110 protein-coding genes, 1 tRNA gene and 1 riboswitch (2 of these 112 running past the window's edge) are annotated in these 110,692 nt (G+C 59.2%); of the genes, 53 read left to right on the top strand and 58 right to left on the bottom strand.

The features are described from left to right. Both ACR0IP_RS00825 and ACR0IP_RS00820 read left to right on the top strand, forming a co-directional pair. A protein-coding gene (locus ACR0IP_RS00825) for a flagellar motor switch protein FliG (RefSeq protein ID WP_480523266.1) crosses the window boundary here: on the top strand, window positions 1-433 show its final stretch. It extends 653 nt beyond the left edge of the window; only the last 433 of its 1,086 coding nucleotides appear in the window; its start codon lies beyond the left edge, outside the window; the stop codon is at window positions 431-433. Between the two features lie 84 nt (window positions 434-517). Further along, window positions 518-1,441 (top strand): lysophospholipid acyltransferase family protein, encoded by a 924-nt coding sequence (locus tag ACR0IP_RS00820; RefSeq protein ID WP_480523264.1) that lies wholly within the window; start codon window positions 518-520, stop codon window positions 1,439-1,441. Here ACR0IP_RS00820 and ACR0IP_RS00815 read toward each other — a convergent pair whose 3' ends face one another. After that, the gene (locus ACR0IP_RS00815; protein ID WP_170766949.1) at window positions 1,442-2,143 is read right to left on the bottom strand and encodes a DUF1223 domain-containing protein; all 702 of its coding nucleotides are present in this window, start codon (window positions 2,141-2,143) and stop codon (window positions 1,442-1,444) included. It abuts the gene before it with no gap. Between the two features lie 222 nt (window positions 2,144-2,365). On the opposite strand from ACR0IP_RS00815, the gene acnA reads away from it, so the two are divergent. Both acnA and ACR0IP_RS00805 read left to right on the top strand, forming a co-directional pair. Next, window positions 2,366-5,056 carry an aconitate hydratase AcnA gene (gene acnA / locus ACR0IP_RS00810; RefSeq protein ID WP_480523262.1) on the top strand — a complete coding sequence of 897 codons (2,691 nt, stop codon included), beginning with the start codon at window positions 2,366-2,368 and terminating at the stop codon, window positions 5,054-5,056. A 143-nt stretch (window positions 5,057-5,199) separates the two neighbouring features. Beyond that, window positions 5,200-5,901, top strand: coding sequence for an SDR family oxidoreductase (locus ACR0IP_RS00805; protein WP_170374067.1), 702 nt, complete (start codon window positions 5,200-5,202; stop codon window positions 5,899-5,901). On the opposite strand, the gene ACR0IP_RS00800 is transcribed toward ACR0IP_RS00805, so the two are convergent. The 10 genes from ACR0IP_RS00800 to yajC all read right to left on the bottom strand — a co-directional run bounded on the left by ACR0IP_RS00800 (window position 5,898) and on the right by yajC (window position 12,888). Beyond that, window positions 5,898-6,437, bottom strand: coding sequence for a DsbE family thiol:disulfide interchange protein (locus tag ACR0IP_RS00800; RefSeq protein WP_170374068.1), 540 nt, complete (start codon window positions 6,435-6,437; stop codon window positions 5,898-5,900). The two genes, ACR0IP_RS00805 and ACR0IP_RS00800, sit on opposite strands and share 4 nt — an antisense overlap. Then, on the bottom strand, window positions 6,430-6,588 hold the full coding sequence (gene ccmD, locus ACR0IP_RS00795; protein WP_170374069.1) for a heme exporter protein CcmD: 159 nt from the start codon (window positions 6,586-6,588) through the stop codon (window positions 6,430-6,432). The genes ACR0IP_RS00800 and ccmD overlap by 8 nt, the downstream gene beginning before the upstream one ends. Further along, window positions 6,585-7,358, bottom strand: coding sequence for a heme ABC transporter permease (locus tag ACR0IP_RS00790; protein WP_475215421.1), 774 nt, complete (start codon window positions 7,356-7,358; stop codon window positions 6,585-6,587). The genes ccmD and ACR0IP_RS00790 overlap by 4 nt, the downstream gene beginning before the upstream one ends. A gap of 61 nt (window positions 7,359-7,419) precedes the next feature. Continuing rightward, window positions 7,420-8,076 (bottom strand): heme exporter protein CcmB, encoded by a 657-nt coding sequence (ccmB, locus tag ACR0IP_RS00785; protein ID WP_170374071.1) that lies wholly within the window; start codon window positions 8,074-8,076, stop codon window positions 7,420-7,422. Beyond that, window positions 8,073-8,687, bottom strand: coding sequence for a heme ABC exporter ATP-binding protein CcmA (gene ccmA / locus ACR0IP_RS00780; protein ID WP_480523259.1), 615 nt, complete (start codon window positions 8,685-8,687; stop codon window positions 8,073-8,075). The genes ccmB and ccmA overlap by 4 nt, the downstream gene beginning before the upstream one ends. Before the next feature lie 145 nt (window positions 8,688-8,832). Further along, entirely contained in the window at window positions 8,833-9,186 is a 354-nt protein-coding gene (locus ACR0IP_RS00775) for an Mth938-like domain-containing protein (RefSeq protein WP_425083040.1), read from the bottom strand. A 9-nt stretch (window positions 9,187-9,195) separates the two neighbouring features. Further along, a complete protein-coding gene (locus ACR0IP_RS00770) occupies window positions 9,196-9,942 on the bottom strand; it encodes a TSUP family transporter (protein WP_170374074.1) in 747 nt (248 codons plus the stop codon). Continuing rightward, window positions 9,935-10,903, bottom strand: coding sequence for a protein translocase subunit SecF (gene secF / locus ACR0IP_RS00765; protein ID WP_170374075.1), 969 nt, complete (start codon window positions 10,901-10,903; stop codon window positions 9,935-9,937). The genes ACR0IP_RS00770 and secF overlap by 8 nt, the downstream gene beginning before the upstream one ends. A 2-nt stretch (window positions 10,904-10,905) precedes the next feature. After that, the gene (gene secD / locus ACR0IP_RS00760) at window positions 10,906-12,567 is read right to left on the bottom strand and encodes a protein translocase subunit SecD (RefSeq protein WP_480523256.1); all 1,662 of its coding nucleotides are present in this window, start codon (window positions 12,565-12,567) and stop codon (window positions 10,906-10,908) included. A 33-nt stretch (window positions 12,568-12,600) separates the two neighbouring features. Then, window positions 12,601-12,888 carry a preprotein translocase subunit YajC gene (gene yajC / locus ACR0IP_RS00755; RefSeq protein ID WP_155151194.1) on the bottom strand — a complete coding sequence of 96 codons (288 nt, stop codon included), beginning with the start codon at window positions 12,886-12,888 and terminating at the stop codon, window positions 12,601-12,603. Between the two features lie 345 nt (window positions 12,889-13,233). Here yajC and ACR0IP_RS00750 point away from each other — a divergent pair, with 345 nt between their 5' ends. Together ACR0IP_RS00750 and serS are read left to right on the top strand one after the other, a co-directional pair. Further along, window positions 13,234-14,748 carry a mechanosensitive ion channel family protein gene (locus tag ACR0IP_RS00750; protein WP_480523253.1) on the top strand — a complete coding sequence of 505 codons (1,515 nt, stop codon included), beginning with the start codon at window positions 13,234-13,236 and terminating at the stop codon, window positions 14,746-14,748. Window positions 14,749-14,836: 88 nt separating this feature from the next. Then, a complete protein-coding gene (gene serS / locus ACR0IP_RS00745; RefSeq protein ID WP_425083043.1) occupies window positions 14,837-16,129 on the top strand; it encodes a serine--tRNA ligase in 1,293 nt (430 codons plus the stop codon). 60 nt (window positions 16,130-16,189) lie between these two features. Here serS and ACR0IP_RS00740 read toward each other — a convergent pair whose 3' ends face one another. From ACR0IP_RS00740 to ACR0IP_RS00720, 5 genes are all read right to left on the bottom strand, one after another. Further along, a complete protein-coding gene (locus ACR0IP_RS00740; RefSeq protein WP_425083044.1) occupies window positions 16,190-16,816 on the bottom strand; it encodes a helix-hairpin-helix domain-containing protein in 627 nt (208 codons plus the stop codon). 72 nt (window positions 16,817-16,888) lie between these two features. Continuing rightward, window positions 16,889-17,878 carry a fatty acid desaturase gene (locus ACR0IP_RS00735; protein WP_480523251.1) on the bottom strand — a complete coding sequence of 330 codons (990 nt, stop codon included), beginning with the start codon at window positions 17,876-17,878 and terminating at the stop codon, window positions 16,889-16,891. Between the two features lie 162 nt (window positions 17,879-18,040). After that, a complete protein-coding gene (gene der, locus ACR0IP_RS00730) occupies window positions 18,041-19,504 on the bottom strand; it encodes a ribosome biogenesis GTPase Der (protein WP_480523249.1) in 1,464 nt (487 codons plus the stop codon). A 48-nt stretch (window positions 19,505-19,552) separates the two neighbouring features. Then, complete coding sequence (locus ACR0IP_RS00725; RefSeq protein WP_480523247.1) at window positions 19,553-20,875, bottom strand: PQQ-like beta-propeller repeat protein; 1,323 nt, start codon at window positions 20,873-20,875, stop codon at window positions 19,553-19,555. Window positions 20,876-20,917: 42 nt separating this feature from the next. After that, window positions 20,918-21,589, bottom strand: coding sequence for a hypothetical protein (locus tag ACR0IP_RS00720; RefSeq protein WP_170466010.1), 672 nt, complete (start codon window positions 21,587-21,589; stop codon window positions 20,918-20,920). A 225-nt stretch (window positions 21,590-21,814) separates the two neighbouring features. Here ACR0IP_RS00720 and ACR0IP_RS00715 point away from each other — a divergent pair, with 225 nt between their 5' ends. Both ACR0IP_RS00715 and ACR0IP_RS00710 read left to right on the top strand, forming a co-directional pair. After that, window positions 21,815-23,047: an efflux RND transporter periplasmic adaptor subunit gene (locus ACR0IP_RS00715; RefSeq protein WP_170660198.1), complete on the top strand. Its 1,233-nt coding sequence runs from the start codon at window positions 21,815-21,817 to the stop codon at window positions 23,045-23,047. Beyond that, window positions 23,044-26,835 carry an efflux RND transporter permease subunit gene (locus ACR0IP_RS00710; protein ID WP_480523245.1) on the top strand — a complete coding sequence of 1,264 codons (3,792 nt, stop codon included), beginning with the start codon at window positions 23,044-23,046 and terminating at the stop codon, window positions 26,833-26,835. The genes ACR0IP_RS00715 and ACR0IP_RS00710 overlap by 4 nt, the downstream gene beginning before the upstream one ends. 54 nt (window positions 26,836-26,889) lie before the next feature. Here the strand turns inward: ACR0IP_RS00710 and ACR0IP_RS00705 are convergent, their stop codons facing one another. The 3 genes from ACR0IP_RS00705 to ACR0IP_RS00695 form a co-directional block, all read right to left on the bottom strand. Next, entirely contained in the window at window positions 26,890-27,213 is a 324-nt protein-coding gene (locus tag ACR0IP_RS00705) for a hypothetical protein (RefSeq protein WP_170766967.1), read from the bottom strand. Between the two features lie 98 nt (window positions 27,214-27,311). After that, complete coding sequence (locus ACR0IP_RS00700) at window positions 27,312-29,117, bottom strand: ABCB family ABC transporter ATP-binding protein/permease (RefSeq protein ID WP_170640856.1); 1,806 nt, start codon at window positions 29,115-29,117, stop codon at window positions 27,312-27,314. A gap of 77 nt (window positions 29,118-29,194) precedes the next feature. Beyond that, the gene (locus ACR0IP_RS00695) at window positions 29,195-30,664 is read right to left on the bottom strand and encodes a LysM peptidoglycan-binding domain-containing protein (protein WP_480523242.1); all 1,470 of its coding nucleotides are present in this window, start codon (window positions 30,662-30,664) and stop codon (window positions 29,195-29,197) included. Between the two features lie 126 nt (window positions 30,665-30,790). On the opposite strand from ACR0IP_RS00695, the gene ACR0IP_RS00690 reads away from it, so the two are divergent. Continuing rightward, entirely contained in the window at window positions 30,791-31,330 is a 540-nt protein-coding gene (locus ACR0IP_RS00690) for an LOG family protein (RefSeq protein WP_480523240.1), read from the top strand. Window positions 31,331-31,366: 36 nt separating this feature from the next. Here the strand turns inward: ACR0IP_RS00690 and ACR0IP_RS00685 are convergent, their stop codons facing one another. The 3 genes from ACR0IP_RS00685 to ACR0IP_RS00675 form a co-directional block, all read right to left on the bottom strand. Next, window positions 31,367-31,825 (bottom strand): baeRF12 domain-containing protein, encoded by a 459-nt coding sequence (locus ACR0IP_RS00685; protein WP_170639532.1) that lies wholly within the window; start codon window positions 31,823-31,825, stop codon window positions 31,367-31,369. Window positions 31,826-32,060: 235 nt separating this feature from the next. Next, on the bottom strand, window positions 32,061-32,846 hold the full coding sequence (locus ACR0IP_RS00680) for an ABC transporter permease subunit (protein ID WP_480523238.1): 786 nt from the start codon (window positions 32,844-32,846) through the stop codon (window positions 32,061-32,063). 185 nt (window positions 32,847-33,031) lie between these two features. Continuing rightward, the gene (locus ACR0IP_RS00675) at window positions 33,032-33,631 is read right to left on the bottom strand and encodes a superoxide dismutase (RefSeq protein WP_480523236.1); all 600 of its coding nucleotides are present in this window, start codon (window positions 33,629-33,631) and stop codon (window positions 33,032-33,034) included. A gap of 100 nt (window positions 33,632-33,731) precedes the next feature. On the opposite strand from ACR0IP_RS00675, the gene ACR0IP_RS00670 reads away from it, so the two are divergent. Next, on the top strand, window positions 33,732-34,493 hold the full coding sequence (locus ACR0IP_RS00670) for an FkbM family methyltransferase (RefSeq protein ID WP_480523234.1): 762 nt from the start codon (window positions 33,732-33,734) through the stop codon (window positions 34,491-34,493). Window positions 34,494-34,602: 109 nt separating this feature from the next. Here ACR0IP_RS00670 and ACR0IP_RS00665 read toward each other — a convergent pair whose 3' ends face one another. The 4 genes from ACR0IP_RS00665 to ACR0IP_RS00650 all read right to left on the bottom strand — a co-directional run bounded on the left by ACR0IP_RS00665 (window position 34,603) and on the right by ACR0IP_RS00650 (window position 40,086). Then, a complete protein-coding gene (locus ACR0IP_RS00665; RefSeq protein WP_480523232.1) occupies window positions 34,603-35,169 on the bottom strand; it encodes a sarcosine oxidase subunit gamma in 567 nt (188 codons plus the stop codon). Further along, window positions 35,162-38,191 (bottom strand): sarcosine oxidase subunit alpha family protein, encoded by a 3,030-nt coding sequence (locus ACR0IP_RS00660; RefSeq protein WP_480523230.1) that lies wholly within the window; start codon window positions 38,189-38,191, stop codon window positions 35,162-35,164. Before ACR0IP_RS00660 ends, ACR0IP_RS00665 begins: the two co-directional genes overlap by 8 nt. A gap of 43 nt (window positions 38,192-38,234) precedes the next feature. Beyond that, window positions 38,235-38,564, bottom strand: coding sequence for a sarcosine oxidase subunit delta (locus tag ACR0IP_RS00655; RefSeq protein ID WP_170374095.1), 330 nt, complete (start codon window positions 38,562-38,564; stop codon window positions 38,235-38,237). A gap of 277 nt (window positions 38,565-38,841) precedes the next feature. Beyond that, complete coding sequence (locus tag ACR0IP_RS00650; protein ID WP_170374096.1) at window positions 38,842-40,086, bottom strand: sarcosine oxidase subunit beta family protein; 1,245 nt, start codon at window positions 40,084-40,086, stop codon at window positions 38,842-38,844. A 175-nt stretch (window positions 40,087-40,261) separates the two neighbouring features. On the opposite strand from ACR0IP_RS00650, the gene ccmI reads away from it, so the two are divergent. The 3 genes from ccmI to ACR0IP_RS00635 are packed head-to-tail and all read left to right on the top strand — an operon-like array spanning window position 40,262 to window position 42,197. After that, complete coding sequence (ccmI, locus tag ACR0IP_RS00645) at window positions 40,262-41,488, top strand: c-type cytochrome biogenesis protein CcmI (protein ID WP_170688899.1); 1,227 nt, start codon at window positions 40,262-40,264, stop codon at window positions 41,486-41,488. Beyond that, complete coding sequence (gene ruvX, locus ACR0IP_RS00640; protein ID WP_170374098.1) at window positions 41,485-41,949, top strand: Holliday junction resolvase RuvX; 465 nt, start codon at window positions 41,485-41,487, stop codon at window positions 41,947-41,949. The genes ccmI and ruvX overlap by 4 nt, the downstream gene beginning before the upstream one ends. Before the next feature lie 17 nt (window positions 41,950-41,966). Beyond that, window positions 41,967-42,197 carry a DUF1289 domain-containing protein gene (locus ACR0IP_RS00635; RefSeq protein WP_170374099.1) on the top strand — a complete coding sequence of 77 codons (231 nt, stop codon included), beginning with the start codon at window positions 41,967-41,969 and terminating at the stop codon, window positions 42,195-42,197. Between the two features lie 521 nt (window positions 42,198-42,718). On the opposite strand, the gene ACR0IP_RS00630 is transcribed toward ACR0IP_RS00635, so the two are convergent. From ACR0IP_RS00630 to dusA, 3 genes are read right to left on the bottom strand one after another with little or no spacing between them, the layout of a single operon-like run. Beyond that, entirely contained in the window at window positions 42,719-43,504 is a 786-nt protein-coding gene (locus ACR0IP_RS00630; protein WP_480523228.1) for a hypothetical protein, read from the bottom strand. Further along, window positions 43,498-44,322 (bottom strand): sulfite exporter TauE/SafE family protein, encoded by an 825-nt coding sequence (locus ACR0IP_RS00625; protein WP_170640876.1) that lies wholly within the window; start codon window positions 44,320-44,322, stop codon window positions 43,498-43,500. Before ACR0IP_RS00625 ends, ACR0IP_RS00630 begins: the two co-directional genes overlap by 7 nt. A 38-nt stretch (window positions 44,323-44,360) precedes the next feature. Then, window positions 44,361-45,353 carry a tRNA dihydrouridine(20/20a) synthase DusA gene (gene dusA, locus ACR0IP_RS00620; protein ID WP_480523225.1) on the bottom strand — a complete coding sequence of 331 codons (993 nt, stop codon included), beginning with the start codon at window positions 45,351-45,353 and terminating at the stop codon, window positions 44,361-44,363. A 206-nt stretch (window positions 45,354-45,559) separates the two neighbouring features. Here dusA and ACR0IP_RS00615 point away from each other — a divergent pair, with 206 nt between their 5' ends. Then, complete coding sequence (locus ACR0IP_RS00615; protein ID WP_480523223.1) at window positions 45,560-47,572, top strand: CocE/NonD family hydrolase; 2,013 nt, start codon at window positions 45,560-45,562, stop codon at window positions 47,570-47,572. Window positions 47,573-47,589: 17 nt separating this feature from the next. Here ACR0IP_RS00615 and ACR0IP_RS00610 read toward each other — a convergent pair whose 3' ends face one another. Continuing rightward, window positions 47,590-48,216 (bottom strand): TetR/AcrR family transcriptional regulator, encoded by a 627-nt coding sequence (locus ACR0IP_RS00610; protein ID WP_480523221.1) that lies wholly within the window; start codon window positions 48,214-48,216, stop codon window positions 47,590-47,592. A gap of 138 nt (window positions 48,217-48,354) precedes the next feature. On the opposite strand from ACR0IP_RS00610, the gene ACR0IP_RS00605 reads away from it, so the two are divergent. The 7 genes from ACR0IP_RS00605 (at window position 48,355) to ACR0IP_RS00575 (ending at window position 57,212) form a co-directional block, all read left to right on the top strand. After that, complete coding sequence (locus ACR0IP_RS00605; RefSeq protein ID WP_170374105.1) at window positions 48,355-48,819, top strand: (2Fe-2S)-binding protein; 465 nt, start codon at window positions 48,355-48,357, stop codon at window positions 48,817-48,819. A 3-nt stretch (window positions 48,820-48,822) separates the two neighbouring features. Then, window positions 48,823-51,009 carry a xanthine dehydrogenase family protein molybdopterin-binding subunit gene (locus tag ACR0IP_RS00600; RefSeq protein ID WP_480523219.1) on the top strand — a complete coding sequence of 729 codons (2,187 nt, stop codon included), beginning with the start codon at window positions 48,823-48,825 and terminating at the stop codon, window positions 51,007-51,009. A 129-nt stretch (window positions 51,010-51,138) separates the two neighbouring features. Next, complete coding sequence (locus ACR0IP_RS00595; RefSeq protein ID WP_480523217.1) at window positions 51,139-52,458, top strand: glutamine synthetase family protein; 1,320 nt, start codon at window positions 51,139-51,141, stop codon at window positions 52,456-52,458. Window positions 52,459-52,517: 59 nt separating this feature from the next. Continuing rightward, window positions 52,518-53,198, top strand: coding sequence for a type 1 glutamine amidotransferase (locus ACR0IP_RS00590; protein WP_480523215.1), 681 nt, complete (start codon window positions 52,518-52,520; stop codon window positions 53,196-53,198). Continuing rightward, complete coding sequence (locus ACR0IP_RS00585; protein ID WP_480523213.1) at window positions 53,198-54,556, top strand: glutamine synthetase family protein; 1,359 nt, start codon at window positions 53,198-53,200, stop codon at window positions 54,554-54,556. Before ACR0IP_RS00590 ends, ACR0IP_RS00585 begins: the two co-directional genes overlap by 1 nt. 20 nt (window positions 54,557-54,576) lie before the next feature. After that, window positions 54,577-55,881 (top strand): NAD(P)/FAD-dependent oxidoreductase, encoded by a 1,305-nt coding sequence (locus ACR0IP_RS00580; protein WP_480523211.1) that lies wholly within the window; start codon window positions 54,577-54,579, stop codon window positions 55,879-55,881. A gap of 116 nt (window positions 55,882-55,997) precedes the next feature. Next, a complete protein-coding gene (locus tag ACR0IP_RS00575) occupies window positions 55,998-57,212 on the top strand; it encodes a DegT/DnrJ/EryC1/StrS family aminotransferase (protein ID WP_480523209.1) in 1,215 nt (404 codons plus the stop codon). On the opposite strand, the gene ACR0IP_RS00570 is transcribed toward ACR0IP_RS00575, so the two are convergent. The 4 genes from ACR0IP_RS00570 to ACR0IP_RS00555 form a co-directional block, all read right to left on the bottom strand. Next, window positions 57,200-57,955, bottom strand: coding sequence for a trypsin-like serine peptidase (locus ACR0IP_RS00570; protein ID WP_480523207.1), 756 nt, complete (start codon window positions 57,953-57,955; stop codon window positions 57,200-57,202). The two genes, ACR0IP_RS00575 and ACR0IP_RS00570, sit on opposite strands and share 13 nt — an antisense overlap. Before the next feature lie 11 nt (window positions 57,956-57,966). Next, window positions 57,967-58,515, bottom strand: a complete 549-nt coding sequence (gene phaR / locus ACR0IP_RS00565; protein WP_170552879.1) for a polyhydroxyalkanoate synthesis repressor PhaR — start codon at window positions 58,513-58,515, stop codon at window positions 57,967-57,969. Between the two features lie 134 nt (window positions 58,516-58,649). Then, window positions 58,650-59,096 carry a phasin family protein gene (locus tag ACR0IP_RS00560; protein ID WP_170374114.1) on the bottom strand — a complete coding sequence of 149 codons (447 nt, stop codon included), beginning with the start codon at window positions 59,094-59,096 and terminating at the stop codon, window positions 58,650-58,652. A gap of 131 nt (window positions 59,097-59,227) precedes the next feature. Further along, window positions 59,228-61,030, bottom strand: a complete 1,803-nt coding sequence (locus ACR0IP_RS00555) for a PHA/PHB synthase family protein (RefSeq protein WP_480523205.1) — start codon at window positions 61,028-61,030, stop codon at window positions 59,228-59,230. Between the two features lie 111 nt (window positions 61,031-61,141). On the opposite strand from ACR0IP_RS00555, the gene phaZ reads away from it, so the two are divergent. Both phaZ and ACR0IP_RS00545 read left to right on the top strand, forming a co-directional pair. Then, window positions 61,142-62,413, top strand: coding sequence for a polyhydroxyalkanoate depolymerase (gene phaZ / locus ACR0IP_RS00550; RefSeq protein WP_170374116.1), 1,272 nt, complete (start codon window positions 61,142-61,144; stop codon window positions 62,411-62,413). A gap of 5 nt (window positions 62,414-62,418) precedes the next feature. Next, a complete protein-coding gene (locus ACR0IP_RS00545; RefSeq protein WP_480523203.1) occupies window positions 62,419-62,997 on the top strand; it encodes a DUF6151 family protein in 579 nt (192 codons plus the stop codon). Here ACR0IP_RS00545 and ACR0IP_RS00540 read toward each other — a convergent pair. The 4 genes from ACR0IP_RS00540 to ACR0IP_RS00525 form a co-directional block, all read right to left on the bottom strand. Further along, entirely contained in the window at window positions 62,994-63,704 is a 711-nt protein-coding gene (locus ACR0IP_RS00540; protein ID WP_170688913.1) for an alpha/beta fold hydrolase, read from the bottom strand. The two genes, ACR0IP_RS00545 and ACR0IP_RS00540, sit on opposite strands and share 4 nt — an antisense overlap. A gap of 82 nt (window positions 63,705-63,786) precedes the next feature. Further along, window positions 63,787-64,401: a hypothetical protein gene (locus ACR0IP_RS00535; RefSeq protein ID WP_480523846.1), complete on the bottom strand. Its 615-nt coding sequence runs from the start codon at window positions 64,399-64,401 to the stop codon at window positions 63,787-63,789. Between the two features lie 40 nt (window positions 64,402-64,441). Then, entirely contained in the window at window positions 64,442-65,437 is a 996-nt protein-coding gene (locus tag ACR0IP_RS00530) for an alpha/beta hydrolase (protein ID WP_480523201.1), read from the bottom strand. After that, the gene (locus tag ACR0IP_RS00525) at window positions 65,434-66,183 is read right to left on the bottom strand and encodes an alpha/beta fold hydrolase (protein ID WP_480523200.1); all 750 of its coding nucleotides are present in this window, start codon (window positions 66,181-66,183) and stop codon (window positions 65,434-65,436) included. Before ACR0IP_RS00525 ends, ACR0IP_RS00530 begins: the two co-directional genes overlap by 4 nt. Before the next feature lie 216 nt (window positions 66,184-66,399). Between ACR0IP_RS00525 and thrS the strand changes: the two genes are divergently transcribed. From thrS to ACR0IP_RS00500, 5 genes are all read left to right on the top strand, one after another. Continuing rightward, on the top strand, window positions 66,400-68,358 hold the full coding sequence (gene thrS / locus ACR0IP_RS00520; RefSeq protein ID WP_170374121.1) for a threonine--tRNA ligase: 1,959 nt from the start codon (window positions 66,400-66,402) through the stop codon (window positions 68,356-68,358). A gap of 221 nt (window positions 68,359-68,579) precedes the next feature. Next, window positions 68,580-68,882, top strand: a complete 303-nt coding sequence (locus ACR0IP_RS00515; protein WP_170374122.1) for a BufA1 family periplasmic bufferin-type metallophore — start codon at window positions 68,580-68,582, stop codon at window positions 68,880-68,882. Window positions 68,883-68,955: 73 nt separating this feature from the next. Then, entirely contained in the window at window positions 68,956-69,813 is an 858-nt protein-coding gene (gene bufB / locus ACR0IP_RS00510; RefSeq protein WP_170374123.1) for an MNIO family bufferin maturase, read from the top strand. After that, window positions 69,810-70,571 carry an HvfC/BufC family peptide modification chaperone gene (locus ACR0IP_RS00505; RefSeq protein WP_170374124.1) on the top strand — a complete coding sequence of 254 codons (762 nt, stop codon included), beginning with the start codon at window positions 69,810-69,812 and terminating at the stop codon, window positions 70,569-70,571. The genes bufB and ACR0IP_RS00505 overlap by 4 nt, the downstream gene beginning before the upstream one ends. Next, complete coding sequence (locus tag ACR0IP_RS00500) at window positions 70,568-71,086, top strand: DoxX family protein (protein ID WP_480523197.1); 519 nt, start codon at window positions 70,568-70,570, stop codon at window positions 71,084-71,086. The genes ACR0IP_RS00505 and ACR0IP_RS00500 overlap by 4 nt, the downstream gene beginning before the upstream one ends. A gap of 1 nt (window position 71,087) precedes the next feature. Here the strand turns inward: ACR0IP_RS00500 and ACR0IP_RS00495 are convergent, their stop codons facing one another. Both ACR0IP_RS00495 and ACR0IP_RS00490 read right to left on the bottom strand, forming a co-directional pair. Further along, window positions 71,088-71,456 carry a hypothetical protein gene (locus tag ACR0IP_RS00495; protein WP_170374126.1) on the bottom strand — a complete coding sequence of 123 codons (369 nt, stop codon included), beginning with the start codon at window positions 71,454-71,456 and terminating at the stop codon, window positions 71,088-71,090. 41 nt (window positions 71,457-71,497) lie between these two features. Then, entirely contained in the window at window positions 71,498-71,815 is a 318-nt protein-coding gene (locus tag ACR0IP_RS00490) for an ArsC/Spx/MgsR family protein (RefSeq protein WP_170374127.1), read from the bottom strand. Between the two features lie 213 nt (window positions 71,816-72,028). Between ACR0IP_RS00490 and ACR0IP_RS00485 the strand changes: the two genes are divergently transcribed. Beyond that, complete coding sequence (locus tag ACR0IP_RS00485) at window positions 72,029-72,235, top strand: cold-shock protein (RefSeq protein WP_008758035.1); 207 nt, start codon at window positions 72,029-72,031, stop codon at window positions 72,233-72,235. Between the two features lie 87 nt (window positions 72,236-72,322). On the opposite strand, the gene ACR0IP_RS00480 is transcribed toward ACR0IP_RS00485, so the two are convergent. Beyond that, the gene (locus ACR0IP_RS00480) at window positions 72,323-72,625 is read right to left on the bottom strand and encodes a hypothetical protein (RefSeq protein ID WP_170374128.1); all 303 of its coding nucleotides are present in this window, start codon (window positions 72,623-72,625) and stop codon (window positions 72,323-72,325) included. A 58-nt stretch (window positions 72,626-72,683) separates the two neighbouring features. After that, complete coding sequence (gene thyX, locus ACR0IP_RS00475; RefSeq protein WP_480523194.1) at window positions 72,684-73,595, bottom strand: FAD-dependent thymidylate synthase; 912 nt, start codon at window positions 73,593-73,595, stop codon at window positions 72,684-72,686. 177 nt (window positions 73,596-73,772) lie between these two features. Here thyX and ACR0IP_RS00470 point away from each other — a divergent pair, with 177 nt between their 5' ends. The 3 genes from ACR0IP_RS00470 to ACR0IP_RS00460 are packed head-to-tail and all read left to right on the top strand — an operon-like array spanning window position 73,773 to window position 75,612. Beyond that, the gene (locus ACR0IP_RS00470; RefSeq protein WP_170374130.1) at window positions 73,773-74,201 is read left to right on the top strand and encodes a VOC family protein; all 429 of its coding nucleotides are present in this window, start codon (window positions 73,773-73,775) and stop codon (window positions 74,199-74,201) included. Further along, a complete protein-coding gene (locus ACR0IP_RS00465; protein WP_170688920.1) occupies window positions 74,168-74,902 on the top strand; it encodes a DUF1194 domain-containing protein in 735 nt (244 codons plus the stop codon). Before ACR0IP_RS00470 ends, ACR0IP_RS00465 begins: the two co-directional genes overlap by 34 nt. Further along, the gene (locus ACR0IP_RS00460) at window positions 74,899-75,612 is read left to right on the top strand and encodes a DUF1194 domain-containing protein (protein ID WP_480523192.1); all 714 of its coding nucleotides are present in this window, start codon (window positions 74,899-74,901) and stop codon (window positions 75,610-75,612) included. Before ACR0IP_RS00465 ends, ACR0IP_RS00460 begins: the two co-directional genes overlap by 4 nt. On the opposite strand, the gene ACR0IP_RS00455 is transcribed toward ACR0IP_RS00460, so the two are convergent. The 3 genes from ACR0IP_RS00455 to ACR0IP_RS00445 all read right to left on the bottom strand — a co-directional run bounded on the left by ACR0IP_RS00455 (window position 75,606) and on the right by ACR0IP_RS00445 (window position 76,829). Further along, entirely contained in the window at window positions 75,606-76,103 is a 498-nt protein-coding gene (locus tag ACR0IP_RS00455) for a MarR family winged helix-turn-helix transcriptional regulator (protein WP_170374133.1), read from the bottom strand. The genes ACR0IP_RS00460 and ACR0IP_RS00455 overlap by 7 nt on opposite strands. Before the next feature lie 77 nt (window positions 76,104-76,180). Continuing rightward, complete coding sequence (locus ACR0IP_RS00450) at window positions 76,181-76,438, bottom strand: succinate dehydrogenase assembly factor 2 (RefSeq protein ID WP_170374134.1); 258 nt, start codon at window positions 76,436-76,438, stop codon at window positions 76,181-76,183. Continuing rightward, on the bottom strand, window positions 76,431-76,829 hold the full coding sequence (locus ACR0IP_RS00445; protein WP_170374367.1) for a helix-turn-helix transcriptional regulator: 399 nt from the start codon (window positions 76,827-76,829) through the stop codon (window positions 76,431-76,433). Before ACR0IP_RS00445 ends, ACR0IP_RS00450 begins: the two co-directional genes overlap by 8 nt. A 92-nt stretch (window positions 76,830-76,921) precedes the next feature. Here ACR0IP_RS00445 and ACR0IP_RS00440 point away from each other — a divergent pair, with 92 nt between their 5' ends. Further along, window positions 76,922-78,124, top strand: a complete 1,203-nt coding sequence (locus tag ACR0IP_RS00440) for a pyridoxal phosphate-dependent aminotransferase (protein ID WP_480523189.1) — start codon at window positions 76,922-76,924, stop codon at window positions 78,122-78,124. A gap of 13 nt (window positions 78,125-78,137) precedes the next feature. Continuing rightward, the gene (locus ACR0IP_RS00435) at window positions 78,138-78,539 is read left to right on the top strand and encodes a hypothetical protein (protein ID WP_480523187.1); all 402 of its coding nucleotides are present in this window, start codon (window positions 78,138-78,140) and stop codon (window positions 78,537-78,539) included. Window positions 78,540-78,542: 3 nt separating this feature from the next. Here the strand turns inward: ACR0IP_RS00435 and ACR0IP_RS00430 are convergent, their stop codons facing one another. The 3 genes from ACR0IP_RS00430 to ACR0IP_RS00420 form a co-directional block, all read right to left on the bottom strand. Then, window positions 78,543-79,895 carry an MATE family efflux transporter gene (locus ACR0IP_RS00430; RefSeq protein WP_425083131.1) on the bottom strand — a complete coding sequence of 451 codons (1,353 nt, stop codon included), beginning with the start codon at window positions 79,893-79,895 and terminating at the stop codon, window positions 78,543-78,545. Window positions 79,896-80,045: 150 nt separating this feature from the next. Next, window positions 80,046-80,975 carry a polyphosphate kinase 2 gene (gene ppk2, locus ACR0IP_RS00425; protein ID WP_170688922.1) on the bottom strand — a complete coding sequence of 310 codons (930 nt, stop codon included), beginning with the start codon at window positions 80,973-80,975 and terminating at the stop codon, window positions 80,046-80,048. Between the two features lie 124 nt (window positions 80,976-81,099). Further along, the gene (locus ACR0IP_RS00420; protein ID WP_480523184.1) at window positions 81,100-81,708 is read right to left on the bottom strand and encodes a carboxymuconolactone decarboxylase family protein; all 609 of its coding nucleotides are present in this window, start codon (window positions 81,706-81,708) and stop codon (window positions 81,100-81,102) included. A gap of 260 nt (window positions 81,709-81,968) precedes the next feature. Between ACR0IP_RS00420 and ACR0IP_RS00415 the strand changes: the two genes are divergently transcribed. From ACR0IP_RS00415 to ACR0IP_RS00405, 3 genes are all read left to right on the top strand, one after another. After that, window positions 81,969-82,412 carry an NYN domain-containing protein gene (locus ACR0IP_RS00415; protein ID WP_480523182.1) on the top strand — a complete coding sequence of 148 codons (444 nt, stop codon included), beginning with the start codon at window positions 81,969-81,971 and terminating at the stop codon, window positions 82,410-82,412. Window positions 82,413-82,523: 111 nt separating this feature from the next. Further along, on the top strand, window positions 82,524-84,482 hold the full coding sequence (gene parE, locus ACR0IP_RS00410) for a DNA topoisomerase IV subunit B (protein ID WP_480523181.1): 1,959 nt from the start codon (window positions 82,524-82,526) through the stop codon (window positions 84,480-84,482). 110 nt (window positions 84,483-84,592) lie between these two features. After that, on the top strand, window positions 84,593-85,300 hold the full coding sequence (locus ACR0IP_RS00405; RefSeq protein WP_480523180.1) for a hypothetical protein: 708 nt from the start codon (window positions 84,593-84,595) through the stop codon (window positions 85,298-85,300). Window positions 85,301-85,526: 226 nt separating this feature from the next. Here ACR0IP_RS00405 and ACR0IP_RS00400 read toward each other — a convergent pair whose 3' ends face one another. Both ACR0IP_RS00400 and ACR0IP_RS00395 read right to left on the bottom strand, forming a co-directional pair. After that, window positions 85,527-86,213 (bottom strand): nucleoside/nucleotide kinase family protein, encoded by a 687-nt coding sequence (locus ACR0IP_RS00400; RefSeq protein ID WP_170374146.1) that lies wholly within the window; start codon window positions 86,211-86,213, stop codon window positions 85,527-85,529. After that, entirely contained in the window at window positions 86,213-86,842 is a 630-nt protein-coding gene (locus tag ACR0IP_RS00395) for a class I SAM-dependent methyltransferase (protein ID WP_170374148.1), read from the bottom strand. Before ACR0IP_RS00395 ends, ACR0IP_RS00400 begins: the two co-directional genes overlap by 1 nt. Window positions 86,843-87,198: 356 nt before the next feature. On the opposite strand from ACR0IP_RS00395, the gene ACR0IP_RS00390 reads away from it, so the two are divergent. After that, on the top strand, window positions 87,199-87,480 hold the full coding sequence (locus ACR0IP_RS00390) for a DUF1496 domain-containing protein (protein WP_170374150.1): 282 nt from the start codon (window positions 87,199-87,201) through the stop codon (window positions 87,478-87,480). Window positions 87,481-88,506: 1,026 nt separating this feature from the next. Continuing rightward, window positions 88,507-89,238: a GDP-mannose 4,6-dehydratase gene (locus ACR0IP_RS00385; RefSeq protein ID WP_480523844.1), complete on the top strand. Its 732-nt coding sequence runs from the start codon at window positions 88,507-88,509 to the stop codon at window positions 89,236-89,238. A 119-nt stretch (window positions 89,239-89,357) separates the two neighbouring features. Here the strand turns inward: ACR0IP_RS00385 and ACR0IP_RS00380 are convergent, their stop codons facing one another. Further along, entirely contained in the window at window positions 89,358-90,128 is a 771-nt protein-coding gene (locus tag ACR0IP_RS00380; protein ID WP_170688926.1) for an alpha/beta fold hydrolase, read from the bottom strand. A 103-nt stretch (window positions 90,129-90,231) separates the two neighbouring features. Here ACR0IP_RS00380 and ACR0IP_RS00375 point away from each other — a divergent pair, with 103 nt between their 5' ends. The 3 genes from ACR0IP_RS00375 (at window position 90,232) to ACR0IP_RS00365 (ending at window position 92,930) form a co-directional block, all read left to right on the top strand. Continuing rightward, the gene (locus ACR0IP_RS00375) at window positions 90,232-91,059 is read left to right on the top strand and encodes a hypothetical protein (RefSeq protein ID WP_480523179.1); all 828 of its coding nucleotides are present in this window, start codon (window positions 90,232-90,234) and stop codon (window positions 91,057-91,059) included. Between the two features lie 89 nt (window positions 91,060-91,148). Further along, complete coding sequence (gene ygfZ, locus ACR0IP_RS00370; RefSeq protein WP_480523178.1) at window positions 91,149-91,886, top strand: CAF17-like 4Fe-4S cluster assembly/insertion protein YgfZ; 738 nt, start codon at window positions 91,149-91,151, stop codon at window positions 91,884-91,886. 108 nt (window positions 91,887-91,994) lie between these two features. Then, window positions 91,995-92,930, top strand: a complete 936-nt coding sequence (locus ACR0IP_RS00365; RefSeq protein ID WP_170465832.1) for an ABC transporter transmembrane domain-containing protein — start codon at window positions 91,995-91,997, stop codon at window positions 92,928-92,930. A 56-nt stretch (window positions 92,931-92,986) separates the two neighbouring features. Here ACR0IP_RS00365 and efp read toward each other — a convergent pair whose 3' ends face one another. Further along, window positions 92,987-93,550 (bottom strand): elongation factor P, encoded by a 564-nt coding sequence (efp, locus tag ACR0IP_RS00360; protein ID WP_170374158.1) that lies wholly within the window; start codon window positions 93,548-93,550, stop codon window positions 92,987-92,989. Between the two features lie 218 nt (window positions 93,551-93,768). On the opposite strand from efp, the gene ACR0IP_RS00355 reads away from it, so the two are divergent. Then, window positions 93,769-94,089 (top strand): DUF6280 family protein, encoded by a 321-nt coding sequence (locus tag ACR0IP_RS00355; RefSeq protein WP_108785849.1) that lies wholly within the window; start codon window positions 93,769-93,771, stop codon window positions 94,087-94,089. A 67-nt stretch (window positions 94,090-94,156) separates the two neighbouring features. Here the strand turns inward: ACR0IP_RS00355 and ACR0IP_RS00350 are convergent, their stop codons facing one another. Continuing rightward, window positions 94,157-94,726: a cobalamin biosynthesis protein CobQ gene (locus ACR0IP_RS00350; protein WP_480523175.1), complete on the bottom strand. Its 570-nt coding sequence runs from the start codon at window positions 94,724-94,726 to the stop codon at window positions 94,157-94,159. Between the two features lie 60 nt (window positions 94,727-94,786). Between ACR0IP_RS00350 and ACR0IP_RS00345 the strand changes: the two genes are divergently transcribed. Next, a complete protein-coding gene (locus tag ACR0IP_RS00345) occupies window positions 94,787-96,244 on the top strand; it encodes a cobyric acid synthase (RefSeq protein ID WP_480523173.1) in 1,458 nt (485 codons plus the stop codon). Between the two features lie 4 nt (window positions 96,245-96,248). On the opposite strand, the gene ACR0IP_RS00340 is transcribed toward ACR0IP_RS00345, so the two are convergent. From ACR0IP_RS00340 to ACR0IP_RS00330, 3 genes are all read right to left on the bottom strand, one after another. Next, window positions 96,249-97,004, bottom strand: coding sequence for a hypothetical protein (locus tag ACR0IP_RS00340; RefSeq protein WP_480523171.1), 756 nt, complete (start codon window positions 97,002-97,004; stop codon window positions 96,249-96,251). An 86-nt stretch (window positions 97,005-97,090) separates the two neighbouring features. Then, entirely contained in the window at window positions 97,091-98,509 is a 1,419-nt protein-coding gene (locus ACR0IP_RS00335) for a TolC family outer membrane protein (protein WP_170676596.1), read from the bottom strand. Between the two features lie 94 nt (window positions 98,510-98,603). Continuing rightward, complete coding sequence (locus ACR0IP_RS00330) at window positions 98,604-99,257, bottom strand: protein-L-isoaspartate O-methyltransferase family protein (protein WP_170676598.1); 654 nt, start codon at window positions 99,255-99,257, stop codon at window positions 98,604-98,606. 221 nt (window positions 99,258-99,478) lie between these two features. On the opposite strand from ACR0IP_RS00330, the gene ACR0IP_RS00325 reads away from it, so the two are divergent. Continuing rightward, window positions 99,479-99,552, top strand: a tRNA-Cys gene (locus tag ACR0IP_RS00325). A 39-nt stretch (window positions 99,553-99,591) separates the two neighbouring features. Here ACR0IP_RS00325 and ACR0IP_RS00320 read toward each other — a convergent pair. After that, window positions 99,592-100,662 (bottom strand): NAD(P)-dependent oxidoreductase, encoded by a 1,071-nt coding sequence (locus ACR0IP_RS00320; RefSeq protein ID WP_425083146.1) that lies wholly within the window; start codon window positions 100,660-100,662, stop codon window positions 99,592-99,594. A gap of 26 nt (window positions 100,663-100,688) precedes the next feature. Continuing rightward, window positions 100,689-100,892, top strand: a riboswitch (cobalamin riboswitch). 83 nt (window positions 100,893-100,975) lie between these two features. On the opposite strand from ACR0IP_RS00320, the gene ACR0IP_RS00315 reads away from it, so the two are divergent. From ACR0IP_RS00315 to cobJ, 7 genes are read left to right on the top strand one after another with little or no spacing between them, the layout of a single operon-like run. Continuing rightward, window positions 100,976-101,356: a DUF1636 family protein gene (locus tag ACR0IP_RS00315; RefSeq protein ID WP_480523169.1), complete on the top strand. Its 381-nt coding sequence runs from the start codon at window positions 100,976-100,978 to the stop codon at window positions 101,354-101,356. Further along, window positions 101,353-102,408: a cobalamin biosynthesis protein CobW gene (gene cobW, locus ACR0IP_RS00310; protein ID WP_480523167.1), complete on the top strand. Its 1,056-nt coding sequence runs from the start codon at window positions 101,353-101,355 to the stop codon at window positions 102,406-102,408. The genes ACR0IP_RS00315 and cobW overlap by 4 nt, the downstream gene beginning before the upstream one ends. Before the next feature lie 5 nt (window positions 102,409-102,413). Next, the gene (cobN, locus tag ACR0IP_RS00305; RefSeq protein WP_480523165.1) at window positions 102,414-105,707 is read left to right on the top strand and encodes a cobaltochelatase subunit CobN; all 3,294 of its coding nucleotides are present in this window, start codon (window positions 102,414-102,416) and stop codon (window positions 105,705-105,707) included. Then, window positions 105,704-106,843 carry a precorrin-3B synthase gene (gene cobG, locus ACR0IP_RS00300; RefSeq protein ID WP_480523164.1) on the top strand — a complete coding sequence of 380 codons (1,140 nt, stop codon included), beginning with the start codon at window positions 105,704-105,706 and terminating at the stop codon, window positions 106,841-106,843. Before cobN ends, cobG begins: the two co-directional genes overlap by 4 nt. Beyond that, entirely contained in the window at window positions 106,843-107,472 is a 630-nt protein-coding gene (locus tag ACR0IP_RS00295; RefSeq protein ID WP_170374179.1) for a precorrin-8X methylmutase, read from the top strand. The genes cobG and ACR0IP_RS00295 overlap by 1 nt, the downstream gene beginning before the upstream one ends. Beyond that, window positions 107,469-108,197, top strand: coding sequence for a precorrin-2 C(20)-methyltransferase (locus ACR0IP_RS00290; RefSeq protein ID WP_480523162.1), 729 nt, complete (start codon window positions 107,469-107,471; stop codon window positions 108,195-108,197). Before ACR0IP_RS00295 ends, ACR0IP_RS00290 begins: the two co-directional genes overlap by 4 nt. Next, window positions 108,194-108,946, top strand: a complete 753-nt coding sequence (gene cobJ, locus ACR0IP_RS00285) for a precorrin-3B C(17)-methyltransferase (protein ID WP_170688937.1) — start codon at window positions 108,194-108,196, stop codon at window positions 108,944-108,946. Before ACR0IP_RS00290 ends, cobJ begins: the two co-directional genes overlap by 4 nt. Here the strand turns inward: cobJ and ACR0IP_RS00280 are convergent. Then, on the bottom strand, window positions 108,919-109,683 hold the full coding sequence (locus ACR0IP_RS00280; RefSeq protein ID WP_170688938.1) for a cobalt-precorrin-6A reductase: 765 nt from the start codon (window positions 109,681-109,683) through the stop codon (window positions 108,919-108,921). The two genes, cobJ and ACR0IP_RS00280, sit on opposite strands and share 28 nt — an antisense overlap. Here ACR0IP_RS00280 and cbiE point away from each other — a divergent pair. Beyond that, a protein-coding gene (gene cbiE, locus ACR0IP_RS00275; protein WP_170688939.1) for a precorrin-6y C5,15-methyltransferase (decarboxylating) subunit CbiE crosses the window boundary here: on the top strand, window positions 109,682-110,692 show its 5' portion. It continues 189 nt past the right edge of the window; the window shows 1,011 of its 1,200 coding nt (coding positions 1-1,011); the start codon lies at window positions 109,682-109,684; its stop codon lies beyond the right edge, outside the window. The two genes, ACR0IP_RS00280 and cbiE, sit on opposite strands and share 2 nt — an antisense overlap.

Below are 110,692 nucleotides of genomic sequence, written 5' to 3'. Positions count from 1 at the left end.
TGGCCCCGGTGCGCGCGTAGGGGCGATCCTGAACCAATCGGCGGCCTCGACCCGCAATGGGCTGCTGACGGCCCTGAACGAAGAAGATGCCGAATTCGCGGATATCGTGCGTCAATCCATCTTCACTTTCGCGCATATCCCGGCCCGTATCGCCGCGCGCGATGTGCCCGCCATTCTGCGCGGGGTCGAACAAGCCAGCCTTGTCACCGCGTTGGCGGGGGCCGCTGCCGATAAAGACAAGGCGTCAGTCGAGTTCATCCTGTCCAGCATCTCTTCCCGTATGGCCGACAATCTGCGCGACGAAATGGCTGAACGCGGGCGCGTCAAACAGTCCGAGGCCGAAGAGGCCATGACCGAGATCGTAGGCGCAATTCGCGCCTTGGTAGACGATGGCACGCTGACATTGGTCGAGCCGGAAGAAGACGAAGACTGACCTCAACCGGCAGAGTGCTTGAGCTTGCCGGGCCGGGCCTGTATGTCTGGCCCAGCAAAACGCAACACGCCGTGAGACACCTCCATGCCTGTCGAAAAGTCAGAGCTCAGCCGGTTTGAGCTTGGGAAATACTATGTCGCCAGTCTGTTCCTGAAAGGCGTAATCGGTGGGATGCGGTTGCTGCCCTATGGAACCCGCATCGCGGCAATGGGGACCTTGGTGCGCGGATTGGCCCCGCTGGTGGGGTTCCGAAAACGGGTCCGAGGCAACCTGAAACTCACCTGCCCTGAGCTTTCAGATCGTGACATTAACCGTATCTCGGCTGAGGTCTCGGACAATGCAGGCCGGGCCATGATGGAACACTTCTCGCCCGAAGGGTTCACGGCGCGCCAACGCAACGCCAAGACATCCGGCCCCGGTGTGGCTGCTTTTGATGCCGCTGCCGCCGAGGGGCGACCGGTCATGATCATCGCAGCGCATTTCGGGCACTACCTGGCAGCGCGAATCGCGCTTCAGGCCCGCAGCGGGCGCCAAATAGGCTGCCTATACCGTCGCATGGCCAACCCTTATTTCAACGAGGCCTATGTCAAAGCCTTCTACAAAACCGGCTCACCCATGTTCGAACAGGGCCGGCGTGGGATGGTTGAGATGGTGCGTTCCCTCAAAGGCGGCGAAATGATCGCCATCGTCTCGGACCTGCACGTTCATGGCGGGGAGGAGTTAATGTTCTTTGGTAAACCCGCCGTCACATCCCTGCTGAATGCCGAACTTGCGATGAAGTTCAATGCGGTCATGATCCCCTGCTACGCAGTTCGCCAACCCAATGGTCTGGATTTCGAGATCGTGTTACACGACCCGGTGCCACATTCCGACCCCAGAACCATGACGCAGCATATCAACGACGATCTGGAAGAAATGGTGCGCCAGCATATGGGCCAATGGTTCTGGATTCACCGCCGCTGGAAGGCCTGGAACGGACTTGGCGTTCAGCCCGAAGACATGCCCTGATCACTTCACATGCGCGGCCGCGATGATTGGCCCGTGACCTGCCCGTTGCACCAAAACAACCGCTGGCAAGTCCGAATCCAACTGTGCTGAAAACGCCTGCTCATTGACCCCATCCCAGCGCCCGGCCATCTGCCAGCTTTCCACCACATTGGCATAGTCGAGGTTATGGCCCGCAAGCTCTCCACGCCGTATCGAGGCATGACGCAGCGGCGTGTACTGGACGACCCGCACGTCGTAGTTATCCCCAGCAGGCAAGTCGATCGGGGTCACGCGTACCGTCACCTCTTGCCCCGAACGCTCGGCCCGCACTTCGGCTGTGGGCGCGGCGATCAGATGCGCCTTGATCAGCCGATCCAATTCCTGCGTCTTCGCGCCAACTACATCATGCTGTCCGTTGATCACCATCTGTGGCGTGTAGATCATCGACCGACCACCATTGCGGGCATAGGCCCGTTGCCGCGACGTATGATCAGGAATGGCGTATTCGTCCTTCCAGCCGATGTAATCCCAATAGTCCACATGCAGCGCCAGCCCGATCACGTCATCGCGCTTTATCAGCTCATGCAAAAGCCGATCCGCCGGAGGGCAGGACGAACATCCTTGCGAGGTGAACAGCTCGATCACAACCGGATCCTCTTGCGCCGATACTGAAAAGGCGGCACAGGCGGATAGAATGGCAGCTGCTAGGGCAGATTTGAACATGAGTCCCCTCGGCTTGAAAATCTTGCAAAACGGATAAACGTTTTACTCTTCAAGCTCCAATCAAGGTTTCTTGAGACGAGGCGACCTCCTGCACTTGAATTTGCATACCACAGTATACACTTTCATCTTGTCAGTAACTGACGCTTGAACCCCGGACAAACGTGATCAAGATAAACCGCAGCGAATCCCATTTTCCAAGTCATTTGAAAGGGAGGCCAAAGGATGCCTATCAAAACCGGACAGGATAACGCCAAGACACGCCGCAGCCTGAGCGTGAATGGCAAAACCATTTCCTATTACTCCATCCCCGCCGCCCAAGAGGCCGGTCTGGGAGATTTTTCCAAGTTGCCCGCCGCGCTGAAAGTGGTGCTGGAAAACATGCTACGGTTCGAGGATGACGGGTTCTCTGTCTCGGTCGACGACATCAAGGCCTTTGCGGAATGGGGTGAAAACGGAGGCAAGAATCCGCGCGAGATCGCCTATCGCCCTGCCAGGGTGCTTATGCAGGATTTCACCGGAGTGCCTGCCGTGGTTGATCTGGCCGCCATGCGCGACGGGATCAAAGCTCTGGGCGGTGATGCGCAAAAAATCAATCCGCTGAATCCGGTGGATCTGGTCATCGACCACTCGGTCATGATCGACGAGTTCGGCAACCCGCGTGCGTTCCAGATGAATGTGGACCGAGAATATGAGCGCAACATGGAGCGCTACCAGTTCCTGAAATGGGGTCAGAACGCGTTCAACAATTTCCGCGTCGTTCCGCCCGGCACCGGCATCTGCCATCAGGTGAACCTAGAATATTTGGCCCAAACCGTTTGGACGGATACTGATCAGAATGGCGAAGAGGTCGCCTATCCCGACACCCTCGTGGGCACCGACAGCCACACCACTATGGTCAACGGCATGGCCGTTCTGGGATGGGGCGTCGGCGGGATCGAGGCTGAGGCAGCGATGCTCGGCCAGCCGATCTCGATGTTGATCCCCGAGGTCGTGGGCTTTGAACTGACCGGCGCGATGGTCGAGGGCACTACCGGCACTGACCTTGTGCTGAAAGTAGTCGAGATGCTGCGTGAAAAGGGCGTGGTTGGAAAATTCGTCGAATTCTACGGCGATGGTCTGGATCGCCTTCCGCTGGCCGACCGTGCCACGATCGCCAACATGGCCCCCGAATATGGCGCAACCTGCGGCTTCTTCCCAATCGACGGCGAAACCCTGCGCTACATGCGCAATACCGGGCGCGACGAAGAGCGACTTGCGCTGGTCGAAGCCTATGCCAAGGAAAACGGGCTGTGGCGTGATGAGAACTACGCGCCGATCTATACCGACACCCTGTCACTAGATATGGGCACCATTGTGCCTGCGATCTCGGGGCCGAAACGTCCGCAGGACTATGTGGCGCTGACGGAAGCGAAGGCCGCGTTCCTGAACGAGATGGAGAAGACCTTCAAACGCCCGATGGGCAAGCAGGTCGAAGTCAAAGGCGAGAACTACGGTATGGAATCAGGCAAGGTCGTGATCGCCTCGATCACCTCCTGCACCAACACCTCGAACCCCTATGTGATGATCGGAGCGGGTCTTGTAGCCCGCAAGGCCGCCGCGCTGGGTCTGGACCGAAAGCCATGGGTGAAGACCTCGCTTGCGCCGGGATCGCAGGTGGTTTCCGCCTATCTTGAGGCGGCGGGTCTGCAAGACGATCTGGACAAGATCGGGTTCAACCTTGTGGGCTATGGCTGCACCACCTGTATCGGTAACTCGGGTCCGATCCAGCGAGAAATCAGCGAAGCTATTTCCGATGGCGATCTTGTCGCCACCTCGGTTCTCTCGGGCAACCGTAACTTCGAAGGGCGGATCTCGCCGGATGTGCGCGCCAACTATCTGGCCTCGCCGCCTCTGGTCGTTGTCTATGCGCTGGCAGGCACCATGGATATTGACCTGACCTCCGAACCCATCGGTCAGGATCGGGACGGCAATGACGTCTTTATGAAGGACATCTGGCCCAGCCAGAGCGAAATCGCGGAGTTGGTCGAAGCAACCGTCACCCGCGAGGCGTTCCAGTCGAAATATGCCGACGTTTTCAAAGGGGATGAGAAATGGCGTGAGGTCGAGGTTCCGCAGCAGGAAACCTATGACTGGCCGCCGACCTCGACCTATATCCAGAACCCGCCCTATTTTCAGGGCATGGGGGCTGAGCCGGGCACGATCTCGAACATCGAGGGGGCCAAGGTGCTGGCGATCCTCGGTGATATGGTCACGACCGACCATATCTCACCCGCTGGATCGTTTGCCACGACCTCGCCCGCCGGTCAGTACCTGATGGAACGTCAGGTGCAGCCGCGTGAGTTCAACTCCTACGGCTCGCGCCGGGGCAACCATGAGGTCATGATGCGCGGCACCTTCGCCAATATCCGCATCAAGAACGAGATGCTGGACGGGGTTGAAGGTGGTTACACCAAGGGGCCAGATGGCGCGCAGACCTCGATCTACGACGCGTCGATGGCGTATCAGGCGAATGGCACCCCTCTGGTCGTTTTCGGAGGTGAGCAATATGGCGCGGGCTCTTCCCGTGACTGGGCCGCGAAGGGGACCGCTCTGCTGGGTATCAAAGCCGTGATTGCCGAGAGTTTTGAGCGTATCCACCGTTCAAACCTGGTGGGCATGGGCGTGATTCCGTTTGAGTTCACCGGCGGAGACACGCGCAAAACGCTTGGTCTAAAAGGGGATGAAACGGTCTCGATCCACGGTCTGGACACGATTGAACCGCTGCAGGAGGTGCCCTGCACCATCACCTATGGCGACGGGACCGAGAAGACCATCACCCTGAAATGCCGCATAGATACAGCCCCTGAGATCGAATACATCGAGAACGGTGGTGTTCTGCACTATGTGTTGCGCAACCTCGCGAAGGCGGGTTGACGCGGTGTTGATCCACAGACTGAGGAGGACGCCGACCGGCGTCCTTTTTTTTGCGAGACTCTGCCTCGCGCTCCAAGGTATTTGTGAACAGAAGAAGTTGATTGTGTCCTAAGTGGACTATCAACCTTATGCGGGAGGTTGGTATGGACAAAGTGGCTTTGGTAACCGGCGGCGCGCGGGGGATCGGGCGCGCCATCGTGGAAGACTTACGGCGCGATCATCGAGTTGCTTTCACATGGTTTTCAACCGAACCCGATCGGGTGTTGGAAGGGGAAGGTTTGCAACCGATACGGTCTGATCTGACGCAGGACGGACAGCCTGAAGCGGCTATACGCGACGTTGTGGAACGTTTCGGGCGGCTGGACGTGATCGTGAACAATGCGGGTTTGGTCCGGTCCACACCGAAAGAGGATTTTGACTGGGAAGATCATCGCTCCATTTTGGATTTAAATCTGCTGGTCCCCGCTGCTTTGTTGGCGGCTGCTCTACCTCATTTGAAACCGGACTCGGCGATTGTCAGCATTTCCTCGATGAACGCCGTTTTGCCACCGAAAGACGCGGTGATTTATGGGGCAAGCAAGGCGGCCCTCAACCTGTGGACACGCGGGATGGCAAAGGAACTTGGGCCTCAGGGTATCCGGGTTAATGCTGTGGCACCGGGGGCGATTAACATCCCCGAAGACCCACGCACCGAAGACTTGACCGCTTTGTTCGTCGAGAACACGGCCATAGGGCGGATCGGGAGGCCCGAGGATATCGCGAAGGCCGTAAGGTTCTTGGCGTCAGACGACGCCGCGTTCATCACGGGTGAGACCTTGGCTGTGACCGGTGGCTACAGGCTCTAACCGCCAGCCGCTTTTTCAAGCGCCGGGCGGATCGTGCTTTCGATCACACGTTGGGTGATCGGACCGGCGAAACGCAGGACCACGGTGCCTTCCCCGTCGATCACATAGGTTTCGGGAACGCCGTAAAGCCCCCAATCCAAAGCCATGCGGCCCTGCTCGTCGCGACCGATGCCGGTATAGGGATCGCCCAATTCAGTCAGAAAGCTTTGCGCATTGTCCAACTTGTCTTTGTAGTTGACGCCGTAGACCGGGATGCCTTCGTTCGACAGCGCCTCAAGGTTTGGATGCTCTGCGCGACAGGGGGCACACCAGCTGGCCCAGTAGTTGACCAGCTTGACCTGCCCGTCCCGCAGGGTCGCGTCGTCGAAAGGCGTTTTGCCCGGAAACTCGGTCAGGACGACCGGAGGGGCGGGTTGCCCTTCGCGGGCAGATGGAAGAGCGTTGGGGTCGTCTCGGAACATACCGATCCCGGCCAGAACGGCAAAAGCACCAAAAATCAAAGGCGGGGCGACCATCAAAGGCGAAATCTTAGCCATTGCGCGACATCCTTTGTTCGATTTTCTCCATCTCGGCCCGCACTTTGCGTCCCCGGATCACGCTAAAGACGACCAGCGCCACGAGCAGCAGGATCGAAGCAGCGTAGGACGACAAGACAGCGTCCGCGTATTTTCCAAGATCAGGCATCATGCGCCCACCCTTTCACGTGCCAGCAGCGCTTTGACCCGACGCGCGCGGATTTCTGTGCCGGTGCGATACAGAACCAATGCGATGAACAGCAGAACGAAGCCAATGATGCAGGTCAGCAATGGATAGAAGAAAACGTTGCTAACTTTCTCTTCGGTGTCCGTTCCCGTGACCGCTCCGGCTCGCATGACCGAGGCACCCTGGTGCAGCCCCTGATTCCAGAAGTTCACCGCATAGCGGCTGAGGATTGCGAAGACTGATCCCACAAGACACAGGACCGAGGTCAGGTCGGCGGCGGTGTCTGGATCCTCGATCGCCTCCCACAAGGCGACGTAGCCGAGATAGAACAGAAACAAGATCAGGAACGAAGTCAGGCGCGGATCCCAGGCCCACCATGTACCCCACATCGGCTGGCCCCAAATCGCTCCGGTCGCCAATGCGATCAGGGTCATCACGATGCCCACGGGTGCGGCGGCTCGCGCGGCCAGAGCGCTGACGTGATGGCGCCGCACCAGCCAGATCAACGACGTTACCAGCATCATCAGCCAGCAATTGATCGCCATCAGGGCCGATGGGACGTGCAAGTAGATGATCTTGACTGTCGAGCCCTGCCGGAAGTCGTCCGGCGTGAAGAAGAAGCCCCAGATCAACCCCACCACGATGCAAACCGCGGAGGTGATCCAGAAAAAGGGCAAGACACGCTCGCTGGTGGCAAGAAACTTGCGCGGGTTGGCATATTCCCAGAGGGCGTTGGCTTTGGCTGCGATAGACATGGCCGTTATTTAGTCTGACTCGGGTTCATTCTCAATTGACCTTGCTCAAAGTTGTGGCGCTTCACCGCAGATTGATGCGCAGGACCGCTGCGCTGGCAAATGGAAGCAGAGCGATCGTGGCCATCGTGATCCCCGCCAGCATCAGAAGTGGGGTTTGGGTCTCCATCCCGGCGGCACCCCGGCGGGCGACTTCTGCGCCGAAGATCAGGGTTGGGACGTATAGCGGTAGAACCAGCAGTGACAACAGCAGGCCACCGCGTTTCAGGCCGACGGTCAGGGCTGCGCCGAATGTGCCGATGACGCTCATGGCGGGCGTGCCGAGCAGGAGCGAGATCACCAGCCAGAAGAACCCCGGCGTGGGAAGGTTCAGCAAGACGCCCAAAAACGGTGCCGCAAGAACCAGAGGTAAACCGGTCGTGATCCAATGCGCCAGCGCTTTGATCGAGACGACGGCCTCTAGCGGCAGAGGAGCGGTGGCCAAAAGGTCCAGCGAGCCATCCTCCCAATCCAAGGCCAGAAGGCGGTCGAGGGACAACAGGCAGGCCAGCAAAGCACCCAGCCATAGAATTCCCGGCGCGATGGTCGAGAGTAGGGACGATTGTGGACCGACAGCAAAAGGCACCAGAACCGTTACGATCAGGAAGAAGGCCAGGCCGAGACCAAAGCCTCCGCCTGCGCGGAAGGCCAGCTTCAGGTCGCGCAGCAACAGGGCGATCACAGGAAGCCTCCGTCGAAGTCATCGATAGGTTGCGGCTTGGCCTTGTAGGGACCGACGTCCAGAATCTCTCCGTCGAGGCCGAGGTCGATATGGGTTGCGATCAGGGCCGAGCCGCCCTGCCCCAAATGCCCACGCACGGCGCTGGCGAACATCTGAACGGCGTTTTTGTCGAGCGAGACGGTTGGTTCGTCCAGCATCCAGATCGGCCGCCCCGTGACCAGCATCCGTGCAAGGCCCAGCCGGCGCTTTTGCCCTGCCGACAGGTTGCCCGCATGGCGATCGGACAGTTCATTCAGCGCAAAGGCGTCTAGTGCTGGCTGGATGTCATAGGTACCAAAGACCGACGCCCAGAAGGCGAGGTTTTCGACCACTGTCAGGGTTGGCTTCAAACCATCGGAATGCGAGGCGTAAGCTATTTGGTCCTCTGCCCCTTCGATCTGTCCCGCCAAAGCAGGCTGTAACCCCGCTAAAGAGCGGAGGAGTGTTGTTTTGCCGATTCCGTTTGGCCCACGCAAAATCAGCGCCCGACCGGGGGTGAGTTTGAAGCTCACCCTCTCGAGCACGGGCACGCCACCACGGGTGATGGTCAGATCGGAAACGGATAGTGTCATGAGACTCGCTTATCCGATTGGGGACGCAGGCAAAAGGTTGGATTTGACGCAGGTGACGAAGGTGGCGCGTCTGGGGTGCTAGAATGCGAGGGGCGCTGCCCCTCGCGCTCCCCGAGATATTTTGGGCCAGATGAAGAGGATCCCGTCAGACGGGGATCAGAGCGAGCGCGATGCGGCGACCTTCGGATAGAAGGACGTTGTAGGTGCGGCAGGCGGCGGGTGAGTTCATGATCTCGACGCCGATCCCGGCGGACTCGAGAGTTTGGCGCAGCTCGGGCGGGATATGGACCAGCTCTTCTCCGGTTCCTATGAACAGGACGTCAACGAGCTCGGACAGTTCGCTCAGTGGCTCGTCGTCTGAGTATCCGCCCCACACCTGCGTTCCCGTCGGGCCAGTCAGCACTGCGCCTTGATGAACGCGCCCTCCGATCCGGAAAAAGCCGGGGCCGTATCCGTCCACGGGTTCGGCGTTGGTATAGTTGATCTCATTCAGTCGCATGCGCAGTATTTACCCCCAAAGCGGCAGGCCGGACAAGGCAGCCAGCGCAATCGCCAGATAGGCGGCCGCGCGGTAGAGGCGCTCTCGGTCTGGTCGAAAAAGCCACCCGCCCAGCCAATTGCCCAGCAGGTTGGGTAGCGCCAGAAGAAGCCCCAGCCCAGCAGCGGCGAGGGTGACCTGCGCCATGCCGGTAAGATAGCCGAGTAGCAGGAAGTCGAACCCGAACAGAAACAACAGGATTGTCGCGCGAATGACATCCACCGGCAGTGGGCGCGACATGTAGAACAGGATGACGGCCGGACCAGGGAGCCCTGCGACACCGCCAAGAAACCCGGCGGCTCCGCCGATACCCGTGACCATCACGCGGCCGACATGACCGTGATATCGCAGGCCTAGGATCAGAATGGCCAGCATTGCAAGGGCCAGACCGCTGACCGCATAGCGGAAAACCTCGGGCGCGACCTGCGTCAGCACCCAAAGCCCCAGCGGAAGGACAAGAGCGCAGCCGAGCAGAAGGCGTGTCAGATCGCCCTTGTTCACAGCGCTCCAAGCCCGGCGCAGATTCGGCAAGGGGCCAAAGATATCCATGATCGTCAGGCCGATCAGCGCTCCGAACGGGCCGAGATATGGGGTGGCGATAGGCAGGAAAACCAAAGCGGTGCCAAACCCCGAGAAACCGCGAACGACGCCCCCAAGAAAGGCTGCGAATAAGACAACGGCCAGACCCTGTGGGGACTGGCCGAAGAACTCAGGCATCTACGTTGGCAAACTGGTTGCCTGCGTTGTTCGACGGCTTGGACCAGTCGCGCTTGACGCCCAGCCACAGCAGGATGGTCGAGGCCACGAAGACCGACGAATAGGTCCCCACGATCACACCCCAGATCATCGCGAAGACAAAGCCGCGGATCACGTCACCGCCCAGCACGTAGAGCGAGATCAGCGCCAGCAGGGTCGTGACCGAGGTCATCACCGTCCGGCTGAGGGTTTCGTTGATCGAGATGTTAAGAACCTCTTTGAGGTCTTTCTTCTTATACTTCCGCAGGTTTTCACGCACCCGGTCAAACACGACTACGGTGTCATTAAGTGAGTAACCCACGATGGTCAGAAGCGCCGCGATGATGGCCAGATCGAAGCGGATTTGAAGCTCGGAGAAGATGCCGATGGTCAGGATCACGTCATGCACAAGTGCCGCGACCGCGCCAAGAGCGAACTGCCATTCGAACCGCAGCCAGATATAGACGAGCACCGCTCCGATGGCCAAAACGATGGCGATCACGGCTGTCTGGATCAACTCGCCCGAGACTTTGGGGCCAACCGACTCCACCGATACGAATTGGATATCGGGGATCACGGCCTGCAACGCGCCCTCAACAGCTGTGATGGTCGAGGCTTCGACAGCTTCTGCATCTGCCTGTGCCTGAATGCGGATCATTGCAACGTTGTCTTCCGGTCCGAAGGTCGGGTCAAAAATCTCAGTGATTGAGACGTCGCCCAGTTCGAGAGGTGCAATTGCGTCGCGATAGACACCCACGTCAATCGGCTGGGTGCTTTCGGTACGGATCGTTGTGCCGCCCCGGAAGTCGATGCCGAAATTCAAACCCTGCAACATGAATGAGGCAAAGGCCACAACCATCATCAGGGCCGAAATGCCCAGCCAGAGCTTCCAGCGGCTGAAGAAATCGAACGAGGTGCTTTGGGGTACGAGTTTCAGTCTCATCATCAAACCTCGATCGTTTTCGGACGGCGGCGTTCGAACCACATGACGACCATCAGGCGCGTCACGAAGATCGCGGTGAAGACCGAGGTCAGGATACCCAGGCCCAGAGTGATGGCGAATCCGCGCACGGGGCCGCTGCCCATGGCAAACAGGATCACCGCCGTGATGAAGGTGGTCACGTTGGCATCCGCGATGGCCGACAGGGCCTTTTCATAGCCCAGCTCAATCGCACGCGCGGGACCTTTGGCAGATTTCAGTTCCTCTCGGATACGTTCGAAAATCAGCACGTTGGCGTCCACGGCCATACCGACCGTCAGAACAATACCCGCAATGCCCGGCAGGGTCAGCGTGGCGCCGATCAGCGACAGCAGTCCGAACAAAAGGCCCACGTTGATGATCAAGGCAATGTTGGCGAAAAGGCCAAACAAACCGTAGCTGAGCGCCATGAACACCAGCACCGCGGCAAAGGCTACCATAGTGGCGACTTTACCGGCGTCTATGCTGTCCTGACCCAATTCGGGGCCGATGGTGCGTTCTTCGAGGAACTCCAGCTCGGCAGGCAAGGCCCCTGCCCGCAGCAGGATGGCGAGATTGGTGCTTTCCTCGACCGTGAAGTTGCCGGTGATGATGCCTGAGCCGCCGGGAATGTGGCTTTGGATCACAGGGGCCGAGATCACCTCATCATCCAACACAATCGCGAAAGGTGCGCCGATATTTTCCAGCGTGTAGTCGCCGAATTTGCGCGCGCCCGATGTGTTGAACCGGAAACTGACGGCGGGACGTCCGTTCTGATCAAACGAGGGCTGCGCATCAACCAGTTCCTCCCCAGTCACGACAGGAGAGGATTCAAGCGTGTAGTACACACCGCTTTCGTCAATCGACGGCACCACTTCTTCACCGATGCCTGCAACGGCATCCGGGTCCGTGCCACGACCGACAACCGGGTTGAAAGTCAGCTGCGCCGTCGTGCCGATGATCTCTTTCAGCTCGCCTGCACTTCCGATCCCGGGAACCTGAATCAGGATACGGTCTGCACCTTGGCGCTGAATGGTGGGTTCACGCGTACCAACCTCGTCAATCCGGCGGCGCACGATCTCAAGCGATTGACGCACGGTGCGATCGTCCGAGGCCAGCTTCTCCGCCTCGGAGAGCTGCACAACGATTGTGTCGCCATTGGCAAAAGCTTCGATATCGGTCGCACCGACACCTGTCAGCGTCTGAACCTGACGGGCCAGACCACGAACGGTTTCGAGCGCACGAGACATCCCCTCGGGCTGGCTGATGCGGACGCGAATCTGATCGGGGTCCGAGTCCTGACGACGGATCGTACCAACGGTGGAACGCTCATCCCGCAGGGCGTCGCGGATTTCGGGCCACATCGCCTCCATGCGGGATTCGTAGACATCCTCGACCTTGACCTCGGCCAGCAGATGCGCACCGCCCCGCAGATCGAGGCCCAGATTGACCAGGGAGGACGGCAGCCAGTTCGGCCACTGCGCCGCCTCGGCCTGATTTTCGGGCGTATCCGCGCCAAGCTCAATCGCGGCTTTGGCGTCGTTGGATTGTTCGACCCGCGTGTAGAACGCATTCGGCAGAGCCAAGAGCAGGCCGGTCACACAGACCAGCCAGATCAGAACCCGCTTCCAGGTATCAATTTGCAGCATAACCCTGCCTTTTCAAGGAATTGTAAGGCGAAGTTACTTCGCAGGTTCGGTCTTGTTCAGAACCTGAGCGATGGTTGACTTGACCACACGAACCTTAACGCCCTCGGCGATCTCGACCTCGATCTCGTTGTCGCCTTCCTTGACCTTCGACACCTTGCCGATCAGACCACCCTGTGTGACGACCTGATCGCCACGGCGCACGGCTTCGACCATGGCCTGGTGCTCTTTCATCTTCTTTTGCTGCGGACGGATCAGCAGGAAATACATGATCGCGAAGATCAGGATCAGCGGGAGAAACTGGGCGATTGCGCCACCTTCCATGGGATATTCCTTTTTCTTTGACCTGCGGCACCGTTCCGCAAATTTGGCGGGAACCTATGCGCTGATATGCGTGTTTGCAAGCAATGGCGGCAGCGTGACCCACCTGAACGCACACCTGCCGCCACAAGAACCGTCAAAACGTTGCAGATATGTCCTAGGAACACTGTTTAAACCGGGTATAGTTCCAAACAAGGGGGACACATGGCACGGCAATTCAAACCCTTCCATTTGCTACGTTATTTTCTCACTGCAATGGCGGCAGCCCTTTGGCTAAGCCAACCTGTCCGGGCACAAGAGTCACCGACCGATGCGCCTGCGCCAGAAGCTGCTGAATCGGAAACTTTTATGGCCCCAGTTATAATAGACGGGGACGTTCTGTTTCAGGTTCGAGGCTCAAGCGCACTACCCGCCCCCGAGCGTGCCGAAGAAGTTCAAGACAAGATCATAGAAATCGCCGAAGCGTCGGACGCGTCCGAGGTGACTATCAGCTTTGAGGAAACCGAGTTCGGCACCTGGCTTCTGGTTGATGGTGAACGGGTTTCGATCGTCACCGAAGCCGATGCAGAATTGGACCAGATGGAACTCAGCGTTGTCAGCGTTCTGCACGGCAATGCAATCAAACAGGCTATTGAGGCCTACCGTTTGAACCGAACTGAACAGGCGCGGGTTTCAGGCGCTATCGAAGCCGCAGCTTGGACCTTGGGCTTTGTTGTCTTTGTGGTTGTGATCTTTTGGCTGCACCGCAGAATCCGGCGGCGGACACTGAGATTCGTGAAGCGCTACCTTAAGGACGTGGAAACCGCCACGGCCAAGAGCGTTCAAGCCGAGGCCATTGCAGCCTTGGTGCGCTACGGGCTTAATTTCGTCCTTTTGGTGATTTTCTTCCTGGGTTTCTACTACTACCTGTCTTTTGTCCTACTGGCCTTTGCCGAAACCCGGTATTTCGCGCAATTGCTGCTGACCTATCTAACCGAGCCGGTCCTTCTGATCTTCCAAGGCATCCTCAGCTATATCCCGAACATGATCATGCTTGGCCTGATCGCATGGGTAACTATGTATATTATCAAGGGCATGCGGGTCTTCTTCGACGCAGTCGAAGCCGGATCGTTCGATATGGGGGATTTTGAGAAGCATTGGGTTAACCCCACCTTCAACATCGCCCGAGTTGTCGTGATCCTGATCGCACTGGTCTTTGCCGTGCCCTACATTCCAGGCTCGGATTCGGCGGCGTTTCAAGGCCTGACCATTCTGGTCGGTGCGATGCTGTCATTGGGCGCGAACTCGGTCGTGTCGAACATGCTGGCCGGGCTATTCGTGATCTATCGCCGCTCAACCTCGATCGGGGACCGTATTCAGATCGGGGATCACATCGGCGACGTGGTGCAGATCAAGCTGATGGAAACACATCTGAAATCCATCAAGAACGAGTTGATCTCGATCCCCAACGCGCAGCTGATGAATTCAGACGTGGTGAATTTTTCGAAGAAAACAGATGGCAGCGGGCTGTTGCTGCACACAACCGTTGGCATCGGCTATGAAGAGCCACCCGAAAAGATCGAGGCAATGCTGATCGAGGCCGCCAATCGCACCAAGGGGATCAAGTCCAAACCCGAACCCTTTGTCCTGTGGACCGCGCTGGCCGACTACGCGATCAACTATCAGATCAACGGATACACTACGCGGGGCAGTATCATTCCCAAGATCCGCTCGGACCTGCATCGCAACATTGTGGCCGTATTCAACGAGAATAACGTGCAGATCATGACTCCCTCGTACATCGCGGATCCGCCCGAACCTAAGATCCCGCCCGGGGAATGGGACGGACATCTGGCTCATCACGATGAGGAGCCGGACAGTTAGGCGCAGTTTGGTTAACCAGCGCTACACCCTCCAAGATATATGGTGCATAAGCAGTCGCAGTGATTCACTGCATTCAAGGATCTGAACTATGCACGACATCCGCGCCATTCGCGAAAACCCAGCTGCTTTCGACGCCGCACTCGCGCGCCGTGGGGACGCGCCGGTGTCGTCAGACCTGCTGCGGCTGGACGAAAGCCGCCGCGCCAAGATTTTGGCTGCTGAAACGGCGCAGGCCGAACAGAACAAGGCCAGCAAAGAGGTCGGCGCAGCCAAAGCCCGCGGTGATGAGGCCGAATTTGAACGCCTGCGCGCGCTAGTAGCTGAAAAGAAGGCCGAAATCGCCCGGATGCAGACCGAGGCCAAGGATCTGGACGCTCTGCTGACAGACCAACTGATCCGTATTGCCAACCTACCCGCCGACGATGTGCCAGAGGGCGCCGACGAGAACGACAATGTCGAGGTGAGCCGTTGGGGTACCCCGCGCGAAATGGACTTTGCCCCAAAAGAGCATTTTGAGATTGAGGCCGTTCAAAACGGTATGGATTTCGAAACCGCCGCGAAACTCTCTGGCTCGCGCTTTGTGCTGCTGTCCGGCGGCGTTGCGCGTATCCACCGTGCACTGGCCCAGTTCATGCTGGACACGCATATCAACGAAAACGGTCTGACCGAGGTCAACGGCCCGGTTCTGGTTCTGTCCGAAATGATGCAGGGCACCGGCCAGCTGCCGAAATTCGGCGAGGACAGCTATCAGACCCGCGAAGGTTGGTGGTTGATCCCGACCTCCGAGGTTTCGCTGACCAACATCGTCAACGATACGATGATAGAAGAAAGCTACCTGCCCCGCCGATATACCGCGCATTCGCTCTGCTTCCGGTCCGAGGCCGGTTCGGCGGGCAAAGACACCCGCGGAATGCTGCGTCAGCACCAGTTCGAAAAGGTCGAGATGGTCTCGATCACCCATCCCGAGACCTCGGATGACGAACAAAAACGCATGGTTCGCTGCGCCGAGGGCATTCTGGAAAAGCTGGGCGTGCCGTATCGCACCGTTATTCTGTGTACCGGCGACATGGGCTTTGGCGCCCGCCGTACCTTTGACATCGAGGCATGGCTTCCCGGTCAGGACACCTATCGCGAGATCAGCTCGGTCTCAACCTGTGGTGATTTTCAGGCCCGCCGCATGAATGCGCGTTTCCGGCCCGAAGGCGGTGGCAAACCAGAATATGTCCACACGCTGAACGGCTCTGGCCTTGCGGTGGGTCGCTGCCTAATCGCCGTGCTGGAAAACGGTCAGAACGCAGACGGCACGGTCAGCCTGCCCGATGTCCTTGCCCCCTATCTGGGTGGCAAGCTGACGCTACAGCTGGACGGTACATTGGCATAAGAAAACCGGCATCCGCGTTGCACGGTGCCGGTTCGAAACACATGAAAGGGCGAGGAAGAGTTACTTCTTCGCCTTTTTCTTATCCTTCTTCTTGTCAGATTTTTTGTCCGACTTCTTGGCGTCCTTTTTGCCTGTATCTTTCTTCTTGTCGGCCTTCTTGGACTTGTCGTCCTTCTTGGATTTCTTCCCCTTCTTGGACTTGGCTTTAACCTTATCCTTGGCCTTTGAGAACGCGGCCTCCATCTCGGCCCGCTTTTTCGCAGCTTTCTCAGCCTTGGCTTTTGCCTTGGCTTTCTTCTTGGCCTTCGCCTCTGCGGCTTCTGCAGCGGCTTTTTCCTCGGCGGCTTTGCGTGCAGCTTCGGCGGCGCGCTTCTCGGCAGCGGCGGCGACAACTGTCTTGCGCGCAGCGGGACGTCGAGCCGCCGGTTTACGCGTAGCGGGCTTGCGGGCAGCAGGTTTCCGGGCGGCTGCGCGACGAGGGGCTGGTTTGGCAGCCGCCGGTTTCGCAGCAGTCGCCTCTTTTGCAGCGGCAATCAGGACCGCTGCGCGCGCCACACCAACGCGGGGGACCTTGACCAGATCGTCCGGTTTCGCTTTCGCAACGGCTTCGGCGGTCTTGAAACCGTTATCGGCCAAACCTTTGGCGAGCGTATCGCCAACGCCTTTTATCTCGGTCAATGCGGTCATTCTGGGTCCTTTCTCTGTCTCCCTGGTCACCTGTATATACACAGGATATACGCTCTTCAAGCAGAGCTGCGCCTATGACGATCCATGGGCCAAGTCAGCAGTCTGCCCTTTTTTCGGAAATGGCACCAGCCGTTTGGCGTCTTCGTCCCATAGTTTCAGGTTCAACGCTGCCACGGCTTCGGGGAACTTGATCCGACGCGGCGTGTATTCGGGCGGCAGGTTATAGTGGCATTCACGCAACCGGTAGGACGGGATACGGGCGTTGAAATGGTGAATATCGTGCAAGGTGATACAGGCCACCGCGTTGTCGAACCACCAACCGAAATCCAGCGCTGACGAGCCCTGAAGAGCCGCGATTTGCGGATCCAGATCCGGTCGACGATCCCAATATGTGTCCTCGAAATTGTGCTGTAGATAGACGAGGAATACGCCCAGCATCCCACCCAGCAAGGAAAACACAAGCCAGACAAAAATACCGGTCGTCCCGGCGATCAGGTAAAGCAGCCCGAGAAAAACGACGATCGAGAGGTTGTGCAGAACAACGCCCTTTACACCAAACCGCACCGTGTTTTTGGGCCACCGGTAGCGAATGAAATAAGTGAACAAAGCACCGACCGGCACCAGAATGAACGGGTTGCGGTACAGGCGATAGACAAGACGTTTGAGCCAGTCCGCCTCGTTCCATTCCCGCAGGGTCATGGTGTGGATTTCACCAGTCTCCCGATGCTCAAGGTTGCCGATCCCTGCGTGATGCAGATTGTGGTTCTGCTTCATCACCTCAAAAGGAGCAAAGGTGACAGGCGACAGGCCGTGCCCCGCCCATTCATTCTGCTGCCGGGTTTCGAACAGGGAATGATGCCCACAGTCATGTTGCAGCACGTAAAGTCGCACAGCGGAAAAGGCGAAGATGATCCCGGCTGGGACCATGACATACCAATGGTCCACGTTCACAATCGCCAAGGCCAGCGAGGCAAAATAGACGGCGAAGGTTCCGAAATAGCTCAGGGCTGCAAGCCTGTTGTCCTGAACCGCGTATTGCCGCGTATAGTCTCTGAGATTCATCAAGCCCTCTCCCACGATGGCCCGTTTAAATGAGAAGCAAAAGGAATTCAGACCCGCCGCAGGACGGACCGCGCACAGGAAACAAATGCACGCTCCTGAATGCTAGCGTGCAGAAAGGGCGCTGTCACGCCCTTGCGCTGAAAATGCTGAAAATTGGCGCAGTTACGCGCGTCCCTTGAGATGTTTAGCCAAGGCACCGGCGTTTTTCTTGCGCCGCCCTTTATAGGGGTTCTTGTCACCTTGCCCACGCAGCGTCAGACGGATCGGCGTACCGGGCATGTCAAAATCCTCGCGCAGGCCGTTGACCAGATAGCGAGTATAGCTGGCCGGCATCTTGTCGGGATGAGAGCACATCACGACAAAGCCCGGCGGCCGCGTTTTTGCCTGGGTCATGTAGCGCAGCTTGATGCGGCGTCCTTGCGGGGCTGGCGGCGGGTGCTGCTCGAGCATTGCGGTCAGCCAGCGGTTCAGCGCGGCGGTGGGTACCCGGCGGTTCCAGATATCATGCGCACGCAAGATGGCGGCGCGCAAACGTTCCAGCCCCCGGCCCGTTTTGGCCGACACGGTGATCAGAGGTGCGCCCCGCAGTTGCGGCAGCAGCCGGTCGAAGGACTCTTTGAGTTCGCGCAGCTTCTCCTGCTTGTTTTCCTCAACGTCCCATTTGTTGACGGCTACGACGACCGCACGGCCTTCCCGCTCGGCCAAATCGGCGATCCGCAGGTCTTGTTGCTCGAACGGAATGGCCGCATCCAGCAGGACGACAACGACTTCGGCGAATTTAACCGCGCGCAGACCGTCCGAGACCGAGAGCTTTTCGAGCTTTTCTTGAACTTTCGCCTTTTTGCGCATGCCCGCAGTGTCGAAAATCCGCATCGGAGTGCTTTCGCCATCCGGATCGGCCCAATCGACCCGAAGACTGATCGCGTCACGGGTGATCCCAGCCTCGGGGCCGGTCAGAAGGCGATCCTCGCCCATGATTTTATTGATCAGGGTGGATTTACCTGCATTCGGGCGGCCTACGACGGCAACCTGCAACGGCTTCGCTGCGGTGATCAGAGGGGTTTCGCCCTCTCCATCCTCATCCAGCTCGATATCCACTACAGGGGCTTCGTCTTCGGCCTCTTCCTCAGCCGCATCTGCCAGAGGCATCAGCTGGGCGTAAAGGTCAGTCATCCCCTCGCCATGCTCGCCGGAAAGGCGCACTGGTTCGCCGAGGCCAAGGTTATAGGCCTCAAGAACACCGGCATCAGCAGCCGACCCTTCGGCTTTGTTGGCCGCCAAAATCACGTGTTTGGAGCGTTTGCGCAAAATCTCTGCAAACATCTCGTCGGTCGGGGTTAGACCGGTGCGCGCGTCGATCATGAAGAGGCAGACATCTGCCATATCCACCGCGCGCTCGGTCAGACGGCGCATGCGGCCCTGAAGGCTATCATCAGTCGCGTCCTCAAGACCCGCCGTGTCGATCACGGTGAACCGCAGATCACCCAGCCGCCCTTCACCTTCGCGCAGGTCGCGCGTCACGCCGGGCTGGTCGTCGACCAAGGCCAGACGTTTGCCCACGAGGCGGTTGAACAATGTGGATTTGCCCACGTTCGGGCGGCCCACGATGGCGAGGGTCAGCGACATGATACTCAACTTTCAAGACTCAGACGCGCCCTTTAGCGCATCTTTTGGTCAACGGAAAGCGTGTAGATCACCTTTGGTCGACACGACATACAGTGTTTGTCCGGCAACGACAGGCGCGGTGGTCGCGCCTCCGGGGACTTCGACCTGATGCACAAGCGCCCCGTTCACCGGGTTGAAGAACCGCAGGAACCCGTCATTCGAGGCGATCACAATGCGCCCTCCGGCCAGGATCGGGCCATAATGGGCCACGATCGGACCGCGACGGTTTGGTTTGTCCTTTACAAAGCCCGGTAGGTCCTGCGCCCAGATCACCGAACCATCGGCGCTGTTCAAGCGGACCAGCTGGCTGCGATCGCTGATCAGGAAGATGCTGTTGCCTGCGGGCCAGACGGTATCAACCGCGCCTTCATCTGCAGTCCAGCGGCGCTCACCTGTTCCCGCGTCAAATGCAACGGTGCGCCCAGAGTGGTTACCGATGAAGATGGTATCACCGACCACCATCGGGCTGCCGGTCACATCGACAATTCGAGCTGTGGCGCGCCCACGACGCCCCCCTGCCACCGAGGCATTCCAACGGCTGATCCCGCCCCGCTTGAATGTTGCGGCGATATCACCCGAACCAAAGGCAAAGACAGCTAGGTCCGAGGTCACAACTGGCGCAGGTGCGCCCAGAACGTTGCCGACGCTAGGGGTACCCTCAATCTGCCATTGGATGCGGCCATCCTTTGTGTCGACGGTCCAACCGGTTTCATCCCCAGCGACGAGGTACAGCAGCCCGTTACTCACCAAAGGCGCGCCACTGCCAGTTGCGTTCAGGCGCTTCTGCCACCGGATCGCGCCGGTCTTTGCATCCAACGCCGTCAGACGGCCAAAACCGGAGGAGACATAGAGAACGCCCCCCGAATAGGCCATACCACCGCCCGTGGCATCCGCGTCTCCGTCGGTTGCTGGAATCAGATTGGTGCTCCAGGCGACCTGTCCCTGCGGTGTCACCGCCGAAACCGTCGCCCCTGCGTCAAGCGTGTAGACCAGCCCCCCCGCAACAACCGGGTCTGCCGTAATTCGTTGTTTGCGGGAATCGCCATCCCCAATCGAGGCCGACCAAATACGTTGAGGTGTCGCACGCAGCGAAGCATTTGACGTCCGGAAGGCGGGCGTTCCGGGACTTTGCGGCCAGCTTGCATTGGCGCTCTGCGATGGAAGACTAATCGGCTGCGAGCCGCTTTTGGCGACCGTTTCGAGGTCTGAGGCGGGTCGGATATCCTCACGCTCGCCGGGCAAGATCTGTTCGGGTTCTTCACAAGCGGTCAGAGCGGTCAGGGCCAGTGCCGCAATCGGCAGTCCCACGCGAGAGAAAAGTCTTGTTACCATTTTTATCCGAACTCGCCTGTCATTAACCTGTGTTCCGCCCGATCAACCCTGCTGAGCGACCAATGGCTCGGGCTCAGCGCCAAGTGCAACAATCAATTGCGCCGCGCGTTGTTGCAGATCCACGCTGACCTCTGCGTCCTGACGCAGCGCTTGCAACCGTTCCAACGCGGCATCCGTATCACCCTCGGCGATGTCTATCAGGGCCAGTTGCTCTTGAGCCAGAAGGCGCAGCGGGGCGCCGGGTGCGGCCAAAGCCTCGAACTGTTGTCGCCGATCTGCAGCGGGCATTGTGTCGGATTGAAGCAGCAGTGCCTTGAAGCTTGCAATGGCACGATAAATCTCGGGCAGATCGCCCTGAACGGCCACAGCATTCAGACTGTCGACTGCATCCTGCCGGGAATCAGCATCGAGCTGTGAAGCCGACAGAAGCATGTTGCGCACAGCCTCACCACCCGGCGTCAGTACGTCCACCTGCTCAAGGCCAGCGACGCGTGCGGCCGTATCGTTTTCCGCCAGCGCGGCCAGAATGTCATCGCCCAGCTTCTGAGCCTGCGACGTGTCCCGCGCCTTGCGGTATTCGTTGAAGGCGGCCCCACCGACGATCAGCACGACGGCAACAACACCGACCCAGCCCCAACGCCGCAAAAGCAGATACAGCCGGTCGCGGCGCACCTCTTCTGTGACCTCATCAATGAAACTGTCGGTATCGCTCATACCTGCCCCCGGGCTGTGTATCCTGTCTTGGTGGGCCATGTCATACCCCGGCACCACGGCCAAGCCAAGGGTCGGATTTTGCACAATTCCGCTGACTGCATGCGCCCTTGCGAAAAAAAATAAACCGAACTAATCAGTTTAGCGTAGAAAATACACAAGCCGACGCCCATCTTTCACTATACTACCCCGGTCTAAGCCGGCGAATTTTTTAAGGAGACCAGCTTTATGCGTCTGATTTCATTCATCAATGCCGCCTTGGTGATTGTCGCGCTGTATTTCCTTGTTTTTGAGCGTGACGCGCTGTTCGCCTTTGCAGGCAGAGGTGACGTAGAGGAAAGCACCCCATCAGAGACCGAAGAGGCGGTGGTTTCGCTAGCTAATGAAAATGCTGTGCGCGTGGTCGCCCTGCGCTCGGTCGCGCGCGAGATTGACAGCGCCGTCCTGCTGCGTGGCCAGACAAAAGCCAACCGTCAGGTCGAAGTGCTGGCCGAGACGACCTCGACCGTAATCTCAGAACCTATGCGCCGCGGTGCTTTTGTTGAGGCAGGCGATCTGCTGTGTGAGCTTGATCCCGGCACCCGTCCCGCCAGCCTAGCCGAAGCGAAGGCAGGCAAGCTTGAGGCCGAAAGCCGCATCCCCGAGGCCGAGGCGCGTCTGGAAGAAGCACATGCCCTTGTGGCCGAGGCAGATATCAACCTGAAAGCGGCCCGCAAACTGTCAGAGACGGGCTTTGGCTCAGAAACCCGCCGCGTCTCCTCCGAGGCCGCGATGAGCAGCGCCGAGGCAGGTATCAAATCGGCTGAAGCCGGGCTGGAAGCCACCCGCGCCGGAATCGAATCCGCCGCTGCCGAGGTTGAAGCTGCCCAACGTGAAATGGATCGGCTGACGATCGAGGCCCCGTTTCAGGGCCTGCTGGAAAGCGACACCGCCGAATTGGGCAGCCTGATGCAACCCGGGACGCTCTGCGCCACGATCATCCAGCTGGACCCGATCAAGCTTGTTGGATTCGTGCCCGAGACCGAAGTTAACCGCGTTCAGGTCGGGGCGCTGGCCTCGGCCCAACTGGTCACCGGTCGTCAGGTCGAAGGCCGCGTGACCTTCCTCAGCCGCTCGGCAGATGAGACGACCCGCACCTTTGAGGTCGAGATCACCGTACCGAATGAAGATCTGACCATTCGTGATGGCCAGACAGCGACAATCCGTATCTCGGCCGAAGGGGCCAAGGCGCATCTGCTGCCGCAATCGGCTCTGACCCTCAGCAACGAAGGGCAGCTTGGCGTGCGCACCGTCGGCGCGGGCGATGTGGTCGATTTCATGCCGGTCCGCGTGTTGCGCGACACGGCCGAGGGCGTTTGGATCGACGGTCTGCCTGAAACCACGGACATCATTGTGGTCGGGCAGGAGTTCGTCGTCAAAGGCGTCACCGTGAACCCGACCTATCAGGAGGTCACGCAATGACGGGTATCGTTAGCTGGGCCGCCGACCGGGCCCGCATGGTTCTGGCCTTCATCCTGATTTCGCTGGTCATCGGCGGGTTCGCCTATGTCAATCTACCGAAAGAGGGCGAGCCGGATATCGAGGTCCCTGCCCTGTTCGTATCGGTCGTCTTCCCCGGAATCTCGGCTGAGGATTCCGAGAATCTGCTGGTCAAGCCGATGGAGACCGAACTGGCAGATTTGGACGGTCTCAAAGAGATGACCGCGACCGCCGCCGAGGGCTATGCAGGCCTGTTCCTTGAGTTCGAATTCGGCTGGGACAAGACCGCGATCACCGCCGATGTCCGCGATGCGATGAACAGCGCACAAGCCGAGTTTCCCGACGGGGCCGAGCAATACTCGCTGAGTGAGCTGAACTTCTCCGAATTCCCCATCGTCATCGTCAACCTGACCGGCGCGGTGCCCGAACGAACCATGGCGCGCATCGCCAAGGACCTGCAGGACGATATCGAAGCGCTGGACTCCGTGCTTGAGGCTGGGATCGCAGGCAATCGCGATGAGCTACTTGAGGTCATCATCGACCCATTGCGTCTTGAGGCCTACAACGTCACCGCCAATGAGCTGATCACGGTTGTGCAAAACAACAACCAGTTGATCGCAGCGGGCGAAGTGGACAGCGCTCAAGGTGCTTTTTCGGTTAAGATCCCATCGTCCTTCAAAACCGCGCAGGACGTGTACGGCTTGCCCATCAAGGTCAACGGCGACCGGGTCGTCACGCTGGGTGAATTGGCCGAAATCAACTACACGTTTGAGGATCGTGAAGGCACGGCCCGGTTCGACAATGTGCCAACCGTCGCGTTGCAGGTGGTGAAGCGTAAGGGCTTCAACCTGATCGATACGGTCGAGCAGGTCAAAGCCACGATTGCCGAAGCGCAAACCAAATGGCCCGCTGAATTGCAGGCGGCGGTGGACGTGGGAACCTCGAACGACCAAAGCCGGATCGTTGGGTCCATGGTCAGCCAGTTGGAAGGCTCGGTCCTGACGGCGATTGCACTGGTGATGATCGTCGTCCTGGCCTCGCTGGGGTCGCGGGCAGCACTGTTGGTGGGCTTTGCGATTCCGACCTCGTTCCTACTGTGCTTTGCCTTTCTCGCGGTCATGGGGGTCAGCATTTCGAACATCGTGATGTTCGGTCTGATCCTGGCCGTTGGTATGCTGGTGGATGGCGCGATCGTTGTGGTCGAATACGCCGACAAACGCATCAAAGAGGGGGTCGGCCCGATGCATGCCTATGTCGAGGCGGCGCAGCGCATGTTCTGGCCCATCGTCTCCTCCACGGCCACGACCCTCTGTGCCTTCCTGCCGATGCTGTTCTGGCCCGGTATTCCGGGTGAGTTCATGGGCATGCTACCGGTCACGCTGATCTTTGTTCTCTCCGCGTCGCTGATCGTGGCCCTGATCTACCTGCCGGTTATGGGCGGCGTCTCGGGCCGGTTGAGCCGCATCTTCGACCGAGCCTCTGACTGGTTGCGCGGTCGCACGCCTTGGTGGCTGCGCGCCGTTCTAGTCCCCCCGTCCTTCTATCTGGTCTTCCTCGGCGCAATGCAGGTGCTGAACCCCTCCTATCTGGTCGAGGGCGGTGGTTCGCTCCTTGGGGCCGTTCTGATGATCCTCGGAGCCTTCGCCGGGTCGGTCACATTGGGTGCGGCCCGGATCGAGCGCAAACCCGACACCAAGGTTCACACGACAAAGGAACACACGCCCTTCGGCTATGTCATCAAGTTCCTCGTTGGCAATCCGGTGATGCCGATCGTCTCGATCGCAGCAGTTATCATGGCTGTGATGACCGTGATTTCGGTGTTCGGCGAAAACAACCGGGGCGTTGAGTTCTTCGTCGAAAGCGAGCCGGAACAGGCCACGGCTTACGTCCGCGCGCGGGGCAACCTTTCGTTGATGGAAAAAGACGCCATGGTGCTGGCCGCCGAACAGGTGATTTCCGCGCACCCGGCCGTGATCAACGTCTTCTCGTTTGCGGGCGAAGGTGGGCTGACGCAGAACAATGGCGGCGCGCAAGACCCGGCAGACACGGTTGGACGCGTCCAGTTCGAAATCATCCCATGGGAAGACCGCCCCAACGTCTCGGAGCCCATTCTGGGCGGGCTGTTCGACCGGCATTTCATCGCCCCCGAATATGATGGTGACTATGTTCTGGAAGAACTGAACACCCAACTGGCCGAGCTGCCCGGTTTCGAGGTTGAGATTCTGGCGCTGGAACAAGGCCCCGCCTCGGCCAAGCCCGTGCATCTGCGGATCAAGGGCGACGGGTGGGAGCCGCTGACTGCTGCTACTGTCGCCGCCCGAGAGGTTTTCGACACGACCCCCGGCCTGATCAAGATAGAAGACACTCTGCCCCTGCCCGGCATCGACTGGCAGATCGACGTTGACGTCGCCAAAGCAGGCCGATTTGGCGCCGATGTGGCCACTGTTGGGGCCATGGTGCAGCTGGTCACGCGCGGTATTCTTCTGGGCGAGATGCGCCCCGACACCACGGATGAAGAGATCGAGATCCGCGTCCGCCTACCCGAAGAAGATCGCGTCCTGTCAACGCTGGACACGTTGAAGGTGCGCACGGCGGACGGCCTCGTGCCTCTTTCCAACTTCGTCACCCGTCAGCCGGTCGCCAAACTGGCTGAAATCAACCGTGTTGATCAGGAACGCTATTATGACGTCAAAGCCGATGTCGAAGCTGGCCTGAGCAAAGCAGTGGTCGCTGGACCAGACGGTGGCGAAAAGCGCTTGGCCGTTCTGCGCGCGGTTGCGGATGGGGCTGAGCCGTCCTCCGTCGCGATAACAGCGCCCAATGGGAAGCAATACGATCTGGTGCAACTGACCGGGGTTGAAACGACCGAGGAATTGCGTACCGCTGTTGAAAATGGGGAGGCCAGCATCGCGCCGATCAATCCCAATGAACGTATTGCCGTCCTGACCGAATGGTTGAACTCCAACCCGTTCGACCCTTCGATCACATGGGAGTGGACCGGTGATCAGGAAGAACAGGCCGAAAGCCAGGCCTTCCTATCCAGCGCGTTTCTGGCGGCCCTGGGGCTGATGTTCGTGATCCTGCTGGCGCAGTTCAACAGCTTCTACAACTCTGTTCTGGTTTTGCTGGCGGTTGTACTGTCCACAACCGGCGTTCTGATCGGGATGCTGGTGATGGAGCAACCCTTCTCGATCATCATGACCGGTACAGGGATCGTCGCTCTGGCTGGGATTGTTGTGAACAACAACATCGTTCTGATCGACACCTATCAGGAATACAGCCGCTACATGCCGCGGATCGACGCGATTGTGCGTACGGCTGAGGCTCGGATTCGCCCCGTTCTGCTGACAACGCTGACCACAATGGCCGGTCTGACGCCAATGATGTTTGGCCTGTCGCTGGACTTCATCAATGGCGGCTACACGATCGACAGCCCCACAGCACTGTGGTGGAAACAGCTGGCCACCGCCGTTGTCTTTGGCCTCGGCATCGCCACCGTACTGACCCTGATCGTGACGCCATCGATGCTGGCCCTGCGGGTCTGGGTGACAACCTATGCCATCTGGCTGGGCAAACTTCTGGCGCGGGTCACAGCAGGCCGATCAAGCCAGATTGCGCAAGACATGGCCATCGGACAAAGCGCACGAGCCGCGCAAGCAACCGAGATCGTCTGGGACGAGCAGCCTGCGCCTCGGCCCGAGCAGGCTACAGGGACGGAAAAGGACCACCCGACCATCCCGCCTGGGTCACCGCTAAAAGCAGCCGAATAACCAACAAAAAATGGCGAGCCGATGGCCCGCCATTTTTGTTTCTTCAAACGTTTTCTATTCCGAGAATGCGTATTCGCCCAGATCGCACAGGTCCAGGTCGTAGTCCTCAACCGCGCTGCCGTCATCAAACACGCCGCGAATATCATAGACGCAGGTCACAAGCCCATCCGCGATCAACACATCGATCTCATAGTCTGGCGCGAGGTATCCTCCCTGCAGAAGGTTACCCTCCCAGCTGCCGGATGAGGCCGGGGAGACATTGAATTCGACCAGATCCGCACTGGTTTCATTGACCAGCATAAACTCCAGATCTTCGGCTGACGCGGCAGATGCTGCGAGCGTCAAACCGAGTGTCAAGGATGCGACGATTTTCTTCATTCTTTGCTCTTTCCTGTTCGATGGCAAAACCAAACCTGACGCGATAATGCGCTACTTGGGGTTTCAACCAGTGGACGAGTCGCGTCAAACAGAAATTCTCAGGCAGCCTGTGTGTCGGCCTGCTGGCGGCTCCACAATTGGGCGTAGCGACCTTCGCGCGCCAATAGCGCATCATGGGTGCCCTGCTCGATGATCTCACCGCTTTCCAGAACCACAATCTGGTCGGCCTCGGCAATCGTGCTCAGACGGTGCGCGATGGTGATCACGGTCCGCCCTTCTCCTGCACGGGCCAGAGCATCCTTGATCTCCTGCTCAGTATCGGTGTCGAGGGCCGAGGTAGCTTCATCCAGCAACAGAATAGGCGGGTTCTTGAGCAGCGTCCGAGCGATGCCGACACGCTGCTTTTCTCCGCCTGACAGCTTGAGCCCACGCTCACCCACCTTGGTGTCATACCCTTCGGGCAGTGACGCGATGAAGTCGTGGATTTGTGCTGCACGCGCGGCCTCTTCCACATCGGCCTGCGTTGCGCCGTCGCGGCCATAGGCAATGTTGTAGCGGATGGTGTCGTTGAACAGCACCGTGTCCTGAGGCACAACGCCGATGGCCGCATGCAGACTGGTCTGACGTACATCCCGTACGTCCTGACCATCAATCTTCAACGCCCCGCCGGTCACGTCGTAGAACCGAAACAACAAGCGCCCGATGGTGGATTTCCCGGACCCCGTCGCGCCCACAATGGCCACGGTCTGCCCCGCGGGCACTGACAGCGACACCCCTTTGAGGATCTCACGCTCCGGGTCATAGCCAAAGCGCACATCCTGTAGGGTCACCTCGCCTCCATTGACCTTCAGGTCCGGGGCGTCCGGCTTGTCTTTCACCTCGGCGGGCTGTTCCAGCAGATCGAACATCTGGCCCATATCGACCAGCGCCTGCCGGATCTCGCGATACACGGTGCCCAGGAAGTTCAGCGGCACGGTGATCTGAATCATGTAGGCATTCACCATGACGAAATCACCAACGGTGAGCGTGCCGTTCTGGACCCCGATTGCCGCCAGGACCATCACCCCGATTAGGCCACAGGTGATCAGGAAGGACTGCCCAAAATTCAGGAAGGCCAGCGAATAGGCGGTCTTCAAGGCCGCCCCGGCATAGGCCTTCATCGACACGTCATACCGGTTCGCTTCACGCTGTTCGGCGTTGAAATACTTGACGGTTTCGAAATTCAGCAGGCTGTCGATGGCGCGTTGGTTCGCCTCGGTATCCTGATCATTCATCTCGCGGCGCAGCTTCACGCGCCATTCAGTGACGGCAAAGGTGAACCAGATGTAGAGCGCGATGGTGACGGCCACGACGACCAGATACCAGACATCGAACAGCCACATCAGGATGATGGCGACCAGCAGCAGCTCCAAGATCAGTGGCCCGATGGAGAACAGCAGGAACCGCAATAGGAACTCGACACCCTTGACCCCGCGCTCGATGATCCGGCTGAGGCCGCCGGTCCGGCGTCCAACGTGATAGCGCATGGACAGTTGGTGGATATGCTGAAAAGTCTCCAACGCGAGCGCTCGCAAGGCCCGTTGGCCAACGGGGGCAAAGGCTGCATCGCGCAATTGCTGAAAGCCCACGGTCATCATCCGGGCGACACCATAGGCCACCGTCAGCCCCACCGCGCCAAGGGCCAAGGGAGGCACGCCCTCGCCCGCCAAACCATCCACCGCGCCTTTGTAAAGGATCGGCGTATAGACGGCGATCAGCTTGGCTAACACCAGCATCGCCATGGCAATCACAACGCGACGCTTCACCCATGGCTCATCATCAGGCCACATATAAGGCGCGACCTTGCGGATCGTCCGCCAGCCAGAGCGGCGCTCGTCAATTCCAGCCAATTCGTCCGATGTCATGGGGGGCATACGTCGCATTACCTGCCTAGTGTGAAGTGCAATATGGGCCCCGGCCCGAGAAAGGCCAGAGCCTGGGCTTATTCAGGAATGGTGAACACCTGCCCCGGGAAAATCAGGTCCGGGTCACGGATCAGCTCGCGGTTAGCGTCGAACAGGCGGACATATAGCACGCCGTCTCCGAACCTCTCACGCGAGATGGCCCACAGGGTGTCGCCCGCCTGAACCGTGACCGACCGGATCGGTGTAGGGGTTTCCTGCGGTTGCTCCGAAGTCTGAGCCTCGGCCGCCTGCAGCACCTCGACGGGTTCACGTTTGAAAGGCGTTTCAACGCGGCTGAGGACTGTGCCGTCGGAATGCACCTCGTCCACTCGCAGGGTGTAAACGCCGGGGTCGATTCCCTCGAGGTCGCCCCTCCAATTGCCATTCTCTTGCGGGGTCACATCTGCCACCAGACGGTTGTTCAGATAAATCCGTACAGCCGACCCTTCGTTGAGACGGCCTGTCAGTTGCACATCTCCAGTGTCTGAATAGCCGATTGTGTCCAGCTCAACCTGCTGAGGCGCGGCGTTCTCTTCAGACGGGGATTGAACAAGCTCAACCCCATCCTCGCCTGAACGCAGGATGGCAACCTGTTGGTTTTCAGCAGGGGTTTCCATTGCTTCTTCTGGGGCTGACTGAGCCTCAACGACGGTCTCTTCTGTATCCGCACCGGTGTTCTGGGTTTCGGCACCGGCATCTGCAGTTTCTGTAACGGTGTCCTCGGCTTCTGTGCCCGCGTCTGCAGTTTCCGTACTGGCGTCCTCGGCTTCCGTACCCGCGTCTGCGGTTTCCGTACCGGCGTCTGCGGTTTCCGTCGACTGCTCGGGCTCATCATTTGCCACAGTCGTATCTTCCGTCTCAGGCTCAGGATCTTCAGCAACTTCCGGTTCCGATGGCGTTTCCTCAACCGTTGGCGCTGTCTCCTCGAGGGCGGGTTCTGGCAGGGCTGCGATCAGATAGTCGTCGGATCGGACAGTTTCATCCCCATCGGTCGACTGCAGAACAAGGCCGCGTGGATCATCACTGAACGGGACCGCAACAAATTCGGCGAACTGGCCCGTCGCATCGACCGAAAACTGATGTACAACCTCGCCGTTCAGCACCACGTCAACGTCGCTGCCCGGCTCGGCTTCGCCTGACAGCAACGCGCTGCCGTCTGGCGACACGAATATCTGGTCCAAAGCCGGAGGTGTCGTGGGTGCGGCGTCAACCGTTACCTCTTCGGGCTGCGCTTCGGGGTCTTCGGCCGCGGGTTCCTCAGCCTCAACTTCGGCTTCGGCGATAGCCACCTCTGGCTCGGGTGCGGGCTCCTGCGAGGCCTCTTCTTCGGGTGCAACCTCCGGCGCAGGAGTTTCCTCTGCAACCTCAACCTGTTCCTGTACGGGTTCGGGGCTGCTTGAAAACACACCCGACAAATACAGACCACCGGCCGCAAGAATTGCCACAAGGCCGACAAGCAGCCCCCAGATGAAGCTGCCCGAGCTTCCGCTTCCCGATGTGCCGTTCATTCTTTCCCTTTCATTCCGCCGCGAAACTGATGTGAGTGACTCGTGTTCCGGCGGACAGTTGAGCCAACCTATCAATCTCGCTATCAGGGGTCAAAACGTCTGAAACAAGCCCGGAGCGCACCTGTCATGTCCCAGAAATCCGTCTGTGTGTATTGCGGGTCACGCAATGGCACCAATCCCGCCTATTCTGACGCCGCCAAACAGTTGGGAACCGCGCTGGCGCAAGAAGGCTGGCGACTGGTCTACGGGGCCGGAGATGTGGGTCTGATGGGGGAAGTCGCGCGCGCCACGCAATCTGCCGGGGGCGAGACCTTCGGTGTTATCCCGGTGCATCTGGTCCAGCGTGAAGTCGGCAAAAGCGACCTGACGCATTACGTGATCACTGAGACGATGCACGAGCGCAAGAAAGTCATGATCATGAATGCGGATGCCGTCGTGGTGCTGCCCGGAGGGCCGGGATCACTGGACGAGCTGTTCGAGGCGCTGACATGGCGGCAGTTGGGCCTGCATGATAAGCCGATTTTGGTGGTGAATGTGGGGGGCTACTGGGATAAGCTCCGCGACCTGCTGGAACAGGTGATCGAACAGGGATTTGCCGATCAATCTCTTTCAAGTTTCGTGACTTGGGTCGAGGATGCCGACGCGGTCATCGCCGCTTTGCGGTAGGCAAAAATGTGGGCGGCCGCGGCCGCCCGTTTTCATTCAAGCCAGACGTGGCGCAGGGCGAAGGCGCTGTTTCAGCACCTGTTCGACCTTGTGAAGCGGGTGGTTGGTCAGGGTTTTATCCACCTCGGCCACGACTTTGGCCAGCACCTCGCTATGTAGCCTGCGACGGAGCAGGCCCAGGACATGTGGGCTGGCCACTAGAACAAGCCTTTGGAATTTGCCTTTCAGCCCTTTGCGGTTCAAAAGATTGGCAAGGTCCTGCACGAACAGCGATTTCGCATGGGATTTCCAGTCCGGCTCCTCAACCGCCGATTTCTGGTTCGGCCCCGGATCAGACCGTCGCCCAGCCCGATCAGTAGGGCGGTCTTGCGCCTCTTGCTCCTCAACCGAAACAACAACCAGATTGGGGTCTTCGGCATCGGTGATGTTCTCGACAAACAGCGCCTTTTCCCCATCCGCGATAACAACCCAGGTTCCCTGTTCAAGTGCAGCCATTATGCTCTCCCGTAGTGGTTTTCATGGCTATCCCTCATGAATTGGGCACAAGTTCTTTGCTACGCGGCCAGAGCGTTCTGGCGCGGTGTTTGCTTGTGCTTCCAAATGGGTGCGGTTCTCTCCCTCCGCTGTATTTACTTAAGCACTGGCGGACCCGGTACAATCCCGTCTCACACCGAAACTTGACGTATCGGCAAGTTTTCACCTGCGCTTCATGTTCGAGTAGATTTCGGCCCTAGTGGATGCCTGCGGTCAGACCCCGCATCAACCATCGCTGCAGCCCAATCACCACAATAGCCGGTGGCACCAGCGCCAAAAGCGCCAGAACCATACCCGCCGTTCCACCGAAGCCCGAATAGGCCATGCCGCGCACCAAAGTGTCATGGTCCTGACTGGTGGTGGTGATCATGATCGGCCAGACATACTGGTTCCATCCCAGCACAAACAGGATCGCAAACACAGCCGCGATCATCGGTAGAGACAGTGGGATAATGATGTCAACCAGCACACGCAGCGGTCCGGCGCCGTCCATCTGGGCAGCCTCCATCACCTCAGTAGGGATCTGGCGCATGTATTGGCGGAACACCAGCACGCCCAGCCCGCTGGCCGTGATCGGCAGGATCATCCCCGCGTAGGAATTGAGCAGCCCAAGATCACTGGCAACGGCGAAGGTCGGCAGGATTCGGGTCTCGATCGGAAAGAACATCGCGATCAGAATCACGCCGTAGATCAACCCGCTGCAGGGCAGTCGAAAGAACACCAGCGCATAGGCGGCCATCATCGACATCACGCTTTTCAAGATGGCAACGCCAAGGGCCAGTACCAGCGAATTCCACATCATCGCCCCTGCCCCAATCCCAGCGCTGCTGAGGCCACCACGCCAGACCCGCTGAACCAAGGCCCAAAACTCGAGCGGATCAAGGGCCGTGAGCAACTGCCAAAGCAGCAGGCAGACCGGCCCGCACATCAAGGCAACGCCCGCCAGAAGAATCGCGTGATCGAGGAGATGGTTTCCACGCAAGCTTGAGGTCCAATCGTCAAAATGGCGGTTTGCCAGTTGGTTACAGCAGGACTGTCACGGTTGAGGCGGTCTCGCAAGGTTTGCTGCGCGGATTGACCAACCGTGCCACATTAAAACCATGCCAATGAAAAAGGCCTGCCAGCGTCTCCGCCAGCAGGCCCTTGTTCCCGAACGGGAAACTCAGATCACATGCGCGATGCGACGTTTTCCCAGTTCACCAGGTTGTCGAGGAAGTTCGACAGGTAAGCCGGACGCTTGTTGCGGAAGTCGATGTAGTAGGAATGCTCCCACACGTCGCAACCCAGCAGAGCGGTCTGACCAAAGCACAGCGGGTTCACGCCGTTTTCGGTTTTGGTCACGGCCAGCGAGCCGTCTGCGTTCTTGACCAGCCATGCCCAGCCCGAGCCGAACTGACCAGCGCCAGCCGCGCTGAACTGCGACTTGAACTCGTCAACCGAGCCGAAGCTTTCGGTCAGCGCATTTTCAAGTTCGCTAGGCATCGCGCTTTCGCCGGGGCCCATCATCTCCCAGAACTGGTTGTGATTCCACAACTGGCTGATGTTGTTGAAGATACCGTTCTGTGCGACGGCGTTTGCGTCGTAGGTACCTACGATGATCTCTTCCATCGACTTGCCGTCCCACTCGGTGCCAGCGATCAGCTTGTTGCCGTTGTCGACATAGGCTTTGTGGTGCAGGTCGTGGTGATATTCCAGCGTTTCGGCGGACATGCCCTTGGCTGCCAGCGCGTCATGTGCATAAGGAAGATCAGGAAGTTCAAAAGCCATGTCGGCCCCCTGTAAAATAAAAGTTGCGGTTCCCAACGGTTAAATGCTTTGGCAACCGCCGCAGGTCAAGGGGCGAGACAATAAAACCCGGAGGTCCGCGATGCTGACACAGGCGCGCAAGATGTTTTACCGCGCCCGCGGATACTATGCTGGGAACCTGAATGGTCAGGCGTTCCGGCTGGATCCCTACCATTCGAAATTCTGGCGTAAAGCCTCGGCCGGAGATTGGGAGCCTGAGACCTTCGCCGTTCTCGATCAGTTCCTGTCCTCGGAAAACGACTATCTGGATATTGGCGCATGGATAGGGCCGACAGTCCTCTATGGAGCGCGCAAAGCCCGCCATGTGTATTGTTTTGAACCCGACCCGACCGCCTTTCGTCATCTGGCCTGGAACTTGGACCTGAACGACATCCGCAATGTCTCGACCTTTGGGGTCGCTCTGTCGGATCAGTTCGGAGTGGCCCGCATGGCCTCAACCCGAGGAGAACCGGGCGATTCCACCAGTTCCCTTTTGCATGACGCAGCGCATGGCACGGATGCTTTGACAATCGCATGGGAGCAGTTCCAGGCTGTCCAGGATTTAAGCCAGGTCTCGCTGGTGAAAATGGATATCGAAGGGGCGGAGTTCTTTGTCCTACCCACGCTTCTGGACTGGCTGAAACAGAAACGTCCCGCCCTGTTTCTGTCCCTTCATGCGCCGCTTCTGGAAGAGGCAGACCGACGTTCCCGTATGGAAGGCCTGCTGGACAGCCTACGCTTCTATAGCCATCTGTGCGACGAAAATAGGCAGCCGGTGACGGTGCAGGCGCTATTGGAACCCACGTCGCTCAATCGCTATCAAACGATCCTTTTGCATGATTGAAACGATCGCCGTTAGAGCCTCGGATCACTCTTAGCTGGTATTTCCAAAGTCAGAACGCAAAAGGCTCCGGCCAAAACCGGAGCCTTTTTTGACATTAGTCGTCGGGTCGTTAGTAAACCCCGACCTCACTGCCCGGCTGCGCCGCAACCTTGAGCAGTTTGAACACATAGTCAGCTGCCGAACGGAAGCAGACAATGCGCAGGGTCTCGGCGTCGTCCATCCAGAAGGCACCAGCCACCTGAGCCAGACGTGACCGGCGGATTTGACCGGGCTGGAAAGCAGCAGGCGACAGATCGACCGGAGCAACCTTGCCCAGAACTTCACGCGCGTTGCTGCCCGAGACTGTGAACACCGCACGGGCGTCCGAGACGTTGACGGCCAACGCATGCGTACCGCCAAGCGCGTTGGTCATCGCGGCCAGTTTGGCCTCGACCTCGGCATAGGGCACAAGCACCAGCAGCTCATCGGTGGACATCCAGCATACGCCGGTATCGCCATTGACCAGAGCCTCACGCTGACCGGGCATTTTCTGCCCGGTTGCATCCTTGACCGCCTTGGCAAGCACCTTATCGGACAGATCACCGCGCAGGGTGATCATGCCCTGCAGGCCGACCTCGGCCACTTTGGCGATGCCGTCGTAGCTGGCGTGGTTCAGTGCGCTGATGGGTTCAGACATTCTGCTTCTCCCCGTCCTTGTCGTAGAAGATCGGATCGACGATCTTGGCTTTGTAGGTTTTGCCATCGGTTCCCGGGAACTCGACAATCTCGCCCATGCGGTCAGGACCGTGTTTGATCAGACCCATGGCGATGCCTTTGCCCAGATTGGCCGAGTAATAGGTCGAGGTGACACGCCCGATCATGTTGCGCTGACCGTTGGCATTGACGCCCTCGCCAACCGCATAGGCACCGTCCGGCAGATCCGATCCATCCACAGTCTCCAGACCGACCAGTTTCCAACGCTCTGGGTCGGCCATATGGGTCCGCGAATGGGCGCGTTTCCCGAGGTAATCCTCTTTCTTCTTGGACAGCGCCCAGTGCAGCCCCAGATCCTGCGGGATCACGGTGCCGTCGGTCTCGTCGCCGATCATGATGAAGCCCTTCTCGGCCCGCAGGATGTGCAGACATTCGGTGCCGTAAGGCATCACGCCGAACTCTTTGCCCGCGTCGATCAGAGCGTCCCAGAACGCCTGACCCTGGCTTGCAGGGACCGCGATCTCATAGGACAGCTCACCCGAGAACGAGATGCGATAGGCCCGCGCGTCGAACGCGCCGATCTTACCGTCACGCCATTCCATGAAGGGCAGCGCTTCTTTCGAGACATCCATGCCGCCACCGGCTTGAGCATTCAGCTTCTCCAGCACCTTGCGGGCGTTGGGGCCAACCACCGCGACCTGACCGTATTGCTCGGTGACGTTGCCGACGTAGACTTTCCAGTCCCACCACTCGGTCTGCAGCCATTCTTCCATGTGGCCATGGATACGCTCGGCACCGCCAGTGGTGGTGTGGCACAGCCATGTATCTTCGTCGATCCGCGCGACAACACCGTCGTCGATCAGGAAGCCGTTCTCTGAGCACATCAGGCCATAGCGACATTTCCCGACCTTCAGCGTGGACATCATGTTGGTGTACATCATGTCCAGGAACTTGCCCGCATCGGGGCCTTTGACGATCAGTTTACCCAGTGTCGAGGCGTCCAGCAGGCCGAGGTTTTCGCGGGTGTTCTTCACCTCACGATTCACCGCGTCATGCACTGATTCACCGGGACGGACATAGGCATAGGTCCGGCGCCAATGGCCGACCGGCTCCCAGTCTGCGCCATTCTGGTCGTGCCAGTTGTGCATCGGGGTCTGGCGGATCGGTTGGAACACCTCGCCACGTGCTTCACCACCGATCGACGCCAGCGAGATAGGCGTATAGGGCGGACGGAACGTCGTGGTACCGACCTTCGGAATCTCGGAATCCAGTGCATCAGCAAGGATCGCCAAGCCGTTGATGTTGCTCAACTTACCCTGATCGGTCGCCATACCCAGCGTGGTGTAACGCTTGGTGTGTTCAACGCTTTCATAACCTTCGCGCGCAGCCAGCTGAACATCCGAGACCTTAACGTCGTTCTGGAAGTCCAACCACGACTTCATGCGCAGCTGGATGTCCGCATTCGCAGGCATCAACCAGACAGCAGCCATCGGAGCCTCAGCCGTAGTTTCACCCATAGGAGCCTTGGTGCGTTTTGCCTTGTAACCGGCCGCCTTCGCCGCTGCTTTGCCTGCGGCATCCGCGTCGGTCAGAACGTCACCGAGAGCCAAAGGACCGTTAGACGAACCTGCGGCGATTACAAAACCCTCGCCATCTGCACCCAGCGGAGGACGCTCGGGGTCGGGGCGGAAATGGGCGTTCGCTTCATCCCAGATCAGCTTGCCGCCGCAATGCGACCACATGTGAACAACCGGAGACCAGCCGCCCGACATGGCGACTGCATCGCATTCGACCTCTTCCCGTGCGCCACCGATACCTTCCTGGTTACAGAGCGCAACTTTTTTGACGCGCTTGCCGCCCTTGACCTTGGCGATGGCCTTGCCGGGATCGACACGGATGCCCAGTTGGCGCGCCTCTTCCGCCAGAGGTCCGGCGCTTGCGCGCGCATCGACCACGCGTAGAACATCCACACCGGCTTTCTTGAGGGCAATCGCGGTGCGGTAGGCGTCGTCGTTGTTGGTCGCAACGATAACGCGGTCGCCCGGGGTCACCCCCCAGTTCACCACATAGTCCCGCATGGCCGAGGCCAGCATCACGCCCGGAACATCGTTGCCCGCGAAAGACAGCGGACGCTCAATCGCGCCGGTTGCTGTTACAATCTGTTTGGCACGGATGCGCCATAGGCGGTGACGAGGGCCTTGCACGCCCGGAGTGTGGTCCGTCAGGCGCTCGTAACCCAGTACGTAACCGTGGTCATAGACCCCTGCCCCCATGCAGCGATTGCGCAGGATGACGTTGTCCATTGTTTCGAGTTCAGAAACTAATTGTTCCACGAACTTATCCACAGGCTCACCGTCAATCGTGCCGCCATCAACCGGAGCACGACCGCCCCAATGCGCAGTCTGCTCGATCAGCATGACCTTGGCACCGGATTGAGCAGCCGTTTTGGCCGCCTGCAGACCGGCAACACCGCCACCGATCACCAGTACATCGGTGAAGTGATAGAAATGCTCATAAGTGTCTGCGTCACGGTTGTCCTTGTCGGGCGCTTTGCCCAGACCGGCGGACTGACGGATGAACGGCTCGTAGACGTGTTTCCAGAACGGCTTCGGATGGATGAACATCTTGTAATAGAAGCCCGCCGGGAGGAAACGCGACAGATGGGTGTTGATCGAACCAATGTCGAACTCGAGGTTCGGCCAGTGGTTCTGCGAAACGGATGTCAGACCGTTGAACAGCTCGGTCGTGGTGGCGCGCTGGTTCGGTTCGAACCGGTTGCCTTCGCCCAGACCGACCAGAGCGTTCGGCTCTTCCGCACCACTGGCGACGACGCCGCGTGGACGGTGGTATTTGAACGACCGGCCCATCATCATCTGGTCATTGGCCAGCAGGGCAGATGCAAGGGTATCGCCTTCGTAGCCCTGCATCGAGGTGCCGTTGAAGGTAAAGGTAACCTGTTTCGACCGGTCAATCAGCCGGCCTTGATTTGCGAGACGGGTGCTCATGTTGCGGACCTTTCGCAGGCGGAATTAAGGTTGGCTGGGCGGATCATTTAAACTCTCTCCACGTCCAGCCGGGACGCTTGGCTGTGATCGCGTCCTTGATCTCTTGCGGTGGCTCGGTGGTCTGAGCCGGATATGTGCCGAACACCTCAAGCGTGTTGGTGCAGCGCGCCGCGTGGAACCACTTGCCACAGCCATTTGCGTGGCGCCAACGTTCGAAATGAACGCCTTTTGGGTTCTCACGCATGAACAGGTAGTCGTGGAATTCATCATCCGACGAGCCGGGGCCAAAGCGCTTCAGATGCGCTTCGCCGCCAGCGGCCAGTTCAGTTTCTTCGGCATCGACGCCGCAATAGGGGCAATTCAGGATCAGCATCGTGCCACTCCTCGCTTGAAATTTTGCAACCACAGGCCCAAGTGCTCAGTATGGATATTGGACCAATTCTTACGCTCACCATTGCGATCTTTGTTTTCGTCGCAGGCTGCTGGCTTTTTTTGAGAAGACAAACTCACAAAAAGCCATTGGAACAAACTCATACGCCGCATTCGCCCGGCAGCGGGTACGACCGAGCGGAGGCAATCCGAAACGGTGTAATGGGTGACAACGGGCATGATCGTTAACCCCAACCGAAAGCATGTTTCCGGTTTAACCATCAGTGCGCCACCCCGGCGGCGACGCTTTCGTCGATGAAGCGACCCTCTTTGAAGCGGTCCATCGAGAAGGCCTCGGTCAGTGGTGAATGACCTGTCGCCATCAGCTGTGCCATACCCCAGCCCGAGCCCGGAATGGCCTTGAAGCCACCGGTTCCCCAACCTGCGTTGATGAAACAGCCCTGAAGCGGCGTTTTCGACAGGATCGGAGACCGGTCGCCGGTCATATCCACAATCCCGCCCCACTGACGCAGCATTTTCAGGCGCGAGATCATTGGGAAGGTCTCGACCAGTGCGCGGACGGTTTCCTCGATGTGATGGAAGCTGCCACGCTGGGTGAAGTTGTTGAACCCGTCGGTACCGCCGCCGATCACCATCTCGCCCTTGTCGGACTGCGACATGTAGCCGTGAACAGTGTTGGCCATCACGACCACGTCCATGCAGGGCTTGATCGGCTCGGACACCAGGGCCTGCAGCGCAACGGCTTCCAGCGGCAAGCGGAAGCCTGCCATCTCGGCCAGCTGTCCGGAATGGCCCGCAACCACGATCCCCAGCTTGTCGCAGTCGATCGCGCCCTTGGTTGTATCAACGCCAACAACGCGACCATTGTCCGAGCGTACGCCGGTGACTTCGCATTTCTGAATGATGTCCATGCCCATGGCCGAACAGGCGCGTGCATAGCCCCAAGCCACTGCATCGTGACGCGCAGTGCCGCCGCGTTCCTGCCAAAGGCCACCCAGAACCGGATAGCGCGGACCGTCCAGATTGATGATCGGCACCAGCTCTTTCACGCGTTCGGGTCCGATCCACTCGGTCTTCACGCCCTGCAGCGCGTTGGCATGCGCCGTGCGCTGGTAGCCGCGAATTTCGTGCTGGGTCTGCGCCAGCATGATCACGCCGCGCGGGCTGAACATGATGTTATAGTTCAGGTCCTGACTCAGGTCCTCATAGAGGCCCCGCGCCTTTTCATAGAGCGCCGCTGAAGGATCCTGCAGGTAGTTCGACCGGATGATGGTCGTGTTCCGGCCCGTGTTCCCGCCGCCCAGCCATCCTTTTTCGATGATGGCGACGTTCTGGATGCCGTAGTTTTTACCAAGGTAGTAGGCGGTCGCCAGACCATGCCCCCCGGCACCGACGATGATGACGTCGTATTTTTTCTTTGGCTCGGGCGAGCGCCATGCGCGCTCCCATCCGGTGTGATAGCGCAACGCTTCGCGCGCGACAGCAAAGGCTGAATAGTGTTTCATAAGCGAATCCATCCGGTTCGGTGATTGGCGCAGGTATGCCGCGTCGACCGGGTATATCCACGCCGGTCAACGCCGCAATATAGCACTATTGCGACATGTGGCACATTCGCGGCCATTTGTCCCTTTTTTTAGGCGGCCCGCAGGTCTAAGTCAGGGCAGAATTTCAGGAGAGAGCATGACGTTCTGGGTCATTTCATGTCTGATCGCGCTGCTGGTCGCAGGGTTCCTCGGCTACACGCTTTTGCGCGGCCGCCGCGCGGACGAGCCAACCGCAGCCTACGATCTGCGCGTCTACCGCGAACAACTGGCCGGTGTGGACCGTGATCTGGCCCGTGGTGTCATTGGCGAAGCCGATGCCGAAAGGGTCCGCACCGAGATCTCACGCCGCATTCTGGCAGCAGACGCCCAGATGCAGGGCGACCGGGCAACCTCAGGCCCGTCGCGTGGGGTTTCCGTCGTCACCATCGCGATCGTAATGCTGATCGTGATCGGCGGCGCGCTGGCGGTGTATTACCGAACCGGTGCTGTCGGCTTGCCCGATCAACCGCTGACAGCACGGCTGGCACTGGCCGAGGAGGTCCGGACAAACCGCCCAGCGCAAGAAGCGGCCGAAGCCCTTGCCACCCCGCCGCAGCCGCGACAACTGGAAGAAAGCTACGCAACGCTGCTCCAGCAACTGCGCGACACCGTGGCGGCCCGGCCGAATGACCTGCAAGGGCATATCCTGCTGACACAGCACGAAGCCAATGCGGGCAACTTCAAGGCCGCTTATGCCGCGCAGCAACGCGTCATAGAGCTTTCGGGTCAGGCTGCAACAGCCGATGACTACTCGGATCTGGCCGAAAAGATGATCCTTGCAGCAGGCGGCTACATCTCGCCCGAGGCTGAGCAAGTTCTGGCCGCCGCGCTTGAACGTGATCCCCGACACGGCCCGGCGCGCTACTACTGGGGGCAAATGCTGGCCCAGACCGGGCGTCCAGACCTCGCCTATCGTGTCTGGGTCGACACCGCGCGGGATGCGCCAGCGGGCGCTCCTTGGGGTGATGCCATTCGCGCCCAATTGGATGAGCTTGCCTTTCGCGCGGGGGTTTTCAACGGCCCAGACCCCAGCTCATTGGGGCAGCCCGGCCCAAGTCAGGACGATGTCGCCGCCGCAGCCGAGATAACCCCGGAAGAACGGCAAGAGATGATCCAAGGCATGGTTGACCGTCTGTCTGATCGCCTGGCGACTGAGGGCGGTCCTCCTCAGGACTGGGCGCGCCTGATCGCGGCGCTTGGCGTTTTGGGTCAGGCCCAGCGTGCAATAGATATTCGCGACGAAGCCGAGATCCTCTTTGCCGACAACCCCGAGGCGCTTGAGATGATCGACGCAGCCGCCCTGCAAGCCGGTATTGCCCAATGATCCACGACGATTTTGAGGGTTTCGCCGCTTCCCTGTCGCCGATGACGGCGCTTATGGGGCTGGATCTGGGTGAAAAGACCATCGGCGTGGCGGTCTCGGACCGGATGCGCGGGGTGGCCAGCCCTCTGGAGACCGTGCGCCGCAAGAAATTCACCGTCGATTCCGCGCGCTTGCTTGAGTTGATCAAGGATCGCGAGATAGGCGGCGTCATCCTCGGGCTACCAAAAAACATGGACGGTTCCGAAGGCCCCCGTTGCCAATCTACCCGTGCCTTTGCCCGCAACTTAACCCGTCTGACCGACTGCCCCATCGGCTTTTGGGACGAGCGTCTGAGCACAGTTGCGGCAGAAAAGGCACTTTTAGAGGCGGATACGACACGAAAACGTCGCGGACAGGTTATTGATCACGTTGCAGCAGGGTATATCTTGCAGGGAGCGCTGGACAGGCTGCGCTTTTTGTAACGGGTCGGAGACCACGAATGACGAACATGGTTTGGCAGCGCGATGAGGTCGAAAGCCCCTGTGTACGAATCTGTGTTGTCCACCCGACAGAACAGATTTGCACCGGCTGTTACCGCACCCTTGATGAGATCGCGCGTTGGTCCCGCATGGACAGCAGCGAACGCGCCGAAATCATGGAGGCTCTGCCCGCCCGCAAACCACGCCTTGCCAAACGGCGCGGCGGGCGTTCGGCCCGCCTGAAAAGCTGACCGCTCAGTCCACCGGGCTGGTTTCATCCTTTGATTTGTCACACCTGCCCTGTTGTCGGGTCGCGAGTTCATCCTTGAACAGGTCTGAGTATTCGGACCGGCTGGTTCTTGGATGTTTTGCAGGCCGTTCCATCTTGGTATCGACAGTCACGGGTTGCGCGTGATCTTGCAGCTTGGAAAAGCGTCGTAGAAAGCTTTTGAAAGACATTAAGAACCAATCAATTAAGTGTGCCTGCTGCGGGCCGGACGCACGCCTCGAAAAATGCGAGGCGAAAGCCGGTTCCGTGAGTGAGTGGCGACCCGCAGCGGCACGGTCTGGCTAAAGAGTTTTCAGCCGGAACGACGAAGAAAACGCCTTCCGTTGTATATTCATTGACTCAGCAATCAATAAACTTATCGCAAAGTGACCTTACGTCATTTTTCGTGACAGGTCGGGTTTTGAAGCCCACAAGTTGCGAAACGGGCAGATGTGGGCGTGGTCTGCTGGGGTAGTTCGGGGGAACCGTTTCCCTCACGAGACATCAGCGTGTTTCAATCCATTCCGCGACGCCGTTGGCGCATTCGGGGCGGAAATAGGCAATCATCCGTCCATCCGGCCCGGCGGTCGCCCCATCTGGCCATGGCGCGACTCCGTGAAGGCAATGGCGGTGCAGCAGATAGGCCTCGCCGGGTTTGGCAGGCAATTCGATCCTTGGGCAGGTCTCGAAGACCTCGCGGCGGGTCGCCTGATATATATCGGTGATGTCGACTTGACGCAGATCGGTCTGGGACTGATCCGCAAAAGCCGCTCTGAAGGCCTTGCCCATGGGAATATGGCTACCTTCCCACAACACCATGGGCGAGGCATCGGGGCTGGCTTCCGACAGGGGAATGCCCAAAATCCACGCATGCGGTTCATCCACGCGACGGCGGCGATCCGGACCCATAGGTCGCAACCCATCCACATGGGCCGCGTCACGGTTGCGCCTGTAGCGCCCGGCAGCCTCGCTTTCACCCTTCCGAGGGCGGGGATACCCCGGATAGATGATCGACACTTGCCCCGGATGCAGCGGCAGGCTGCCCAAGTGCACGGAGATGAAATCCATGGCCATCCCGGACAGCGGTTTTGACGACCCAACCTGCCCTAGTTCATTGTTGGGCAAGGCATCGACCCCGACAAACCACGTGCCTTCACAATCTAGCCATTCGGCATGCTCAGGCGCCGTGACCGACTGCTGAGCGGCGGGCAAAACCTGCCCAACCCATTCGGCCAGAGCCGGGTCGAACGGAAATTTGACCCAACCCTTCGCCCAGAAATCCTCTACCATCCCAAAGCCTTCCGCAGCATGTTCAGAGCGACCAGTGTCAGGAACAGCGCAAAGACCCTCTTGAGTGGCTTCGGATCCATCGCATGAGCGAGTTTAACGCCCCACGGGGCGGTGATCATCGTCATCGCGACTACTATCCCGAAGGCCACCAGGTTCACGGCCCCGATCGTCAGCGGAGGCCTGTGTTCAGGGGCAATCTCCAGAAAGAGAAAACCCAGCACCGACGGCACGGCGATGATCACTCCGAACCCTGCAGCCGTTGCCACGGCCCGGTGGATGGGCGTGTTGTAGAGGCTCATGAGGGGGACGCCGAAACTGCCACCACCGATTCCCATAAGTACCGACAGGAAGCCTACGGATGGGGAAAGAACCGCGCGCTTGATCCCCTTGGGCATCGCATCCCCCAAGCGCCATTCCGAACGGCCAAAACCCAGATACGCACCAATCACCATGCCCAAAACGCCGAACAGCGCCTGCAGGGCCTCTGTCCGCAGGGCCGAGGCGACCAGCACGCCAATAATCGCCCCCACGACAATACCCGCCCCCCATCCACGCAGGATCTGCCAATCCACGGCGCCCTTCTTGTTGTGGGCCAGCACCGACCGGATCGAGGTTACGATGATCGTCGCCAGCGAGGTCGCCAGACACAGCTGCATCAACTGCGGCCCACCATATCCAAGCGTTTGGAACGCATAGAAAAACGCGGGCACAAGCACGATGCCTCCGCCAACGCCAAGCAGCCCCGCCAGAACGCCCGCAAGTGCGCCAATTACAAGCAAAAGGCCCAGCATCTGGGCCAGCAACATCGTCTCGGGCATCTTCCCCCCAAACCGGTCAGAGACCGGGCTTCATTCGTTCAAACCTCGGCCAGAGGCGCCACGTGATCGAGCGCCTTCAGCATCACTTCGGGCCCTGCGCCATCCCGCACCGCCCCTTCCGACAGCGCGCGCCGCCAGGCCCGTGCACCAGGGCGACCGGCAAAGAGGCCGAGCATATGCCGCGTGATCTGGTGCAAACGCCCTCCGTTGACAAGGTGCTGCTCGATATAGGGCACCATTTGCCGGGCCACCTCGATCGGGTCCCGAGCGTTGCCGCTCTGGTAAATTCGCATATCCGCTTCGGAGAGGATGTCAGAAGGCTGATGATAGGCTGCCCGTCCAATCATCACCCCGTCCAGCCCGGCATCCAGATGCGTCTGCGCCTCGTCCAACGAGGTGATGCCGCCATTGATCGAGATATGGATATCCGCGAAATCGACCTTCATCTGATGTACGAGGTCATAGTGCAGCGGGGGGATATCGCGGTTCTCTTTCGGGCTTAGCCCCTGCAGCCACGCCTTGCGCGCGTGGATCGTGACCCGTCTGCACCCGGCCTTCTGTATCTTGTCCAGAAAGTCCGGCAGCACGTCGCGCGGTTCCTGCTCATCCACACCAATCCGGCATTTGACGGTCACGTCGACCGAGACGGCCTCACCCATAGCGGCAACGCAGTCGGCGACCCGCGCAGGGTCTTTCATCAACACAGCCCCAAACGTGCCCGATTGCACCCGGTCCGAGGGGCAGCCACAATTCAGGTTGATCTCATCATACCCGGCCTCGGCCCCTAGCCGGGCCGCATGCGCCAGTTCCTCGGGGTCCGAACCGCCAAGCTGCAGCGCAACGGGATGTTCCTGCGGGCTATAGTCCAACAGATACAACGCCCCACCGCGCACCAGCGCGGGCGCGGTAACCATCTCGGTGTAAAGCAACACCTGCTCACTCAGCAGACGATGCAGAAATCGGCAATGACGGTCGGTCCAATCCATCATGGGCGCCACGCTTAAGCGCGCTGCTCGGTCCAAGTTCTTCACGTTATTCTCTGTCACCTGACAAATCCCGGTCTGTGCCTGCGTGTGGCTATCACAGCGGAACGGCAAACTTGAGTCACATTTTGCGGCCCGAAGCCTCCTATTCGCTTGCGCGCTGAACGGGTTGTGCGTTTCATACGACCAAACGCGGCGACGCGACACAGGTGCTTGAGAGAAACACAAGCCAAAACAACAGGAAGGACCCGGCAATGAATAGCGTAGAGGTGATCGAAACCATCTGGATTCCGATGCCCGACGGCACGCAATTAGCCGCGCGTCTGTGGTTGCCGCCCAATGCGCACGAGAATCCGGTACCCTGCCTGTTGGAATACATCCCTTATCGTCGCCGAGACCGCACGCGCCTTCGCGATGAAACCATGCATCCGCGCTTTGCCGAGGCGGGCTATGCCTCCATCCGGGTCGATATTCGCGGCAACGGCGATAGCGGTGGGCTGGCCGAGGATGAATACTCGCACCAGGAAACGCAGGACGGCGTTGATGTCATCGCGTGGCTGGCCGAACAGCCGTGGTGCGACGGCAATGTCGGTATGTTTGGCAAAAGCTGGGGGGCCTACAACTCATTTCAGGTGGCCGCCAAACGCCCCCCTGCGCTGAAAGCCATCGCGCCGGTGATGGGCTGCGACGACCGCTGGCGCGAAGACATCCATTTCTACGGAGGCGTCCTGGCTGGCGACAATTTCTGGTGGGGCTCGATCATGCAATTGTTGAACGCCTTCCCGCCCGACCCTGAAATCGTGGGCGAGGACAAGTGGCGCGACCTCTGGCGTGAACGGCTTGAGGCGATGGAGTTCTGGCCCGCCATGTGGCTGGAACATCAGACCCCTGACGAAATGTGGCGGCGCGGCTCAATCTGCGAGGACTATGACGCAATCAATGTGCCCGTCTACTATTTCGGCGGCTGGGCCGATCTGTATCGCGACACGCCGTTCCGGATCTCGGAACACCTGAATGTGCCGGTCAAGGTGATGATGGGCCCGTGGTCGCACCTCTACCCGCATGAGGGCAAGCCCACCCCTCAGGTCGATTTCATCGCCGAGGTCCTGCGGTTCTGGGACTATTGGCTGAAGGGGATCGACACCGGGATTCTGGACGAGCCACCGCTGCACCTATACATGATGGACAGCATGCGCCCCGCTGGAACGCAAACGCACCGCCTTGGGCGCTGGGTCGAGGAGCGCAGTTGGCCCTCGCCCAATGTGTCGAACGAAACCTATTGGCTGAACGCGGGGTCGCTGGACGCTCAGGCGCAGACAGGCGCGCCGATGCAGATCACCTCGCCGCAGACGTTCGGCTCGGCCGGTGGGGTCATGTGTTCCTTTGGCATTCCGGGCGATTTGCCTTTGGATTGTCGGATCGATGCCGCCGGGGCGATGGTGTTCCGCAGTGACAAGTTGGAGTCATCGTTGGACATTCTGGGCCAACCTGAAGTCGCGCTGCGGGTCAGTGTCGACCAGCCTCAGGCCTTTGTCGCTGCCCTGCTGATTGATGAAGCCCCCGACGGCGCGCAGACCCTGATCTCGCGCGGGTTCTTTAACCTGATGCACCGCGAAAGTGACACGGAACCAACCCCGGTCGTGCCAGGAGAAGAGATGGAGATCTCGATCCAATTGCACGCCATCGGCTACAACGTTCCTGTCGGTCACCGGATCATGGTGCAGCTTGCGACCGCCTATTGGCCCATCTTGTGGCCCGCCCCGAATCCGGTTTGCGCGACTGTCGTGCCCGGCTACTCGGCCTTGTCGTTGCCCGTTCGCACCAATGCACCAGATGCGCCGGCGCCTCGGGACCTTCCGGTTCCGGCCCCGGGATCGGTGCCCGAGACCTCGACCAGAGGTCAGGGCGGGTCCGAGACGACGCTGACTCGAGACACCCACACTGGCAGACTGACGGAACGCGTCTTCATCGGTGGCGGCGTCATGGGCCCATCAGCGAAGAAGGTGCTGGAAACAGGGACCGAGATTTCCGACACGTCCGAGCGGATCTACTCCATCCTGCCTGATGATCCCCTATCCGCGGTCGCGACCATGCGGCAGGAAACCCGCTTTGAGCGTGGAGACTGGGATGCACGTATCAAGACCTGGTCTCAGCAGACGGCCACTGCGACCGATTTCGTGCTGAACGCTACGGTCGAATGCTGGGACGGAGACACGCTGTTCTTCAAAACGGAATGGAATCACGTGATCCCGCGCAACGGCATGTAGGGACGGGTTTGACCGCCCTATGGCACTGAACGCTGCGCGGTATCCGGGCCGTATCTGCGCATCATCATCTCGACGCTGTTGTTGATCGTATCCGCCATTTCCTGATGGCTGAGAACCGTGCCCGAGAACAACAGCGGCCAGAACGCCCGCGCCTTGATCAGGCCGATGAATTCACGACCGGCCTGTTCGGGGTCGTCGATCTTCAATTGCCCGTCCGCAGCGGCCTCGCGCAGCATGTCGATGAATGAGGCCGTCTTGTCCAGCTTGCCCTGCGCTTGCTCGGCCAAGGTCGGGTTGCGCAGGATTTCGCTGATCACCATGCGGGACATGGCCATCACATCCGGCAGCATCAGAATTCGCCCCTCGGCCCAGGCCAGCTCAGTCAGTTGCTCGCGAACATCGCGCCCTTTTTCGTACCTGATCTCCAACACTTCCGCAAAGCGGCTGGACAGTTCCGCCACGATTGATCGGAACAGATTTTCCTTGCTTTCGAAATACTTATAAAGCGTCCGCTTGGACACCTCGGCCTGGCGCGAAATACGATCCATGCTGGCCGCCGCGAACCCCTTTTCCTGGAATTCGGCCACGGCAGCTTCGATGATCTGTGCATATTTGGACGCATTGGGCGCGCTGATCTCATTCATGTCATTGCTATAGACCCATTGACCGCGCCGGGTCAAATACTAGGTAAACGCGGGAGTTTACAGGCGCGACTTTCTGTGCCACATGTAAACCCGCCAGTTTACCGACTCAGGTAGCAAGCCAACACGGAGTGTCCCCTCATGGCCATCAATCTGAAACTGAACGGCGAGACGCATACAGTCGACGCCGAACCCGGCACGCCCCTGCTCTGGGTGATCCGGGATGAGCTAAAGCTCACCGGAACCAAATTCGGCTGCGGTGTCGCGTCTTGCGGCGCCTGCACCGTGCATCTTAATGGCGAGCCCGTCCGCTCGTGCCAGACCTATATCGAAGACGTCGAAGATGCCGAGATCACCACAATCGAAGCCGTCGGTGAGGACAAGATCGGTGCAGCTGTCCAACAGGCCTGGGTCGAGTTGGACGTGGTTCAGTGCGGCTATTGCCAGTCTGGTCAGGTGATGTCGGCCGTTGGCCTGCTGGCTGAGAACCCCAAGCCCAGCGCAGAGGAAATCGACGCGTACATGTACGGCAATGCCTGCCGCTGTGCCACCTATCAACGTATCCGCGCAGGTATCCAGCGCGCATCTGAAATACTGGAGGCCTGATCCATGACCATCAACACCTCTCGCCGTGGATTTTTGAAAGGCGCCGCTGCTGCTGGCGCGGTCCTGCTGGTTGGCGCACGTCCGGATGGCGCGCTGGCGGCTGCTTCAGCCGAGACCGCTCAGTTCAACCCCTTCGTGAAAATTGATGCCGACGGCACTGTGACCGCCATTGTCAAACACTTTGAGAAGGGTCAGGGCCCTGCGACCGGCCTGCCCACGCTGATCGCCGAAGAAATCGGTCTGACAATGGACCAGATCGAATACGAATTCGCGCCCTCTGATCCCAACGTCTACAACAACCTGCTGTTCGGTCCGTTCCAGGGTACTGGAGGGTCGACCGCGATGGCGAATTCGTGGCTGCAATACCGTCAGGCCGGTGCTGCAGCACGCGAGATGCTGATAAATGCGGCGGCCCAAAGCTGGGGTGTCGACGCGTCGGGCATCACAATCGAAGAAGGCATTGTCAAATCCGGCGACAAGTCCGCTCCGATTGCCGAATTCGTGGCCGCAGCAGCTCAGCTGGACGCCCCGGCCGAGCCACGCCTGAAGGACCCCTCCGAGTTCCGCCTGATCGGAAACGAAGCCGTTCGGCGTAAGGATTCGGCGATCAAGGGCAATGGTCAGGCCATGTATGCCATGGACGTTCACCTTCCCAACCAGATGATCGCTATGATCAAACGCCCCGAATCCAAAGGCGGAATTGCGCTAGGGTTTGACGATAGCGCCTCAAAAGAGGTCAAAGGCTACATCAGTGCCGCGGTTCTGCCCAACCAAGCGGGTGTCGCCGTCTACGCGGAAAACACCTGGGCCGCGATTCAGGCGCGTGATGCGCTTGAGGTCGAATGGGATATGTCGGGCGCGGAAACACGCGACTCGGATCAGATCAAGGCCGAGATCATGGACGCGCTTGATGCCGAGCCGAACTACAACGTCAACAAGGCCGATTTTGCCGCCGTCTCTGCCGCCATCGACGGCGCCGACACTGTGGTTGAGCGGACCTTCTACTTCCCGCTTCTGGCCCATGCTCCAATGGAGCCCCTGAACTGCACAATCGAACAGACTGCAGAGGGCGACATTGTCCTGCATGATGGGGCGCAGATGCCAACCGGCCCGCATATGGCCTACCAGCAGATCTTCGAGCTTCCGGCCGAGAAGATCCATATCAACACGATGCTGGCAGGCGGGTCCTTTGGCCGCCGCGCAACACCTGATGCGGATTATCAGGTCGAGGCTGCGTTGGCCTTCGTGGTCACCGACCGCTCTCGCCCAGTCAAACTGGTGTGGACACGTGAAGATGACATTCGCAGCGGTTACTACCGACCTGCCTTTGGCCACAAAGTGCGCGTCGGTCTGGACAGTGAAGGAAACATCGTCGGATGGCACCATCAAATCGCCGGTCAGTCGGTCATCAAAGGTACGCCGTTTGAAGCCGTTCTGGTGCATGACGGTGTCGACCACAGCTCGGTCGAAGGGGTTTCTGACAGCCCCTACGCCATCCCCGGTATGGCCGTGGGTCTGACGGACACACCGAAAGCGACGACTGTATTGTGGTGGCGTTCGGTCGGGCACACCCACACGGGCTATGCGATGGAAGCCATGATGGACTTGGCCGCCGAGGCTGCCGGTCGCGACCCGGTCGAGTTCCGCCTGGCGCATCTGAGCGATGACAGCAACGCAGATCAGGTCCGCAAGGCCGGAGTTCTGAAACTGGCGATTGAGAAGGCCGGATGGGGCAACGCTCCAGCTGGGCGCGCGCAGGGGATCGCGGTCCACAAGTCCTTTGGCTCTTATGTGGCCGAAGTAGTCGAGGTGTCCGGCGATTTGGATAGCGGAGTTCGCATCGAAAAAGTCACCTGTGCCGTTGATTGCGGCATCGCGGTGAACCCCGATGTGGTCAAAGCACAGATCGAAGGTGGTGTCGGCTATGGCATTGGTCACGTCATGCGCGACCAGATCACGCTGACCAGCGGCGCGGTAGACCAGTTCAACTTCCCGGATTACGAGCCTCTGCGGATCGGTGATATCCAGGCGATTGACGTCCATATAGTTCCGTCAGCCGAAGCGCCCACGGGCGTCGGCGAGCCGGGCACACCGCCGTCCGCCCCGGCCCTGGCGAATGCCATTCGCGCTCTTTCGGGCGTGAAGGTCACGACCCTGCCCATGGCGGAAAACGGCGTAACCTTCGTCTGATCCTAAAACACGTGGCGTCGGCGCAATTTGTGCCGACGCCTTTTTCCACCTCTGAAATTTGATCAAATTTCGTGACAAGGCCGTTTGGCTTCGCTACATCTCGGATAACCGAGAGGAGCTACCGCCCCAATGGACCTGAACGCCTTGCATAATTTCCGCGTTGCCGCCTGCGACCTGAACGGTCAGATGCGAGGCAAGCGCGTCCCGCCTACCTATGCCGACAAGCTGAGCAAAGGTGCCGTGCGCATGCCATTCTCGGCGTTGAACGTCGATCTATGGGGCGCGGATATCGACGGAAGCCCCCTCGTGTTCGAAACCGGTGACGCCGATGGCATCCTGCTCCCGACCGAGCGCGGGCCCGTTCCGGTCCCTTGGTTGGAGACTTCAACAGCTCTGGTTCCCATGAGCCTTTATGACGATGACGGCGTTCCCTTTTCAGGCGACCCGCGCCATGCGCTAGCCTCTGTGCTGTCGCGTTACGCGCAGCGCGGCTGGTCAGTCGTTGCGGCGACCGAGTTGGAATTCACCCTTGTCGACGCGTCCGGCCCCCAACCCTTAGCACCCTTCAACCCGATCACTGGCCGCCGCCTGACGGACGAGGCGGTTCTGTCCGTCGCCGAAATGGACGCGTTCGAGGCATTCTTCACCGACCTCTATGACGGGTGCGCTGCAATGGGCATCCCCGCGCAAACCGCAATATCCGAAAGCGGTATCGGTCAATTCGAGATCAACCTCAATCATCAGGACGCCATGCGCTGCGCCGATGATACGTGGCTTTTCAAGGCTTTGACGCGCGGCTTGGCCCGAAAACACGGCTTTGCTGCGACCTTCATGTCGAAACCATATGTCGAGGACGCGGGAAACGGGATGCATGTGCATTTCTCTGTCCTGGACCAAGATGGGCGGAACATCTTCGACGATGGCGGGCCCGAGGGCACCGACCTGCTGCGCTCAGCCGTGGCCGGGTGCCTTGCTGCCATGCCGGCTAGCACTCTGATCTTTGCCCCTCATGGGAATTCATACGCGCGGCTTGTGCCCAGCGCTCATGCACCCACCGGTGCAAGCTGGGCCTATGAAAACCGAACCGCCGCCATCCGTATTCCGGGCGGAGCGCCCTCGGCCCGACGTATCGAACACCGCGTGGCTGGCGGCGACATCAATCCTTACCTGATGCTCAGTGCCATTCTGGGCGCGGCGATGGTCGGCATCGAGGACGGCATGGTGCCCCCCGCCCCAATCTCGGGCAACGCTTATGAGATTGAAGGCCTGCCTCAGCTGGCTGGCGATTGGTCCGCCGCCATCGACCTGTTCGAGAGCGACCCGATCATTACCCGGCTTTTCCCATCGGAATTAGTCCGCAATCTGTCGATGACCAAACGGCAGGAAATTGCACGTTTTGCAGACCGCCCCGACGACGAACACTGGCTAAGCTATCTCGAGGCCGTGTGACCCCCTTGCCCGACGGCCCGCTCTCGGGTATTTCTGAATTTGATCAAATTCGGTGACTTATGAAAATCGGCATTCTACAAACTGGCCACACCCCTGATGCGCTCATGCAGGACTTCGGGGACTATGACTCTTTGTTTCCGGCGTTGCTGGACGGACATGGGTTTGAATTCAGAACCTTCGCAGTCGTTGACGGGATCTTCCCAGACAGCGCAGAAGACGCAGATGGCTGGCTGATCACAGGCTCTCGCTACGGGGCCTATGAGGATCTGCCATGGATTCCCCCGCTTGAGGACCTGATCCGCCAGATTCATCAAAGCGGCAAGCCGCTGGTAGGCGTGTGCTTTGGCCATCAGATCATCGCGCAGGCGCTGGGCGGCAAGGTCGAAAAATACCAAGGTGGTTGGTCGGTTGGGCGGACCGAATATGACTTCGATGGCGATAACGTCTGGCTGAACGCCTGGCATCAGGATCAGGTCGTGGCCGTGCCGGACGGGGCCGAGGTGATCGGCAGCAACGACTTCTGCCAAAACGCCATGCTGCGCTATGGTGACCAGATCTGGACCGTGCAAGCCCACCCTGAATTTACCAACGATTTCGTCTCGGGCCTGATGCGCACGCGGGGCAAAGGGTTAGTGCCTGATGACCTCATGCAAGCCGCAGCGAACAGACAAACAGCACCGGATCACAATGCCCGGATCGCGCAGATCATGGCGGATTTTCTGAAGAAAGCGAGGGCCTGATGGCCGATTGGACAGACGCAGCACCTCAGGCCGCACAGGACTACATCGCCGGACATCGGCTGGATGAGGTCGAGTGCATCATTTCGGACCTGCCGGGCATTGCCCGAGGCAAGGCCGTTCCCGCATCGAAATTCGCGCGGCAATCCTATTTCCACCTGCCTGACAGTATCTTCTACCAGACGATTACGGGCGGCTGGGGTGAAGCCGCCGGTGAGGACGGATTCATTGAACGCGACATGATCCTGAAGCCGGATTTCTCGACCACGTCGGCTGCGCCTTGGACCGGCGACTGGACGTTGCAGGTGATCCACGACGCCTATGACCGAGACGACAATCCGATCCCCTACAGCCCGCGCAACGTGTTGAAGCGTGTCGTGCAACTCTATCACGACAAGGGCTGGAAGCCCGTGGTCGCCCCGGAGATGGAGTTCTTTCTGGTCGCCCGCAACGTTGACCCGGCGCAGTCGATTGAGCCGATGATGGGCCGCTCTGGCCGTCCTGCCGCCGCGCGTCAGGCCTATTCCATGACGGCCGTGGACGAATTCGGCCCAGTGATCGACGACATCTATGACTTCGCCGAACATCAGGGGTTTGAGATCGACGGGATCACTCAGGAAGGCGGCGCAGGCCAGCTTGAGATCAACCTGCGCCACGGCAATCCAGTGAAGCTGGCGGACGAGGTTTTCTACTTCAAACGCCTGATACGCGAGGCCGCGCTGCGTCACAATTGCTTTGCGACCTTCATGGCGAAACCGATCGAGGATGAGCCGGGATCGGCCATGCATATCCATCATTCGATCATCGATATAGAGACCGGCCAGAACATTTTCTCCGGTCCGCAAGGCGGTGAGACGGACGCGTTCTATCACTTCATCGCGGGCCTGCAGACCCACCTGCCCGCCGGTCTTGCCGTAATGGCACCCTATGTGAACTCGTATCGCCGCTACGTAAAAGACCATGCCGCGCCGATCAATCTGGAATGGGCGCGGGACAATCGCACCACGGGTATCCGGGTGCCGCTGTCCGGCCCTGAGGCGCGACGCGTGGAAAACCGTATCGCTGGGATGGATTGCAACCCGTATCTCGGGATCGCGCTGTCACTGGCCTGTGGCTATCTGGGGCTGGTCCAACAGGAACGTCCACGTCGTCAGTTCTACGGTGACGCCTATGAGGGCGAAGGGGATATCCCGCAGGTGATGGGGAATGCTCTGGACCTGTTTGACGGAGCTAAGGAACTGCATGAGATTCTGGGCCCCGAGTTCGCCCGCGTCTATGGCATCGTGAAACGGGCCGAGTATGAAGAGTTCCTGCAGGTGATCTCTCCGTGGGAGCGGGAACATCTCTTGCTGAACGTCTGAGCCTTTTGGGGTCACCAGAGATGAACCTTCTCTATTCCAACGATAGCAAAGCCGAGTATCCGGCAAGCTGGTATGCCGCCACTTCCAACCCGCTCGCGCGGTTCCCTGAGTTCAAGGGCGAAGCGCGCGCCGATGTGTGTATCGTCGGTGGTGGCTATACGGGTTTGTCAGCAGCGCTGCATCTGGCCGAGGCCGGGATGGACGTTGTCCTGCTTGAGGCGCACCGAGTGGGCTTTGGCGCGTCAGGCCGCAATGGCGGCCAGTTGGGCAGCGCCCAGCGCATGGACCAAGAGGATCTGGAGAGCCTCGTCGGACAGGACGACGCTGCCAAGCTTTGGGATCTGGCCGAGGATGCGAAGGCCTTGGTCAAATCGCTGATTGAAAAGCACAAAATTGACTGCGACCTGAAGCCTGGCATCGCCAACCTTGGCCTCTCAGCGTCCGAGCGCAGCGATCTGCACGCCCATGCCGCGCATTTGTCGGACCGCTACGGCTACGATCAGATCGAGCTGCTGGATGAAGAGGCAGGCCAAGCCCTCTGCCCCTCACCCGCTTACAAGGGTGGGTATCTGGACAAGGGGGCGGCGCATCTGCACCCGTTGAACTATGCGCTCGGTCTGGCCTGTGCTGTTGAGGCCGCGGGCGTGCGTATTTTTGAAGGCACCGAGGTGACAGGGATCGAACAAGGCGACCCGGCTACTGTTCTAACCGAAGGCGGGAAGGTCCGCGCCCGACACGTCATTCTGGCCTGCAACGGATACCTTGGGACGCTTAACCGGCAGGTCGCGGCGCGGGTGATGCCGATCAACAACTTCATCGCCGCGACAGAACCGCTTGGGGCTGAGGCCGCGCGCGTGCTGACGCAGGATGTCGCCGTTGCAGATACAAAATTCGTGGTGAATTACTTCCGCCTCAGCGCTGACGGACGCCTGCTGTTTGGCGGAGGCGAAAGCTATGGCTACCGGTTCCCTTCGGATATCTCCGCTACCGTGCGCAAACCAATGACCGAGATCTTTCCCCATCTGCGGGACGTCAGGCTCGACTACGCATGGGGCGGTACTCTGGCGATTACCATGCGGCGGATGCCCTACCTAACGCGCGTCGCGCCCAATATCCTGTCTGCCTCTGGCTATTCCGGCCATGGCGTCGGCACGGCAACGCATGCCGGTCAGCTTATGGCATTGGCCATCCAAGGGCAGGCCGAAGGGTTCGATACCATGGCCCGCGTCCCGGCCCTGCCCTTTCCCGGTGGTCCAGCCCTGCGGAACCCTCTGCTGGCGCTGGCGATGACATGGTACGCGATGCGGGATCGGCTGGGGATTTAACCCCCCTCTTCAATACGACAATTTGGTGAAATTTTGCCGATCTTGCGATTGGGGGCTTGGCACGGGCAGCACGCTTGATTTAATAAAGTGAAAGTTAGAATTCGGGAAAACCAAATATGACGCTGCCACCCAACGTTCATGACGCCGAACCCATCCCCGCCGCCGCACGAGACGCAATCGACGCCCTGATGCAGTCAGGCGACCTGTTTCGTTACACCGCACCGCAGGACGCTCCGGTCGCTTTGCTGGAATCCGAGTTCGCCGCCCTGCTGGGCACGAAATACGCTTTGGCCGTTTCGTCCTGCTCGGCTGCTCTGTTTCTGTCGCTGAAGGCGCTGGGCTTGCCGCGGGATGCAAGGGTTCTGATCCCCGGCTTTACCTTCGCTGCCGTGCCATCGTCGGTCGTGCATGCGGATTGCGTTCCGGTTCTGTGCGAAGTTGGTCCGAACTACCGCATCGACATGGCTGATTTCGAGGCCAAGCTGGACGATGTGCAGGCGGTCATCATTAGCCATATGCGCGGCCATACCTCGGATATGGATGCGATCATGGCGCTGTGCGACGCGCGCGATATCCCGGTGATCGAAGATGCCGCCCATTCGCTGGGCACGACCTGGCATGGGCGCAACATTGGCACCATCGGCAAAATTGGCTGCTTCTCGTTCCAGTCCTACAAGATGATCAACGCCGGCGAAGGTGGCATTTTGATCACCGACGACGCCGATCTGGTGGCCCGCACCGTGATCATGTCAGGGGCCTATGAGCATAACTGGAAGAAGCACAAAACTCCGCATGGCGACAACTCGCCCGAGCTCGAGCAGGCCTTTGCCCGCTGGCAGAACAAACTGCCGCTATACAACTTGCGGATGAGCAACCTCAGCGCCGCAGTGATCCGCCCTCAGATTCCAGAACTGGCGCGCCGCGTGCGCGACGGGCTGGCGAACCACGATTATGTAGCGGAACGTCTGAACAGCTCGGACTATATCGACGTCCCTGCCCCGCTTTCACCCGAACGTCGTGCGCCGGATTCGATTCAGTTCAATCTGGTCGGCATTGATGAGGATGAAATCCGCGCCTTTGCCGCCGCATCCGAGGCGCGCGGCGTCAAAGTTCAGGTCTTTGGCATGAGCGAAGACAATGCCCGCGCCTTCTGGAACTGGCAGTTCCTGCCTGAGCAATTCGAACTGCCGCAAACCCGTGCCATGCTGATGACAGCCTGTGACGTGCGCCTGCCCGTGCGCCTGACGCGCGAGGAACTGGACGTGATCGCCGACATCCTGCTGGCCTCGGTCGGCGAGGTGATCGGCCCGGTTCCTGCTTACGGCACCTGAACTCCAAGCACTGAGACGAACAACGCGTCGATCCCTTCGGGGGTCGGTGCGATGCGGGACAGGACACCAACAACCCGCAGTCCGTCCGAGGTATTCACCAACAGCGGCGCGCCGGAATCCCCCATCATCACCGGGCAGATCCCACGCAGCATTTGGCCTGCATATATGCGCATTGGGCAAGTCTCTGTCCGGCTCAAGACATGAGGCCTCAGCCCCGGATAGCCCGCGACGAAGCCTGCCTCGACCTCTTGATTTGCCGGTTTCACGAAACCGACCTCGGCCCCGATCGGAGCGTCCAGCACCAGAATGCCCCAGTCCAATTCGGGTTGATCGGAGAAGCTGGCCGATACATCCTGACCTGCAGGCAAGATATAGTCATCGGCCCGCGCAACCGAGACCGCCTCGCCCCGCTGGTACCCGGCAGCAAACAGAATACTCTCCGGTGGTATCCAGCGTTTGCGTGATCGATTGTAGAGACAATGCGCCGCCGTCAGCACCTGGTTTTCTGAGATAAGAACGCCCGTACAGTGTGATCTTTGATCCCGCCCGGCGTAGTTCACTCGACCAATCGCGCGCCAAGGGGCCTGAGACGCATCTAGGATTTCACGCGCCCGGATATCCTGACACCCCGCAGATGTATCGGTCCCCAACCGACACACCGCCGACCAGTTTTCAGAGAACTGCCCCTCGGCCCAAACGGCTTGCGACCACAAAATAGCGACACACAGGACCAGCCAGCGCATCGCTTATGCCTCTAGTTCAATTTCGAAAGCTTCTGCTGCAACTCGGCCAATTGCTTTTTGATGTCGTCCAGATCCTCTTTCGGTTCGGACTCGTCCTCTTTGTCGGGGCCTGACCAGTTGCCGGACAACCCGCCAGTCATCGCTTTGAGAAAAGCCTGTTGCTGCGCCTGCATCGCCTCAAACCCCGGCATCTGAGACATCGGGTTCATGGCGTTCATGTTCTCCATCATCTTGCTTTGGCTTTCGCGCAGCATGTCGAATGAGCTTTGCAGGAATTGCGGCATCATGCCCCCACCCGGCACCATGTAGCTACGCACCAGATCGTTCAGAACATTGACCGGCAGGACGTTCTCGCCCCGGCTTTCGTGTTCGGCAATGATTTGCAAAAGGTACTGGCGGGTCAGGTCATCGCCCGTTTTCAGATCAATGATCTGAACTTCGCGCCCATCGCGGATGAACCCCGCAATATCTTCGAGCGTCACGTAATCGCTGGTCTCGGTGTTATACAGCCGACGGCTGGCATAGCGCTTGATCAACAGCGGTTTTTCTTTGTCCGACACCTTGTACCCTCCCCAAGGATGATGCGTTGCAGCAGAGGTTATGCGACTGCAGCACAAAAAGAAAGGGCAGGTCAATCGACCTGCCCAACGCGATGGCACCTATAGGGAGGATAAGATGCCCGTCGCGGACGTTCTTACTTGGCAGCTGCAGCTTTCTTGGCAGCAGTCGTCACCTCAGAAGTCGCTTTCTTGACAGCTGCGGTTGCTTCTTCAGCAGCGTCTTTACCAGCGGCCATCAGCAGCTCAACAGTTTCCGACTGAACTTTTTTCGCGATTTCCGCGAATGCAGCCAGGTTTTCAGCAGCAACTTCAGCCGACGCGCTTGCGAAGTCGGTTGCGGCTTTTGCGTAGTCAGCAGGCTCGGCCTTTGCTTTCGACATCTCGGTCAGCTTGGCCAGGGTGTCCTTGGTCCATTTGTTCGAGATTTCAGCCGATTTCTCAGCCGCGTCCAGAGCAACGCCCGACAGCTTTTCGTTCAACGCTGCGGTCGATTTGAAGGCACCTTCCATTGCGGTGGTGTCTACCGGAAACGCGCCCATGACGTCTTTCATGATCGCGGTGAAGTCTTGGGTCTTTGCCATTGTCCTAATCCTTTTCACCGAACCGGGCCCACCCCGGTTTCCATCGGCTTGAGGACAATATGATTTCTGCATCGCAGCATTTCAAGTCTTTTCTTGCTGCAACGCAGAAAAATTCAAGTTTCATTTTGAAATCAGCGATTTGCCTTGAGCAAAACATAGCTGCCAGGCGCCGGACACAGGCTCGGATGCTCCGAATCACCCGTTTCGCGCGCCGGAACCTGCTTGCCAGACCGTTTCTTCAGCCAAGCGCCCCACATCGGCCACCATGATCCTTCGTGAAAGTCAGCGTCTTTCAACCAGGCCTCTGCATCCAACTTCAGATCAGGGTTGGTGTAGTGTCCGTATTTCTTCTTGCTGGGCGGGTTCACGATCCCTGCAATGTGACCGGACTCTGACACAACAAAAGTCTTGGACTTGGACCCCATCTGCTGAACACCGCGATAGCAGTCTTTCCAGCGGGCGATATGGTCCGTCTCGCAGGTGATAGCCATCAGGGGGACGTCCACATCCCTGACATGCAGCTTGTGGCCCAGCATCGCGAAGCCGTCGCCCACGAATTCGTTGTGCTGGCACAGGCCGCGCAGATACTGCACCGCCATCTTGCCCGGCAGGTTCGAGCCGTCGCCGTTCCAATACAGCAGGTCAAAAGCTGGAGGGGTCTCTCCCATCATATAGCTGCGGATCGCTGGCGTGTAGATCAGGTCGCGCGAACGCAGGAATGACATGGTGCGCCCAAGAATCCATGCGCGCAGAAGGCCATCCTTGGCGACCTGATCCTCGATCCCATCCACAAAGTCGTTTTGCAAAAACGGCGTGAATTCTCCCTGATCGCCAAAATCGGTCAGAGCCGTAAAGAAGGTCGCCGATTTGACCGACTTGTCCCCGCGCTGTTTCAGCAATGACAGCGTCAGGCTGAGCGTGGTGCCCGCAATGCAATACCCGACGGCGTTGACCTGTTTTACTTTGCAGATCTTCTTGACCGTCTCGATCGCAGTCAGGAACCCGTCCTGAATATAGTCCTCCATCCCCACATCGGCGTAGGTGGAATCGGGATTTATCCAGCTGACGACAAACAGCGTGTATCCCTGCTCGGTCACCCATTTGATCAGGCTGTTCTGGGTTTTGAGGTCGAGAATGTAGAATTTGTTGATCCACGGCGGGAACAGGACGATGGGGGTTTCATGCACCGTCTCGGTTGCCGGTTTGTATTGGATCAGCTCCATCATACGGTTGCGATACACGACATCGCCAGGGCTGGTCGCGATATTGACCCCAACCTCGAATGCACTGTCATCGGCAAGCTTGACCACAAGCTCACCATCATTGGCCTCTAGGTCCGAGACGAGGTTCTCAAGCCCTTGGATCAGGGATTGCCCCTCGGTTTCGACAGCTTTCTCCAAGGCATCAGGGTTGGTTGCCAGAAAATTGGTGGGAGCCATCAGGTCGATGATCTGCTGCGAGAAATACTGAAGGCGCTGCTTGTCCTTCTCTTCAAGGTCCTCAACTGCTGACACTGCTTGTGCGATCGCTTCGGCATTGGTCTGGTACTGCTGGCGGATCAAGCGAAAATAGGGGTTGGTGTCCCAAAGCGGGTTGGAAAAGCGTTTGTCCTTGGATTTGGGTTTGTCTTCATCCACTGCGCCTGTGGTCAGTGCCTGCTGCGCCTCGGCAAAGTTCAGAACGGACTTGCCCCAATATTCGATCTGCTGTTCCAGCAGTTTGGCGGGATTCTGCAATGCGTCGGCCCAATAGGCCGTTGCCGCACGTGCATAAAGCTCTTGATTCGGGCCGTCCAACGCGGGGACATGAGACTTCTTCGAAGCCATGACTTCGATCAGGCGCTTGGAGAGAGCCTCAACCTTCTCCATATTTTCTTTAATGCGTTCAATATGTTCTTCGGTAACTTGGCCCGTATTGTCTTCACTTGTTGTCATTTTAACAATTCACCCCTACTCTCGCTGCTATGCAGAATAACGTCGCGGACGTTGGTCGACAAAGCGACGAATGGTCCGAACTCTTAGGTTGATACTCCGGAGGATCCTTCGATGCGCTACATGATGACCTACGATCTGATGGAAACCATGCGCAATACGAACCAATGGCTTGGTTCGACGGCAAATGCGATGGCCTCCTACCCGCTGTTTTCGATGGTTCCCAACCCGGCGTTCAGTTGGATGGCCGCTTGGGGTGAAGTGACCGAGCGCACCTTTCAACGCATGGTCGCGAAACCCGATTGGGGCATCCGGACTTTCACGTGTGAAGATGGCAAAGATCATCTGGTCGAAGTCACCTCGGTTCTGGAGCGTCCCTTTGGGGACCTTCTCCATTTCAAGGTAAACGGGCGCGAAACGCAACCTCGCAAGGTGCTTTTGGTGGCTCCAATGTCCGGTCACTACGCGACATTGCTGCGTTCGACCGTCAAAAGCCTGCTGGTCAATTGCGAAGTTTACATCACCGATTGGCATAACGCGCGCGATATCCCCGTGTCCGCTGGCAAGTTCGATGTCGAGGATTACACCCTCTACCTTGTCGATTTTATGAAAGAGCTTGGCCCGGACACCCATGTGGTCGCCGTGTGCCAGCCCGCACCGCTGACACTGGCCGCGACCGCCTATCTGGCCGAGGTCGAACCAAAGGCCCAGCCCAGCACCCTGACACTGATTGGTGGCCCGGTCGATCCCGATGCCACCCCGACCGACGTGACCGACTTTGGCCGTCGCGTGACGATGGGCCAGTTGGAAGAGACCATGATCCAGCGCGTTGGTTTCAAATACAAAGGCGTGGGTCGGATGGTTTATCCCGGCCTGTTGCAGCTGGCTTCGTTCATGTCGATGAATGCCGAACGCCACTCCACAGCCTTCACGGATCAGATACAGCGCGTGATGCGGGGGGAAGCTTCGGACCATGACGCCCACAACCGCTTCTACGATGAATATCTCGCTGTCATGGATATGCCGGCCGAGTTTTACCTCTCCACGGTCGAACGCATTTTCAAAAACCGCGAGATTGGGCGGAACGAATTTGTCGTCGCCGGGCACAAGGTGGATATGGGCAAGATCACCGACGTGGCTGTGAAAACCGTGGAAGGCGCGAATGACGACATTTCAGCGCCTGGGCAGTGTATCGCCGCGCTTGATCTGTGTACCGGCCTGCCTGATAGCAAGAAAGCCAGTCATGTGGAACCCGGTGCGGGGCACTACGGCATCTTCGCTGGCCGCAGCTGGCGCGACAATATCCGCCCGCTGGTCATCGACTTCATGAACGAGAACAGCCGCAAACCTCGTCGTCGGGCGGCCAACAGCAACAAAGTCGCGTAAGGGCTTTGGCGTCAGAGTCTGACCTCACCTTTTCGTGCGCCTGCGGGACACTGACAGGCCGCATCACATCCGATGGTGCGCGTCTGGGGACCCATGCCGAGTGTTTTTGCCGCGACTGCCGTGCGGCCCAGCTTTACTTCGGCCAACCCGACCCGGCCCCCGGACCGGTTGAGGTGTTTCAAATCGCCCCCGACGAGGTCACGATTGACAGCGGCGCCGAACATTTGGCGGCGATGTCTCTGAGCCCGAAGGGCATGCTGCGATGGTATGCCAAATGCTGCAATGCACCCTTGGCAACCACGCCACGCACCGCCAGATTTCCTTTTGCGGGGTTCATCGCTTTGCGTATCGCCGATCACGCGCGGCTTGGCCCGATTGCGACTCGTGGGTTCGTGCCTCGGCCCAATGGCAAGCAAAAGCACGAAAATCTGTCTCCGGCGGCAATTGGGTTGCTACGTCGCGTGATCAAATCAAGACTATCCGGTGGGTGGAAAAACACGCCGTTCTTTGATCCTGAGAGTTTTGAACCCGTCGTGACACCGACGGTGATCAGCAAAGAGGAACGCGCAGCGCTTTACCCCTAGGCCATGCGCAAGGGTTCATCCAGCCACGCCTGCATCAGGTCGATCACCTGCTCGGGCGCTTCCAGAGTTGGCAGATATCCGGCCGCATCAATTGTGTGCATCACCGCATTTGGGATCATGTCCGCCATAAAGGCATGCTTGCGCTCGGGCGTCAGCCGGTCATGCTTTCCACACAGGATCAGGCTGGGCGCTTTGATCCGGCGCAGCGTGCCCTGCTGATCCGCGCGCCTCTGTAGCGCACGCATCTGGGTCACAAACACCTCCGGGCCTAAATCCAGCGCCATCGCCAGTAGGTCATTCAACACAGGGATGCGCTGCGTTCCCGGCGCCAGAGTGTCCGACCCCACAACCTGCCGCATCACCTCTTCAAGCCGACCGGCCTGCGCGCCGATGATCAGATCCTCCCGTGCGGCCGCGATCTGCGGTGTGTCGGCCTGCGCATCGGTCGAGATCAGGCACAGGCGCGACACCCGATCCGGGGCGCGGCGAATAAGGTCCAACGCCACCACGCCGCCCAGCCCATGCCCAGCCAGCGCGAACCGATGAGGCAGCTGATCCAGAAGATCCGAAGCGATCTCTTCGATCCGTTCCCCCCGGCTGATCGCCGAGACGACCACGGCGCGGCGGCGCGAAAACGCATCAATTTGGGGATGAAACAGCCGAGCATCGCACATCAAACCCGGCAACAACACCAGCGGCTCAATCACGTGGGGCCTCCTTCTGCTCGGTTATCCGAGTCGTTCCTTCTCATCAGGATGGAAGGTTTGGATCAGCCCAGCAAGTGAATCTTTAAGGATAGGCGATTCCACGGAACTGCGGGAAATCAGCATAGCGTTTCTGACGGGCAGCAAGGGTTTCGGCTGGCTCGGCACCCGGTCGCAAAAGGCAGCCTTTGGGCGCGATGTAACTGTCGATCCGACGCTGAGGCCTGGGGCGCCAAACCAGATTGAACGCGCAGAGTTTCGGGAAAAACCAGATCTCGGAGTAGTCAAGATGATCATGCATCCACCACGCCAGATCGCGCCAGTCCCGCCCCTGCGCGTAGCGATCCGCAAACCAGGGGATCACGACAGACGCGCCAGCGACTCGCGCCTCACCCTGCCCCCAGTCCCAGACATGGCACTCCAACGGATTGTCATTGCGCGCGCAGTTCAGCCGGTTTTCGTTGCCAAAGGCATTCAAGGACGGTGACCGATAGCCCGAGCGCACTGCGACCCGGCCAAAGGTCTCCTCCAGCGGGTCTAGCAAGGTTTGGCAAAAGACGCTTCCGGTTTCGATGGCCAGATCCGGGTTCTCAGGCAGGTTCTGCTTTTGGTGGAAATTCCCGATCTCGGAGTACAGGAAATCGCGCATGAAGAAATGCCGGGACAGACGCACACGACCCAGCGTCTCAAGGCTCCACATGCTGCCCGGCTTGCGCATCTCTATGCTCTTGAAGGAGGGGTCATTCGATCCCCTGCGTTTTCAACCACGCCAATATCCCATTCACCGTCGGCTCTGTCTGGTCCGGAGACATCAGGCGACCGGCAATCACATGCGACATCGGATCATCTTCAGGCCCCATCGTGACAAGCTCAACCGTTGCTGGCGCACCCCAGGCCTCGGCCACCTTGTGGGTCTTGTCCGGGCGCACGACCTGATCATCATCCGAGAACCAGAACAGCGCTGGCACCAAAGCTTGCGAGAAATCAAGACCGTAGACCGTTTCGACCAGAACTGTCATCGGCACCACAGCCTCCCACGGATAAACGGCCGTCCAGTACTTGTTCTTTTCTGGATCTGGCCCGGATACATCTCGTTCCGGCCCCATCAACAATGGCAACCAATCCCGCGCCCACGGCAGACCGGGTATGAACGCCCCTGTCGAATTCACTCCGAAATTCGGCGACACAAACACCATTGCCGCGACATCTTCGCTGAGTGCCGGGTTCAAAGCCGCCGCCGCCGCCAGCGTGCCGCCGGTCGATGTCGAAATGACCACGACCTTTTCCCCAACGGCCTTGGCCGCCGCCAGCCCCTCGGCCATGTCCTGCATCCAGCCAGAGGCGGTCGCATCGCCCATCGCGGCCCCACTGCGCCCATGTCCTTGCAAGCGTGCATATACCAGATTGGCCCCCAGAGCGTCAGCGACCATATCAGGCACGGGACGGATCTCTTCTGAACTGGCCGAGAAGCCATGGACATACAGCACCGAATAGGGCGTCCGCCGCTCTTTGAACCCGTCCTGCCAGATCACACGCTTTTCGACACCGGGGACGATATCGTCAAAGGCCGATTCCGTGCTTTCAAAATAGACCTGAACGCCTTCGCCAAACTTGCGGGGGTCGAAATCCGGGTTCAGGTTCACTTCTTCCCTCGGCCCAAACCAATAAATCAGGCCTCCGACAACGATCAGAACCAGCAAAACCCGGCCAAGAGCCCACCCAAACCAGCGCATCATTCATTCCCCAAAACGTCGAGAACGGCTTTTTCGATCAAGCCAAGGCATGGCCCGTCCGAGAACCGATGATCCGCATCCTTGACCAGCAACAATCGCATATCCGGTCCGGTCGCGTGCTCTAGCAGGCGAACGGCTGTTTCAGTCGACACCGCCGTATCAGCCGTCCCCTGCAAAAAACGAACGGGAAACGGCAGATCCAACGCGTTCCGCAGAACCAGGCGTTGCCGACCATCCTCGATCATACGTTTGGTGATGATGTAAGGCTCCATATAATCCGAGGGCAATTCTACATGCCCAACCTCCTCCAGCGCTACCTTCTGCGCATCTGAAAAGGACGCCCAATAGCCGTCCTCGGTAAAATCCGGGGCTGCCGCGATGGTCACCATGCCCACAATTCGCTCCGGCAACGCCTTTGCCAGCAGCAGCGCCTGCCAACCACCCATCGAGGACCCAACGACCACCAAAGGCCCCTCGGTCAAGGCACCCACCGCTGCCAGCGTGTCTTCGTGCCAATCTCCAATGCAGCCGTCTGTGAACGCCTCAGAGCTTTCTCCATGCCCGGAATAGTCAAACCGCAAGAACGCCTGCCCCCGTGCCTTCGACCAAGCCTCAAGATGAACGGCCTTGGTGCCCTCCATATCCGATTTCAAACCGCCCAGAAAAACAATGGTCGGACCGGCCCCTTCGCTCTTGTGATACGCCAACCGCCGCCCCTGCGCCGTTTCCAAAAAATCTGTTGCTGCCATGAAGCCCTCTTTGCTTTCCTGACATCATGCACGCCCCCCGCCCAAGTGCAATTCCGTGATCCTCCTTCATCTGGCTAAAAATACCTCGGGGAGCGCGAGGGGCTGGCCCCTCGCTCCAGCCACTTGACACAAGTACAACCACCTGCCAAAGCAGCCAGACGCAAATAACCCGCAACCGGGCGTTCAGTGGGCGCCGAACCGACGAGGAGAGCCGATATGGCCCTGGATTCAAAGTCCGTCTCTCTCACTTTTCCCGATGGCAATGCACGTTCCTATGACGCAGGCATAACGCCTGCGCAGGTGGCTGCCGACATCTCAACTTCGCTGGCGAAAAGGGCGATATCGGCCACGGTCGACGGCAAGCATTGGGATTTGCAATGGCCCATCGAAGCAGATGCCCAAATCGCCATCCACACCATGAAGGATGAAGATCAGGCCAATGAGCTGATCCGCCACGATCTGGCGCATGTCATGGCCCGCGCCGTGCAGGAAATCTGGCCCGCGACCAAAGTCACCATCGGCCCCGTTATCGAAAACGGCTGGTACTATGACTTTGACCGCGAAGAGCCATTCACGCCCGAAGATCTCGGCCTCATCGAGAAAAAGATGAAAGAGATCATCAACAAGCGCGACCCCGTCACCACCGAGGTCTGGGATCGCGACCGCGCGATCGAATTCTACAAGGCCAACAATGAGCCCTATAAGGTCGAGCTGATCGAAGCCATTCCGGGTGATGAGCCACTGCGCATGTACTGGCACGGCCACTGGCAGGATCTGTGCCGCGGCCCGCACCTGCAGCACACCGGTCAACTGCCGGGCGACGCCTTCAAGCTGATGAGCATTGCGGGCGCCTATTGGCGTGGCGACAGCGACCGCGCGATGTTGCAGCGCATCTATGGCGTAGCGTTCACGGGCAAGGAAAAGCTCAAAGCGCACCTGAACATGCTGGAGGAGGCCGCCAAGCGCGACCACCGCAAGCTGGGCCGCGAGATGAACCTGTATCACATGCAGGAAGAGGCTCCGGGTCAGGTGTTCTGGCATCCCAACGGCTGGAAAATCTACACCACCCTGCAGGACTACATGCGCCGGATGCAGGACCGTGACGGCTATGTCGAGGTCAACACCCCACAGGTCGTCGACCGCAAACTTTGGGAAGCCTCGGGTCACTGGGACAAGTACCAGGAGAACATGTTCATCGTCGAAGTCGACGAAGAGCATGCCCGCGAAAAGGCGATCAACGCGCTGAAGCCAATGAACTGCCCTTGCCACGTGCAGGTGTTCAATCAGGGCCTGAAATCCTATCGTGATCTGCCGCTGCGCATGGCAGAGTTCGGCTCCTGCGCGCGGTATGAGCCCTCGGGCGCGCTGCACGGGATCATGCGGGTGCGCGGCTTTACTCAGGACGACGGTCACATCTTCTGCGCCGAGGATCAGATCGAATCCGAGACCGCAAAGTTCATTGCTTTCCTGTCGAAGGTCTACGCCGACCTTGGCTTCCACGACTGGACCATCAAACTGTCCACCCGCCCGGAAAAGCGGATCGGCAGCGATGAAAGCTGGGATTTCGTCGAGAAAGCTTTGGGCGATGCCTGCAAGGCCGCTGGGTATGAGTACGAGGTCTTGGAAGGCGAGGGCGCATTCTACGGTCCGAAGCTGGAGTTCACTCTGACAGATGCCATCGGCCGGAATTGGCAATGCGGCACGCTTCAGGTCGACCCTAACCTGCCCGAGCGTCTGGATGCGAATTTCATCGGCGCTGACGGGTCCAAGCATCGCCCCTACATGCTGCACAGGGCCTGCCTTGGGTCGTTCGAACGGTTCATCGGCATTCTGATCGAAGAACACGCGGGCAAGTTGCCGTTCTGGCTGGCGCCGCGGCAGGTCGTTGTGGCCTCGATCACCTCGGATGCGGATGACTATGTGGCCGAGGTTGTTGAAACGCTCCGCTCCGCTGGTGTCCGGGCCGAGGCGGATATCCGCAACGAAAAGATCAACTACAAGGTCCGCGAGCACTCGGTCGGCAAGGTTCCGGTCATTCTGGCCGTGGGTCACCGCGAGGTGGATGAGCGCACTGTAAGTGTCCGCCGACTGGGCGAAAAACAAACGCAGGTTCAATCTCTTGAGACTGTAACAAATGAGCTGTCCAAGGCAGCCACTCCTCCGGACCTGCTGTAACATAAGTCAGTTTCTGACCCCTCATCCGGCCCTGAAATCGGGGCCGGATTGAAACATTTTCCATTTTTCAATTCAAAAACAATTTGTTAACCTGCAAGAGGGCATGACAATGCCTGACGCGCTTGTGAGACACGGCCTCGTGAATTTAACTGTGGCTCACTAGTCGCTACCTTTGTCATTGTCACAAGCAGACATACGCAGTCATCAAAAGGATTACCGAGATGTCGAACACAGCCAAATCCCTGGTTATCGCAACAGCAGTCGCAGCCGCCGTTTCGGGCGCAGCAACCACCGCCTCCGCACAAGCGAAAGAGAAATGCTATGGCGTTTCGCTGGCCGGTCAGAACGATTGCGCCGCAGGCCCCGGCACCACATGCGCGGGCACCTCGACCGTTGACTATCAGGGCAACGCCTGGACTCTGGTTGATGCAGGCACCTGCGCCGATATCGAACTGCCTGCACAGGCAGACGGCACCCCGCGCAAAGGTTCGCTGGAAGAGCTGAACCGCGACCTGCCGGCATAATATCTGCCATACGAGATCCAAGGGGCGGGCCAATTCGCCCGCCCCTTTTCACGTGATCATAGGGAACTGCCTCATGCTGGACGACGCACTCAGGTCGAACCGACTGCCCGCAGCGCCGGGTGTTGGGTATAAACCGCAGCACTTTGCACAGATCCTTGAACACGCGCAGCCCGTCGCATGGTTGGAAATCCATGCCGAGAACTACATGGGCGATGGTGGCCGCCCGCTGGCGCAACTGCGCCATCTGTCAGAACAATTCCCAATCTCGGTCCACGGTGTTGGCCTGTCCATCGGCGGCGAAGGCCCCCTGGATGCCAACCATCTGGCGCGATTGAAACATCTGGTCGGCTGGCTGAATCCTGCCAGCTTCTCTGAGCATTTGGCCTGGTCGACTCATGACAGCCACTTCCTGAACGACCTTCTGCCCCTGCCCTATACCGATGCCACTTTGACCCGCATCTGCGATCATATCGACCAGGTACAAGAGGTGGTTGGACGGCAAATGCTGCTCGAAAACCCCTCCAGCTATCTGGCATTTGAGGAAAGCACCTGGTCCGAGCCCGATTTCCTGCGCGAAGTTTCGAACCGAACCGGATGCGGGCTGTTGCTGGACGTGAATAACGTCTTTGTCTCGGCCACCAATCTGGACTTCTCGCCCCAGGGCTATATCGATGCCTACCCGCTTGAAAAGGTTGGTGAGATTCACCTCGGCGGTCACGATGAAGACGAAGACGACCACGGCAAACCGCTGCTGATCGACAGCCATGGGCGCGAGGTCGTTGATCCGGTCTGGGCGCTTTTAGACTATGTTCTGGATCGGTCGGGGCCCAAGCCGGTCTTGGTCGAGTGGGACACGGATGTTCCTGACTGGCCGGTCCTGCGGGACGAGGCCGTGCGCGCCCAGGCGGCTCTGGAGCGGATCCCGGCATGAGCGTGTCGCAAACTCAGTTCCGCGCCGCGCTTCTGGACGCCTCTGCCCCAGTCCCGGAGGGGTTGCTGGATTCCGAAAACCAACCCGCCGGCCGGAGGTTCAGCGTCTATCGCAACAATGTCGCTGTCTCACTGACCGAGGCTATGCAGCAGGCCTTTCCCGTGATCACCAAGCTGCTGGGGCCGCAGAACATGGACGGCCTTTCCGGCATCTTCCTGCGCCAGCACCCGCCTACATCCCCCTTGATGATGTTCTATGGTGAGGAGTTTCCAGCCTTTGTTGCCGGAATGCCCCAGCTGTCCCATCTGGGCTACCTTGCCGATATGGCGCGGCTGGAACTCGCCCTGCGCCACTCTTACCACGCGGCAGACAGCACGCCTGCGCCCGCCGATGCGCTGGCGGTTCCCCCCGAAGACGTGATGCGCGCGCGGCTGAGTTTTGCCCCATCGATGCGGGTGATCCGGTCGGATTGGCCGATCCACGCGATCTGGCGTTTCAATTCGGAAGCTGACTCGCCGAAACCGGTCCCTCAGGCTGAGGACGTTCTGGTCACCCGCCCCGAATATGATCCCGCGCCGCATCTGCTGCCCAAAGGCGGCGCAGACTGGATCGCACATATGCAAGCGGGCGAGACCATCGGCAGCGCGTTTGAAAAAACCGCCGCTGACACGCCCGACTTTGATCTTGGAACCACTCTGGCACTGCTTTTGCAAGGCGGTGCAATAACCTCTGTGACTATCGAAAGGCTGGAGTCATGACTGCGCTCATCTCAATCCACAACTCCGTTTTGGGAAAGGTGGACCATGCGTCCGGTTGGCTGACGCCTACCCTCGCCCGGCTCGTGTTTATTACTGTATTGCTCGTCTACTACTGGAACTCGGCGATGCTGAAGATTGATGGGTCGATCTTCTCGCCATCCAGTGGTGCGTTTGGGCAAATCTTTCCGAAAGCCGCCGAAGCCGTGCTTTGGGACGTAACGCAAATGACGTTCTTCCAGCGGATCGTGATCTTCCTTGGCACCGTGGCCGAGTTCGTCCTGCCCGCGCTGCTGCTGGTTGGTCTGTTCACGCGTCTGGCGGCGGTCGCAATGATCGGGTTTGTCTGGGTCCAGACTATTGTCGACGTGACCGGCCATGGCGTGAAGCTGGGTAGCCTGTTCAATGCGGCGCCCGATCTGGTCGATCAGCGCACCATGTGGACCTTCCTGTTTCTGGTGATGGTGATCAATGGCGCAGGCCCGCTGTCCCTGGATCGCATCCTGCGCCTGAAATAACTCAGAAATGAGCCTTGGGTTCGTCCGGTTTTCCCGCGGCGAGCCCGAGCACCCCGGCTACCGCGGCAAAGGCAATCGGGAACATGGTGAAGACGCCGAAACCGAACGCGTAGTACATCCCAGCAGCCGAGGCCAACAACAAAATCCCTGCAATCAACGCCCGCGCATGGGCCATGGCCCCGCCCGCAATCGCCAACAAAGGCGCAAGGATCGAGGTCGCCTGGATCAAGTCAGGGTTATCCACCTGCTCGGCAATCCCTTCGATATCGCCAAAATGCTTGATGGCTTCGACATAGCCATATCCAAAAAACCCGACAATCATACCGATCAAACCGGCGATGACGCCCAAAATCATGGCAGCGTTCCGCATGTATCTTCCTTTACAGTTCGTATCAGCAGATAGGTACGCGGCTACGCAACACCAAGAGAGGCCCGTGTTTCAGCGGTCCAGCCCAGAAACAACTCTCCGTCCTTTTCGATAAGAGGGCGCTTAATCAGCGTCGGGTGATCGGCCAGCAACTCCAGCGGCGGTCGCGCGCGCTCGGTATCGTCCAATCCACGCCAGGTTGTTGACCGTGTATTGAGCAAAGCCTCGCCGAACGTGGCAAAAGCTTGCGAAAGGGTCTCAGCCGGAACTCCGTCCGCCCTTACATCCACGAGAGTCGCTTCTGGTAGCGATTTCAGCGCCTTACGGCACGTATCGCAGTTTTTCAAACCATAAAGGCGCATTTTTGGGCTGCTCCTGCATTTGTAACTTTTTTATGCAAACTGGTTGGTTCCCAGCGGTATTTCTTGATTTTTTACTTCACCGTGCAATGTTGAAAAAGACGAAACGTGCGTTTCGGACTGTATCTGACCCAGAAATCAGCCCGATACGCCATGACGTCGACACAGCCCCCACCAATTTGTGGGACAATGCGCAAGTAGAAGGAGACACGGGACATGCCAACCGGCACCGTGAAATGGTTTAACACTACCAAAGGCTATGGGTTTATTGCCCCTGATGAGGGGGGCAAAGATGTGTTTGTTCATATCTCGGCCGTAGAACGATCCGGCCTCACCGGACTCGCAGACAATCAGAAAGTCTCGTACGAGTTGCAGGACGGGCGTGACGGCCGCCAGATGGCAGCTGATTTGAAGCCGTTGTAACCTCCACCCCGCCAGATGTGGGGTGTTTCCAATCAAGGCTGACGGCCAATTTCAGGCCGTCAGCCAAATATTCCCTAGCAATCGGCGTTACCCACGTGTCGATTTTTCGTTGGTGCGGGCATGCCAGTCCTCGCCCATTGCCACGATGCAGGACGTTCCTGTTGCGTAGGTAACGACCATGGTCCAGTCGCCGCGGTCGCTGCTCCAGACCTCCATGATCTGTTCGGGCCCGCGAATGCCGGTCGCGACGCGCTCGGCGCCGAATTGGTGGGTCAGTTTCTCTTGCAGCCGAGGGGTCGCTTCACACAGGATTTCGGCTATGGGCGATTTGGCCTGCGTCGGTGACGCCAGCACAAGACACAATGGGATCAGGCGAAACAGATAAGTCATGAAGCCAATGTAACAGCTTCATGACAAAACGTATATACAAAAGATATGCTTCTGAGCCTCAATCCTTGCGGATTACGTCCTCGAACTCACGCCATTCCCGCGCCGTCATGCCCGAGTTTTCCTGTGTCACTGTCTCACCTGCCAACATCCGGCGCAGGCTGTCGACCATTTGGGCCGAGAGGTTAACGGCACCCAATCGGTAGTCCTCGAACGCTCTGTAGGCGAACGGCACCCAATCGGCGACGATCTTGCACATCATATCGGCATAAACCCGGATCTCGTATTGGGCATGCGGGTCAGCGCGCAGACGCAGGAAGTGGAACAGATTGTGCAGGTCCACCTTCCAATACCACTGCGTATAGATGTTTGCAGGCAGGTTCATCCGCGCCAGTTCGCGCGCCAAACCTTGTTGCCCGTCCTGATTGATCATCGCCTCATAATTGTCATAACAGCGGGCGCTGTCGGCCTTTAGGATTTCCAGCACGCGCGCGGCCTCTTCCCCTTCCAAGGCGGACCCGCGTCCTTGATTGTTGACCTCGGACTGCGCGGCCACGTTGTCGGGGGAAGGAATATAGAACTCACGGTCAAGGATTGAGTAGCGCGCCGAGTATTCGTTCACATTGGCGGTCCGGTGGCGAATCCACTGGCGCGCGACGAAAACCGGCAGTTTTACGTGCAGCTTGATCTCGCACATCTCAAACGGGGTCGAATGCCAGTGACGCATCAGATAGCGGATCAGGCCCTCATCATTTTGCACGGATTTGGTGCCCTTGCCGTAGGACACGCGCGCCGCCTGACAAATGGCTGCATCGTCGCCCATATAGTCGATGACCCGGACAAAACCGTGGTCCAACACCTGATGAGCCGTGTACAGATGGTCTTCCATGCCCGGTGCAACAACGCGGCGAGTTGGATGCGATTGCGCGCGCTGCGCTTCGATCTCGGCCAGTTGGTCGGCAGACAGAGGCATGAAATTATCCTTTCCAAGAATGAGTCGATGCCCACTATATATCGTCAACTCCACCACTGGAACCGCGATATCTGCCGTAAGCGCCGCGAAGTTCGAAATCGTGTTCCCGGCCCCTCTCGACACCTCGCGCAACCGCGCTAAGCTGCGCACCAAGCGAAGAAAAGGAGGAAGGCCAAGATGGGGCTGAGATATTTGCACACCATGGTCCGCGTGAAGGATCTTGAGAAATCAATGGCGTTCTACGAGCTGCTGGGCCTGAAGGAAACGCGCCGCCACGAAAGTGAACAAGGCCGGTTCACGCTGATCTTCATGGCCCCTCCCGGGCAGGAGGATCGCCCGCTCGAGCTGACCTATAACTGGGACGGTGACGATGCGCTGCCGAGTGACAGCCGCCATTTCGGTCATCTCGCCTATGGCGTCGACAACATCTACGAGACCTGCCAGCACCTGCAGGACAATGGCGTCGTGATCAACCGCCCGCCTCGCGACGGGCGGATGGCGTTCATTCGCTCGCCCGACAACATCTCGGTCGAGCTGCTGCAGAACGGTGACGCACTGGAGCCCGCCGAGCCATGGAGCAGCATGGAGAGTACCGGGCACTGGTGATCCGCACTCTGACAGCACTGGGGTTGGCCGCGTTGGCCAGCCCCGCGCAGGCCGAAGACTGCCGGTTGGCCCTTTTGCTGGCGCTGGATATCTCGGTCTCCGTAGATCAGGCCGAGGATGCGCTGCAACGTCAGGGCCTTGCCGCCGCGATGCTCGCGCCCGAGGTTCAGGCCGCTTTTTTCTCGTCTCCCGCTCCTGTTGCGCTGGCAGTTTATGAATGGAGCGGCCGATCCACCCAGCACGTTGTCTTGCCCTGGAAGTTGATCGAAAACGAAGGCGACCTGCTGGCCGCGGCAACCCGGATCAGCCAGTCCGAGCGGTCAGATTCTGGGTCTGCCACCGCCATGGGGCACGCGCTGGCATACGGGGCCACCATGCTAAAGGATGGTCCGGATTGCCTGTTTCAAACCATTGATCTGTCCGGAGACGGGGCGAACAATGATGGTTATGGCCCCAAAATCGCCTACAAGCATTTTCCCTTCGACGCCGTCACGGTGAACGGGTTGGTGATTAATGCCGCCGATTTCGAGGGTGAGTTGTTTCTGGTTCCATTCTTCCAGGAAAACGTCCTGCACGGACCGGGTGCTTTTCTTGAAATCGCACAGGGGTTTGAAGACTTTGAGCGTGCCATGCGCCGCAAGCTGGAACGAGAATTGAGCGGCCTGCAATTGGGATCTCTGCAAGAAACAGGCCATAGATGACACGGTTGCTCGCGCTTGTTGTTTGCCTTTTAGCAGGATCCGTTTCGGCGCAATGCCGTCAAGCTCTGGCGCTTGGGCTGGATGTGTCTGGCTCTGTCGACGTTCACGAGTACAGGTTGCAGATCGACGGTTTGGTCGCTGCACTGCGGCGCCCTGAAATCCGCAAGATCATATTGGCAAATCCCGCATTTCCCGTTCGCCTTGCGGTGTTCGAATGGAGCGAACCCGACCATCAGCGCGTGCTTGTAAAATGGACCGAAATCCGCACCGAATCTGATCTAGGCAGGATCGCGGCGAGACTGGGAGACGTGACCCGCAGCGCCGCCCCGCAAGGCACAGCCGTTGGCGATGCGATGCTGTTTGGCGCGGACCTTTTGAACCAACAACCGGAGTGTTGGAAGCGCACTCTGGATTTGTCCGGAGATGGGAAACACAATCTCGGCCTCCATCCACGTGCCGCCAAAGCGCTATTGCAGGATACCGACATCACCATCAACGGTTTGGTGATCGGTGTCGACGACTCCAACTACGGCGACCAACGGGATGTCCAGATTGGAGAGCTGTCAGCCTATTACAACGCTTGGGTCATCTTTGGCGCTGATGCGTTTGTCGAGGTCGCACTGGGTTTTGAGGCCTATGAGGACGCCATGACCCGCAAACTGATCCGAGAGCTGCAGGGGATCATCCTATCCCAAGCCTCTGATCAGTAGATATAACGAATCTGGTCCGTCCAGTAGCGTTCGACCCGACGCAGCGAAGTGGTGATATCCTCGATCCCTTCCGCCCCCAGAACGCCGCGGTTCTGCAACCCTTCGGCATGGCGCAGGAACAACTCGGACACGATATCACGAATCTCGCGGCCTTGAGGTGTCAGACGGACCCGGACCGAGCGCCGGTCAATCTCGCAGCGTTGGTGGTGCATATACCCCATCTCGACAAGCTTCTTGAGGTTGTAGCTTACATTGCTGCCCTGATAGTAGCCGCGGCTTTTCAACTCGCCTGCGGTCACCTCATGGTCGCCGATGTTAAACAGCAAAAGCGCCTGAACCGCGTTGATTTCCAGCACGCCCACCCGTTCGAACTCATCCTTGATGACATCCAGCAACAGACGATGCAGACGCTCGACCAGCGCGAGCGCCTCAAGATAGCTGGTCATGAAACCTTTGGCCCCCGACGCAGAGACCTGCATTTCCATACTCATCCGACCCTCCGATTCAGCCGTGTCGTTGCAGACACGATGACCTGAATTTCCGAAAAATCGGTTAAGTCTGATTTTCTTTATTTTTGAAATGTTTGCGCGATATCCGAGATCAGTTCAGCAAAAGGATCAGGCGTATTCATCTGCCCAGTGACCCATTGATACAGGTCCTGATCGTTTTCCTTCAGAAGCGCGTCATACAAGTCCAGCCCGGCCGCATCCATCGTGTTCAGGTTGCGTTCTGCATAAGCCGACAGGATCAGATCCATCTCTTTGATCCCCCGCCGCATGGAACGCATCTGCAGGCGTTTGATCCGGACCTCGCGTGTTTCAGTCATTCTTGTCCTGCTCCAGCATCAAACGCAATTTCTTTTCCAAGCGGGCGGCGCGCTCTGCGCTGGCCCTCATCTCGCCGCGAATGGCACGCAATTCGGCGACCGCGCCCGCCAGTTCCAGACTGGCCTCGCCCTCTTCTACCGGGGCCTCCATGCCTTCGCCTTCACCGGTCAGCAGCCACATGATCGAGACGTTGATCATGCCCGCCATCATCGACAAGCGATTGGCGCGCGGTTCGGACAGGTCGTTCTCCCACGCCGCGATCGTCGCCTTCTTGACACCCAGACGACGCGCCAATTGTGCCTGCGTCATCCCCGCTGCTTCGCGCGCCCCGGCCAGTCTGTCTCCGAACGTTGCAGCATCCGGTCCGTACCAGTCGGTTTCGTCGTTCATCGGGGTCTCCAATTCTCGTGTGTCATACAGCTTGATCGTCAATCGGGCGCACCCTATGACAGACAGGTTGAACATACAAACCGAGGCCGCTCATGAGTTTCCTGTCTGCGACATTGTCACGCGTAAAACCCTCTCCGACCGTCGCGATGACAGCGAAAGCGGCCGAGTTGAAAGCCTCCGGGCGCGATATCATCGCTCTCAGCGCAGGTGAGCCGGATTTCGATACGCCGCAGAACATCAAGGATGCAGCCGTCGCAGCCATTGCGGCAGGCAAGACGAAATACACCGCGCCCGATGGCATTGCCGAGTTGAAACAGGCGGCTTGTGCCAAGATGAGACGAGATCACGGGCTGGACTATACGCCCGCGCAGATCTCGGTCGGAACGGGCGGTAAGCAGACGCTCTACAACGCGTTGATGGCGACGATGAACGAAGGCGATGAGGTTCTGATCCCCGCGCCTTACTGGGTGAGCTATCCCGATATGGTCCTGCTGGCCGGCGGAACGCCTGTTGTGGTCGAGACCACGTTGGAAAACAGCTTCAAGCTGACGGCCGAACAGCTTGAAGCCGCGATCACGCCCAAGACCAAATGGTTCATCTTCAACTCGCCCTCGAATCCCACGGGCGCGGGCTACAGCCGGGACGAATTGAAAGCGCTGACCGACGTTCTGGTGCGCCACCCGCATGTCTGGATCATGTCGGACGACATGTACGAACATCTCGCCTATGACGGGTTCGAGTTCTGCACCCCGGCCGAGGTTGAGCCGGGTCTTTATGATCGCACGCTGACCTGCAACGGCGTCTCCAAGGCCTATGCGATGACCGGCTGGCGGATTGGCTACGCGGCCGGTCCGGTTGAAATCATCGCCGCGATGCGCAAGATTCAGTCGCAATCGACCTCGAACCCCTGCTCGGTCAGTCAATGGGCGGCGGTTGAGGCGCTGAACGGGACGCAGGACTTTCTGGCCCCCAACAATGAGACATTCAAACGCCGCCGCGATCTGGTCGTCGGCATGTTGAACGCCATCGACGGAATCACCTGCCCGACGCCTGAAGGCGCGTTTTATGTCTACCCCTCCATCGCGGGGCTGATTGGCAAGACCACGCCGCAATGCACGGTGATCGACTCGGATGAAGCCTTTGCCACCGCCCTATTAGAAGAACATGACGTTGCCGTCGTCTTCGGTGCAGCCTTTGGCCTGTCGCCGAACTTCCGCGTCAGCTACGCAACCTCGGATGAGGCCTTGACCGAAGCCTGCACGCGTATCCAGCGTTTCTGTGCCTCTTTGACCTAAGCCGGAGCCACGCATGACCGCAGAGCTGCAAGAGTATTATTTCCGCGTCCGAGAAAACGGGGCCGTGGTTTTCAGGATCGACACCGAGAACCGGCAGCAGCGGATCGAGATGGATCAGATCGCGGTCATCAACATCCGCAACGGAGAGGTCAAGCCGCATGGCCAACGCAGCCTGACCGAGGCCGATAAGGCCGAGATCGCCCGATGGATGGATGCGCGCAAGGCCCTGCTGGCCCAGCGTGATATCGACGATATTCACCGGGCCGTCGACTACCTGAACCTGACCACGCAATGGGCGCAGTCCAAAGCCTCGGAAGAACAGCTTGAAGAGGTGACCGACCGGCTGTTGATGGCGATGCACGATCTGCGCTCAGTTCTGGTGCGTAAGAAAGCGGACCGGCTGAAAGGCGGCTGAGGGTTACTCGGCCGGTACGCCCACCTCACGGACAGATCGCATCCAGAACCGCGCCATCAGCAAGACCGCCGCAAAGGCCAGCCCGAGAACAAGGCCCATCCAGACGCCGATCCCGTCCATGCCCTGCACGAAGCCGAAATAGTAAGAGGCCGGGATTCCGATCACCCAATAGCTAAGGGCTGCCATGATCATCGGCACTTGTGCATCCTGCAGACCGCGCAGAAGGCCCAGCGCGATCACCTGAGCACCATCGACCAGCTGAAACAGGGCTGCCATGGCCAGGAGGCCGGTGCCAATCGCCAAAATCTCGCCGCGCTGCGCGTTGTCGGCCTCCATAAATAGCGAGATCAGAGGCTCGGCACAGGTTAGGAACAGTATGATCGTCAGCACGGACACGACCAGAGACATGCCGGTAACCGCAATCGCGCCACGCTCGAGATGCGCGCGGTCGCGGCGGCCCAGCGCATTGCCCGCGCGAATGGTCGCCGCGTTTGACAGGCCGAGATGCACCATGAAAGTCGCCGAAGCGAGGTTGAGGGCAATCCCATGCGCCGCCAGCGGCACCTGCCCCAGCCACCCCATCATTATCGCTGAGGTCGCAAACAGCGTGACTTCGGCCAGTGTGGTCAAGCCAATCGGAACGCCCAGCCGCAGAACCCGGCCAAACATATCCCAGTCCGGGCGCCAGAAGCGTTGAAACAGACTATGCTCCGGCAGAACCCGAACCGCATAGATGATAACCGCAACCAGAGACACGATCTGTGTCACCACGGACGCAATCGCTGCCCCCATGACCCCAAGCTCGGGCGCACCCCAATTGCCGAAGATCAATGCATAATTCGTGACGCCATTCACGACCGCAGCGATCACGGTGATCCATAGCACGATCTGAGTACGCTCTAACGCGGCCAGATAAGACTTCAGCACCATCACCAGCAGCGCAGGAAACAACCCCCATCCTGCAACGCGAAGATATTCCGAGGCGGTCTGCGCCACCTGCGGCTCCTGTTTCAGGGCAATCAGGATTGGATAGGACCACCACAGCAGCGGCATCATCAACGCGGCGTAGAGCAGTGACAGCCACAAACCCATGCGAGTCGAGCGTCGGATGCTAGTCTCGTCCTCTTCCGCCGCGGCCGTCGCAACCATTGGCATAACGGCCCAGCCAAATCCGGCCCCAAACAGAAACAACACAAAGTAGTAGCTGCTCGCCAGCGTCACTGCGGCCAGGGCCTCAACCCCGTACCAGCCGAGCATCACCGTATCGGTCAGGCCGATTGCGAACTGCGCCAAATGCCCGCCAACCAGCGGCAAGCCAAGCACAGCAATCGCCCGGAAATGGGCGGGATATGTCATCACTTTCGTCATCTCGCCAGCCATAGGCCCGCGCCCTGCCCAAAATCAAGGCAGAAAAGAAAAACTCAGTGTGAGACTTTGGATGGATGCCCGCCGAAAGAAAGAAGCCGTTGAAAATTGGCACTCAACGGCTTCTTTCCACTTTGCGATTTAGTTGGATTTGGCGTCCGGGTGCAGCGCTGTTCCCAGAATATGATCCGAGCGGTGAATCACATGATGCGCCTGACCGACGATCAGCGGATCAGGCTGCTCAACTACTGACATATCTTTGTCCGGATAATCCAGGGTCGACAGGAAATGGCGCATGCAGTTCAGGCGCGCGCGTTTCTTGTCGTTGGACTTGACCACGGTCCACGGCGCATCGGCGGTGTCGGTGTAGAAGAACATCGCCTCTTTCGCCTCAGTGTAGTCGTCCCACTTGTCCAAGCTGGCCTTGTCGATGGGCGAAAGCTTCCACTGTTTCAGCGGATCGGTCTCGCGGCTCTTGAAGCGGCGCTGTTGCTCTTCCTGCGTGACCGAGAACCAGTATTTGTAGAGATTGATGCCCGAGCGTACCAGCATCCGTTCCAAATCCGGGGTTTGACGCATGAATTCCAGATATTCGTTGGGATCGCAAAAGCCCATCACCCGCTCAACGCCGGCACGGTTGTACCAGGAGCGGTCGTAGAACACCATTTCGCCAACGGTGGGCAGCTCCTGAATGTAGCGCTGGTAGTACCACTGGCCTTTCTCCTCCCACGTTGGCTTGTTCAGCGCAACAACACGTGCCTGACGCGGGTTGAGGTGTTCCATGAAGCGCTTGATAGTACCGCCCTTGCCCGCAGCGTCGCGACCCTCGAACAACAACACGAACCGCTGACCCGTATCCTGAGCCCAATGCTGAACCTTCAGCAATTCGGCCTGCAACTTGGCCTTCTGCGCCTCGTAGTCCTTGCGCGCCATCTTACGGCCATAGGGGTACTTCCCGCTTTCGAACGCATGTCGAATCTTCTCGGCGCTGGGCACGACCGGTTCGGGTGAAGGTGTGGGCACTACCTTGATGTTAACGGCTTCGGGTTTCTTCTGGGCGGTCGTTTCCATTCAGCTGTCCTCTCGTTGTTCTTGTCTTGAGAACGAGGTAGCAGAAAGCGCAAGATCCCGCGTTGATTGGGATCAAATTGGAACGAATTTCGACGAAAAAACCGGTGGTTCCGAGATGACCAGCCTAGCGGTGTCCCCAATCATCGGGATTGTCGGAATTGTTGGGCGACAGCCCCAGCACATCCCCCTTAGTCGAACAGCCCAAGCCTAGAACCGTTCGGTTGGCGTAGTTGAAATAGGCGCAGACCTGGTTGATCTCGAGGACTTCTCCGTCGTCCCAACCGGCGCCGCGCAGGGCTGTGACATCGGCCTCGACCATGGCGCCGGGTGCTTCGGTCAACTTGCGCGCATAGTGCATCGCTGCGATCTGCGCTGCGTTCAAAGGCGCGGCCTCCGGATCGCACACCTCAATCGCCGCGCGGATCGCATCCCCCCTTGGCGGATCGGCCAGTAGCCGTTGCAGACCGTTGAAGTGATGCTCGACGCAATAGGAACAGGTGTTCAACTCACTGACCCAAACGCCGAGCGTCTCCAGAAACCATTTGGGGATCGTGTTGGCCGAATGATGCAGCACGTTTTTGTACAGCGTCATGTGGCCTTCCATCGAATGCGGGCGCAGGGAATGCGCCATCATGATGTTGTCCACATTATTGTCGGGCCCAGTCACCCGGTCATACAACTTTTTTAGCTTACCGGTCGCTTCCTGAAATGGCACGGTTTTGATCCAGCTCATTGAAACGAGGCCCCTTTTTCTTTGAACATTTTAGGTCACACACAGCTTGGCTACATTTGAGGCGAACAATCAATCGGTATTGAAAACAGATGCCAAAAGGATTGAACTCCGTCCAGACACCTCATCCTAGACGCGGTTCATTTCCAGAGGCCACTGTGCGTATTCTCATTTTTGCTTTACTTCTATCCTCCGCCGCTACTGCCTTTGCCGTCCTTTCTCTGATTTCTACCGATTGGCTTTTGCTAGCTGCCCCTTGCGCCATGGCCAGTGCGCTTTTGATCCTGGCACGATTGCTTAAGCGCAAGCCTCGCAGCTGGGCTGTTGTCGATGGATCGAATGTCATGCATTGGAAGGATGGCGAGCCTCGCATAGAAACGGTGCGAGAAGTAGTCGAGAGACTGACCGGCGCCGGTCTAACGCCCGGCGTAGTCTTCGACGCTAACGTGGGCTACAAGATCAAGGGCCGCTACCTGCACCACAACGCCCTTGCCGATCTGCTAAACCTGCCCGAGGATCGCGTCATGGTGGCCCCCAGCGGCACGCCCGCCGACCCCCTGGTGCTGCAAGTTGCTAAAGATTATGGGGCAATCGTCGTATCAAACGACCGCTTCCGCGACTGGGCCGAGGAGTTTGGCGCGGTTTTGCAACCGGAATACTCCGTGCGTGGCGGATACAGGGATGGGGCGCTTTGGCTGTCTTTGTAGGATGTCAATCGCCGACATTTAGGCAATCCATCCACAAGACCTCGGGTCCCTCTTCCCCCGACCCACATCACCTGCCATAATGGGGGAAACTCAAAAACAAGAGCAGCACCGATGCCCGACGATCTGTTGACGCCCAGCGCGACCTCCACCTACGACGCCTCCTCGATCGAGGTGCTTGAAGGGTTGGAACCGGTCCGAAAACGCCCCGGTATGTATATCGGCGGCACGGATGAGCGCGCTTTGCACCATATGGTCGCCGAGATCCTCGACAACTCGATGGACGAGGCGGTCGCTGGTCACGCCAACCGGATCGAGGTCGAGCTGCACGCAGACTACGCCCTGACGGTGCGCGACAACGGGCGTGGCATTCCGATCGACCCGCACCCCAAATTTCCAGATAAATCCGCGCTTGAGGTCATCCTATGCACCCTGCACGCGGGCGGTAAATTCTCGGGCAAGGCCTATCAGACCTCGGGCGGTCTACACGGTGTGGGTGCTTCGGTAGTGAACGCGCTGTCGGATTCGATGGTCGTGCAGGTGGCGCGAGACAAAACGCTGTTCGAGCAGCGTTTCTCGCGTGGGATCCCTCTGGGTCCAGTGGAAAAGGTCGGTGCGGCCCCGAACCGGCGCGGCACGACCGTGACCTTCCACGCGGATGCCGAGATCTTCGGTCACCATAAGTTCAAACCGGCGCGGCTGTTCAAATCCATCCGCTCCAAGGCCTACCTGTTCTCGGGTGTCGAAATCCGCTGGAAATCTGCCATTGATGACGGTGAAACGCCAACCGAGGCCACGTTCCACTTCCCCGGCGGCCTGTCGGACTATCTGAAGGAGACGATGAACGGCTCCTCCACCTATGCCGAGCAGCCCTTCGCGGGCACCGTGGACTTCAACGAGAAATTCGGAACGCCGGGCAAAGTCGAATGGGCGATCAACTGGACGCCTTCGCGCGACGGGTTCATCCAGTCTTACTGTAACACCGTCCCCACGCCCGAAGGCGGCACCCATGTGGCCGGATTCTGGGCGGCTGTTCTCAAGGGGATCAAAGCCTATGGTGAGCTGATCAACAACAAGAAGGCCGGTCAGATCACCCGCGATGATCTGATCACCGGCGGCTGCGCGCTGGTGTCGTGTTTTATCAGCGAGCCCGAATTCGTCGGCCAGACCAAAGACCGCCTTGCCACGGTCGAAGCACAGCGGCTGGTAGAAAACTCCGTCCGCGACCATTTCGACAACTGGCTGGCGGCTGACACGAAATCCGCCGGCGCGATCTTGGACTTCCTCATCCTGAGGGCTGAGGAACGCCTGCGCCGACGGGCCGAGAAGGAAACACAACGCAAATCCGCCACTAAGAAACTTCGTCTCCCCGGCAAGCTGGTGGACTGCTCAAGTTCAACACGCGACGGCACCGAGTTATTCATCGTCGAGGGCGACTCGGCGGGCGGATCGGCCAAAATGGGCCGAGACCGCAAAACGCAGGCCCTTTTGCCCCTGCGTGGTAAGATCCTGAACGTGCTGGGCGCGGCCAGTTCGAAACTGGGCACGAATGCCGAGATCAACGACCTGACCCAAGCGTTAGGTGTGGGTCTTGGAACCAAGTTCAACGTCGACGACCTGCGCTATGACAAGATCATCATCATGACCGACGCGGATGTGGACGGGGCGCATATCGCCTCGCTGTTGATGACGTTCTTCTTCACCCAGATGCGCCCCATGATCGACGCGGGTCACCTGTATCTCGCCTGCCCGCCCCTTTACCGTCTGACCCAAGGCGCGAAACGCGTCTACTGTCTGGACGAGGCCGAGCGTGACGAATGGCTGGAGAAAGGTCTGGGCGGCAAAGGCAAGATCGACGTCTCACGCTTCAAGGGGCTGGGTGAAATGGATGCCAAGGACCTGAAAGAGACCACGATGGACCCGGCATCCCGCAAACTGATCCGCGTCACCATCGACGAGGACGAACCCGGCGAGACCGGCGATCTGGTCGAGCGTCTGATGGGCAAGAAACCCGAACTGCGGTTCCAGTATATTCAGGAGAATGCGCGGTTTGTGGAGGAGTTGGATGTTTGACCAACGGGCGTGATTGTTCGTTGAACAATTACCCGCGTTTTTAACAAGATAGATAGCACTTACCGCTGGCAGGGTATTTCTGACTAGCTTCAATTTTTGGGACTTTTAAGTTGGTAGCAGAGCTTCCAAATACTCTTTGCTATGTTTCGGTAAGGTCAATGTTAGATAAGTGTACTCAGGTCTTGGCCGTTGCATCGTCACTCGTGTGGGTTTGTAGCTGTTTTATTGTTCTTGCAGAAGAAAACCCCCTCGGTTTCTGGGAAAGTTGCCGCACCGACGATAGCTGCACTATTGAATATGATCACTTAGCCAATCAAGAAACCGATCCCTTCCTTTTTTTGGGAAAAGTTGTAGATAACCTACATCCACAATGGATGAGATACAGACTAGCTCTGTGGCGCTATCCAGACGTTGTAAGTTGTTTGGAAAAAAGTGAGCGCGAAAAAGAAGAGCCAAACTTACTTGAATTGGATTGGGAGCAGGTGGGAACGGGATCAGGTGCAGAGGTTTGCGTTTTTCGTGTTGCAAGTAGTCTAGGGAGCGCTGACCGCACCTTGACATGGCTACAGTATCAAAAGTTTCGATTTAGTGGCTTGAATAGGCAATGGTCCCAGAATTTCCAACCGCGCTTTGACACTCAGCCGATTTACCAAGTAACCGCCCGCTGGACGATCGAGCAGCATAGAGAAGTTAGTCCATCTTGGCTCTCTTCGCTGCCTCGCTATGAATTGATATTCGAATACCGGTTGATTTTAAGCTTTGACCAAAACTTCAGAGTTTCTGGAGTGGGTGTCAGCACCCCAACTAAACTCAACTAACTAAAATCCACTCAATCGCCGACGAAGGCACGGTACTCGCGCCTATCGTTTGGGTGACTCCAGGTGGGTGGAAACACCTATTCAACAGAGCGACACTTGTCGCGCCCGCTTTGAGGGGTGAGTCGGGCGTGTTCTTGATGCTATGTATCAAGCCTTGGTCGAATAGCGTGCAGCAACAAGAAAAGCAGCCTAAAACTGGTGTCTGCTGACATCAAATCCAATCGGATCAACTGTTTGATTTCGCCAAACACGCCTCAACAACGGTTTGCGCCAGATGGTCAACGGCCTCTGTGCCGTCCAGTTGCAGGACCTCGGCCCCTCTCTCTTCGACCGCATCAACGCTGAACTGGTTCAACGCCGCGCGATGCTCGAATTGGTCTGCATCCCCGAATTTGGAGGTCACTTTTTCACGGATGCCATCACCGCTGCCGCGGCGGACGATGCAGCGGTCAAAGGCGACTTGCGCCTCGACATGCAGAAGCACGACCAAATCCGGCATAGGGACAAGCGGCAGGTAGGTCTCAAGCCGGGATTGGTCCATCAACAGGTTCACCCCACGCTGAAGGAAGCTTTCGTCAAACAGGCACACGCCCTCGCCCATGTCCCTAGCGTTCTGGTAGAGCGCACCGTTGAGGGAAAACAGGAACTCATCCGCTTCGGCCCCCTCAGGCCGCATCTGCCTGCAAAAGGCGATCAGCTCAGGGTTGTCATTGGCAAACAGGATGCTGCTGTACAAAAGCCTGCGATGGCCGTGGCGCTTCACATAGCGCGGTGAACGTGGGATCAGCTGCGTCTCGAGCTCCGAGCCATAAGGCAGCAGGATTTCCACCCCTTCACGCTTACCCGCCTCGCGCACCGCCTTTGCCAGAGTTGTCTTCCCAGAGCCAGGAAGACCTACCATCTCAACGATCATCAGGCGGCTTTTTCACACAGCAAGTGATAGATGTGAGAGTTTTCATTCTCGTCGCTTTTCACCAGACGTTTGTCGACGACCTTCAAGCCAACAGAGGCCAACATTTCGGCGTTATCCGCAGCTGATAACCGGCTGCCAAGCACCACATTTGGGTCCACTGGATCACTTTGATCGCGCGTGTTTTCGCCCAGTTGGATGATCGCATATTTCCGGGTCACCCGCGCAAACTCTTCTAGCGCTTTTTTCGCGTCACTTGCTACAATGATGTCCCGAATGAAACGAGTGCTGACGACGAGGTCAAAGGCGCCGTCATCGAACTCCAGCGACATTGCAGTGCCGGTTGAGGTCGTGCATTTGGCGAAATCGTCACCCAGAATGTCCTTGGCTGTCGCCAGCATCTCGTGGGAGGCATCGAGGCCCTGAACGGTGAAGCTCTTTTTCAGGTAGTAGGGAACAAAGCGACCCGTACCAAAGGGCACATCCAGCACGCGCAAACCGTCCGGAAGTAAATCAAGCAGGCTGGCCATTTCACGCTGCTCAACGCCCCACCATTCCTGCTTGGTCCGGCGTTTTTCGTAGTTCCGGGCGGTTTTGCCGTAGTAGGTATCACCCTTTGCGCCTGTTTTCATGCTGACTTCCCTTGTTGCGACAGCGCGGTAGAGCTGCTCGTAGATTATGCCTTTATGATTTGATGCAGATTGAAGGGCTGATCAAGAACTATTGACCGAGCGCCGCTTTCGCCACCGGTGAATTTCGGCGAGATTCTCGGCGATCTGATAGAATGGCGTGCGGGTCCAAAGTCACTCGCGCTGCTAGGCCGCTCCCGCACTTGAAAAGCTACATTTCTGCTGGCGCGCGCAATCCGCTTGCCTAACCCGTTGATCTCGTTCACACTTACATGCAGTCCGTTATCCAAGAACGACATCTGAGGTTCCGAGCGTCCACGACCCATTTGACCAACTGATTTCCAATAAGGGAGGACGATATGAAAGCATTCACCCTCTGGCTGGCGCTAACCCTGCTGGCCTCAACGACTAGCGCGCAGCAAACGCTTAGCCTTGCATCACCTATGCCGGACGGGGCCGAGATCCGGTTCTGCTATTACGAAGGCTTGGCCTATTCCGAGGACGCTTTCGTTCTGATGGTCGGCGACAACACCGTCACCAACACGATCACGACCGTACAAGAGCGCCTGCTGCGTTGTCATCGAGACAGTGACGGCACGCTTAAGTGGAGACCACAGAGCACATTTTCGACCAACAACTAAACGGGTTTTCGCAGCATAGAGTCCCGTTATTGGCGACATATTTGCTCGCGGTATTCCTGCCCCACACCGCCCTTCATTTTTCTCTGTTGCGGCGGCGCAGAGAGCCTGCCCTGCTCGCACGATCGGAATACTCGCTTAAGGACACCTGTGTGACATGCCTCATGTAGGATCGATTGCTTGAGACAGGTGCGGGGTCTACAAGTCGTATTTGATACACCTCAAAGTGCCTTGGAAAGACCGGTTTGAAATGTGTATGAAAGTAAGGATCGAACCCGAGCGCATAGCAACGAACGCAAACACCTATCAATGCCCCCGATTCTCATTCTGATCTTCAAGAACACAGACAAAATAGGACCGTGTTTGAGACAAACCGGCACGACTTTACATTGCAGCCGATGGACGTCGGTCTGACAGTGAGGTCCCAATCTGCAACAAAACACGCTCCATTCTGAACGAAGGAGATTGGCCCTGAAAGGTGCAGAACCTGTTTCGAGAATAGAATATCGGCTGCAGGCGCGTCATTTCAGGCGCCATCACATGGTTTTTTGTACACGATCCCGAAGGGTCGTTCGGGAAGATAACATTCCGGTTGACCCTGACGTCTACGACTTTGCCGCCGAAATGCTGGAACGCTGCCGAGAAGACACACTTATGACCTCAACAGCCGCCTTCAATATTTTGAGCAATGGCCTGCGCTAGAAGGCCAGCTATTTTTTCTGACCCTCTGGGTTGTCTGGGGCTGGGCAACTTGGCAGCGTGCTTGGACCCACTATGACTTGGACCCATCCGATCTGAGCACGCATACATGACAGTAGAAAACGTGTTCTGGTAACGGGCGGGCGCGGGTCCTCTGGGATCGCTTCCTTACCGCCGGCTTTTGGATCAGGGGCATGAGGCACCGTGCTTCGATAACCTGTTTGCCGGCACAAACGCGGCATTGATCATAGGCACGGCAATCCGCGTTTCGAGTTTTTGCGCCGCGACGTGACAATTACTCTCTTTGTCGAAGTGGACGAAATCTAAAATCTGGCCTGCCTGGCCTCGCCCGTTCACTACCAGCACGATCCGGTGCAGACGACGAAGACCAGCGCACATGGCGCTATCAACATGCTGGGACTGGCGAAACGACTAAAGTGCAAAGTCTTTCAATCCTCCACGTCCGAAGTGTACGGAGACCCCTCGGTCCATCCCCAAACCGAAGACTACTGGGGCAATGTCAACCCGATCGGCCCGCGGTCTTGCTATGACGAAGGTAAGCGCTGTGCCGAAACATTGTTTTTCGACTACCATCGCCAGATGGGTCTTGAGATCAAAGTAGCCCGGATCTTCAATACCTATGGGCCCAGGATGCACCCCGCTGACGGACGCGTCGTGTCGAATTTTGTCATGCAAGCGTTGACCGGTGCGCCAATCACGGTGTTTGGAGATGGCACACAAACGCGGTCGTTTTGCTATGTCGACGATCTGATCGAAGGTTTCTTGCGCCTGATGAACACGGACAAGGACGTCACTGGCCCCGTAAATCTTGGAAACCCCAACGAGTTCTCGATGAATGAGCTGGCCACTGAAGTCCGTGCGCAGGTGGGGTCGGACACACAGATCATCTTCAAGGACCTGCCGCAGGACGATCCCAAGCAACGTCAACCTGACATCTCGCAGGCGTGTAAGCTGCTGGATTGGGAACCCAAAGTGCAGCTCCAGGAAGGGTTGGGCGCGACAATCCAGTACTTCCGCGAATTGCAGTCCGACATGCAGTGAGGCCGACGGGTACATCACCCTCAGGTCCGCGCATTCAGGAGACCTAGACGGGCGCCAAAGTCAGACCGACCCACATAGTTGGAGCCCACCAAGGTTTGATGGAGCCAAGCCTCCAGCGCCTACCCCAGCTTCTGGTCCAGCCAGTCCGCGATCCGCGCGGCTGGTCCCTCCCACCCCGGTTCCATGAACAGAAAATGTGCGTGGTTTGCGACGGGCAAGAAGGTGGCGCGGTCTCCGTAGAGGTCCGCCAAGGCGCGACAGGTGTTGGGGTTCACGGCTCGGTCCTCAGTGCCGGAAACGATCAGCACGGGGCATTCGACCTTGTTGATTTCCACTTTCATCGCGTGGTGGTCGTCGAACATCCAGAAGAACATCTCGAACATCACGCGCCCGCTTTCCGGGCCGAGCCGATCGAAGACCGCGTGTTGTTGCGCCTCGGGCAGCTTATTCAGCGCGAACGGGGCCATGAGATCGAAATCAACCCGCATCGGCTGCTTCCAGAAGGCCCCACCCTCCATCAACGCACGTGGAACGGCGCGTTCGTCGTCGGTCTCGGGCAGAGTGCCCCAGGCCGCGTTAGGGTTAATCAGAACAATGGCGCTGGCCAGGCCGCGCGCGGCGACCTGTTGCGCCACGACCCCCGCAACGGCATGGCCCAGTAGCACGGGTTTGCTGTCGAGCCCTTCAACCAACGCAGCTATATCGTCCGCATAGTCCATGATGCTGGTATCGGTCAGGCCCGGGTCTGGCTCAGCCTTAGGGTCGGCATCGTGATACCGCAGCGCTGGGGTGTGGACCGACCAACCGCGGTCACGGAAGAAACCGGCGTAGTCCTCCATGCACCAAGGGCCGGCAAACGCGCCGTGGATCAGGACAATATGCTTCGTCATCAAAACCTCCCACCTATTTCCGCCCAGTATGATCATCCTGAAAGACGAAACAACTGCGCGTGATCGCTGTTGCGTGAGAGGGCGGACCACTTAAACTTGCCTCATGACATTTGTGACCGAAAACCAATTGCCTCTGCTGATCATGTTCTTCCTGATCGGATCGGTTGGAACGGGCTTTCTGTTTCGCAAACCGGCCGGGCACAGGGCGTGGAAGCTGGCCGATCTGGTTTGGGTCGTCCTCGGGGGGATCGGTGCCTTGGTGGCCGTCCTGGCAGGGCTTTATACATCCGACAGCTCGCGGCTGGATCGGCAGATAGATGTGGCATACGCGGCGTCCTCGGCCTTTGACCGCGATGCGGCGCGGTTCCGGTTGCGGTTTTGCGACCCGGCCTATGACCCCGACACCGGCGTCTTGTGCGAAAAGGTCGAGTTTCTGTCGGCCTCAACCGCCAGCAATACCGACCTGCCCTTGTTCATCGCCGTAACGAATGAGGTCGCCCCCCTGCAGGGTTTGCACTTCCTGTTCGGACGACAAGACAAGGATGAGATGGAGGAGATGGCTGCCAAAGCCGATGCCTTCGATATTGAACAGTTTCTGGTATTCACCTCGCTGGATGACGAAACCCAAACCGCCATCGACAATATGCGCCGCAAGGTCCCCGCGATTGCCGGAGACTATCTGATCCTCGCCCAAAGCTATGATGAGTTGATCGAGCAGGTCAGCAAGCTGAAAGATGAATGGGAGTATCTGCAGGCCAACGCCCACATTCTTGTTTTGCAGATCGTGGCGCTGTGTCTTGTCAGCTTTGCCGCTCCCTTCCGATTGGGGAAATCCATTGTCGAGCTGCGGACAACGTTGCATCCTGACGCGCCGCAGGAGGTGGCCGAAACAGCGCCTGACAGCCCAAGAAATCCGCAGACAGACAGCTAGTTCGGGCGTTGCAAGGCGCCGAAACCCACTGGTCTTGACCGCAAAACTCCCTATATCTCGGGGCCGAGGCAGATGATAAGGACCACGCCATGGCAACCCGTCGCATACTGCGCCTGACCGGCTCGGATACTGAGAGCTTTTTGCAGGACCTGATCACCAATGACATCAGCGGGCTGGATGCAGGGCTGGTCTATTCCGCCCTATTGACGCCGCAGGGCAAATATCTGGCCGATTTCTTCCTAAAACGCGACGGCGACGCCGTGTTGCTGGACGTGGCTGAGTCGTTGGCGGATGGCCTGATCAAACGGTTGAGCATGTACAAGCTGCGGGCGGACGTGGCGATCGAGGTCTCGGACCTGAATCTGCATCGCGGAACGGGGCCTACGCCAGAAGGCGCATTACCTGACCCGCGTCATCCTGACTTGGGCTGGCGAGACTATGTCGCGTCAACCGAAAGCGATGATGGTACCGATTGGGACGCAATCCGCGTGCGCCATTGCATCCCTGAAACCGGAATCGAATTGCATCCGGACAGCTATATCCTCGAATCCCGATTTGAGCCGCTGCGAGGCGTCGACTTCAAAAAGGGCTGCTATGTTGGTCAGGAAGTGACCGCGCGCATGAAACACAAGACCGAGCTGCGCAAAGGACTGTGTCGCGTCGCCATCGACGGGGCAGCCCCTGTAGGCAGCGCAATTGAGGCCAATGGCAAGCCGGTGGGCACCCTGTTCACACAATCGGGCGGCCACGCCATCGCCTATCTGCGCTTTGATAGGGCAACCGGTGACATGCAGGCCGACGCGGCTACGGTCCGTCTGATCGACTGATACTTGTTGCCCAATCGGCACGTGGCCAAAGCGGTCTGGGCGCTGACCCTTTGAACCCCGGTCCCTGCCCTGCCACAGTGCGGCTATTCGAATGAACCGGATACCCGCATGCTCAGACTTTATTCCGCAATCTGGCGCGCAAGCGCCGGGCGTCAGATCCTACTGATCCTACTCTCGGTGGCCGTGGCCGCTCTGGCCGCTGTTCCGCTGGAGTTTCAACGCGCAATCGTCAACCATCTGACCTCGCTCGATGTTGGGGCGGAACGCCTGGTCTATCTGGGGCTTGGCATGATGGGGGTGATCTTGCTGAGCCTCGCGTTGAAATGGGTTCTGGGCTACCGCGCGGGTACTTTGGGCGAGGACATGATCCGCTTGATCCGTCAACGCCTGCTTTGGCGGTCCTCAGACATCAACGAAACCGGCGAGAGCGTGCGCAAGGGCACCATGACCACGGCAATCTCGGCCGAGGCGGAGGAGCTGGGCAAATTCGCAGGCGGCGCATTCTCGGACCCGGTGGTCCAGATCGGCACGTTGATCAGTGTCATCGGCTATATCTCATCCACGCAGCCGGGGCTGGGCCTGATCGCCTTTTCGATGATCGTGCCGCAGATCATCATCGTTCTGGTCTCGCAGCGCAAAGTGAATGTCTTCGTGGCTGAACGTGTCCGCATCCTGCGCAGTGCGACAGATCAACTGACGACCGAGGATCTTGACGCGGTCGAGCAGGATATCAATGCCCTGTTCGACGACATCTATGAAACCCGCAAACGAATGTTCCTGTGGAAGCTCTCAGCCAAATTCCTGCTGAGCGTGATCAACGGCGCGGGAACGGTCGGCATTTTGATGCTAGGCGGCTGGCTGGTGCTTGAAGGAAAAACCGATGTGGGGACCGTTGTGGCCGCCACCAGTGGCCTGGGCCGCATTCAGGGACCCACGGCCTTCTTGATCGCCTTTTACCGGCAAGTCAGCGCCAACCGGATCAAGTATGAGTTGATGCTAGAGCTGTTTGGCCCTGATCCGACACGCTATCGCCACCGCGCATGAATAGACCGCGCAGCGGCAGGCTGGCGCGGCCTATTCGGAGTACAAATGTGCGGCTATCAGGCGCGCTCGGAATATTCCATGGTTTCGGTGTTCACCACGATCATCTCGTCCTGACCGATGAACGGAGGCACCATGACCTTCACGCCATTGTCCAGAACCGCCGGTTTGAACGAGTTCGCAGCCGTCTGACCTTTGACCACCGGTTCGGTCTCAACGATCTGGCAGGTGACCTTTTGTGGCAGCGAGGCGTTCAGCGCCTCGGATTCGTAGAACTCGACCACGATGGTCATGCCGTCCTGCAGAAACGGGCGACGCTCGCCCAGCAGGTCGGCAGGCAGTTCGATCTGCTCATAGGTCTCTGCATCCATGAACACCAGCATGCCATCAGATTCGTACAGGAACTGCTGATCTTTCTGCTCCAGCCGAACACGCTCGACCTTATCCGCCGACCGGAACCGTTCGTTCAGTTTTGACCCGTTGCGCAGGTTGCGCAATTCGACCTGTGCGAAAGCACCGCCTTTACCGGGCTTTACGTGGTCTACTTTTACAGCCGCCCACAGCCCGTCATTATGCTCAAGCACGTTGCCGGGGCGAATTTCGTTCCCATTGATCTTGGGCATGACATAATTCCTTCACAAACGGTTGATGCGTCAGTTGTCGTCCCTATATCTGGCAGGACCATCCCTGACAAGACAACGACACCTAGTGCTGCACATGCAGCAAGCCATGCAAATGACGCAACGCAACTATGCATTTTAGCTGTATCCGAATCGGAGCTAATAGGTCATAAGGACCGTCACGCCGAAAATGCAAGAGCAAGAACAACAAGGAAGACGAGATGAGAGATTTCGTTGACGGCACTGCCTTTAACAATGAGCAAGGCAATCGTGCGCGTAAACTTTTCGCGGCTGTTGTGCTGGCCGCACTGGATGATGCCATCGCCGATGACAAGAAATACGGCAATGGCCCCGAACAAATCGCCCGCTGGGCCCGTTCGCGCGATGGTCGCGAGGTGCTGTCCTGCGCGGGTATTGACCCGAACGAGCGGGTTGTTAGCGGACTGATGGACTTCGTTGGCCGTGGTGTGCGGACTTCCGTCGCCCTGTCACGCGAAGAAAGCGAGCGTCGCAACGCCGCCCAACAAGCCGAAGCCGCCTGATCCAAGGCGATTTCACTACGAAAAAGCGCGCCTCCAGACTTTGGGGCGCGTTTTTCTTTGGCTCTGCCTAGAAGAACAGAACCCATTGCCGTGCGACCCAGATCTCGGCCGCCAGCAGCAGCGCGAAGAAGAGCTTTGCGGACAACGAAAGCCCCCTGCTCCAAAGCACGACATAAGAGCCGACGCATAGCGCGATTGACACCGGCATAACCCAAATCGAGTGATGCGACGTGTCCCAATAGCTGACCGGGCTGTGAAAGACCCAATCGCTCAGTGGCCAGAAGTGAGGGCGCCCGTCCCCCGCATGCAGCCCGAAATCCATCATTATATGCAATAGCCCTGCCGATGCCGCGACCGTTAGGACTCGCCATCCCCGCCAAAGCCCCAGCGCCAGTGCCAGCCCCCACAGGATGAACGAGTTATCGATGGCGAAAACCGTCTGCCATTGCGGTGAAAAATACAGTTCGTCGAACACCACATGGGGTGGAATGTTCAGAATATGCAGCGACACCCCCGCCATCAGGTAGAGCGACAGATCCGGCAACAGCGCGCCCAGTACAGCTGCCCAAAGTATGCGCCCTCGTGCAGGCCGCGCAAAGGCGGCTGCGCCGATCAAAAGATGCGCAGGCGTGTTCATCTGGGGCTTTCCCTTTGGCGTCAAATCAGGTCATTTGCCCCCAACGTATAGGAGACGCCAATGGTTCGCGCCATCATGATTCAAGGCACCGGCAGCAATGTCGGCAAATCGGTTCTGGTTGCCGGGCTGGCGCGGGCGTTCACGCGGCGCGGTCTGAAGGTCGCACCGTTCAAGCCGCAGAACATGTCGAACAACGCGGCTGTGACAGAAAACGGAGGCGAGATCGGACGCGCACAGGCCTTGCAAGCGCGCGCAGCCAAACGCCCGTCTCATACGGATATGAACCCGATCTTGCTCAAGCCCGAAACGGACACCGGCGCGCAGATCATCGTGCAGGGGCAGCGCGCCGGAACCATGAAGGCGGGCGACTATCGCAAGGACAAATCCAAACTGCTGGGTGCCGCTCTGGAAAGCTTTGACCGGCTGTGCGGCGACGCTGATCTGGTCCTGATCGAGGGCGCGGGCAGCCCGGCTGAGACCAACCTGCGCAAAGGTGACATCGCCAATATGGGTTTCGCTTGCGCCGCCGGGGTTCCCGTGGTGCTAGTGGGCGACATCCATCGCGGCGGCGTTATTGCGCAGATCGTCGGCACTCAGGCCGTGCTGGACGAGGGCGATCTGGCGATGATCCGTGGCTTTGCCGTCAACCGCTTCAAAGGCGATGTATCTCTGTTTGATGAAGGGCGCGATGATATCGCCGCGCGGACCGGCTGGCCTTGCCTGGGTGTTGTGCCATGGTTCCACGATGCCTGGAAGCTGCCCGCCGAGGATATGATGGATATCCGCTCTCATACGGGTGGGGCCTGCAAGGTTGTGGTGCCTCAACTGGAGCGCATGGCCAATTTCGACGATCTGGACCCGCTTTCCGCCGAACCCGGTGTGAGCGTCGAGATCATCCCCGCAGGCCGCCCTCTGCCCGGCGACGCCGATCTGGTACTGTTGCCCGGCAGTAAATCGACCATCGGTGATCTTACCTATTTCCGGAAACAGGGCTGGGATATCGACCTTTTCGCGCATGTGCGCCGTGGTGGTTACGTCTTAGGTCTGTGTGGCGGATATCAGATCCTAGGGAAAACGATCTCAGACCCCGAAGGAGTGGATGGCCGCCCCGGCACGGTTGAGGGCCTAGGGCTACTGGACGTTGACACGGTCATGGCGGGCAAGAAACACGTGACCCTGACCGAGGCTTGCGCCCTGCCAAATCGCGAACCCGTCAGCGGCTACGAGATTCACATGGGCCGCACCGAAGGGCCCGATTGCGCACGTGCCTGGCTTGAGGTGCAAGGACGCCCTGAAGGAGCAGCTAGTGCCAATGGGCGCATTCTGGGCAGCTATCTGCATGGGATTTTCTCATCCGATGCCTTCCGTGCGCAGTACCTGTCGGGTTTGGATGTCACCTCCGAGACCGCATACGAAGACGGAGTCGAACAGGCGCTGGATGATCTGGCAGACCATCTTGAACAGCATATGGATCTGGATCTACTGCTGGAGCTTGCTCAGACGCCGCAACGGGCCTGAGCTTCTATTCCAGCTCTTTGGCGGTCAGCGCGCGATGAATCTCGCGCCGGACCATCTTGCGGACATTGCGGGTAATGCGTTCCCCCAACGCGCCCTGAAGCTCGGACCGGACAACCTCGGCGATCATCTCACGCAAGGCCTCCTCCTCGGACGCAGACAACCCGATCTCGTCCTCGATCGCTTCCTCAATCGCGTCGTCTTCAACTGGGTCTGCTTTAGGAGTATCCCCATGCCGAACGAATGTCGCCGGTTCTTCTGTCGCGGCATCCGCCTCGCCTGAGGGCGCATCCACATCCTCGGCGTCCTCTTCTTCAAAGGTGGGCGCAGGTATCCAGTGAAGCGCCTTCGAGGGCGTGCCGGAATACGCGTCGTCGCTGTCTCCGTCCGGCTCCCATTGGTCCTCGGTTCGCGCGATGGCGGCCTCAAGGGCTTCAATCTTGGCACTCAGGCTGCCGGTCGGGTTGTCCGACGTGGTCTCGTCGCCGACCTCCTCAGCACCATCGTGATTGGCTGCTTCGCCCGGCTGAACAATATCACAGGCCCGCAGGAGCATCGGCTTTGCCGAATCCTCGGGACTGTATTTAGGTTCCAGTTTCAGGGGTTCGGATTTTGGCGCGTCACCAACGCGCAGCGCGTCCGTCAAGACCAATCGGCCCGGCTTGCGTGGAGCGGCCGCAGTATCGGTATCCGACACTTTGCGACCGTCTTCGCTCACCAGTCGTTTTACCGACGACAGTACATCCTCGATACCTGAGGTCATGACGCTATCCGACATTGTTCTCTACCGCTCTATTCTTGAGACCAAGTGTAGCCAAACACGTCGGGCGTCACAACCAGTAGTATAGATCAGTCCCGCCGCAACGCTTTGAGAACGCGATCTAGATCCTTGCTTTGCTTGCTGACCTGCGCCGGAGCCTTTTTGACCAGATTGTAGTACAGCGTCGGATCATAGATCTGCACCGCAAGCCCCAGACGTTCAGCCGTCAGAAGGCCTTGCGCCTGCAGCAGCTGGTATGCCGCCAAGGACCGTTCCGTGCGCGAGGCCACCTCGGCCAATTGGGCATCCAGAAGATCCTGCTGAGCGGTCAGCACGTCCAGCGTGGTTCGCGCGCCCAGCGTCGCCTCTTCGCGAATCCCGTCAAAGGCCACTTGCGAGGCCCGGACCCGCTCGGTCGAGGCCGTCAGGCTGGCCGTTGCCGTTTGGAACCGAACAAAGGCATCTGTCACGCCTTGCGTGATGTTCTTCTGCACGTTCAGCAGATTGGCCCGCGACGAATCCCGGGTTGCCATCGCCCGGCGCACGTTGGCTGCAAGACGACCGCCTGCATAGATCGGCTGGTTGAAGTTCAGCGAAACCGTGGCGTCGTTGATGTAGTCATCATTGTCATATCGCTGCGTCACACCCGCATCCGCGTTCAGGCTGACATTGGGCCCAAGGTTGGCGCGTTGTTGCTGCACGATCAAATCCAGCGCCCGCACCTGGTGCTGAGCCGATAGAATCGCCGGGTGATTGCGCTGCGCGAGGCTGATTGCCTCGGATTGCGAGCGTGGGAGATTCGGAAGCCCCGGCTGCCCAGCCGTACGCCCCGGCAGTTTGCCGACCGCATTCACATATTCGGCCTGAGCAGTGCTGAGATCCCCTTTGGCATCCGCAAGATCCGCGCGCGAACTGGCCAGCTGCGCCTCAGAAAGAGCCACGTCGGTACGCGTGACTTCACCCACTTCGAAGCGGTCATTCGAGGCCCGAAGTTCCTCGCTCGACAGATCGACGTTGTTTTGCCGAATCTGAACTGTTTCTTCTTGCAGCAGGACGCTCAGATACGCGGTTGCGGCCCGGAAAAGAACTTGCTGCTCGATATCGATCAGCGACTGGCGCGTCGACAGAACCGTTTCCTGTGCGGACTGCTTGCCCAGCACCGATGCCCCGCCATCATACAAAAGCTGGCTGAGCGTCAGACCCGAGAAGAATCGCGACGGGTCGGTGCTTGTTCTGACGGAGTCAGTTCTTGTTCTCGTGTAATCCTGACTGACCTGAACCGTCCAGTTGATGATCGGGCGCAGCGCGGAAAGTGCAATTGCTACGTCTTCATCCGCTGCCCGCAACAGGGCTCGGTTCTGTTCCAGCAGACCGCTGGTGTTATACGCTCCGATGAACGCATCTGTCAGATTGTCAGCCCAGACGGCCCGTCCGGGAACAGTACTCAGGGCAATGGCCGCAGTCACTGCAAGCGCTTTGACCAGCTTTCCCGCTGTCTTTCCACGCATACCAAATCCTCTCAAATCGAAATTACGCTGCCTCTCCGGCAGTTTGCGTCTTTATGTTCAACTAATCAAGGTGGTGGAAACAACAGTCAGCGGACTATAGCGAAAATGCACACTCTTGGGAAAAACCGTCCAAAACCAGCGCACTGGCGTTGAAGGCATCCCGCCAACTGACCACACCACCGGCCTTGCGACCGATGCGAACCGTACCCAGTTGCCCGTCCACAAATAGACATGCGATCCGGCCCTGATCCTTCAATTGGTCCAGCACCGCGTCGGGCACATGTTCGACACCACCTTGTATCATAATCACGTCATAAGGGCCATGCTCGGCAGCCCCTTCTTCAAGAGGACCTACATGGATGACGGCATTATCGACGTTTTCTTCCGTCAGCACGCTTTGCGCCTCAGAGGCAAGATGTTCGTCGGATTCGACGCCTACCACCAGCTGCGCCATTCGAGCGGCGATTGCGGTCGAATACCCGTAGGCCGACGCGATATCGAGGACCATTTCTTCATTGGAGATATTCAGCGCATCCAACATCTTGGCTAGAGTGCGCGGCTCAAGAATGCAGCGGTTGTTGCCCAGATCGATCAACCCTTCGACATAGGCCGCTTCGCGCTGTGCAGTTGGCACAAAGCTTTCACGCGGAACGGACAGCATCGCGTCGATAATTGGAAACTTGGTCACATCCGAGGGTCGTACCTGCGTATCAACCATGGTGCGGCGCCGGGCTGCGAAATCTGACATCTGATCTCTCTTTTCAATCCCTTGGATAAATGGCTTGTGCCACACTCGACCTGTCTCGACAACGGCCCAGATGCCGCAAGCCTGGTTCACGATCCGTTTAGACCGGCCGCCCACAAATATTGATTTGCGGCCCAAAATCGACGGCAATCCTCTGGACGCCCCCGATGAAAGCTGCTAAAACGCCCATCACACCACGGCAAGTATTTGATTTTACTTGAAAAGGCGAGTTGGCGGAGTGGTGACGCAGCGGATTGCAAATCCGTGTACACCGGTTCGATTCCGGTACTCGCCTCCACATCCCCTTCCTCTAAATAACATCTCTGGAAATCAGTTTTCAGAAGGAACGCCCCTGAGGCACAACCTCGTACCCTGGTTCTTCCGGCTCATCGTCCTGCATTTCCGTAGGAAAACCCGGTGCGCGGATGTCCAAGCCCGTGGCCTCTTCCAGGCGTTTGATGATGTTTGGCGACAGCTCACGCTCGCCAAACCGGGCGATGCCGTCTTCAAAGATCTTGATCATCACCGGATTGATTTCCAGCGGAACACCGGCGCGATCGGCGACGTCCTGAAAGAGGCCGATATCCTTTTTCACCAAATCCATCGTAAACGAAATATCGCGCGAACCGTTCAGGATCACCTGGCTTTCGGTTTCGTGCACGAACGATGTCCCCGACGAGATTTTGATGGCCTCATAGGTGGTGTTCAAATCCATCCCGGCGGCCTTGGCGGTGACCAACGCTTCAGCACAAGTGATCAGGTTGGCTGTGGCCAGATAGTTGGTCAGCACCTTAAGAACCGAGGCTGAGCCGAGCTCTCCGGTGTGCAGAACGCGCCGCCCCATGGTCGTAAGGAAGGGCAGAATGCGTTCGAAGGTGTCGCGATCGCAGCCAGCGAAGATCGAGATATTGCCGGTCGCCGCACGGTGGCAGCCACCCGAGACAGGGCAATCGACGGCGGCCCCTCCGCGCTCCAGAACCAATGCCCCCAACCGCTTGACCTCAGCCTCGTCGGTGGTGGACATCTCCATCCAGATCTTACCGGGGCCAACCTCAGGCAGCATCTCTTGCATCACCGCGTCCGAGGCCGCAGGCGACGGTAGGCAGGTGATCACAGCATCGCAATCGCGCATCATCTGGGCTGGGTTTTCAGCCGCTTTGGCGCCTTGCGCGACAAAGGCCTCGACCAGATCGGAACTCAGGTCATGAACTGTCAGATCGATTCCATTGCGCAGCAATGACCCCGACAGCTTGCCACCCACATTCCCAAGCCCGATAAAACCTACTTTCATGGATTTCGCCTCCGTTTGCGATTTGAGGCCATGCGACCATGCATCAGCGCCATGTTCATGCCGCCTAGCGACGCTGGCAGGTCGCTTTTCAACGTGCCGCAGCGGTCTGGGCTGCATCGCGCTTGACAAGCTGCGGGTGCGTGCCGCATGAGCCTCGTGTTGGTGTCTGTGAGAACAGATGAAAAGGGAATGCGTCAACGGGTTTTCCGCCAAGCGCAGCCGCCCCCGCGACCGTGACCGGAGAGGGTGCCCAAGCCACTGGCGCAAAGCCGGGAAGGCGGGACATCCGACAGAGGACAACTCTGACATCCGCAAGCCGGGAGACCTGCCAGCGCCCGAAGATGAAACCGGACGGGGTGTTCCGGTGTCGGGTCAAGGGACCCGCATGAAACCCCGTCCCCCACGATGAGGATTTGGGGGGATGAGAGACATGACCGAGACCGCTCCGGTCGAATTGCTGGTTTGCACCACCTGTCGACGCGGGCTGCCCGTTGAAGACGATGCGCAACGCCCCGGCACCCTGTTGCACAAGGCGCTTGAACAGGCGGAGCTGCCGGAAGGGATTACCCTGAAAGCCGTGGAATGCTTGTCGAACTGCAACGAGGGCTGTTCCATCGTGCTGCGCGGCGGCCCGGATCGCTGGACCTTCGTCTATGAACATTTGAACGAAACCGAGCATGTCGACGTGATCGTTGACGGCGCCACCAAGTACCTCGCGACCGAGGACGGCTTGGTCAAATGGCGTGAGCGCCCTGAACATTTCCGCAAAAACTGCGCAGCCCGCATTCCCCCGATTGGAGCCCTGAAATGAGCAACTTGGAAAAACTCCCCGTCACCGTGATCACTGGCTTCTTGGGCTCGGGCAAGACGACTCTGGTTAAGCACCTGATGCAGAACCCGCAGGGCAAGCGTCTGGCCGTTGTGGTCAACGAATTTGGAGATGTTGGCGTCGATGGCGACATCCTGAAATCCTGCGCGATCCCGGATTGTCCGGCGGAAAACATCATGGAACTAGCGAACGGTTGCATCTGCTGCACCGTGGCCGATGATTTCATCCCGACTATCGAAGCCCTGATGGCGCTGGAGCCGCGCCCCGATCACATCCTGATCGAAACTTCTGGCCTCGCCCTGCCCAAGCCGTTGCTGAAGGCGTTCGACTGGCCCGATATACGTTCCAAGATCACCGTTGATGGCGTGATCGCGCTGGCCGATGCCGAGGCCGTCGCCGCCGGTCGCTTTGCGCCGAATGTCGAAGCGGTGGACGCTCAGCGTCTGGCCGATGACTCGATCGACCACGAAACGCCCCTATCCGAGGTGTTTGAGGATCAGATTTCCTGCGCCGACATCATCCTGCTGACCAAGCCTGATCTGGCCGGTCCCGAAGGCGTGGCAAAAGCGAAAGAGATCATCGCCGCCGAAGCCCCTCGCCCGATGCCCGTTGTCGAAGTGGCCGAAGGTGCCGTGGACGTCCGCGTTGTTCTTGGTCTGGAAGCAGCTGCTGAGGATGACATGGACGCCCGCCCATCGCATCACGACGGTCACCACGATCACGAGCATGACGATTTCGAAAGCATCATCGTTGATCTGCCGGAACAGTCCGATCCTGCCGATCTGGTCGCCAAGATCGAGCGTCTGGCCAATGAGCTGAACATCCTGCGCGTCAAAGGCTATGCCGCCGTTCAAGGCAAGCCTATGCGCCTGCTGGTTCAGGCCGTGGGTGCTCGTGTGCGTCACCAGTATGACCGTCCATGGGAGCCCGGTGAAGACCGCCGCTCGCGTATGGTGGTGATCGCCGAACATGACGACATCAGAGAAGCAGAAATCCGCGATATCCTCGCTGGTGTCACCGAGGCCGCTGAGTAAGACCAATGCACGTCGTCTTCCGCGAAAGCCACGGGTTAGAAGAAACAGAAACCCCAACCGATCTGGGCCAGAGCCCGGCGGATTTGGTGGTGCTGTCCTTCTCGGACAGCGACCTTGGCGCTTTCGCGGCAGGCTGGCACCGTGGTGGCGGGCCGGAGGGGCGGATGCCGACCCTGCGACTGGCCAATCTGACGGCGCTGAAACACCCTCTGTCCGTCGACACATACGTGGAACAGACGCTTGAGGGCGCCAAGGGCATTCTGATCCGCCTGATTGGTGGCGTGCCTTACTGGGCCTACGGGTTGCAGCAAGTTCTGTCGCTGGCGCAGGCCAAGGGGATCGCGCTGGCCGTCCTGCCCGCCGACGGGCGTGAGGATACGCGGCTGGATGAGTATTCCACCCTGCCCGTCTCGACCCTGCGGCGTCTGGCACATCTCTGCGACACCGGCGGTGAAGTCGCAGCGCAGGCCGCCTTGGCGCAGATGGCATTGGCGGCGGGGCTCTATGCCGGCCCGGTTATGGGGGCTAAAACCCTGCCCGAATCTGGCGCGTGGTGTCCTGATCGCGGCGTGATTCCGGTTGAAACTGCCTTTTCGGACGACGCAAAACGTATCGTCGTCACGTTCTATCGCGCCTATCTAACCTCGGCAGATACCGCCCCTGTTGCCGCCGTGATCCGCAGCTTACGGGGTCGCGGGTTCGAGGCGGTGGGCCTATTCGCGCCCTCGCTCAAAGCACCTGCCGCCGCTGAATGGCTGCGTGACAACATCGTCGCTCTGAAGCCTTCGGCGATCATCAACGCCACCTCCTTCTCAGGCAAAGGCTCGTCGGGTACATCCCCTTTGGACGCGGCGGGCGTGCCGGTATTTCAGATGGCCCTCGCCACGTCCCGCCGCAAGGCTTGGGCCGAGGCGGAACGCGGCCTCTCCCCCGCCGATCTCGCCATGCATGTGGTGCTGCCCGAAGTGGACGGGCGTATTTCGGCGGGCATTGCCTCGTTCAAGGAGCCTGGCAAGCGCGATCCGCATCTGGAATATTCCCGCTTTGCCCACCGGGCTGAGCAAGAGCGGATCGAAGCGATTATCGACCGCGTCGCCGGCTGGTTGAATCTGCATGACAAGCCCAAGGTAGATCAAGTGCCCGCGCTGGTGCTGTCGACCTATCCCGGCAAGGACTGGCAAATGGCGCATGCGGTGGGCCTCGACGCGCTGGCCTCGGCCGAGGCGATGCTGGCCGATCTTCAGGCCGAGGGCTACAGCACCGCACCGGCTGAGCCGATTGCGAAAACCCTGCTGGACGCGCGCATTTCATGGTCTTTGGAAAATTATCAGGCAGCCCTAGCTGACCTGCCTGAGCAACTGCGGGCCGATCTCCAAACCGTTTGGGGCAAGCCCGAAGACGACCCGGTTTTTACTGAAGGCGCGTTCCACTTCACCGCCCTGCGCCGAGGCAACGCGCTCGTTGCTCTACAGCCCGAACGCGGCACACCCGAGCTGCGCAATGACGACTATCACGACCTGTCTCGCACCCCGCGTCACAGCTACGTCGCCTTCTATCTGTGGCTGCGCAAGGGGCTGGGCGCAGACGCTTTGATCCATATCGGCGCGCATGGCACTCTGGAATGGCTTCCGGGCAAGTCCGTTGCTCTGTCGGCGAATTGCTGGCCCGAGGCGCTGATCCGCGACTTGCCAGTGATCTACCCCTTCATCGTCAACGACCCAGGCGAGGCCGCGCAAGCCAAGCGTCGGATCGGGGCCGTGACGCTGGGCCATATCCCGCCCCCTATGAAGGAAAGCGGCACCCCAGATCGTATGGTACGTCTGGAGTCTCTGCTTGATGAGTTCTCGAACGCAGACGGGCTTGATCCCAAACGCCGTGACCGCCTGCAGGAAAATATCCGCGACGAGGCACAAGCCATCGGGTTGGAAAGCGATCTGGGTCTCGATCAGGCCACCTGCACCGCCGAGGCGATTACCCGCATCGACCGCTTTGTCTGCGATATCAAAGAAAGCCAGTTCGGCGACGGGCTGCATATCTATGGCCGTGCGCCTGAGGTTCCCGGTACTTTCGACCCCGCGCCTTCGGCCCATGCGGAACGCAACGCTCTGATCGACGCGCTGGCCGGGAAACGGATCGAGGCCGGGCCGTCCGGTTCCCCCTATCGCGGTCGCTCGGATGTTCTGCCGACCGGGCGGAACCTCTATACCACCGACCCCCGCTCGGTTCCCACGCGGGCGGCCTACACCCAAGGCGTCAAACTGGCCAAGGAACTGGTCCGCCGTCACCTTCAGGAAGAAGGCGACTATCCCAAGGGGCTAATAGTAGACCTGTGGGGCTCGGCCACGATGCGCACGGCAGGCGAGGAATTCGCCATGGCGTTGCACCTGCTGGGCGTGAAACCGGTCTGGGACAAAGGCTCGGAACGAGTCTCGGGGATCGAGGTGCTGCCGATCACCGATCTCAGCCGCCCGCGCTTGGACGTGACGCTGCGTGTGTCGGGCCTGTTCCGGGACGTCTTCCCAACCCTCTCGGCGCTTTACGGTCAGGCCATCCGCGCGTTGACCGCGCGGGATGAGGCGACCGACTGGAACCCCTATGCCGGTCAGGCACCGTCGGCCCGCGTGTTCGGCCCCGCTCCCGGAAGCTATGGCGTTAACATGACCCAACTGTCCGAAGTGTACACCGACGAGGCGCGCGCACAGGCGGGTGAGGCATGGCTTGAGGCCAGCTCTTTTGCGCTGGAGGGTGAGAATATCGTTCAGGACAAGGCGGGCATCACCCAACGCGTGGCGCATGCCGACAGTTTTGTTCACCTGCAGGACCTGACCGAGACAGACCTGCTTTTGGCCAATGACTACGCCACGCACGAGGCCGGTTTTGCCGCCGCCAAGAAGGCCACGGGTGGGACCGCGCAGCTGTATCATCTGGACAATACCAATCCCGAAAAACCTCGCGCCCGCACCTTGCCGGAAGAGATCAGCCGCGTCGTCCACGCCCGCGCTGCCAATCCGGACTGGATCGCCGGGATGCAACGGCATGGCTTCCGGGGCGCGGCCGAGATCGCGGCGACGTTGGATCACATGGCCTCGTTTGCGCATCTGTCGGGCACCGTTGCGCCGCATCTGTTCGACCTCTACCACGATGCCACACTGGGCGATGAAGATGTGGATGCCTTCCTGCAGCAGGCCAATCCGCAGGCCCATCAGGCCATGCAGGACCGGTTCCGCGCCTTGCTGGATGCCGGTTTGTGGAATACGCGGCGCAACTCGATCCGGGCGGATCTGGAGGGGCTGGGATGAGCGCGCCCACCCCAAAACCAGTCGTCCAAGGTTGGTGCCCCGGCGCCCACCGACCGATGATGTCTGGGGATGGGCTGGTGGTGCGCGTGCGCCCTCGGCTGGCTCGGCTGACCGCGCCACAAGCGCTTGGCTTGTGTGAACTGGCCCAGCAATTCGGCAACGGCACAATCGACCTGACCAACCGTGCGAACCTGCAGTTGCGCGGCGTGCAGGAAAGTGAACACCAGGCATTGCTGTCCGAACTGTCCGCGCTTGGACTGCTGGATGTGGAGCCGGGCATTGAGGTCCGGCGCAACATTCTGGTCTCACCGCTTTACCTGCCGGGCGATTTGACCGCGCGGCTGACTCAGGAATTGATCGACCGTCTGAGTGAGCTGCCCGCGCTACCGGCCAAGTTCGGCTTTGCCATCGACACGGGACCAGAGCGCCTGCTGGCGGCGGACTCGGCCGATATCCGGGTGGAGCGTTCCGCCGATGGGCTGATCCTGCGCGCAGATGGGGCTCAGACAGGACGTGTCGTCTCGGAGGCAGAGGCTATTAGTCACCTGATTGCTCTGACCACATGGTTTGCCGAGGTCTTCACACCAGACACCCGCCGCATGGCCCGGGCCGTGGCGGCTTTTGGTCTGCCTGCGGAATGGCAGGGCCGCGACCCCGGACAAATTGGCGCGTCGTTGCAACCGAGGGCTTGCGATCTGGGCAGCCTCTACGGTGCAGCCTTTGGGCAATTGCCCGCAAATGAGCTCCACGCGCTGATCCGCAACAGCGGTGCCTCTGCCCTGCGTGTCACCCCTTGGCGACTGATCCTGCTGGAAGGCGGGGCGGCGATACCTGCACCGGGTTTTGTCACGGACGGCACCGACCCGCTGACGACCACCGACGCCTGCCCCGGTGCTCCGTTATGCCCGCAGGCGCAAGCGGAAACCCGCGATATCGCGCGCGAATTGGCCCCACTTGTAGCCGGCACCCTTCATGTCTCTGGGTGTTCCAAAGGGTGCGCTCGGATGGGCCCCGCGGATGTGACTTTAGTCGGCCAGAACGGACGATTTGATCTTGTCAAACAGGGCCGTGCGGGGGATGAGCCAATCCTGCGCGGGCTGAACCCCGAAACACTGATGACGATGGACTTCACCTGATGCCATACACTTACGAAACCGACGGCGCGGCGATCTACAAGGAAAGCTTTGCAACCATCCGGTCCGAGGCCGATCTGGCCCGGTTCGAGGCCGATGAAGAGCAGGTCGCCGTTCGGATGATTCACGCCGCTGGCATGGTCGGGCTGGAAGAGTTCGTCCATTTCTCACCCGGTTTTGTATCCTCCGCGCGTACCGCGCTGGAAAACGGCGCACCGATCCTGTGTGACGCACGTATGGTCAGCGAAGGCGTGACCCGGTTCCGCCTGCCCGCCGAGAATGAGGTGATCTGCACCCTGCATGACGAGCGCGTGCGCCCTCTGGCTGCAGAGATGAGCAACACCCGCTCTGCGGCGGCGCTTGAGCTGTGGCGCCCGCATCTTGAGGGCGCTGTGGTCGCTATCGGCAATGCGCCGACGGCTCTGTTTCACCTGCTGAACATGCTGGAAGACCCTGACTGCCCGCGCCCCGCCGCCGTCATAGGTTGCCCCGTGGGCTTTGTCGGCGCGGTCGAATCCAAGGACGCCCTATGGGAGGCGCAGCCGGTGCCGTCCTGCATCGTCAAAGGCCGTCTGGGCGGCAGCGCCATCACCGTCGCCGCCATCAACGCCATCGCGAGCCGCGCCGAATGAGCGCCGGCAAGATATATGGCGTTGGCCTCGGCCCCGGTGACCCCGACCTGATGAGCGTGCGGGCCGACCGCCTGCTGCGCAATGCCCGCCACGTGGCGTTTTTCCGAAAGCCGGGCCGCAGTGGTCAGGCCCGACAGATCGTCAACGGTATGATCCCGGAAGGCGCGGTGGAGTTCCCGATGGAATACCCCGTCACAACCGAGATCCCTCTGAACGATCCGCGCTACAATGAGTTGTTGGCGGCGTTCTACGAGGACTGCGCGCAGCATCTGAAAACCCTTGCTGAGAAGGGCGAAGACGTCGTTGTTCTCTGCGAGGGCGACCCGTTTTTCTACGGCTCGTTCATGCATCTCTATACCCGCTTGCGCGACATCGCCCCCGTCGAGGTCGTACCGGCCATTACCGGCATGTCCGGCGCTTGGACAGCAACCGGCGATCCGATCACATGGGGCGACGACATCCTGACCGTTCTTGCCGCCACCCTACCCGAAGAGGTTCTGGCCGAACGCATGGCGAAGACTGACGCGCTGGTCGTGATGAAGATTGGACGCAATATCGACAAGGTGAAGCGCGCGCTCAAGACCGCCGGAATGTATGACCGCGCGTGGATCGTAGAATACGCGCAAATGCCGAACCAACGCGTCTGCAAATTGTCCGAAAATTGCGAGGGGACTACCCCCTATTTCTCGATCATCCTGGTGCACGGTCAAGGGCGACGGCCATGAGCGGCTGGGTCAAGATCGCAGGCCTCGGGCCGGGCAATGAAGACCTGGTCACGCCTGAAGTCTCCGCTGCGCTGGCCGAGGCGACCGATGTGGTGGGCTACATCCCCTATGTCGCGCGCGTGGCCGAACGCCCCGGCCTGACTCTGCATGCCAGTGACAACCGGGTTGAGATCGATCGTTCGCAACACGCGCTGCAGATGGCTACCGAGGGGAAGCGCGTGGTCGTTGTGTCCTCGGGTGACCCGGGTGTCTTTGCGATGGCCGCTGCAGTGTTCGAGGCGCTGGAGAACGGCCCTGAAGAATGGCGCAACCTTCAGATTGATGTGCTGCCGGGTATCACTGCGATGCTGGCCGCGTCTGCCCGTGCTGGCGCGCCCATGGGGCATGATTTCTGCGCCATCAACCTTAGCGATAATCTAAAGCCCTGGTCCCTGATCGAAAAGCGGCTGCGTCTGGCGGCGCAGGCGGACTTCTCCATGGCCTTTTACAATCCGCGCTCGAAGTCGCGGCCAGAAGGGTTTGTAAAAACGCTGGAAATCCTGCGCGATGAATGTGAACCTGAGCGCCTGATCCTGTTCGCGCGCGCCGTGTCGCGCGAGGACGAAGCGATCCGGATCTCCACGCTGGCCGAGGCCACGCCCGAGATGGCGGATATGCAGACGGTGGTCATTGTCGGATCATCGCGCACCCGCGTGATCGAACGCGACGGCGCGCCGATCGTCTACACCCCGAGGTTCACCCCAGAATGAGCCAGCCAGTCCAGAACCTGTGCAATCGTCGACAGCTCGGTCCGCTCCGGCAGGACCGGACGGTCGATCATCAGTACTGGCAGGCCCAGCGCCCGCGCCGCGTCCAGCTTGGCCCGCGCGCCCGTGCCGCCTGCGTTCTTGGACACAACCAACTGCGTCCCGTGCCTTTGCATCAGCGCGCGGTCGTCAGCCTCGGCAAACGGGCCGCGGGCGACAACCACGTCGGCATTCAGCAAGGGCAGCTCTTCGGGCGCATCGACCAGACGCAGCAGATAGTGATGCTGGGGCTGGGCAGAGAACTCCTCAAGATGCACCCGACCAACTGCAAGGAACACGCGCTGCGCCTCGACGTTCAACGCATCAACTGCGGCGGGGATATCGGGAACGTGTCGCCAGTCATCACCGGGCTGCACGCGCCAAGCGGGTCGCGTCAGCGCGGCCATTGGCGTTTGCGCTGCACGGCAGGCCTCAATCGCGTTTCGGCTCATTTGCGAGGCGAATGGATGAGTCGCGTCAATCACATGGCTGATCCCGTTGTCGCGGATATAAGCAACCAGACCCTGCACGCCGCCAAACCCGCCGACCCGAACCGGCGAGGGTTGCGGGCGCGGATTCTCGACTCGTCCCGCGTAGGAGTATATCGCCGCAAGCCCCTGTTCGGAAACGGCTTTGGCCAAAGCGTTCGCCTCGGTCGTGCCGCCCAGAATAAGCACATTGGGGATCAGGGGGTTGGTCATGTCTGATACTCCGTGGCTAACCGTTCTGGGCCTGGGTGAAGATGGGCTTGATGGCCTGTCGCCCGCAAACCGTCAAGTGCTGGATCGGGCCGAGGTCATCATGGGCCCGCCTCGGCACCTGTCACTGGTGCCCGAAACAGGGGCTGAGCGGATCGAATGGCCTGTGCCTTTCTCAGACGGTCTGCCGATCCTGACCGGGCTTCGGGGTCGTGCGACGGTGGTTCTGGCCTCGGGCGATCCGTTCTGGTTCGGCGCGGGTTCGATGATTGCACGCAATTTCGAAGCCGCCGAGTGGACCGCCCGACCTGGCCAATCCACCTTTTCGCTGGCCGCCGCGCGTTTGGGGTGGCCGTTGGAGGGTACCCAGACCTTTGGCCTTCACGCCGCTCCTCTGACGCGTTTGCGACCGCACCTGTCTCCGAGGCTAAGGGCGATCATCCTGTTGCGCAATGGTGCCGCCGTTGCAGAGCTTGCGACCTATCTGACTGAGACCGGGTTCGCCGATACCCAGTTGCACGTGATGGAGGCATTGGGCGGCCCGCGTGAACGCGCGCGCTCGGTCTCGTTGACCGAAGCGCTTCTGGGCACGTTCGATCACCCGGTCTGCGTCGGGCTGGAGGTTGCGGGCGAAGGGCGCGTTTTCCCCAAGGCCTCGGGTAAACCCGACGAGATTTTCGAGACCGACGGCCAGATTACCAAACGCCCGATCCGTGCGCTGACACTGTCGGCGTTGGCCCCGCAACGCGGTGAGCATCTGTGGGATATCGGTGGCGGCACGGGCTCGATCAGCATTGAATGGCTGATGTGTGATCCGACCTTGACGGCCACAACCATCGAACCCCGCGTAGATCGCGCCGAACGCATCCGGCGCAATGCCGATGCGTTGGGGCAAGATCGGTTGAATGTCGTTCACGGTACGGCGCCGGATGCGCTGTCAGGTCTGCCTCTGCCCGATGTTGTGTTCATTGGAGGCGGTCTCAGCGCCGATCTCTTGGCGTGGCTGCGCGAT

It is taken from the genome of Ruegeria sp. AL11 (assembly GCF_056540865.1).
The sequence above is the reverse complement of the archived record's forward strand: the minus strand, read 5'-3'. Positions and strand labels throughout refer to the sequence as shown.

What these genes read in the sequence shown, in the direction of transcription:
- ACR0IP_RS00820 (WP_480523264.1), top strand. Translation starts at nt 518, where the DNA reads ATGCCTGTCGAAAAGTCAGAGCTCAGCCGGTTTGAGCTTGGGAAATAC.
- ACR0IP_RS00815 (WP_170766949.1), bottom strand. Translation starts at nt 2,143, where the DNA reads ATGTTCAAATCTGCCCTAGCAGCTGCCATTCTATCCGCCTGTGCCGCC.
- acnA (WP_480523262.1), top strand. Translation starts at nt 2,366, where the DNA reads ATGCCTATCAAAACCGGACAGGATAACGCCAAGACACGCCGCAGCCTG.
- ACR0IP_RS00805 (WP_170374067.1), top strand. Translation starts at nt 5,200, where the DNA reads ATGGACAAAGTGGCTTTGGTAACCGGCGGCGCGCGGGGGATCGGGCGC.
- ACR0IP_RS00800 (WP_170374068.1), bottom strand. Translation starts at nt 6,437, where the DNA reads ATGGCTAAGATTTCGCCTTTGATGGTCGCCCCGCCTTTGATTTTTGGT.
- ccmD (WP_170374069.1), bottom strand. Translation starts at nt 6,588, where the DNA reads ATGATGCCTGATCTTGGAAAATACGCGGACGCTGTCTTGTCGTCCTAC.
- ACR0IP_RS00790 (WP_475215421.1), bottom strand. Translation starts at nt 7,358, where the DNA reads ATGTCTATCGCAGCCAAAGCCAACGCCCTCTGGGAATATGCCAACCCG.
- ccmA (WP_480523259.1), bottom strand. Translation starts at nt 8,687, where the DNA reads ATGACACTATCCGTTTCCGATCTGACCATCACCCGTGGTGGCGTGCCC.
- ACR0IP_RS00775 (WP_425083040.1), bottom strand. Translation starts at nt 9,186, where the DNA reads ATGCGACTGAATGAGATCAACTATACCAACGCCGAACCCGTGGACGGA.
- ACR0IP_RS00770 (WP_170374074.1), bottom strand. Translation starts at nt 9,942, where the DNA reads ATGCCTGAGTTCTTCGGCCAGTCCCCACAGGGTCTGGCCGTTGTCTTA.
- secF (WP_170374075.1), bottom strand. Translation starts at nt 10,903, where the DNA reads ATGAGACTGAAACTCGTACCCCAAAGCACCTCGTTCGATTTCTTCAGC.
- secD (WP_480523256.1), bottom strand. Translation starts at nt 12,567, where the DNA reads ATGCTGCAAATTGATACCTGGAAGCGGGTTCTGATCTGGCTGGTCTGT.
- yajC (WP_155151194.1), bottom strand. Translation starts at nt 12,888, where the DNA reads ATGGAAGGTGGCGCAATCGCCCAGTTTCTCCCGCTGATCCTGATCTTC.
- ACR0IP_RS00750 (WP_480523253.1), top strand. Translation starts at nt 13,234, where the DNA reads ATGGCCCCAGTTATAATAGACGGGGACGTTCTGTTTCAGGTTCGAGGC.
- serS (WP_425083043.1), top strand. Translation starts at nt 14,837, where the DNA reads ATGCACGACATCCGCGCCATTCGCGAAAACCCAGCTGCTTTCGACGCC.
- ACR0IP_RS00740 (WP_425083044.1), bottom strand. Translation starts at nt 16,816, where the DNA reads ATGACCGCATTGACCGAGATAAAAGGCGTTGGCGATACGCTCGCCAAA.
- ACR0IP_RS00735 (WP_480523251.1), bottom strand. Translation starts at nt 17,878, where the DNA reads ATGAATCTCAGAGACTATACGCGGCAATACGCGGTTCAGGACAACAGG.
- der (WP_480523249.1), bottom strand. Translation starts at nt 19,504, where the DNA reads ATGTCGCTGACCCTCGCCATCGTGGGCCGCCCGAACGTGGGCAAATCC.
- ACR0IP_RS00725 (WP_480523247.1), bottom strand. Translation starts at nt 20,875, where the DNA reads ATGGTAACAAGACTTTTCTCTCGCGTGGGACTGCCGATTGCGGCACTG.
- ACR0IP_RS00720 (WP_170466010.1), bottom strand. Translation starts at nt 21,589, where the DNA reads ATGAGCGATACCGACAGTTTCATTGATGAGGTCACAGAAGAGGTGCGC.
- ACR0IP_RS00715 (WP_170660198.1), top strand. Translation starts at nt 21,815, where the DNA reads ATGCGTCTGATTTCATTCATCAATGCCGCCTTGGTGATTGTCGCGCTG.
- ACR0IP_RS00710 (WP_480523245.1), top strand. Translation starts at nt 23,044, where the DNA reads ATGACGGGTATCGTTAGCTGGGCCGCCGACCGGGCCCGCATGGTTCTG.
- ACR0IP_RS00705 (WP_170766967.1), bottom strand. Translation starts at nt 27,213, where the DNA reads ATGAAGAAAATCGTCGCATCCTTGACACTCGGTTTGACGCTCGCAGCA.
- ACR0IP_RS00700 (WP_170640856.1), bottom strand. Translation starts at nt 29,117, where the DNA reads ATGACATCGGACGAATTGGCTGGAATTGACGAGCGCCGCTCTGGCTGG.
- ACR0IP_RS00695 (WP_480523242.1), bottom strand. Translation starts at nt 30,664, where the DNA reads ATGAACGGCACATCGGGAAGCGGAAGCTCGGGCAGCTTCATCTGGGGG.
- ACR0IP_RS00690 (WP_480523240.1), top strand. Translation starts at nt 30,791, where the DNA reads ATGTCCCAGAAATCCGTCTGTGTGTATTGCGGGTCACGCAATGGCACC.
- ACR0IP_RS00685 (WP_170639532.1), bottom strand. Translation starts at nt 31,825, where the DNA reads ATGGCTGCACTTGAACAGGGAACCTGGGTTGTTATCGCGGATGGGGAA.
- ACR0IP_RS00675 (WP_480523236.1), bottom strand. Translation starts at nt 33,631, where the DNA reads ATGGCTTTTGAACTTCCTGATCTTCCTTATGCACATGACGCGCTGGCA.
- ACR0IP_RS00670 (WP_480523234.1), top strand. Translation starts at nt 33,732, where the DNA reads ATGCTGACACAGGCGCGCAAGATGTTTTACCGCGCCCGCGGATACTAT.
- ACR0IP_RS00665 (WP_480523232.1), bottom strand. Translation starts at nt 35,169, where the DNA reads ATGTCTGAACCCATCAGCGCACTGAACCACGCCAGCTACGACGGCATC.
- ACR0IP_RS00660 (WP_480523230.1), bottom strand. Translation starts at nt 38,191, where the DNA reads ATGAGCACCCGTCTCGCAAATCAAGGCCGGCTGATTGACCGGTCGAAA.
- ACR0IP_RS00655 (WP_170374095.1), bottom strand. Translation starts at nt 38,564, where the DNA reads ATGCTGATCCTGAATTGCCCCTATTGCGGCGTCGATGCCGAAGAAACT.
- ACR0IP_RS00650 (WP_170374096.1), bottom strand. Translation starts at nt 40,086, where the DNA reads ATGAAACACTATTCAGCCTTTGCTGTCGCGCGCGAAGCGTTGCGCTAT.
- ccmI (WP_170688899.1), top strand. Translation starts at nt 40,262, where the DNA reads ATGACGTTCTGGGTCATTTCATGTCTGATCGCGCTGCTGGTCGCAGGG.
- ruvX (WP_170374098.1), top strand. Translation starts at nt 41,485, where the DNA reads ATGATCCACGACGATTTTGAGGGTTTCGCCGCTTCCCTGTCGCCGATG.
- ACR0IP_RS00635 (WP_170374099.1), top strand. Translation starts at nt 41,967, where the DNA reads ATGACGAACATGGTTTGGCAGCGCGATGAGGTCGAAAGCCCCTGTGTA.
- ACR0IP_RS00630 (WP_480523228.1), bottom strand. Translation starts at nt 43,504, where the DNA reads ATGGTAGAGGATTTCTGGGCGAAGGGTTGGGTCAAATTTCCGTTCGAC.
- ACR0IP_RS00625 (WP_170640876.1), bottom strand. Translation starts at nt 44,322, where the DNA reads ATGCCCGAGACGATGTTGCTGGCCCAGATGCTGGGCCTTTTGCTTGTA.
- ACR0IP_RS00615 (WP_480523223.1), top strand. Translation starts at nt 45,560, where the DNA reads ATGAATAGCGTAGAGGTGATCGAAACCATCTGGATTCCGATGCCCGAC.
- ACR0IP_RS00610 (WP_480523221.1), bottom strand. Translation starts at nt 48,216, where the DNA reads ATGAATGAGATCAGCGCGCCCAATGCGTCCAAATATGCACAGATCATC.
- ACR0IP_RS00605 (WP_170374105.1), top strand. Translation starts at nt 48,355, where the DNA reads ATGGCCATCAATCTGAAACTGAACGGCGAGACGCATACAGTCGACGCC.
- ACR0IP_RS00600 (WP_480523219.1), top strand. Translation starts at nt 48,823, where the DNA reads ATGACCATCAACACCTCTCGCCGTGGATTTTTGAAAGGCGCCGCTGCT.
- ACR0IP_RS00595 (WP_480523217.1), top strand. Translation starts at nt 51,139, where the DNA reads ATGGACCTGAACGCCTTGCATAATTTCCGCGTTGCCGCCTGCGACCTG.
- ACR0IP_RS00590 (WP_480523215.1), top strand. Translation starts at nt 52,518, where the DNA reads ATGAAAATCGGCATTCTACAAACTGGCCACACCCCTGATGCGCTCATG.
- ACR0IP_RS00585 (WP_480523213.1), top strand. Translation starts at nt 53,198, where the DNA reads ATGGCCGATTGGACAGACGCAGCACCTCAGGCCGCACAGGACTACATC.
- ACR0IP_RS00580 (WP_480523211.1), top strand. Translation starts at nt 54,577, where the DNA reads ATGAACCTTCTCTATTCCAACGATAGCAAAGCCGAGTATCCGGCAAGC.
- ACR0IP_RS00575 (WP_480523209.1), top strand. Translation starts at nt 55,998, where the DNA reads ATGACGCTGCCACCCAACGTTCATGACGCCGAACCCATCCCCGCCGCC.
- ACR0IP_RS00570 (WP_480523207.1), bottom strand. Translation starts at nt 57,955, where the DNA reads ATGCGCTGGCTGGTCCTGTGTGTCGCTATTTTGTGGTCGCAAGCCGTT.
- ACR0IP_RS00560 (WP_170374114.1), bottom strand. Translation starts at nt 59,096, where the DNA reads ATGGCAAAGACCCAAGACTTCACCGCGATCATGAAAGACGTCATGGGC.
- ACR0IP_RS00555 (WP_480523205.1), bottom strand. Translation starts at nt 61,030, where the DNA reads ATGACAACAAGTGAAGACAATACGGGCCAAGTTACCGAAGAACATATT.
- phaZ (WP_170374116.1), top strand. Translation starts at nt 61,142, where the DNA reads ATGCGCTACATGATGACCTACGATCTGATGGAAACCATGCGCAATACG.
- ACR0IP_RS00535 (WP_480523846.1), bottom strand. Translation starts at nt 64,401, where the DNA reads ATGTGGAGCCTTGAGACGCTGGGTCGTGTGCGTCTGTCCCGGCATTTC.
- ACR0IP_RS00530 (WP_480523201.1), bottom strand. Translation starts at nt 65,437, where the DNA reads ATGATGCGCTGGTTTGGGTGGGCTCTTGGCCGGGTTTTGCTGGTTCTG.
- ACR0IP_RS00525 (WP_480523200.1), bottom strand. Translation starts at nt 66,183, where the DNA reads ATGGCAGCAACAGATTTTTTGGAAACGGCGCAGGGGCGGCGGTTGGCG.
- thrS (WP_170374121.1), top strand. Translation starts at nt 66,400, where the DNA reads ATGGCCCTGGATTCAAAGTCCGTCTCTCTCACTTTTCCCGATGGCAAT.
- ACR0IP_RS00515 (WP_170374122.1), top strand. Translation starts at nt 68,580, where the DNA reads ATGTCGAACACAGCCAAATCCCTGGTTATCGCAACAGCAGTCGCAGCC.
- bufB (WP_170374123.1), top strand. Translation starts at nt 68,956, where the DNA reads ATGCTGGACGACGCACTCAGGTCGAACCGACTGCCCGCAGCGCCGGGT.
- ACR0IP_RS00505 (WP_170374124.1), top strand. Translation starts at nt 69,810, where the DNA reads ATGAGCGTGTCGCAAACTCAGTTCCGCGCCGCGCTTCTGGACGCCTCT.
- ACR0IP_RS00500 (WP_480523197.1), top strand. Translation starts at nt 70,568, where the DNA reads ATGACTGCGCTCATCTCAATCCACAACTCCGTTTTGGGAAAGGTGGAC.
- ACR0IP_RS00495 (WP_170374126.1), bottom strand. Translation starts at nt 71,456, where the DNA reads ATGCGGAACGCTGCCATGATTTTGGGCGTCATCGCCGGTTTGATCGGT.
- ACR0IP_RS00490 (WP_170374127.1), bottom strand. Translation starts at nt 71,815, where the DNA reads ATGCGCCTTTATGGTTTGAAAAACTGCGATACGTGCCGTAAGGCGCTG.
- ACR0IP_RS00485 (WP_008758035.1), top strand. Translation starts at nt 72,029, where the DNA reads ATGCCAACCGGCACCGTGAAATGGTTTAACACTACCAAAGGCTATGGG.
- ACR0IP_RS00480 (WP_170374128.1), bottom strand. Translation starts at nt 72,625, where the DNA reads ATGACTTATCTGTTTCGCCTGATCCCATTGTGTCTTGTGCTGGCGTCA.
- thyX (WP_480523194.1), bottom strand. Translation starts at nt 73,595, where the DNA reads ATGCCTCTGTCTGCCGACCAACTGGCCGAGATCGAAGCGCAGCGCGCG.
- ACR0IP_RS00470 (WP_170374130.1), top strand. Translation starts at nt 73,773, where the DNA reads ATGGGGCTGAGATATTTGCACACCATGGTCCGCGTGAAGGATCTTGAG.
- ACR0IP_RS00465 (WP_170688920.1), top strand. Translation starts at nt 74,168, where the DNA reads ATGGAGCAGCATGGAGAGTACCGGGCACTGGTGATCCGCACTCTGACA.
- ACR0IP_RS00460 (WP_480523192.1), top strand. Translation starts at nt 74,899, where the DNA reads ATGACACGGTTGCTCGCGCTTGTTGTTTGCCTTTTAGCAGGATCCGTT.
- ACR0IP_RS00455 (WP_170374133.1), bottom strand. Translation starts at nt 76,103, where the DNA reads ATGAGTATGGAAATGCAGGTCTCTGCGTCGGGGGCCAAAGGTTTCATG.
- ACR0IP_RS00450 (WP_170374134.1), bottom strand. Translation starts at nt 76,438, where the DNA reads ATGACTGAAACACGCGAGGTCCGGATCAAACGCCTGCAGATGCGTTCC.
- ACR0IP_RS00445 (WP_170374367.1), bottom strand. Translation starts at nt 76,829, where the DNA reads ATGAACGACGAAACCGACTGGTACGGACCGGATGCTGCAACGTTCGGA.
- ACR0IP_RS00440 (WP_480523189.1), top strand. Translation starts at nt 76,922, where the DNA reads ATGAGTTTCCTGTCTGCGACATTGTCACGCGTAAAACCCTCTCCGACC.
- ACR0IP_RS00435 (WP_480523187.1), top strand. Translation starts at nt 78,138, where the DNA reads ATGACCGCAGAGCTGCAAGAGTATTATTTCCGCGTCCGAGAAAACGGG.
- ACR0IP_RS00430 (WP_425083131.1), bottom strand. Translation starts at nt 79,895, where the DNA reads ATGACATATCCCGCCCATTTCCGGGCGATTGCTGTGCTTGGCTTGCCG.
- ppk2 (WP_170688922.1), bottom strand. Translation starts at nt 80,975, where the DNA reads ATGGAAACGACCGCCCAGAAGAAACCCGAAGCCGTTAACATCAAGGTA.
- ACR0IP_RS00420 (WP_480523184.1), bottom strand. Translation starts at nt 81,708, where the DNA reads ATGAGCTGGATCAAAACCGTGCCATTTCAGGAAGCGACCGGTAAGCTA.
- ACR0IP_RS00415 (WP_480523182.1), top strand. Translation starts at nt 81,969, where the DNA reads ATGGCCAGTGCGCTTTTGATCCTGGCACGATTGCTTAAGCGCAAGCCT.
- parE (WP_480523181.1), top strand. Translation starts at nt 82,524, where the DNA reads ATGCCCGACGATCTGTTGACGCCCAGCGCGACCTCCACCTACGACGCC.
- ACR0IP_RS00400 (WP_170374146.1), bottom strand. Translation starts at nt 86,213, where the DNA reads ATGATCGTTGAGATGGTAGGTCTTCCTGGCTCTGGGAAGACAACTCTG.
- ACR0IP_RS00395 (WP_170374148.1), bottom strand. Translation starts at nt 86,842, where the DNA reads ATGAAAACAGGCGCAAAGGGTGATACCTACTACGGCAAAACCGCCCGG.
- ACR0IP_RS00390 (WP_170374150.1), top strand. Translation starts at nt 87,199, where the DNA reads ATGAAAGCATTCACCCTCTGGCTGGCGCTAACCCTGCTGGCCTCAACG.
- ACR0IP_RS00380 (WP_170688926.1), bottom strand. Translation starts at nt 90,128, where the DNA reads ATGACGAAGCATATTGTCCTGATCCACGGCGCGTTTGCCGGCCCTTGG.
- ACR0IP_RS00375 (WP_480523179.1), top strand. Translation starts at nt 90,232, where the DNA reads ATGACATTTGTGACCGAAAACCAATTGCCTCTGCTGATCATGTTCTTC.
- ygfZ (WP_480523178.1), top strand. Translation starts at nt 91,149, where the DNA reads ATGGCAACCCGTCGCATACTGCGCCTGACCGGCTCGGATACTGAGAGC.
- ACR0IP_RS00365 (WP_170465832.1), top strand. Translation starts at nt 91,995, where the DNA reads ATGCTCAGACTTTATTCCGCAATCTGGCGCGCAAGCGCCGGGCGTCAG.
- efp (WP_170374158.1), bottom strand. Translation starts at nt 93,550, where the DNA reads ATGCCCAAGATCAATGGGAACGAAATTCGCCCCGGCAACGTGCTTGAG.
- ACR0IP_RS00355 (WP_108785849.1), top strand. Translation starts at nt 93,769, where the DNA reads ATGAGAGATTTCGTTGACGGCACTGCCTTTAACAATGAGCAAGGCAAT.
- ACR0IP_RS00350 (WP_480523175.1), bottom strand. Translation starts at nt 94,726, where the DNA reads ATGAACACGCCTGCGCATCTTTTGATCGGCGCAGCCGCCTTTGCGCGG.
- ACR0IP_RS00345 (WP_480523173.1), top strand. Translation starts at nt 94,787, where the DNA reads ATGGTTCGCGCCATCATGATTCAAGGCACCGGCAGCAATGTCGGCAAA.
- ACR0IP_RS00340 (WP_480523171.1), bottom strand. Translation starts at nt 97,004, where the DNA reads ATGACCTCAGGTATCGAGGATGTACTGTCGTCGGTAAAACGACTGGTG.
- ACR0IP_RS00335 (WP_170676596.1), bottom strand. Translation starts at nt 98,509, where the DNA reads ATGCGTGGAAAGACAGCGGGAAAGCTGGTCAAAGCGCTTGCAGTGACT.
- ACR0IP_RS00330 (WP_170676598.1), bottom strand. Translation starts at nt 99,257, where the DNA reads ATGTCAGATTTCGCAGCCCGGCGCCGCACCATGGTTGATACGCAGGTA.
- ACR0IP_RS00320 (WP_425083146.1), bottom strand. Translation starts at nt 100,662, where the DNA reads ATGCAGCCCAGACCGCTGCGGCACGTTGAAAAGCGACCTGCCAGCGTC.
- ACR0IP_RS00315 (WP_480523169.1), top strand. Translation starts at nt 100,976, where the DNA reads ATGACCGAGACCGCTCCGGTCGAATTGCTGGTTTGCACCACCTGTCGA.
- cobW (WP_480523167.1), top strand. Translation starts at nt 101,353, where the DNA reads ATGAGCAACTTGGAAAAACTCCCCGTCACCGTGATCACTGGCTTCTTG.
- cobN (WP_480523165.1), top strand. Translation starts at nt 102,414, where the DNA reads ATGCACGTCGTCTTCCGCGAAAGCCACGGGTTAGAAGAAACAGAAACC.
- cobG (WP_480523164.1), top strand. Translation starts at nt 105,704, where the DNA reads ATGAGCGCGCCCACCCCAAAACCAGTCGTCCAAGGTTGGTGCCCCGGC.
- ACR0IP_RS00295 (WP_170374179.1), top strand. Translation starts at nt 106,843, where the DNA reads ATGCCATACACTTACGAAACCGACGGCGCGGCGATCTACAAGGAAAGC.
- ACR0IP_RS00290 (WP_480523162.1), top strand. Translation starts at nt 107,469, where the DNA reads ATGAGCGCCGGCAAGATATATGGCGTTGGCCTCGGCCCCGGTGACCCC.
- cobJ (WP_170688937.1), top strand. Translation starts at nt 108,194, where the DNA reads ATGAGCGGCTGGGTCAAGATCGCAGGCCTCGGGCCGGGCAATGAAGAC.
- ACR0IP_RS00280 (WP_170688938.1), bottom strand. Translation starts at nt 109,683, where the DNA reads ATGACCAACCCCCTGATCCCCAATGTGCTTATTCTGGGCGGCACGACC.